Source organism: Bradyrhizobium sp. IAR9, from assembly GCF_013408065.1.
Taxonomy (GTDB): domain Bacteria; phylum Pseudomonadota; class Alphaproteobacteria; order Rhizobiales; family Xanthobacteraceae; genus Bradyrhizobium.
The window spans coordinates 412,031-525,890 of record NZ_JACBZW010000002.1; the positions used below are offsets into that span (position 1 = coordinate 412,031).

The window sequence follows — 113,860 nt, forward strand, 5'->3', positions numbered from 1 at the left end:
TAAGCGTCGGCGCCGCAACCGGGGTTCCGTCCCTGACCTCCACGGACTTCAGCACGCTGGTCGCCGCGGCTGACCGTGCGCTCTATGCCGCGAAGGACAGCGGCCGCGATCGGCTGGTGATGTCCGGACAGGTCGTGCCCTGGCCCGCGAAGACCGCGTGACGGGACCCACCGCTCACCAATTGTAGCGAACGCTGCCCTTGCCGGCGTAGCTGCGGGTGACGCTGGAGAACTCGCCTTCGAACGTGGCCGCCGCCGACCAGCCGTTCAGCCATTTCATCTCGACCGAAGCCGTCGTGAGCGCGGCGTCGCGGGCCTGCGCTGCGCCGTTGAGGACGAAGCTTGCGACCGGCAACGCCTGAAAGGTTGCGGCGGCCGCACGATCGGGATTGAAATCATGCGCCCAGGCGACACGGCCGCGCAGTGCCAACACGCCGGCCAGCGTGGCGAACGACTTGTCAGTACGCAGGCCGAGCTCGCTGCGGCTGTCGGTCACGCTCTTCGCGGCGTAGTTCAAGGCGAATGCCGATGAACCGGAGACGACGTGTTCGGCATAGGCTGGCCGGTCGAGCGTCGTGAACTGCATCGCCCCATAAGGCGTGAGGCCGATCCCGCCGATCCATGTCCCGACCAGGCGGTAGCCGCCTTCGAGACGACCGGAATACGCATTGGCGTCGAATGCGGCGCGCAGGCGGTCTGTGCCGGCGACCGTCACGGTGCGATCGGTGGTGATGTTCTGCCAGCCATAGGCCAGCGCGGCGGAGAGGTAGGCCGCGCCGTTGGCGTGGTAAAGATAGGCGCCGGCCTGGAACAGGTCGGAGCGACCGGAGCCGAGACCGTTCACGCCGAAGCTGGTGCCACCGCCGGCAAGCGCGAAGCCGAGCTTCGTGTTCGGCGCGAGCCAATAGTCCGCGCCGACCGCCGTGCCGGCGATGCGGCTCGTCATGTCGTTCGAACCATCCGTCGTACGGCCGTCGGTCGATTGCGATCCACCGAAGCCGGCAGCCCACACGCTCCAGCGCCGGGCAAATCCCTGCGCCGGAGCCTTGGCGAACATGGCGAACACGTCGGTGCGCTTGCGTGCGGCATAGGCGCTTGCCTGAACATCTTCGGCAAGTCCAGCCTCACCGTTCGCAGGATCTGGCCCGCCCTCGCGCTGCGCGAAGGGGTCGGTGAGCAGGCCCATGAACTGGCTCATCGCGCTGATCGTCGTCTGCTGCGCTGCCGTGCCTTGTTCGCCCGAGGCTTGCGTCAAGCCGGCCGCCGTCATGCTGCCATAGATCAGCGGAATGCCGCCGTTGACGTCGAAAGAATTGACCAATGCGTTCGCCACCGCCTGCTGATTGCCGTTCAGGCCGGAATTCGGCGGCGGCACGAAGGCGAGCGACAGGTTGAGATAGGCATTGTTTGCGTCGTAGCTGAGATCGGTCTTGAAGTTCGCCGGGAGATTGCTGCTGGCAACGGCCGAGGCAAAGCTGCCGGAGAGACCGCCGCCCGCGCTGAGGATGGTGTATTTCTTCTCGATATAGCTGCCGGCCGCAAACACCGCGCTCACGGTAGCCCCGCTCAGCGTCGCACTGCCCGTGACGTTCGCATGGGACGCCGTCGACGGATTGACCTGGACCTGATAGATCGCGCCCGATTGCAGGGCGAGATCGCCGACGATGCTCGTGACGCTGCCGGGCGTGCCGTTGCCGGGCGCGAACGTGCCGCCGCCGGCGATCGCCACCAACAGCGGATTGATCGTGCCCGATCCCATCAGCACGCCACCGGCATTCACGGTGACTGAAGAGGTGCCGGTGATCGTTCCTTCGACGTCGAGCACACCGCCATTCACGGCCGTGGCTCCGGTGTAGCCGTTGTTGCCGAGCAGCATGGTGAAGCCGGCCGTGGTCGTCAGGCTCGCGGTCCCACTGACGCCATTGAGGACGCCGCCGGCGGATATAATGGGCGCATTCAGATTGCCGTTGCGAATCGTGCCGCCGTTGAGTCCGACCGCGCCCTGGGTCTGCGTCGTGCCTCCCAGATCGAGCGTGGCACCGCTGTTGACCGTGGTCGTCCCGCCGGCGTCGCCCAGCGTGCCGGCGCCGCTCAGGGCCAGCGTGCCACCATTGACGAAGGTGCCTCCGCTGTAGCTGTTGACGCCGGTCAGCGTCAGCGTGCCCAAACCCGTCTTGGTCAGGGCTCCCGTGTTGATGATCTGTCCTGACAACGTCGCATTGAAGCCGTTGGTGTCGATCGTGCCGCCGCCGGCCAGCAGCGAGATCGTCCGTGCGGTGTTGAAAGCACTCGTGAAACGCAGCGCACCGCCGTTGAAATTGACGTATTGCCCGAAGGCCAGTGCCGTGAGCGCGGCATCGCTGCCCGCTGAGACCGCCCCTCCCGCCGCAACGATGACGTTCGGCCCGATGAAGGCGGTCCCGGCATTACCGTTGTCCACGATCGGCACGGTGACGAAGGGCAGGAGCGTGTTGGTGGCCGTATCCATCACGAAAAACCCGAGGGGAGACGTGATGTAAGCCCGGCTGCCGTCGGGCGTCACGGTCACTCCGATGCTGTTGCCGGACAGGCCGCCGGGCAGGGTCACGCTTGCCGTGATGGTGTTCGTCAGGGCATTGATCACCACGACCTGGTTGGACTGCGTCGTCACATAGATCCGCGATCCATCCGGGCTGGCCGCGACACTCAGGGGGGCTCCGGACACCGGAACCGTCGTAACCACCGATTGCGCCGCCGCATCGATCACCGTGACGCCACCACCTTGATTGGCCACGTAGATGCGGCTTCCGTCCGGAGACATCGTGATGCCGGAAGGGGAGCTTCCCGCCGCGACCGTGCCGATGACGGTTTTCGACGCGGCGTCGATGATTGAAATGTTTGAGGAGCCCTGGTTGGCGACGTACACCCGGGTCCCGTCCGGCGAAACGACGACGCCGTAAGGGGTTACTCCCACCGCGATGGATGAGCCGACCGCGAGATTGGTCGCGGTCGAAATCACCGTGACCGAATTGTGAAAGGAGGAGGTCACGTAGAGGCTCGCGCCGTCCGAGCTGAGCGCCAATCCTGCCGACGATCCGGGGACGGGTATAGTCGCGACGACCGTCCGGCCGACGACGTCGATGACCTCCACCGCGCCGGACATGGCAACGACATAGGCGAAGCGGCCATCGGCCGAAAGCACCGCGCTGTGAGGATATATGCTCGTTCCGATCGGGGACCCGATCGGAGCGTTGCTCAGCGTGCTGAATTCGATCACCTGCCCCGGCGTGCTGTTGAGTCCGGTCCAGATGCCGTAATTGTCGATCTGCGCCCGGCTGGCGGAGGTCGAGCCGAGATACGGCAACGCCAGGATGACGAACATCCCGCAACCTCTCACTGTCCGGCGACGACGGCAGCTGCGCGGACGTCGTTGCCAACGACCAGCGCGCAAAATTCCCATTGAGCCCACGCGACAACCCCATTCCGACGGCGCAGCCCCGCATGGCGCGCTCGCATTCCGGAGACGGGAGAATCTCTAACAGGGCGGCAGACCGGACGATGTGCCCAGCGTCTCAGCGCGACAAAATCCAAGTAAATCTCTCGGTGGTTGTAAATACACAATCGCACAATCTATCTCGACCTCGCTTGCGCATCGATTTCCGAATGGCTACATCCAGACCCGACATTGGCTTGCCGCCGATCTCGAGAAATCAGTTGCATGCGGTCTTCCGCATCGCGAGGGGATGTGGACGGGACTGCGTTGAACGGAAGCACGGCGGCGGACATTCCCGGGCGCGGTCCGGAGGCGCTCGCGCAGTTGCGGGCCATGACGGTCGACATTTGTGAGGTCATTCCGCGCACCGCGGAGGACGACTTCCATGTCACTACGGTGACGAGGATGACCCGCAACGCCCTGCTGATCGACACGCGTGCCACCGACCAGGACTATGACCGCACGCCCGCGCACGTCGCCCGCGGCGTCATGGATCATTTTCAGATCACCCTCTGCGTCGAGGGCGAGATGCAGTTCAGCTCGGGCCGGCGCGAGGTCACGCTGCGGCCCGGCGACATCGTTCTGATCGACATGGCGCAGCCAAACCGGACCGCGCTGCGCGCCGCGGGCAGCCGCACCCATCTGATGTCGATCGTGCTGCAACGCGCGATTTTGGCGCCGCGGCTCGCCCATCCGGATGCGGCGACGGCATCCCTGCTGCCGTCGGATCACCCTCATGCACGCCTGCTCGCCAGCCACTACGCCGCGCTTGCCCTGCCGTCCGAGCCCGGGACGGACACCGCGACCGGCCATGCCGAAGCCACGGTCGAGGCGATCGCCGATCTCGTGGCGGCCGCTGCCGGCGGGACGGCGGAGATCGTCGCGGGCCTCGAGCGCGCCGAGCGGCACCTCTACCTCACGATGATCAAGCGCCGCATCGCGAACAACCTCGAAACCGATGCGCTCACCAGCGAAGAGCTCTGCCGCCACTTCCAGATCTCGCGCGCGACCCTCTACCGGATGTTCGAGGCCGAGGGCGGGCTTGCGCATTATGTGCGGGAGCAGCGGCTCAATCTCGCGTTTCGGCGCTTGCTATCGCCATCCACGCAGGACGGCCGCCTGATCGAGCTCGCCGTCGACATGCGCTTCAGCAGCGATTCCACCTTCATCCGCGCGTTCCGTCGCAAGTTCGGCCTGACGCCGGGCGAATTGAGGGAATTGGCCGACACGTGGCTGCGCGAGACCGGAGCGGTGCCGGCCGTCGACACGGTGCTGCATCAACTGGCGCGGCGGCGCGCATCGCAGCCCTAGCCAGCACCTGATTTGTCGCCCGCGTTCCGGCGGGATATGACTCACGCCAGGGCCGGATGTTCGGCCAATGCGCGAGCGTCGCCGTGACTGATGCCATCAAGCTCGTCCTCTTCGACATGGACAATGTCCTCTGCGACTACGACAGGGCGACGCGCGTCGCCTATCTGGCGGAGCTCGCGGGGACCAGCAGCGAAGCCGTCCACAACGCGATCTGGGACAGCGGATTCGAGCTGCTCGGCGATGCCGGCGCGCTCGAGGCCGCCGACTATCTGCGAGGTTTTGGCGAACGCATCGGCTATCCCCTCTCGCTCGACGAGTGGGTGGAAGCCCGGCGCCGTTCAATGCAGGCCGATCGCGCGATGCTGGACATTGCCGGAAGCCTGCGAAACACCGTCGATATTGCCGTCCTGACCAACAATACCACGCTGGTTGCCGACCACATCGACAAGCTGCTGCCGGAATTGCGCCCGCTGTTCGGCGCCCGGATCTACACCTCGGCCCAGTTCAAGACGGCGAAGCCGGACCCGCACTGCTATCGCCTCTGCCTCGCGGAGCTCGGGGTGAGGCCGCAGACCGTCCTGTTCGTCGACGATCTCGCAGCCAACGTCGCCGGCGCGCGAGAGGCGGGCCTGTTCGCGCATCAGCACACGTCCGTGGAGACATTCAGGCAGGCTTTGTCGGAGCACGGCCTGCTTCTCGGATGAATGTGCGTAGGGTGGGCAAAGGCGCGACAGCGCCGTGCCCACGTCTTCAGAATCGTGGGCACGCTTCGCTTTGCCCACCCTACGTGTTCATCGCACTACGCCAGATGACACGCCACGAAATGCCCGCCCGCCCCTTCCTTCAGCACGGGCGCGCTTTCCGCGCAGCGCGGCTGGGCGATCGGGCAGCGGGTGTGGAAGTGACAGCCCGACGGCGGCTTCATCGGGCTCGGCACGTCGCCCTTGAGGCGGATGCGCTCACGCTTGAGCTTTGGATCGGGCACCGGCACCGCCGACAGCAACGCCCTGGTGTAGGGATGCTGCGGGTTGCGGTAGAGATCGCTTGCTTTCGCCAGCTCGACGATCCGGCCGAGATACATCACCGCGACGCGGTCGGAGATGTGCTCGACCACCGAGAGGTCGTGCGCGACGAAGAGATAGGTGAGGTTCAACTCGGCCTGGAGGTCTTCCAGCAGATTGATGACCTGGGCCTGGATCGACACGTCGAGCGCCGAGACCGGCTCGTCGCAGACGATCAGCTTCGGCTCGACCGCGAGCGCGCGCGCGATCACGATGCGCTGGCGCTGGCCGCCGGAGAATTCGTGCGGATAGCGCCGCATGTGCTCGGCCTTGAGCCCGACCTTGACCAGCAGGCCCGCGACGCGCTCCTCGCGCTCTTTGGCGGAGGTCGCAAGGTTATGGATGGTGAAGGCCTCGCCGAGGATCGCGCCGACCGTCATGCGCGGATTGAGCGAGGCGAACGGATCCTGGAACACCAGCTGCATGTTGCGCCGCATCGCGCGCAGATCGTTGCCGCCAAGGCTGCGCACGTCCTGGCCGTCGAATGTGACCTCGCCGTCGGTCGGCTCGATCAGACGCAGCACGCAGCGTCCCGTGGTCGACTTGCCGCAACCGGATTCGCCGACGAGACCGAGCGTCTCGCCGCGATTGACCGAGAACGACACGCCGTCGACCGCATAGACGGTCCCGACCTGGCGCGACAGCAGGCCGCCGAGCACGGGGAAATGCTTCTTCAGGTTGGAGACTTGCAGCAAGGGTTCGCTCATGCCGCGCCTCCCAGATTTGTATCGCCGAGATGACAGGCCATGCGATGGCCGGGTGCGATCTCGCGCAGCAGCGGCTCCTTCTCGGTGCAGACGTTCATGGCGAACTTGCAGCGCGGCGCAAAGCGGCAGCCGACCGGCGGATTGATCAGGATCGGCACCGAGCCGCCGATCGCCTCGAGCCGCGTCTTGTGCTCGCTGTCGAGGTCGATGCGCGGGATCGAGCGGATCAGCCCTTGCGTATAGGGATGGCCGGGATGGCCGAACAGATCATCGACGAGCGCTTCCTCGACCACCTTGCCGGCATACATCACGACGACGCGCTGCGCGGTTTCGGCGACGACGCCCATGGCATGGGTGATCAGCATCACCGCCATGCCGAAGCGCTCCTTCATGTCCTGGAGCAGGTCCAGGATCTGGGCCTGGATGGTCACGTCGAGCGCAGTGGTGGGCTCGTCGGCGATGATCAGCTTCGGCTTGCAGGCGAGCGCCATCGCGATCATCACGCGCTGGCGCATGCCGCCGGAGAACTGGTGCGGGTAATTGTGCACCCGGCCCTCGGCGTTGGGGATCTGCACCAGCTTCAGCATCTCGATGGTGCGATCGAGCGCCTGCTTCCTGGTCACGGCCTCGTGGCGGCGCAGGCTTTCGGCGATCTGCTCGCCGACGGTGAGCACCGGGTTGAGCGAGGTCATCGGCTCCTGGAAGATGAAGCCGATCTCCTTGGCCCTGATCTCGTCGAGCTCGTTGCTGGTCAGCGGCACGAGATCGCGCCCCTCGAAGATGATCTGACCCGCCGCGATGCGGCCCGGCGGCATCGCGATCAGCTTCAGGATCGACATCGCGGTGACGGTCTTGCCGCAGCCGGATTCGCCGACCACGCAGAGCGTCTCGCCCCGGTTGATGGAGATGTCGACGCCGTCGACGGCCTGGAGGATGCCGTCGTCCGTGGAGAAGTGGGTCTTCAGTCCCTTGATCTCGAGCAGCGGCGCCATCAGATCACCCGTCGCGCATCGAGCGCGTCACGCAGGCCGTCGCCGATGAAGTTGATGGCGACCACCGCGATGAAGATCGCGCCGCCCGGGAACAGCGCCCAGTGCGGGCCGATGTCGAGAAAGTCCTTGGCATCATACAGCAGCCGACCCCAGGTCGGCGTGTCGGGCGGGAAGCCGAGGCCGAGGAAGGACAGCGTCGATTCCGCGATGATCGCGGCGGCGACGTCGATGGTGCCGGCGATGATCACCGGACCGAGCGCATTGGGCAGGATGTGACGCACCACCTGCCGCACCGGGCTCGCCCCGAGCGCCCGCGCGGCCTCGACGAATTCCTTCTCGCGGATCGACAGGAACTGGGCGCGCACGAGCCGCGCCACCGGCATCCAGCGCAGGCCGCCGATCACGAGCACGATCAGGATGAAGATGCCGCCCTCCGGACCGAACGCGGCCTTCAGACCGTCGCGGAACAGATAGATCAGCAGCAGCAGCAGCGGCAATTGCGGCAGCGACAGGAAGAGGTCGGTCAGCCACATCAACCCGTGGCCGAGCGCACCGCGCGACATGCCGGCGAGCGCGCCGATCAACACACCGACGAAGACCGAGACCAGCATCGCGGCGAGGCCGACCGCGAGCGAGATGCGCCCGCCATAGATCATGCGGGCGAGGATGTCCTGCCCGAGATCGTCGGTGCCGAAGGGATGCGCCGGCGAAGGCCCCTGCATGCCTGCGACGATGTCGATGTCGTCGATCTTGACCCGCCAGATGAAGGGGCCGAGCACCACTGCCAGGATCAGAACGAGCAGCAGGAACGCGCTGACCACGGCAAGCTTGTGGCGGCTGTAGCGCCGCCACGTCTCGCGCCAGGGCGAGTAGACGCGCCGCTCAGCGGAGGGAGATGCGAGGGTCAAGCCAGCCATAAAGCACGTCCGCGATGAGATTGAACAGCACGACCAGACACGCGAAGACGAAGGTGACGGCCATCACCACCGGCGTGTCGTTGGAAAGGATCGAGGAGATCAGCAGCGAGCCGATGCCGGGAATGCGGAAGATCTGCTCGGTGACGATGGCGCCGCCGAACACCGCGGGCATTTGCAGCGCGATCAACGTCACGACCGGAATCATGGCGTTGCGCATGACATGCTTGACGATGACCTTGGTCTGCCCGAGCCCCTTGGCGCGGGCGGTGGTGACATAGTCGAGCCGGATCACGTCCAGCATCGCCGAGCGCACGAAACGCGTCATCGACGCCGCCTGGAACAAGCCGAGCACCGCCACCGGCATGATCGCCTGACGGATCATCTCCAGCACCCAGTGGATGCCGGTGCCCTTGATGTCGGTGGTGTAGACGAACGGCAGCCAGTCCAGCGTGACCGAGAAGATCAGGATGAACAGGATGCCGGTGAAGAAGGTCGGCAGCGAGAAGCCGACGAACGCGAGCGTGTTGGCGATCTGGTCGAACAGCGAATAGGGCTTCGTGGCGGCATAGACGCCGACCGGAATCGCGATCAGCAGCGCCAGGATCTGCGCCGAGCCGATCACGTAGAGCGTGGCCGGCAGGCGCTGCAGGATGAGCGTGTCGACGTTCATCCGGCTGACGAAGGAGAAGCCCCAGTCGCCGTGCAGCATGGCGTTGAGCCAGTGCAGGTAGCGAAGGTGGATCGGATCGTCGAGGCCGAACTTGGCCCGGAGCGCCGCCTGTACCTCGGGCGGCACGTTCGGGTTGGTCGCCAGCTCGGAAAACGGATCGCCGGGCGCGAGCGCGAGCACGACGAACAGCACGACCGAGATTCCGAGCAGGCTCGGAATCGCGATCATCAGGCGACGCAGGACGTATTGGCTCATGAGGGAAGGCCCCGTCTAGAGTTGGGGGATCATTCCTCGCGGTACCAGTCGAACAGATTGTCGGTTTCGTTGGCCCAGCCGGACACGACCGGGCGCAGATTGTTGGCCGCGGCCTCGACCTTGAGGCGATGCTGCACCGGGATGAACACGGTGTCCTGGTACATCAGGTCGTTGGCCTTGATGTAGAGCGCAGCGCGCTTGACCGGATCCATCTCGCCGTCCGCAGCCTGGATGGTTGCGTCGTACTCCTTGTTGACCCAGCGCGGGAAGTTGGTGCCCTGCCACTTGTTCTCCTTGGTGGCGACGAGGGTCGAGAGGTAGCGACGCATGTGCTGCGACGGATCGGGCTGGCTCAGCGGGATCTGGAACATCTCCATGTCGGCGTAGAACTTGGAATAGGTATCGGGATTGCCGACGTCGGACGAGAAGAACACGGAGGCGACGACCGACTTCAGCTCGACGTCGATGCCCGCCTTCTGGCAGGCCTGCTTGACGATTGCCTGGGTCTTCTGGCGCGGACCGTTGATCGAGGTCTGGTAGAGCAGCTTCAGCTTCTTGCCGTCCTTCTCGCGGATACCGTCGGCGCCAGGCTTCCAGCCGGCCTCGTCGAGGATCTTCGAGGCCTTCTCGATGCTGAACTCCCACGAGGTGTTCTTGGAGACGAACTTTTCGGGACCGTTGAGGAAGTTGGCCGTGGTGCGGCCGGCGCGACCATAGATCGCCTTCTTGACCGACTCGCGATCGATCAGCAGCGAGAGCGCCTTGCGCACCGCCGGATCCGAGAACAGCGGGTGCTTGGTCTTGATCGAGGAGCGTTCGCCATCGACCTCGGTGTTGGGATCGGTGAAGTTCAGCGCGATGAACTCGGTGTCGCCACCGACCGCATAGACGGTCTTGCCCTTGCCGCCCTTCTCCAGGCGCAACAGCACGTCGTCCTCGACCTGGATGTTCCAGCCGAAATCGTATTCGCCGGTCTGGATCACCGCGCGTGCGGCCGAGACGGCGTCGCCGCCACCCTTCATCTCGACCGAGTCGAAATAGGGGCGGTTCGGCATGTGATAATCGGGGTTGAGCACGCCGCGGACGAGGTCGCCCGGCTTGAACTCGACGAACTTGTAGGGGCCGGTACCGACCGGCGAGAGGTTGGTCGGCGCCTCCCGCGATTTGGACCCCATATAGTCCTTGAACAGATGTTTCGGGATAATGGTGTTGGGCGCCCCGACGAAGGCGTCGGCCCAGAACGGCGTCGGCTTGTTGAAGAGGATGCGGACCGTGAGGTCATCCACTTTCTCCACCGTGATGTCGCGGAGCGTCGCGATCGTCAGCGCGGAGGTCGCGGGATCCTTGGCGTATTCCCAGTTGAATACGACGTCGTCGGCCGTGAACGGCGCGCCGTCATGCCATTTAACGCCGGGCTTGAGCTTCCAGGTCACCGACTTGCCGTCGGCGGCCAGGCCGCCGTTCTGGATCGAGGGAATTTCGGCGGCGAGAACCAGCTTCATGTTGCCGTCGGGATCCCAACAGGCCAGCGGCTCGTAGAACAAGCGCGCACCGTCCTGGTCCTTGGTGCCGGTGGCGAAATGCGGATTGAGCAAGGTCGGGCCCTGCCACCACAGCAGCTTCAGCGCACCACCGCCGCCACGCTTGGTCGGCTTGTAGGTCGAGGCGCCCTCGGCCATGGCGACGCCGCCGAGCGCGAGGATCTGGTTGGCCAGCGGGGCAGTGAGACCGACCGCGGCCATGCGCGTGATGAAGGCGCGGCGATCCATCCGTCCGTCCTTCACCTGGCCGATCATCGAACGCAGTTCTTTATCCAGCATGGTTGTCCCCCGTCTGGTTCCCATCGTGATGAAGACGGCCGTCAGAGGCGGCCGCCCAATTAGCTGGCAGTAGATGGCACACCGAATGGGGGGCGCGTCAACTGGGACCGTGTGTATGCAAACGGTCTTCTGGCTGTCTGTTGGGCAAAACTGTGTTCTGCAGCCCATCCGTTCGGCAATCCAGCATCAAAACATGCTGGATTGCACGCTGCACTGCGGAAAATTTGTTCGCAGGATCAGACGAAGTGTGGAGGCGAAATTCTACGCGACGGACATGTCGAGCGGCGGCTCGACGTGATCCGGCAGCGGACAGACATACGGCGTCTTGGCCGTTCGCTTCTTCAAGTCGGCCTTGGCCACCTTGATCAGTTCCGGATCTGTCAGCGCCTTGATGCCGAGACCGGCCATCGCCTTGGCGGCCTGCACCATGGCCTTGTGGGCATGCGGGCTCTTGCCCTGCGCCACCACCTGCCAGGTGTGGAACGGCGTGCCGATTGCAACCGTGGGGGCGTGAACCTGCACGGTCGGCACCACCCAGCTGACGTCGCCGACGTCGGTCGAGCCGACCAGCGGGTTGCGCTTGGCATCGAGCGGCACCAGGAAGTCGGCCAGCGGCCGATCGGTCTGCTCCATGCCGATCGCGTAATAGACTGACGCGATATCCTTGTCGCTCAAGGTCGCGCGGATCTGGCTGGCAAAGCCCTTGTCGGCATCGTCGAAATGCGGCGGTCCGAGCTCTTCCATGACCCGGTGCAGCGCCTGCTCCAGCGGCGTGTTCGGCAGGATGTTGGAGACCGCGGAGATGATCTTCATCTCGACCTTGGTCTCGGTCATCAGCGCCGCGCCCTCGGCGATCTTGCTCACACGTCCGACCAGCTCGTTCATGCCGGGAAGGTCACGGGCGCGGATCGAATAGCGCACCCGCGCATGGGCCTGGACCACGTTCGGCGCAATGCCGCCGGTGTCGAGCAGCGCGTAATGCACCCGCGCATCGCTCGGCATGTGCTCGCGCATGTAGTTCACGCCGACATTCATTAACTCCACCGCATCGAGCGCGGAGCGGCCGAGATGCGGCGAGGCCGCGGCATGCGAGGTGCGACCGGTGAAGATGAAATCCGCGCGCGTGTTGGCGAGCGACGGCGTCACCGCGACCTCCCAGAAGCTGTGCGGATGCCAGGTGATGGCGATGTCGGCGTCCTCGAACGCGCCGGAGCGCACCATGAACGCCTTTGCGGCGCCGCCTTCTTCAGCCGGGCAGCCATAATAGCGCACGCGACCTGGCACCTTGTTTTCGGCAAGCCAGTCCTTCACCGCGGTCGCGGCGAGCAGCGCGGCGGAACCCAGCAGATTGTGACCACAGCCATGGCCGTGCCCACCGGCTTCGATCGGACGATGCTCGGCGACACCCGCTTCCTGGCTGAGACCGGGAAGGGCGTCATATTCGCCCATGAATGCGATGACCGGACCGCCCTCGCCCCACTCGCCCATCACCGCCGTCGGAATGCCGGCGACGTTCTCGGTGATGCGGAAACCCTGATGACGCAGCTCGGCGAGATGCTCGGCGGCGGACCGCGCCTCGGTGTAGCACACCTCGGGCATGCCCCAGACCTTGTCGCTGAGGTCGATGAAACGCCCCTTGATCGTGTCGACGCCACGCCAGATATCGCTGCGGTTGTCCATTGCTTCGGTCCGGATCCCTTGGTCAAACGAAGCGGCAATGGTTAGCAGCTTAGGGAGGGGCCGCCTAGCAGCGGCAGGGACACCAGCCATGCGGCCTGACAGGGTCTCACAGCGCGGCCCAAGGCGACCGCCCCTACGGCACTACATTCTCGGCCTCGAGAGCGCGTCTTTGCTTACGAACAGGAGGCGTCGCCGGAAGGCCGTCGGACTCTCGGCAACCAGCACCCCCTTCAGAGATTGTAGACCACCTGCGAAGAAGGGCTCGCGAAGCCCATTACCGTGAACCTCGGTCCATTCCGGTATTTGTAATCCGTAAACGCGCGCAAGGTGCTCTGCCACGGCCGCCGTATAGGCGTCGTGCACAGCGTCGATGGAAGCGGGTCGTTCTTCGATGGCCTGCTGGCGTGCGTTCGGGTTCATGTAGAACCAATCGAGAAATTCGCGGAGCGACGGGTCGAACTTCTGCTCGCCAGCTTGTACGCGGCGAACGACGTCACCCAGCGTTGCGGGCTTCTTGCCGAACAGGCTCATGGTTGGCTCGACGGAGGCGTGTGGTCATCTTCGGGCCCAGTCTCGAGATTTGAGAAAATCTCCTCGAGACCCAATCGGGTCTTGGGTTGAAGCGCATTCTGCGGATAGAATTTTTCGACCAACGTGAGTGCATCCTGGCTGTTCTTGATGCCTATCGCGCGGGCGAGGAGCTTGATGTCGTCAATGTCCGAATTCGTTTCGACACCGCCGACACGCATCGCCCGGCGCTTCATGGCAAACAAGTATTCCGGTCTGGCGGTATAGACGCGGAGGCCCGGCTGATCCTCGGTGGGGTAGGTCTTGAATAGAGCCTTTACGTCAGGATCCGCGTCTCTCTTGCTCAACCACCCCTTCACACCGTCGTTCAACCAGTTTTCGTCCCAGCCGAACTCCTCCGCCATCTCGGCCGCAAGCCGCTTGATGAAATCCTTGTTTCCTTCAAACACCGCATCGACGTCACCGGTGTTGATCTGCCGATTCAAGGTCAGCAGGAGGGCCGATCCGCCGTAGACGACGATTTCGACGGTGCGGCCTGCAGCGAAGGCCCTGCGGCCCAGCTCGGCCAGTGCATTTTCCAAAGTTAGCCGATCGAAATTCTTGTCATCGCTCATGGCTTGTTCCACAGACCGCGAACGATACGCTTGCCACTCTGGGTCGACAACGTCTTTTCGCGCGGACACCGGGACCCACAAGGCACGATCGGTCCAGAATTTCTGCATTTCCCGACCGACCCAGGCATGGCGGTCTTTAAAGAGGGGCGTTTGCGGCATAGATTGTCTTTGATTTAGCGCGGCGCTTCTCGTGCGCGAGAGGTATGTCAAAGCGCCAAGGAAAGACCAGGAGAACTCCATGCCCGCTTTGACCGAATGGAGAGTGCCGCCGGCCAATCAGCCGCGTGCGGGCGACTACGGTTTCGATCTCGACCGCGCGCTCGCATCCGTCGTTGGCCTGCACGCCATCGTCCCGCCGGACGCCTTCAGCGCCGAGACGCTGGGCACCGAACGCGCCGGCAACGGCGTCGTGATCGATCACGGACTGGTGCTCACCATCGGCTATCTCATCACCGAGGCGGAATCGGTGTGGCTGCACCTCGGCGATGGGCGGGTGGTCGAAGGCCATGCGCTCGGTTTCGATTCCGAAACCGGCTTCGGCCTGGTGCAAGCCCTCGGTGAGCTCGACGTCGAACCGTTGCCGCTCGGCAGCTCGGCAGAAGCCGGGATCGGCGACCGCGTCGTGGTCGGCGGCGCCGGCGGCCGCACGCGCTCGGTCGCCAGCCAGATCGTGGCCAAGCAGGAGTTCGCCGGCTATTGGGAATATCTGCTGGACGAAGCCGTCTTCACCTATCCCGCGCATCCGAACTGGGGCGGCACGGCGCTGCTCAACGAGCGCGGCGAGCTGATCGGCATCGGCTCGCTTCAGCTGGAGCGCGAGCGCGACGGCAAGGCCGAGCATGTCAACATGGTCGTGCCGATCGACCTCTTGAAGCCGATCCTGGACGATCTGCGCAAGTTCGGTCGCGTCAACAAGCCGGCGCGCCCCTGGCTCGGGCTCTACTCGACCGAGATCGACAACCGCTTGGTCGTGATCGGGATCTCCCCCAACGGCCCTGCCGCGCGCGCCGAGCTCAAGACCGACGACATCATCCTCGCCGTGAACGGGGACAAGGTCACGAGCCAGACCGCCTTCTACAAGAAGATGTGGGCGCTCGGCACCGCCGGCGTCGACGTGCCGCTGACCGTGTACCACCAAGGCGTCACCTTCGACGTCACGGTGACCTCCACCGATCGCTTCAAGCTCTTGAAGGCACCGAAGCTGCATTGATCCCACGCTGAAGGAAGCCGCGATGAGCGAGGCCGTGATCGACGACATCGTGGCCGTGCTGCCGCCGCTGCTCAATGCGCTGGAAGCGCTCGGCTTCTTCCAACGCCATCTGCATCCGCCGGCGTTCGCTACCGTGATGAACGCGATCGGCGCACCGGATGAGGCGCTGCAAACGGCACACGCGGCTATTGGAGAGTGGCCGGAGCAGTTCGCGGGCCTCCGCGAGCGGCTCGATCGCGCCTGCGGCGAGACGCTCGCCGCCTTTGCCGGGATCCGCGAGGTCGAGCGCGGCAATGGCGATCTCGTCGCTGTCTTCCGCGCGCTGCGCCACGTGCCGCGCGCGCAGGAGGCGCTTTATCCCCTGGCGATGCAATTTCCTCCCGTAAGCAGCTTCTTCCTCAACACCGCCAATCGCGAAAATGCGGATCTGTTGTCGCGGCTCGACGTCGGCGCGAGCGAAAATACCGGCATCTTCCACGATCACAACGAACCCGGCAGCCGCGGCGGCTTCTCGGTCTATGTGCCTGAGGACTATACGCCCGAGCGTGCCATGCCGCTGGTGATGGCGCTGCATGGCGGCAGCGGCAACGGACGCGGTTTCCTGTGGAGCTGGTTGCGCGACGCCCGCAGCCTTGGCACGATTCTGGTGGCGCCAACCGCGACCGGTCCGACCTGGGCGCTGATGGGCGATGATGCCGATACGCCTAACCTCATGCGTATCCTCGAAACCGTGCGCAGCCGCTGGAGCATCGACGCCTCGCGCATGCTACTGACCGGCATGAGCGACGGCGGCACCTTCAGTTACGTCAGCGGCCTCGACGGCGCCTCGCCTTTCACCCATCTGGCGCCGGTCTCGGCAACCTTCCATCCGCTGATGGCGGAGATGGCCGACGCCGCGCGCCTGCAGGGGCTGCCCATCTTCATCACCCACGGCAAGCTCGACTGGATGTTTCCGGTGCAGACCGCGCGCCAGACCCAGGCCGCGCTCGCAGCGGCCGGCGCTGATGTCACCTATCGCGAGATCGACGACCTCAGCCACACCTATCCCCGCGAGATCAACGCGGAGCTGGTGCAGTGGCTGAACGCGGGGTGAACAACCCGTCCTTATCCGCGCCGCACTGCCGCGGAACCATCGCTCCGGGCCGACGTTATTGCTGGCCCACCGGAGGTTCGCAAATGCAGACTTTTTTCGGAATGATCCTTGGCGCGCTGCTGCTTGCCGGCGGCGTGTATGTCTATGACTCCATGCAGACCTCGTCCGTCGCCAATGGCGAGGTCGCGACCACCAATCGCACCATCGTGAACTGGGATGTCGCGAAGGCGGATTGGGATGCGCTGCGCGACCGCGCGCACAAGGACTGGGTCCGGATCTCGTCGAAGTAACAACGCCCATCATGAACGAGGCGCCGTCGCGAGCTCCGCGGCGGCGCCTTTGCGTTGGCTACGACCGATGCTCCTCAGTTCATCTTGGCCTTGCGCGCATCGGCGATGACCTGCTCGAACTCGGTCATGCTGAGCACGCCGGGGACGCGGTACTTGCCGACGATGAAAGACGGGGTGCCGCTGAAACCAAAGGCTTCGGCCTGCTCGTTGTTGCGCTTGAGCAGCGCGTCGATATCGCTGCCATGGCCGGCGAGATCGCGCTTCAGGCGATCCATGTCGAGGCCGGCGGCGGCAAGCAGCTCGTTGATGCGCGGCTCGGTCAGGCGCGAGCTGACGCCCATCAAGGCATCATGGGCCTGATGGTATTTGTCCTGGAATTTTGCCGCGAGAGCGGTCCGCGCCGCGGTGACGGAGACCGGCCCGAGGATCGGCCAATCCTTCATCACCAGCCGCACCTTGCCGTCGTCCTGGACGACCTGGCGCAGCTCGGGCTCGAGCTTGCGGCAATAGGGGCAATTGTAGTCGGACCATTCGACGATGGTGACGTTACCGTTGGGATTGCCGGCGACGGGCGTGTCGGGATCGCGCAGCACCTTGGCTTCGGTCAGCACCTCGTTGTCGTCGGTCGCCGCGCGCGCCGAGGCGCCCGTCAGTGCGAGGGCGCCCGCCCCGATCAGCGTCAACGCCGCGCGCCGCGTCGGCGCAAGGCCCTTAGTCCCAAATCCAGCCATATCTCGTCCCGTTTCGGTCCCATCTCCCTGAATACGGTCGGGACCGGGAATTGTTACTCGTCATATAGAGTGTCGCGGCGGCGATGTCATCGCACCAGCAGCGTGACCATCAGGCTATGCGCCGGACGCACTCGCCGCGGGCGGCGCTGCAATGCGCGGCAGCATCGCCATCAACGTGCCGGTCATCGTTGCGATCAGCGTGGTCTTGCCCTCGTGCTCGGCAAACGCCCTGGCCTCACAGAACGTCAGCGTGCGGCCGGGCTTGACAACCTCGGCCTTGAAGACGAAGCGCTCGCCGCTAGCCGGGGCCAGCAGCGTGGTCTTGAACTCGACGGTAAGGATATCAGCCTCGCGCGGCATCAGGGTGAAGGCCGCAACGCCGCAGGCGTTGTCCAGCCCGGCGGTGATGATGCCGGCATGAACAAACCCGTTCTGCTGGGTGAAGGCCGCGGAATGCAGCATCGCCAGCTCGGCCTCGCCCGGTGCGAGGCGGACGATCACGATGCCGAGCGTGTGCATCGCCGGCTGGCCGTCGAACATGGCGATGGCCGCCGCCCGATAGCCCGGGTTCTTCGGCTCGAACGCAGCCATGGCTCAGGCCTCGGCCGGCTCGGCGAGATGCCGAAGAGCGATCTCGCGGACGGCATCCGTGAACGGCGCCGATTTGCGCTGGGTTCGATCCATGTGCACGCCGGTGATCTCGCAAATCGCCGCGATCTCGCCGGTCTCGGCATTCGTCATGTCGTGCCGGAAGCGGATCGACTTGTAGCGCACCTCGAGCAGATGGCTACGGATCTCGACGATGTCGCCGGCGAGCAGCTCGCGCCTGTAGGCGATGTTCTGCTGCACGGCGGCCATGCCGCGGCCGGAGGAGCGCAAATAGCTCGGCGTGAGGCCGAGGCGGGCGAATAGATTCCAGTTGGCTTCGTCGAATTTGCCGACATACCACATGATTGTTCATGTGGCCGACGTGGTCGCATTGCCACGGATAGACCGTGCCGCGATAGGTCGCCTCCTGCTCCATCGCCATTTTCCGCCCTCGTTGTTTATTGATTGATACGGTAGCGTATCAGGCACGAGACGCGTTAGCAATACGGCACCGTATCAAGAGTTCGAGAGGCTTCATTCATGAGCGACGGCAAGGGCGATGTCTGGGTCGAGGCGGGGTTTGCCGAGCTCGCCCGCGCGGGGGTCGAGGGTGTCAGGGTCGAGGTGCTCGCCAAGAATCTCGGCGTCACCAAGGGCGGCTTCTACCGCCGCTTCGCCGACCGCGCCGCGCTGCTCGACGCCATGCTGCAGCGCTGGCGCGAGGGCCGGGCCGCGTCGATCGCGCAGCAGACGCGCCTCGATGGCCAACAGCCCCGCGAACGGCTGAAGGCGGTGATCCAGCTCTACTCCGAGCGGCTCAATCCTGAAGCCATGGCGATCGAGCTCGCGATCCGGCAATGGGCCCGCTCCGACGATAGCGCCGCGGCGGCCGTGGCGAGTGTGGACGCAGCGCGGCTCAAGCACGTGGCCGAGCTCTATCGCGCGACCGGGCTTGCACCGGAGGAGGCCGAGGCGCAGGCCTTCCTGTTCTACTGCTTCATCTTCGGCCAGAGCCTGTTGTTCGTCGAGCGCGGCCCGCGCAAGCGATCGCAACTAGTGGCGAAGTCGGCCGAGAAGCTGCTCGCCTAGAGCATGATCCGGACCCGAAGGGCCGCGTGAGCGCAAAGTGTGCAGCGGTTTTCCGAAAGATTATGCTCAAACTAAAATTCAGGCAAAAAAGGCCGGAGCGGTGCTCCGGCCTTCGTATCGATTCGAAGCTCAGGCGGCGCCCTTCAGCTTCTTGTTGCATTCGCTGTAATAGCCGCCGCCCTTCTGGATCCACTTCATGCCGCCGTTGCCGTTGGTGGTCTTGTTGGCGTTGTACTGGTCGACGCAGGTGTGCAGGCGTCCCTTGCCCGGGGTCTCCTTGGCATATTTCGGATCGATCGCGTTCGGATAGATCGCAGGTCCCGCCGGCAGGGTCGGCGCGGCGGCGGGGGCCGCCTCCTTCTTGGCCTGCTTCGGCTCGGCGGGCGCAGCCGCGGTCGGTGCAGGAGCAGCCGGCGCGGCGGCAGCCGGCGTTGCATCCGCGCCGCACTGGGCCTTGCGGAAGTCATTCCACTTCATGGTGCCGAGCGAGCCGTCCTTCTTGGCCGCCTGGTATTTGGCGCTGCACTCCTGCGACGTCAGTGCCTGCGCCGGCGCCGATACCGAGAGCGCAGCAAATCCCGACAACGCAATCGCGCACAGCATTTTTGATTGAATGGTCATCCTTAGGTCTCCTCCTTGGTCTTCCCCCGAGGGGAAGTGAAACAAGAATTGCTATCCTAGCGTGCCGGCCATTTGCGACAAGGAAGCGATGGCTCCCGGCCGCCAAAATATAGTAACGGCGCCGTTCAGATTATTCATGTCGCGTTCAGCAATGCGAGCCGACGTTCGCAGCCCTTCGCAATTCTCGCAAGATGAGTGCAACACCATGACCCTCGCCTCTCGCCTCGCCGCCGTCGCCCTCGCCTCCCTGCTCGCCGGCGGCACCGCCTTCGCGCAGACCGCCGCGCCGGCGGCCAAGACCGATACGAAGACCGACGCCGCCACGGCCGACAAGAAAGCCCCGAAGGAGCGCTCGGCCGAGTCGCTCGAATGCTCCAAGCAGGCCGACGCCAAGGGCCTGCACGGCAAGGAGCGCAAGAAATTCCGCTCCGAATGCATCAAGACCGCCAAGGCGGGCACCGCCGCGCCGGCTGCCGACAAGAAGTAGCTCCGACACGATCTTCCGCGAGCTTCCAGCGAGAGGCGCGCGCATTGCGGCATGACGAGCCTGCAATTGTGCGCCTCTCCCTGATTTGCGATAAGGTGGCGTGAAGCAAATCGCCGCCTCCCTGTCGTTTGAATGGCCGAGCCGTGCCAAGATCTTGAGCACGGCGGAGACGCTCGTCATCGGCACCGCCGGCGGCCTTGTGTTTCTCCTCGCCGGCCTTCCCGGCGGGCTGATCTCCGGCTCGATGATCGCGGTCGGGATCGCCGCGATCGCCGGGCGCCAGCTCGCGCTGCCGCCACTCCTGACCCAGACCGTGCTGGTGCTGCTCGGCATTTCGCTGGGCTCGGTGGTCTCGCGCCATCTGCTTCAGCAGGTCGGCGCATATCCCCTCACCATCGGGCTGCTTGCGCTCGCGACCTTCTGCTCGACCTTCGGCTCGAGCTATTACCTCCAGCGCATCCATGGCTGGGACCGCACCTCGGCCTTCCTGGCCGGCAGCCCCGGCGCGTTGTCGCAGATCACGATCCTGGCGGTCGAGCGCGGCGCCGACCTGCCGGGCATCGCGGTGGTGCAGACCATGCGCGTCATCATCCTCACCGCGGCCCTGCCGATGGTGCTCGCGTTTGCGGGCGTCGCCCCCTCGGCCGCGCCGTCGCTGGCGACGACGATCGCCTCGCCGCTCGATCTCGTCGAGCTGTTCGCGGCCTCGCTGGCCATGGCGCTGGTCCTGCGCCTGATCAGGTTTCCGGCGAGCTGGATGTTCGGCGCCATGATCGCCTCCAGCGTGCTGCATGGCGCCGGCTGGGTCGAGGGCGGCTTGCCGGACTGGGTGCGCGGCGTGGCACTGGTCGGCATCGGCGCGCTGATCGGCAGCCGCTTCGCGCGGATGCGGATCAAGACGCTGGCCGGCCACCTCAACGCGGCGCTGGGCTCGTTCACGGTCGCAATCGCCGTCTCCGCCATCTTCGTCGGCATCGTGGCGCTGACCACCCAGGTCAGATTCTCCGACGCCGTCGTCGCCTTCGCGCCGGGCGCGATGGATGCCATGCTGGCGCTGGCGCTGACGCTGCACATCGACCCGATCTTCGTCGGGGCCCACCATTTGTCGCGTTTCGTGTTCGTGACGATCGCACCACCGGGCATCGTGCATCTGTTCGGACGCACGCAGGACGATGTGGATGATTGACGGCGCGCGGTGCGCCTCGCGAACTCCGCTCTCGTAGGGTGGGCAAAGGCGCATAGCGCCGTGCCCACGTTCTCTTTCGACCTTATCACTACGAGATGGTGGGCACGGCGCGCGAAGGGCGCGCCTTTGCCCACCCTACGGCGGCTTGCCTAGCCTCTCGCCGTCTTCGCAAATCCCCACGCGGCAATCGCGGCCATGAGCAGCGAGATCAGGACGTTGTAGCCGGCGAGCGAGAGGCCGAGGAAGCGCCACTGCACCTCGTCGCAACGCACCACCTTCACGGTGTCGAGCTTTGAGAACAGATCGCCGGCATTGCCAAGATTGACGACGGGACCGCTGCAATCGGTCGGCCCCTTCCAGAACCCCCATTCAACGCCGGAATGGTAGGTGCCGAGACCGGCATTGGCGAGCGTTGCCAGCGCGAGGATCGCCAGCCCCGCCAGCAGCAGCGGCCGCGGCGCGCCGCTCCGCGCCGCCAGCGCCGTGAGCGCACCGAGCGGAATCGCGAGATAATAGGCGTAGCGCTGCTCCAGGCAGAGCGGACAGGGCAGGATCTCCAGCACGAGCTGGAAGAACCAGGCGCCCGCGATGGTCGCGGCTGCAATCAGCGTGACGAGCAGCGAGGCCGTCAGCGCAGCGCCGCTCGCAGCCGGCTTGAACGCAGGTATGGCGGCACTCTGGGTCGTCACGGCAGCCTCTTTCCGGTAGGTCGCGCTCCTAAGCCTCTAGACCCGCTCCATGCGGCTGTCGAGAACGGCTGACATCACTTTGGCGCGGGTTGACCCCGCTTTGTCCATGGCTATAGTCCGCCGGCTTCGCGACGCTCCCTGCAAGGGCCGACCGAGGGCCCCTGTGGCGGAACTGGTAGACGCGCTCGACTCAAAATCGAGTTCCGCAAGGAGTGCTGGTTCGATTCCGGCCAGGGGCACCAGCCTTCGCTGCTTCGCAGCTACGGCTCGGCAAGCCGGGCGCAGCCATATCCATGCGAAGCGGCGAAGGCTGTCGCGCCGAAGCCTTGGCGAAGGCGGACTGGCTCAACACACTCGCTCCCCCCACCCTAGCCATCCCCTCATCTCCACTGTATAAACCGGTAGCTTCTTCCGTAACTCGAAGGAGCTCATATGAACGACCTGCACGCGTGGCTTTCGCAGCAACACCACGGTTTGCGGACCTTCCAGACCTTTCAGCAGAAGCTCGAGACGCTCGGCCAGCATGATCCCGCCCAGCGCGGCCTGTGCCGCCTGCTCAGCGGCGTCATCGGCAGCTATGTCGAGGCCTTTGACGAGGCCCCGCTGCCAGTCGACATTGCCGAGGACGCCTATCGGCGCCTGCTGACGCTGGTCGAAAGCCTCGATCTGCACGGAAATGCCGCTCGCCGGCTCGCCGACATCAACCGCGTGGCGACCTGCGAGTTGTGGCGGTGATCGTCAGGACCAGCGTGCCCACTTCAATTTCTAGGTAACAGGACACGCCTCTTCGGCCTCGCGACGCATGACGCCCGAGTCTTGAGCTTCTCTTGACGCCCCTTCCTTGGAAAGGGCGCAGGGAAGGCCGGGCGCCGGCTGGCACCCGCGGTCCGCTGCGCGCAATTGCGAAGACAAGTGCACAGCGGCATACAGGGCAGCCCAGGACATCCCGGCCTTTCCCTGCGCAATGGTTTTACGGCTTATGGCGCGCTCTCCCCGGGGAGCGATGCACTATTGCCCCCGTCGCCTTGCGGATGGCTGATGCGCACGCCCGGTCGGGCAGCTCACATCACCGCAAGCCTTGACGCACAGACCCCGGGCGTCAGGACGACACGCTTTTGCCGTACGCGGACCGCACCGGTCGTGCGCGCGCTGCTCAACCGCTCACGGGCCAAACCCGCCCTGCGATTGCTGGCGCGCCGATGCACTCCACGTCCACCGCCACCCGGCCCGCGCATCGTGACGATCGCGAAACGCCCCTTATCCTTGGGCCGGGATGAGCGACACATACGATATTTCCGAATTTCGGTCAACCAGAATCTTTGTATGGCCAAGCGGCGAGCGTCCAGACAAATCTTTTCCGGCCGAGAATCATCTCCTGCAGCCCATTTGCTTCGTTCCTGCCCCTGTGTATCCGCAATCGTCATTGCGAGCGCAGCGAAGCAATCCAGGAATGCATCCGCGGAAACAGTCTGGATTGCTTCGTCGCAAGAGCTCCTCGCAATGACGGGGAGGAGAGATTACGCGCCTTGAGGCGTTCCACTTCCCCGCGCCAATCCCTATATCCTGTGGCAAGCGATGTGATGCAGCGGACAGTTTGATGGCCAGGACACGCAGGACGGACGCCGACGACCTTCCCCGCTATTTCGTCTGGGTTCGGGGCCTCGAAGGCCCCGAGCCGCAGAAATGGATGGCGATGGATTTCGGCGTCGGGGAGTGGAAGCGGCCGCTGGTGCTGGCTTATCTGGAGCTGCCGGCGGACGAGCGCGATCTGTCGCTGTCGATGCTGGCGCGGCGGTACCCGCCGCCGCGGGTGGATCTCTCGTAACGGCGTCAGCACATCCAGCACTAGTCTGTCGCCACGGAGACAATGACCGCTCGATGCATCGCCGCTGCCAGCCAGCGACGACCCGACACGGCGACGCCGCACGATCCCGCTTGCTACCTCAACGCGACTGTGCGCAGAATGCACCTGTATTTTCATGAGTCAGAGATTTCAACCACTGATTGATTCCGGGAAATGATGCCCGGTTTGGCCTGACGCTTTCCTTGTCGAATTTGCCGGAGGGGCCCATGACGCATCATGATGTCGGGGGGAACGCCGATTCTCCGAGGCCGGAACGCGCGCCCAGCGACAGGGATAGGAATGCCGGCGGGGGCGCGGGCGCGGCCCTGCCAAGACGCAAGCTGGTGCTGTTCGCCGACGGCACCGGCAATGCGTTCGCCAAGCAGGAATCCAGCGTCTGGCGTCTGTATGAGGCCTTGGACCATACCCAGCCGGACCAGATCTCGCATTACATCAAGGGTGTCGGCACCGCCGGCTGGGCACCGCTTGCCGCGCTCGACGGCGCCACCGGCATCGGCGTCCCCGGCAACGTCCGCAAGCTCTATCGCTTCCTGTGCTGGAATTGGCGACCCGGCGACGAGATCTACATCTTCGGCTTCAGCCGCGGCGCCTTCACCGCGCGCACGCTGGCGGCGCTGATCGCGAGCCAGGGCCTGGTGCCGGCGGAGATCGACGACACGCCGGTGTCGCACGCGGAGATGGGGCGCAACGTCAAAGCCGCCTGGCGCGAGTATCGGCGCGAGACCGTGCCCTGGACCAAGAGCTTGCCGACGATCTGGGTCACGCGCTGGATCCGCGACTTCCTGCTGTTCGTCTATCACTGGCTTTGCGGGCACCGTAGCTATGCCGAGGTGCGGAGCAAAATGAACGGGCGCAGCGAGGTCGAGATCGCATTCCTCGGCCTGTTCGACACCGTCGAGGCCTTCGGCGTGCCGGTCGAGGAGCTCCGCCTCGCCATCGACTGGGCGATCTGGCCGATCTCGTTCCGCAATCACCGGCTGTCGCACAAGGTCAGGCACGCCTGTCACGCGCTCGCGCTCGACGACGAACGCACCACCTTCCATCCGCTGCGGATCGACCAGAGCCATCTGGCGGAAGGGCAGATCGTCAAGGAAGTGTGGTTCACGGGCGTCCATTCCGATATCGGCGGCGGCTATCCTGAATCCACGCTGTCCTTCGTGCCGCTAGTCTGGATGGTCGAGCAGCTCGGCGACCGGTTGCGCTTCCAGGACGGCGAGATCGAGCATTTCAGGGAATATCAATCGGCGCTCGGGCCGCGGCATGATTCACGCAGCGGCGCAGCGGTGCTGTACCGCTACGGGCCGCGTCCGATCCTCGGCGGCGACGTGAATGGCGGGCTGCCGGTCGTGCACTTCGCCGTCATCGAGCGCATGCTGCTCGGCTGCGATGATTACGCGCCTATCATGCTTCCGGCGAACTGCCTGGTGCTGCTGCCGGACGGAACGAGGTTGCCGCTGCGTTCTGAGGGAGAGACCAAGAATCTCGACGAGCAGCATGCGCGCGAGGTCATGAAGGCCGCCTATCTGCAAAAGGCGACGGGACCGCGTCGTACCGAGGAGGCCAGGGCCTTCACCACGATGAGCACGCCCGACGCCACCATGTCGAGCCTCACGCGCGACACCGTGTGGTGGCGGCGCGTCGCCTATTTCTCGCTTTTGTTCATGGCCGGCGTGATCGCCGCCTGGCCGTGGATCGCGCACGCGCTGGTGCAGTGGTCCGAAGACCGCGCCCTGGAGGGCACCGGCACACTGTCTTTCATCACCAATATCGACTGGGTGATGGGCGCGATGGTGGCGCCGCTGACCAATCTGCTGCGAGACGTGCTGCCGTCCTATGCGGCCCCCTGGCTCAACATCGCGACCTACTATCCCTTCCTGACCTCGATCGTGGTGATCGTCACCTGGTGGATCTGGCACAAGAACGGAACGTTGCGTGACGACATCGAGGAGCGGGCACGTCTTGCCTGGAACACGTCGCGCCGCAGGGCGAGCATGGAGCACATCGACAAGCCGGGGCCGTTGATGCGGCTCGGACACTGGATGCGCCTGAACGCCAGCCCGGCGCAGCACGTCATCACCAGGGGACTGGTGCCTGCGGTCTTCCTGATCGCGATCTTCGGCTCGGCCGCGCTGATCGTGTCGAGCAGCCTGTTCACCGCACGTCTCGCCCTCGGATCGGTCTGCTCGCCGCCTGCGGTCAAGGGCTCGGCCGCGTTCCAGACCGGCACGCCGGTGACGGACGAGCCGGTCGACGCGCGCGCGTTATTCGACACCAGGGACTTTTGCTGGTGGAGCGGGCTCGCCGTCGAGAAGGGCCGCAAATACCGCGTCTTTCTCGAGATCAAAGAGCCATGGTTCGACCGTACCATCATGAGCGGCGTGAACGGATTTGCGACCTACGAGCCGCACCACTACGTGGCGCTGCCGGAGCGTCGTCTGTTCGCCGCGGACTGGTTCCAGCCCGTGGTGCGCGTCGGCAGCAAAGGCATCAACGACCTGCCGCTCAAGGCAGTCAATGTGATGCCGGCCGACGAATTTCCCCGCCGCATGAAGCCCACCCTGCCCGCGGAGGACGACATCAGCAGGAGCCGCAACAGGTACCCCGTGCGGCTCGACGACACGGCCGAATTCAAGGGCAGGCTCGACGGACTCGGCAAATTCGAACCGATTCCGCCGGCCACGCTCGCCGAGGCAGGCCAGGTCTGGACCAAGCAGCTGTTGACCGGCCGCGTCGTCGCCGAATTCGTGGCGCCCGAGTCCGGCGAGCTGTTCTTCTACGTCAATGACGCCGTCCAGATATTCCCGCGGCTGCTTCCGGAGTCGTGGGTCCCGTCCTGGCTCGATGCGATCCAGGGACCGCACGATCTGTTCTACCGAAACAATAGCGGCACTGCGAAGATCAAGGTCCAGCGCCTGCCGGCCCCACCGATGCCGCCGGACAAGCCGTCATTACCGCTGGCGAGCAACTGAGACCCAGCGGGCCCCGCCTCGGAGCTCTCCGCGCCGCGACTTGGACACGGGGCATTCCCGCCCCCATGATTATGGGTGTCGCTGCCTGCATCCGGCGGTTAAACTTGCCCTTGCGCCGCGGGGGACACGCGGGTCGCGGGACCATGATCATGACCGAACAGGGCGAGACGGGTGAAGCCATCACCATCCTCCTCGTCGAGGACGACGCGCCGACCTGCTGGCGGCTGCAGGATGCGCTGGTCAAGGCCGGCTACGAGGTGCGCAGCGCCGGCACGCTCGGCGAAGCCCGTTCCGCGCTTGCCGGCGGCGCGCCCCGCGTGCTGCTGACCGATCTGCGCCTGCCCGACGGCCACGGCATCGAGCTGATCCGCGAGATGAGGCAGCGCTTCCCCGACACCGAGATCATGGTGATCTCGGCACTCGGGGACGAGGAAAGCGTGATCTCGGCGATCACGGTCGGAGCCACCGGCTATCTGCTCAAGGACGCCTTTCCCACCGACATCGCCACCACGGTGCGCGATCTGGTCGCCGGCCATTCGCCGATCTCGGCCTCCATCGCGCGCTTCATCGTGCGCAGAACCCAAGGTGCCGCGCCAAATTCGGCGGAGCCGCCGCCCGGCCCGGCGCTCAACACGGCGAGGCTGACACCGCGCGAGATCGACATTCTCTGGGGCATCGCAAAAGGCTTCAGCTATGCCGAGATCGCCAGCCATCTCGGCCTGTCCAAGCAGACCGTGCCCGGCCATATCAAGAACATCTATCGCAAGCTCGAGGTGCACACGCGCAGCGAAGCGGTCTTCGAGGCGGTGCAGCAGGGCCTGATCAAGCTGTGAGCGAGATCGCGGCCAAAGCACCTATCAAGGCAGCTACGAAGGCGCCTACGCGGCCGCGGCGCCGGCTGATCGCCTCGCGCCTCGTGCCCTATCTGCTGCTGCAGGCCCTGATCGTGATCGCCACCATTCTCGGGCTGCGGCTGCTGCAGCCGAGCGACCCCGACGATTTTGCGCTGAACGGGTTTTCGCTGCGGCAGGACGGCGTGACGCTGCCCGTGAACCTCCCGCATTTCACGGCGTCGCGCTATTCCCTGGACGACCCACCGCTCTACACCGGCAGCTTCACGTTCCGGCGCGACGAAGCGGCAGCGGGATGGTCGGTCTATCTGCCGCGCTTCAGCAACGCGGTGGAGGTCGCCGTCGACGGCGTCGTCGTGCTCGATTCCCGGCGCGACGCCAATGCCAACCGGCCCGACCGCAACACGCCGCAGATCGCAGCGATACCCGCCTCACTGCTGCGCGAGGGCGCCAACGAGATCACGGTGCGCCTGTTCGTGTGGGGGCCGTTGAAGGGTTTTCTCGACACTGTCTATGTCGGGCCGGATGCCGCCTTGCGGCCAGCCTATGAGACGCGCACGCTGCTGTTTGTCACCCTCCCCGTGGTGTTTTCGGCCTGGCAGTCGATCCTCGCCGTCATCCTCGCGATCATGTGGCTGATGCGGCGCCGCGAGCCGGTCTACGGCGTGTTGGCAGCCGCGATGGTGCTCGGCGTGGTGCAGGCGTACGTACCGCCGCCGGTTCCGCCGGCCGCCACGTCGCGGCTTGCCGCGGTGCTGCTGGCGTCCGCGCCGATCGAGAGTGCGTTGGTCGTCATGTTCGGCGTGCTGTTTTTCGGCTGGCGCTGGCCGCGCTACGGCATGCTGCTGTTCGTGCCAGGCCTCGTCGTGTTCGTGGTCGGGCTGATCGGGGGCCCGCCGCTGCCGCGCATCCTCTTTCTGGTGCTCGGCATCCCCACCGTCGGGATTTGCCTGTTTCTGATGGCCTGCGTGACCGCGACCGCGGTCGTCCGGCGGCAGGACGCGGCAAGCTTCACGATCGGCTGCGCCGTCACCATCGTGCTGGTCTGCTGGGTCCAGGACATGCTCACGGTGCTCGAGATCGTGAGCAACGATCGCATCTTCGTCTCGCGCCTGTCCTATTCGGCGATGCTGGTCGCGATCGGGGCCGGGTTGACCTGGCGCTTCGCTCGCGCCTTGAACCAGGTCGACAGCTTCGCCGGCCAGCTGGTGACGCGCGTGCGCGAGGCCGAGGAGCGGCTGAAGGCGAGCTTCGTCCGCGAAGAGGAGCGCGCGCGCGCCGCCGCGCTCGCCAATGAGCGCACGCGGCTGATGCGTGACCTGCACGACGGCCTCGGCGGCCAGCTCGTCAGCATCGTCGCGCTCTCCGAGCGCGGCCATGAGGGCGCGACCATCACCGACGCTGCCCGTGCCGCGCTGAAGGATCTGCGTCTCGTCATCGATTCCATGGACGACATCGGCGGCGACCTGATGCTGGCGCTCGGCTCCTGGCGGGAGCGCGCGAGCGCGCAATTGCGGCCGCACGACATCACGCTCGACTGGCGCGTGGCGACCCCGCAGGGCCTGCCACTGCACCCTGAACTCAGGCCATGGCACGTCATCCAGATCGTGCGCATCCTCGACGAGGCCGTGACCAATGCGGTCAAGCACGCACAGGCCCACCGCATCGCGGTCACCATCGAGACGCTCGATGCGAGCGAGGGGCCGTACGGCCTGATCAGTGTGACCGACGACGGCCATGGCTTTGCACTGGCCGGCAATGGCGAAGCCGGGCGCACCGGCCAGACCGCGCGCGGCTTGCGCAACATGAGAAGCCGCGCCGCGCGCTGCGGCGCGGTGCTCGACCTGAGTTCCGACGCTTCCGGCACGCGGGTGCGGCTGCAATTGCCGCAGCGTTTTCCCGACAGCGACGCGGCTGCGGGCTGAAAAGCCCCCTCTCCGAGCGTGTGGGACGCGCGGAGAGAGGGAACGGGCCGGGTGATTTGCCGGCGGAGGACGGGGGGTTCGTCCGCAGGGCGCCCTGGGCCCGAGGCGATGCAATCAATTCAATCGAATGGAAATATCAGCGCACGCCGACGCGATTGACCGGGCCGCCGCGATTCATCGGCGTTCCCGCGCGCACGCCGACCCCGGGCGCGCCGACGCCGGGCGTTGCGACCGCGGCCCTTGCGACCGGCGCTCCCGGCGCGACCACCACGGCCGCCGTCGGCCGCACCACGCAGCCCTTGGGCACGCCGACCGTCTTGCAATAGACCACCGCCTGCGCCGGGCTCGTGCCCAGCGACACCATCGCCCCGCCCGCCAGCGCCATGACCGTCAGCCCTGCACTCAGCGCTCCAGCTCTCTTCGACATCCTTTGCTCTCCTGCTTCCCGTTCGGCGTCCCGATGCAATCACCGGGTTTCGCAGCCGAGGTGCAGCCTGAATGACAAAAGACGGCGCGCGGATACATGCCATGAAGATGGGGGTCGCTGCGGCCGGGACACCGGGCCGACGCCATGAACATGGCATGGACCCATGCACGACCTTCGCGAGATGGTCCGGCCCGATTGATCCCGGTCGGGACCAACGTCGATTCCAAAGAGGTGCTTTATGAAGATTTCAGCTGTTGCCGCGCTGCTGCTCGTCGCTTCCGCCCTGCCCGCTGCTGCGCAATCCGGTCCATCGGTCCAGGAGCAAATGGCCTGCCGCGGCGATGCCAGCAAATTCTGCGCCGAACATATCGGCAAGCCGCCGCAGATGAATGCCTGCCTGCGGGAGAACAAGTCGAAGCTCTCGGACAGCTGCCGCAAGGTCGTTGAATCGCGTGGCGGCTGACCCGTCGCCGTTCTCGCAAAGAAGAGAGGAGCGGCGCGCTGCCGCCCTCTCAACACCCGGCACCGCTACTCCTGCATCATCTCGCCGCTGCCGCCGAACTCGGCCGGAAAATCCTTCAGCTTGGGCAGGCCGTCGCGCATCGGCAGCACGGTCTCGGCATAGTTGACGTGAACGCCGGGCGCGAAGGCGAGCGTCGGGATGGTGGCGGTGAAGACATCGACCAGCCCGAGCGGCGGATGGTTGGTCATGAGATGGCCGCCGCACTTCTTGCAATATTGGCGCTGGCTGAGCGGCGTCTTGGCAAACGTCTCGACATTCTGGGCGCCTTCGGTGACGCGCACGGCCTCGGGCTTCCACAGGCTGAAGGCGTTGACCGGACCGCCCGACCAGGAGCGGCAGGAGCGGCAATGGCAATAGCCCATCGCCTCCGGTGCGCCCGTGACCTCGATCGTGACCGCGCCACAGAAGCAATTTCCGACATGTTTCATTTGGTCGTCTCCGTTTGATGAAGAGGAAGAAATCCTCTCCCCGCTCCTCGTCCACAATATGTCGGGACCGATGGGAATGCTGGGAGAGGTGTCGGGGTGAAGGGGGACATCACCCCGGGGGACGTTGAGGGGACGGGTATGTGAGATGCTCGCATACCTCAGCCGGCGCGGCCAAGCGTCCTCCGTTCGGCGGACGCGCGCGGTGCCGCACCGAGGCTAGAGTGACCGGCGCCAGGGAATAAGCATCGACACCCGTTGTTTGTACTGCCGGTACTCGTCGCCGAAGAGAGCGACGAGGTCGTGCTCCTCCAGCGCGATGCCGACGAAGATGTAGAGCGTGGTGACGACCGCAAACAGCAGATGCCCCGCGGTCATGGTCGGCGCCGCCCAGAACGCAATGATGAAACCGAGATAGATCGGATGGCGGACGAAATTGTAGAGCAGCGGCGTCCTGAACCGCGGTGGCGTCATCTCCTTGCCGACCAGATGGTTGGTCACCTGATGCAATCCGAACAATTCGAAATGATTGATCAGGTAGGTGCTGGTGAACACCAGGATCCACCCAGCGAAGGACAGCGTGACCAACGTCACGGCGAGATCCGGGTTCTCGACATTCCATACGATCCCAGGCAGCGGGCGCCACTGCCAGAACAGGAGCAGCAATGACAGGCTCGCGAACAGCACATATGTCGAGCGCTCGACGGGCTTGGGGACGAACTGCGTCCACCACGCCTTGAACTGCTTGCGTGCCATCACGCTGTGCTGAAGGGCGAACAGCGACATCAGGAGGAGATTGACGATGACGGCTTCGGCCGTCGGCGTGTCGGTTCCGGTATCGATGGTCTTGGGCACCACCAGCCCCATGACGAAGCCGATGGCGTAGAGAATGGTGACGAAAAACACGAGATATGCCGCAATTCCGTACAGAAAGGCGATGAACTTGAAAATGCGTGAGCCCGCAACCTCCGGGCTGATGGAATGAACCTGGTGATCAAGTTGGGTCATAGAACGCTCCGTTGTGCCGAGGCATCGACACTGTTTGGTCTTCGCACCATGCCGGATCGGACGTCCCCAGACTTTCGCGACCGGTTGATTTTCGCCTGAGACGACTTTGATTTTTGCTTGAGACGACAGAAACGTGCGATTTCGCTTTGAAAATAACGTGCTCGACGGCGACCTGCGGGAACTGACCTGCGGCGGGGCAGCCGTGCCGTTGCAGCCGCAGGTGTTCGATCTCTTGCTCTATCTCGTCGCGCAACGCGCGCGTGTGGTCAGTAAGGATGACCTGATCAGCCAGATCTGGAGCGACCGGATCATCTCGGATTCGGCGCTGAACAGCCGGATCAACGCAGCGCGCAAGGCGCTCGGCGACGACGGCGCGACGCAGCGGCTGATCAAGACCATTCCGCGCAAGGGTTTTCGTTTCGTCGGCGAGGTCCGGGAAGATGTGGCAGCGTCGATCGTGCCGGCCGAAGCCAGGCCCGCGCCGTCGCGCGTGGGGGACCGCCCGGCGATCGCGGTGCTCGCCTTCGAGAACATGAGCGGCGATCCCGCGCAGGACTATTTTGGCGACGGGATCAGCGAGGACATCCTCACGGCGCTGTCGAAGCAGCGCTGGTTCATGGTGATCGCCCGCAACTCGTCCTTCACCTACAAGGGGCGCGCAGTCCACCTCAGGCAGATCGCAGAGGAGCTCGGCGTCCGCTACGTCGTCGAAGGCAGCGTGCGCAAGGCGAACAACCGGGTGCGCATCACCGCGCAGCTCAACGATGCCACGTCAGGCAGCCATCTGTGGGCCGAGCGCTACGACCGCGAGCTGGTCGACGTCTTCGCCGTCCAGGACGAGATCACCAACGCGATCGCCGCGGCGATCGAACCGCAGATTCACGCGGCCGAAAGTTTTCGCGCCCAACGCAAGGGACCTGCGAGCCTGGACGCATGGGATCTGCTGATGCGGGCGCTGTCGCATTATTGGCGCGTGACCCGGCACGATCACGAGACCGCACGGACGCTGCTCGAACGCGCGATCGGGATCGATCCGAATTACGGCCAGGCGCTGTCGGTGCTGGCGGCGAATTACATGTTGGGCGTGCATCTCGGCTGGGCCGAGCTCGCCACCGTGGCGCCCGTAGCGGAAGCCGCCGCGCTGGCCGCGGTGCGCTGCGACCATGAGGATGCCTGGGCGCATGTCGCCCTCGGCAGCGTCTGCTTCTCGACACGCAGGCTCGGGGACGCGCTGTCCGAGTTCGAGCAGGCGCTCGCGCTCAATCCGAACTTCTCGCTGGCGCAGGGTTATTACGCGCTGGCGCTGTCCTATGCCGGACGTCCCAAGGATTCGTTCGAGGCCGCGCAACGGGCGATCCGGCTGTCACCGCGCGATCCGTCGCTGGCGATCTATCACGGCATCGCCGGCTATGCGCGCTTCACCGAACGCCGTTATGACGAGGCCATCGCGCTGGCGCGCGAGGCGATCCGCCATCGCGGCGATCTCACCGGCGCCTACCGCGTGCTCGCGGTCTCCGCCGGCATGACCGGCGACGGAACGCTTGCGGAGACGGCGCTGGGCGAGCTCCGCCGCACCCAGCCCGACATCTCGCTGCACTGGATCGCGACGCAACTGCCGTGGGCCAATGACGGGGATCGCGAGCACTATCTGGAAGGATTTCGGCGCGCGGGACTGCGCTAGGCGGCTGCTCTTACCCCGGCGCTACGCGCGCTTGCGGCGCAAATGGACGATGACGTCGAGCCGCGCGATCTCGTGGCCGGGAAGCGCCTCCGGAATCCTGGTGAAGGCGAGGCCTTCGGCAACGTCGACCAGCACATCCTCGCCCTCGAGATAGAAGTGCGGATGCACCGAGGTGTCGGTGTCGAAGAACGACTTGATGCCGTCGGCGGCGATCCGGCGCAAGAGGCCCGCCTCGGTGAACTGGTTCAGCGTGTTGTAGACGGTCGCGAGCGACAGATAGGCGTTCGCCGCCATTGCCTCTTCGAACAGGCTCTCTGCGGTGACATGACGATGACCGCGCAGGAACAGCAACTGGCCGAGCGCCAGGCGCTGGCGCGTCGGGCGCAAGCCGGCATCGCTGAGCAATTGCAGACAGTGCTGCATCCCTGCATCGGGCTGCAACTCGAGGCCGGCGACATCAGGATCGCTATCGTCACGCGCAGGGAAATTCGTGGCCTGGATGTCCATCGATCGTCTCACGGCTCAGGGGGAGCAGGACGCACAGCGCCGGGTCCTGCCAGTTGCTATTAGATCGCAAAAGCGGCGGCCTGGCTTTGATCCGGATCAAATCCGGAGCGGGGCCGCCTCTGACCTATCGCAAGGCGGTCCGGTTTATTCCTGGCCCGTTGGGCGGCGACGGGCTCAGCGCATCATGACGGCCTGATGCTTTTGGTCGCAGGCGCAGGCTTGTGCAACGCCTTCGCGGACTCTCGACAGGAGTAAGGCCGCTTGATCGCCCGGAGCGGGCCGATCCGCCGTGCGCGAAGGTATGCGGAAAACAGGACGCGCTGTACATTTTTTGTGCGAGCACTGTCGCGACTTTCATCTTGCGGCGCCGAACGGGACTGTGTGAGCCTCGATATCGGATGGGGACTGGGATGGAGCGGCCGTAGTTTCGCGCGCCATGGCGTGCGAAGCGTTGACGGCTGGTCTCGCTTGAGAAAGATACGACATGCCGAAACGAGTGTTGCTTGGTCTCCTCCTGGCGTGCGGCCTCACGGCCCCGACACTGGCGCAAGAGCCGAAGACCGGAGGTGTGATCAATGCGGTGATCCAGCCCGAGCCGCCCGGCCTGATGCTGGCGATGGTCCAGAACGGCCCCGTGCAGATGGTCTCGGGCAACATCTTCGAGGGCCTGCTGCGCTACAGCCCGAAGCTCGAACCGCAGCCGGAGCTCGCCGAGAGCTGGAGCGTCAGCGAGGACGCCAAGACCTACACGTTCAAGCTCCGGAAGGGCGTCACCTGGCATGACGGCAAGCCCTTCACCGCCGCGGACGTCTTGTTCTCGATCGAGATGCTGAAGCAGACCCACGCGCGCGCCCGCAACAACCTCGCGCAGGTCGACAAGGTCGAGGCGCCTGACGATTACACCGTCGTGTTCACGCTGAAGCAGCCGTTCGGCCCGTTCCTCGGCATCTTCGAGGTCGGCTCGATGCCGATGGTGCCGAAGCATCTCTATGAAGGCACCGATTGGAAGACCAATCCCTACAACAACGCCCCCGTCGGCACCGGCCCCTTCATGTTCAGGGAATGGCAAAAGGGCTCGTTCATCCGCCTGGTCAAGCACCCGAATTATCACGAGAAGGGCAAGCCCTATCTCGACGAGATCTACTGGCAGATCATTCCCGACGCTGCGGCGCGCTCGGTGGCGTATGAGACCGGCAAGGTCGACGTGCTGCCCGGTGGCTCGGTGGAGAATTTCGACGTGCCGCGGCTTTCCAAGCTGAAGGACACCTGCGTCACCGGCGCCGGCTGGGAGTTCTTCTCGCCGCTGGCCTGGCTGTGGCTGAACAACCGCCAGGGTCCGCTCGCGGACAAGCGGGTGCGGCAGGCGGTCATGTATGCGATCGATCGCGACTTCGCCAAGGACGTGATCTGGAACGGGCTCGGCAAGGTCGCGACCGGCCCGTCGGCCTCGACCATCAAATATTACACCGACGACGTGAAGAAATATCCGTACGATCCGGCCAAGGCCAAGGCCCTCTTGAAGGAAGCCGGCTACAAGGGCGAGAAGATCCGGCTGTTGCCGCTCGCTTATGGCGAGACCTGGCAGCGCTGGGGGGAAGCCGTGAAGCAGAACCTCCAGGACGTCGGCATCAACATCGAGACCATTGCCACCGACGTCGCCGGTGGCAACCAGAAGATCGGCGACTGGGACTACGACATCGCCTTCACCTATCTCTACCAGTATGGCGATCCCGCGCTCGGCGTCGGCCGCAACTACGTCTCCAGCGCCATCGCCAAGGGCCAGATGTTCAACAACGTCGAGGGCTACTCCAATCCCGAGATCGACAAGCTGTTCGCCGACGGCGCGGTCGCGACCCCCGACTCCAAGCGCAAGGAGATCTACGAGAAGGCGCAGAAGATCCTGGTCGAGGACGTGCCGGTGGCCTGGATGCTCGAGCTGCAGTTCCCGACCATCACCCGTTGCAAGGTCAAGAACCTGATCACCACGGGAATCGGGGTCAATGACGGCTTCAAGGACGCATGGCTCGACAAGTGACGGGCGCTTCGCGTCTGATCTCTCGTGCTGTAGCTTTCGCCGAATGATTGCCGTCCGAGCCACGGAAAAGGTGCACCTCTCCCGCTTGCGGGGGAGGTCGACGCGCGCCGGGCGATGCGAAGCATCGTCCCAAGCGCGGCGGGTGGGGGCTCTCTCCACTCGGGGACCTTCTCTGCGGAAACACCCCCACCCCTGCCCTCCCCCGCAAGCGGGAGAGGGAGCGCACCGTCGCTGCGGCGACCCTCTCGTCAAACAAGCGTCGCTCTAAGTATGCTCTCCTTTATCGCTCAGCGTGTCCTGAAGGGCGTGATCGTCCTGCTTGCGATCGTCGTCCTCAATTTCTTCCTGATCCGGCTTGCGCCCGGCGACCCCGCGGTTGTGATGGCGGGCGAGGCCGGGGCCAGTGATCAGATCTTCGTCAATCAGCTCAGGGAGAAATTCGGGCTCGACAAGCCGTTGCCGGAGCAGCTCTTCATCTACGTCAAGGGTGTCGTGACCCTCGACCTCGGCTTCTCCTTCCGCCAGCAGGCGCCGGTCGCAAAGCTGATCGGCGAACGGCTGCCGGCGACGCTGCTGTTGACGCTGACCGCATTCGCGATCTCGCTCGCGCTCGGCATCCTGTTCGGCACCTTCGCCGCGCGCTTTGCCGGGACCTTCCTCGACACCGCCATCACCGTGTTCGCACTGATCTTCTACGCCATGCCGATCTTCTGGGTGGCGTTGATGGGCATCCTGCTATTCTCGGTCACCATGGATTGGTTGCCGAGTTTTGGTTACGAGACGGTCGGCGCCAATCTGACCGGCTTCGCCCACGCGGTGGACGTCGCAAAACACCTGATCATGCCGGCGATGACGCTCGGCCTGTTCTTCATGGCGACCTATACCCGCATGACGCGCGCCTCGATGCTGGAGGTGAAGCGGCTCGATTTCGTCAAGACCGCGCGCGCCAAGGGCCTCTCCGACGCCGTGATCCAGCGCCGCCACGTGCTGCGCAACGCGCTGCTGCCCGTCGTGACGCTGGCCGGCGTGCATTCGGGAACGCTGATCGGCGGCGCCGTCATCACCGAGACCGTGTTCGCCTGGCCCGGGATCGGGCGCCTGATGTACGACGCGCTGTTGCAGCGGGACTATAATCTGCTGCTCGGCGTCTTCGTGATCTGCTCCGCCATGGTCCTGATCTTCAACCTCATCACCGACCTGGTCTATCGCCTGGTCGACCCGCGCATCGAATTCGCCTCATGAAACAGTTCTGGAAATCGATGCTGCGCAGCCCGAGCGGCGTCATCGGGCTCATCATCCTGGTTCTCGCGATCTCGGTCGCGTTGTTCGGACCGATGCTGTTCCCAAACTCGCCATGGCGCATGGTGCAGCGGCCGTTCCTGCCGCCGTTTACGCTCTCCGCCGTGCCGCTCGGCACCGACGCGCTCGGCCGCGACGTGTTCGCCGGTATGATTTTTGGCGCGCGCGTCTCGCTGCTTGTCGGCCTCGTCTCCACGCTGGTCGCGCTGATCGTCGGCGTTCCCATCGGCGCCATGGCCGGCTATTTCGGCGGCAGGGTCGATGACGCCCTGATGCGCTTCACCGAGTTCTTCCAGACCATTCCGAGCTTCGCGCTCGCGATCGTGCTGGTCGCGATCCTGCAGCCCTCGATCTACTCGATCGTGACCTCGATCGCGCTGGTGAGCTGGCCGCCGGTCGCCCGCCTCGTGCGCGGGGAGGTGCTGTCGCTGCGTACGCGCGAATATGTCCAGGCGGCCGTGGTCACCGGCCAAAGCAACAGCTGGATCATTATGCGCGAAATCCTGCCGAACGCGCTGTCGCCCGTGATCGTGCTGGCCTCGCTGATGGTGGCGACCGCGATCCTCCTGGAATCCTCGCTGTCGTTCCTCGGCCTCGGCGACCCCAATCTGATCTCCTGGGGCTACATGGTCGGCGCCGGCCGCACCGTGATCCGCCAGGCCTGGTGGATCACTGTGTTTCCCGGCGTCGCCATCCTGATCTCGGTGCTCGGGCTCAATTTGATCGGCGAAGGCCTCAACGACGCGCTCAATCCGCGCCTGTCGCGGGAGGGACGCTGACGATGACCGCGCCGCCCGCCGTCTCTATCAAGAACCTCAGGATCGCGTTGCCCAAGGGAGCCGAGCGGCCGTTTGCCGTTGACGGCGTCTCGCTCGATTTGCGGCCCGGCAAGATCGTCTGCGTCGTCGGCGAGTCCGGCTCCGGCAAGTCGATGTGCGCGCATGCGCTGATGGGCCTGTTGCCCGATACTGTCTCGGTGGCCGCCGGCGAGATCCAGTTCGAAGGACGCGACCTGCTCAAGCTCGACGACGACGGCTGGCGCGATCTGCGCGGCCGCCGTCTGGCGATGATCTTTCAGGAGCCGATGACCGCGCTCAATCCGTTGATGCGGATCGGCGACCAGATGGCGGAGATGTTCGAGGCGCACGGCCTGCTCACGCCGAGGGAGCGGCGCGCGCGAGCGCTCGCTTTGGCACGGGAAGTCGGCCTGCCCGACCCTGAAAGAATTGTGCGCGCCTACCCGCACCAGCTCTCCGGCGGCCAGCGCCAGCGCGCCATGATCGCGATGGCGCTCGCGCTCGAGCCGGCCGTGCTGGTCGCGGACGAGCCGACCACCGCGCTCGACGTCACCACCCAGGCGCAGATCCTCAAGCTGATCCGCAACCTCCAGCGCAACCGCAACATGGCGGTGATGTTCATCACCCACGATTTCGGCGTCGTCGCCGATATCGCCGACCAGGTCGTCGTGCTCCGGCACGGCAAGGTGGTGGAGGAAGGTCCAGCCGCGACGATCTTCAACGCGCCGCAGCACGACTACACCAAGGCGCTGCTCGCCGCGGTGCCCTCGATGGACCCGCCGGCGCGCGAGCCGCTCGACGATCAGGCCAGGGCGGTCGAGGTGATCGGGCTCGACAAGACCTATATCACCTCGGGCGGCTGGTTTCGCGAGGACCGCCGCGTCGATGCCGCGCGCGCGGTCAATTTCAACATCCTCAAGGGCGAGACGCTCGGCCTTGTCGGCGAATCCGGCTCCGGCAAATCGTCGGTGGCGCGCCTGGTGATGCGGCTGATCGAGGCCGACCGCGGCACGGTGCGGATCGGCGAGACCGATCTTACTTCTCTTTCCGGCAAGGCGCTGCGTGCCGAGCGCCATCGCATCCAGATGATCTTTCAGGATCCGTTCGCTTCGCTCAATCCGCGCCGCAAGATCGGCCACATCATCGCCGACGGCCCGATCGCGGCCGGCCTTGATGCCAAGGTCGCGTTCGACCGTGCCCGCGACCTCCTCAAGATGGTCGGCCTGGATGCCGGCGCACTCGAGCGCTATCCGCATGAATTCTCTGGCGGCCAGCGTCAGCGCATCGGCATTGCGCGCGCGCTCGCACTCGAGCCCGAGATCATCGTTGCAGATGAGGCCGTCTCCGCACTCGACGTCTCCGTGCAGGCGCAGGTCTTGCGGCTCCTCGAAGACCTCAAGTCCCGTCTCGGCCTCTCGATGCTGTTCATCACTCACGACTTGCGCGTCGCCGCCCAGATCTGCGACCGCATCGCGGTGATGCAGCGCGGCGCCATCGTCGAGCTGAAGCCGACCGCGCAGCTGTTCGCCGCGCCGGAGCATGCCTATACGCGCGAGCTGCTGGCGGCGGTGCCGGGACGTAAAGAGCGCGCGCCGGCGGCGTGACGATCGATCGCATCGAGTCGCCGAATTCCGGGATTGTTCCAAAAACTTGCACGCGGCCCGAGGTGAAACATATTCGGTCCAGAAGAATTTTCTTGACGAGAATATCCTTGCCGATGAGCGCAAGGAGCAAGTCGACACCAGCATTCGCTCGCGCGGCTCCAGAAAGCCGCGCGACGGATGTGAGCTGGTGAGCGGTCTCTCAACCCGGCGCATCAAAGGCACGGGAGACGTTGGGATTCCGGAGTGCGCTCACGCGCTTTTTACTCATTCGTGATCGGCGACACCGCTTCAAAGCCGAAGACGGCGTCATAGATGACGATGAAATGATAGCCGTCATCTGATGACGGGATTTGCCAACTGATATTCGGAGCCAACATGGGCGAAGTCATTCGATTTGTCTCCAAGTCCGAGCGCGAGCGAGCACGTCTCATCCAGGAGGCGCGCGCCATCTACGACAGTATCTTCCCGCCGACCGACCCGGCCAGCGAAGGCCAGGATAAGGCCGCGATGGGCCGTGCATATATCGGCCGCGACGGGGGTAACCTGTCGTGATCAAGATCATCGCCGTGCTTTGCAGCCTTGCCTCCCCGACCAATTGTCACGAGCAGGTCGTCACCACCTCGGATTTCGCGCAGGTTTCGGTGCAGTCCTGCCTGATGGGCGCGCCGCAGCTCGCCGACTGGATGAACCAGCATCCAGCCGAGCGGCTGGCTGCGTGGCGCTGCGTGATCGGTCAACAGGCCGGCCGGGGCATCTAGCGTCTGACGGCCGCGTTCGATCGGCGCGCCCGCCCGGCCATGACGGTCTCGACTGAAGGGAGCTCTTGGCCGGGGGCCGCGGCTCGACCAAAGCAGTGACGACACTCCATTGCCGGGGTAACCTCTCGTTGCGGCCATTGGCAGCAAGGGGGGAATCCGCATGGAAGTCGCGAGCCTCGTTCTTCCCGTATTCGCGATCATCGTCACCGGCTGGCTGGCCGGCGAGCTCGGCTATCTCTCCCGCTCGCTCGCCGACGCGCTGGTGCATTTCGCCTACAACGTGGCAATGCCTGCGCTATTGATCGTCACCATCGCGCAGGAGCCCGCGGGCAATCTGCTGGAATGGCGTTTCCTGCTCGCGTTCGGCGGCGGCTCCCTCGTCTGCTTTGCGCTGGTCTTCCTGGTGGTCCGCGCCCGCGGAAAGCATGATCTCGCCAGCAGCACGATTCATGGCATGGCGGCGGCGATGACCAATACCGGCTTCGTGGCGCTGCCGATCCTGCACGCGATCTACGGCCAGCCCGCCGTCCTGCCTGCTGCGGTAGCGACAGTATTCGTCGCGGCCGTGATGTTTCCGATCACGGTCATCCTGCTGGAAAGGGACGCACGCGGATCGTCCGCGCAGTCCGCCGGCCTCGCGAAGCAGATCCTGCTCAATCCGATGGTGCTGTCGACGCTTGGCGGTCTCGTCTGGGCGATCACGGGCCTGCCGATACCGGCGCCGGTCGCGGCCTATCTCAACATGATCGCTGCCGCGCTCACGCCCTGCGCACTGTTTGCCATCGGGCTCGGCCTGTCGGTCGAGGGCCTGCGCTCCAACCTGAGGGCAACCTTCGCGCTCGCGCTCGTGAAGCTCGTGATCATGCCGCTGATCGTCTACGGACTTTGTGTGGTCACCGGCCTCAACGCGCTCTACACCGTCGCCGCCGTGATATGCGCCGCCGTGCCCACGGCGAAGACGGTGTACGTGCTGGCGCACGAGCACAAGGTCGAGGAGAAACTGGTCGCGGCCACGGTCTCGGTCACGACGATGCTGTCGGTAGCGACATTGCTGGTCGCGCTGTACCTTCTCTCGGGTCTGGCGACCGGCACGCGCTAAGCCGCACGGCCGCACTTATCTCGTGGTGTTGCCCCAGGTGGGCGCCGAGTTGGTCACGCCGACCGAGGGCCAATTGTAAGATCCGACCGAGGGTGCCGTGACCGTTCCGACCGTCTGGCCGGACGAGCCGTAGGACGCCCGCGGCTGCACGGCAGTGGGCGCCCCGGCGCCGCCATAGGTTGGGGCCACCACGCCCGTGCTGTAATGTCGGCTCGACCGCGCCTTCTTCGCTTCAGCCCCAAAGGGCGCGGCAAGCAGCCCGGTCGTGATGAGCGCGGCAATAGCCAGTTTGATGCTTGTCATGGCTGATCCCTCGATCGCTGGGGGCCCTTGTGCCATGTGTTCATTGATCGCACGATGTCCATAGGCACAAGTTCATAACTCCGTGTGCTGGCGAATGTGCCGAAGCAATGCGTTCGTCACCTCCGCTTCAGGCGGATCATGCCCGCCTTCGGATGGACCCGAATCAGCGCTAGTGCATTGCCCTTGGCGACTTCGCGTATTGAGGCGACATGACCGGGCCCGAACTGAAGCAACTCCGCGCCGACCTCTCCGATGTCCTCGAGCGGAAGCTCACGGCGGCCGACATGGCAAAGCTCTGCGGATTGCCGGAGAAAGGCGGCGGCGACACCATCCGGCGCTGGGAGGTGAGCGGCCCTACGCCGGAGGCGACCAAGGTGCTGCGCGTGCTTGCGATGGCGAGCGAGCGCTACCCGATCCTGGAGAAGTTCGACATCTTCGATCGACATGACGTGCGCGAGGAAGACCGCCCCGCGAAGCGCGCGGCGTTCCGCGCGCAGATGCGCGATGAGGCGCGACGGCGTCTCGGTTAACGAAGGACGCCCAGAGGTTACCGAAGGGCCGCGAGGTTAAGCCTTCCTTCACCACTTCTTAAGCCGGCATTAAGCACGAAATTCATTTGCAGCCCAATAAGTTAGGTTGGGTCGCGCTGTGCCATGCATGTGACAGCATTTTCGTCAAAAGGAAGCTATCTGCAAAACCAACGCGGCGCGGAAAGCGCGCCTGCCGGGGACCTTAAGTGTCGGAGTTCAAGACGATGAAGAAGATTCTGTTTGCGACCGTTGCGCTGCTCGTGATGGGCGCTGCTGCACCGGCCGTCGGTGCCGATCTCGGCAACCGCAACTATTACAAGACGCCCGCGCCGGCCTATGCCGCGCCGATCTACAACTGGACCGGCTTCTACATCGGCGGCCATGTCGGCGGCGCGTTCTCCAGCGACAACAATTTCAACGGCCTTTCCACCGGCAACAACGGCAACGGCCGCTTCCTCGGCGGCGTGCAGGTCGGTGGGGACTGGCAGTTCCACCCGAACTTCGTGGTCGGCGTCGAAGGCCAGTATTCCTGGCTCTCCGGCAGCGTCGGTGCCGTGTTTCCGGGCGGCATCGCCTACACCAACGATCAGCGTGGCCTCGGCTCGATCACCGGCCGCGTCGGCTACACCTGGGGTCCCGGCCTCGTCTATGTGAAGGGCGGCTACGCCTATTCGGACAACAACGAGAAGGTGACCGTCGGCGGCGTGCCGACCGCGTTCGTCATCACCGGCGATCACCGCAACGGCTACACGGTCGGCGCCGGCCTCGAATACATGTTCGCCCCGAACTGGTCGGCCAAGGCCGAGTACCAGTACTACAATTTCGGCGACTCGAGCTTCACCGGCGGCCCGCTCGCGGGTACCGGCAGCTTCACCACCGACGACCACACCATCAAGGCGGGCGTCAACTACCGCTTCAACTGGGCAAGCCCGGCCGTCGCGCGCTACTGATCGGTTACCACAACCTTACCAGGACGGAAGGGCCGGCGATTTCGCCGGCCCTTGTTTTTTCGCCCTGCGGAACACGCGCAACCGTTTGCGGAGATTGCGAATTTTTAACCGGCGGTGCGGATACTGCCGGCCGCAAACAGAAGCAAGAACGTTGGGGGAATTTCGATGGCGATCCGTTTCAGCCTTGGCGGCTCACTTGGCCGAATGCGGCCTCGTTTCAAAATGCCGACCTGGGGCGTGCGCGGCAGCCTGTTCGCGGCCTTTGCAGTGGTCGCCGGCATGGGCCTCGTGATCGCAGCCGGCGCCAGCCTGGCGCTGCAGAATCTCGGCGGACGGATGACCGAGCTGAGCGGGCGGGACATTCCGCGCCTCACTGCCAGCCTGCAATTGTCGGCCCTGAGCGCCAGCCTGGCGGCACAGGGACCGGCCCTGCTCGCGGCTCAAAGCGAGGAAGCCCTGAACGAGCGCACCAAGAAGCTCAAGGAGCTGCAGGAGCAGACGCAGCAGAAGCTCACCGAGATCATCGGGCTCGGCGGCGACAAGACCGTCGTCTCCGGACTCAGCGAGACGATGAAGAGCATCAACGAGGCGGCGCAGAGCCTCGCCAAGGCGGCCCGCGAGCGGCTCGATATCGCCGCCCTCCATGACAAGCAATATGACGCGCTGCGCAGCGCCCAGGGCGCCTTCGTCGGCGCGGCCAGTCCGGCGATGCTCGACGCGCAGACCCGGGTCAACGCCATTCTCGGCTCGGCCGACCTGTCCGCCGCAGATGCCAACGATGCCGCGCAGACCGTCGGCCAGCTCGGCAACGTCGTCGCCAGCGGCAATCTCGCAGCCGCCAACATGAGTGCGGCACTGTCGGCGAACACCAGCGACAAGCTCGACGACATCCAGAAGGAATTCAAGACGGCACAGGGACGCCTGCGGTCCAACCTCGATCTGTTGCCGGACAATCAAGGCAACAAGATGCTGCGCGAGACGGCGGAGAAGCTGATGGCGCTCGGCACCGGCAAGACCGGCGTGTTCAATCTGCGTGAGAAGGAGCTCGACTCCGTCGACTACGGCCAGACCATCCTGGACGAGACCCGCAAGCTCAATGTCGGCCTCGGCATCAGCGTGCAGCAGCTCGTCGACGGCGTGCAGAAGGAGACCAACGCCTCGACCTCGCAGGCGCAGCAGGAGACCTCGCTCGCGACGACCGTGATGCTGGCCCTTGGTGCCTTGATGCTGGTCGGCTCGGCGCTGTTCGTCTGGCTCTATGTCGGCCGCAACATCCTGCGCCGCATCCGTGAGCTTCAGCGCGCCATGCAGCTGCTGTCGGCCGGCGACCTCGACACCGAGATCGTCCGCTCCCGGCAGAACGACGAGATCGGCGTGATGAAGGAAACGCTGACCGTGTTCCGCGACAGCATGATCGAAGCCCGGGCGCTCGCCGCCGAGCAGGACAAGGACCGTGTCGCCAAGGCCGAGCGGGCCGCGCGCATGGAAGCGAAGATCGCCGAATTCGAAAGCACGGTGCGCTCCGCGCTCGACAATCTGGCGCAGTCGGCCAATTCGATGCAATCGACCGCGCAGAGCATGTCGACCACCGCCGACCAGTCCAACGCGCTGGTCAACGCGGTCGCCTCCGCCGCCGAGGAGACCTCGGTCAACGTGCAGACCGTGTCGTCAGGCACCGAGCAGCTGTCGTCCTCGATCGAGGAGATCAGCAAGCAGGTCGTGACCTCGGCCGCAATCGCCAAGAAGGCGGTCGACGAGGCCGGCGCCACCGACACCACGGTGCAGAGCCTTGCCGACAGCGCGAGCCGCATCAGCGTCGTGGTCGACCTGATCCAGACCATCGCCTCGCAGACCAATTTGCTCGCGCTCAACGCCACCATCGAGGCGGCGCGTGCGGGCGAGGCCGGCCGCGGCTTCGCCGTGGTTGCCTCCGAAGTGAAAAGCCTCGCGAGCCAGACCGCCAAGGCCACGGAGGAAATCCGCACCCAGATCGCCAGCATGCAGGAGATCACGACATCGGCGGTGGGCGCCATCCAGGGCATCGGCCGGATCATCGGCGAGATCGACAACGTGACCACGACGATCGCAGCCGCGGTCGAGGAGCAGGGCGCCGCCACCCGCGAGATCGCGCGCAACATCCAGCATGCGGCCGGCGGCACCAGCGAAGTCTCCAGCAACATCGTCGGCGTCTCCACCGCCTCGGCCGAAGCCGGCGCCGCGGCAAACGAAGTGCTGGGCGCCTCCGACGCGCTCCGGCGCGAAGCCGACATGCTGCGCGGAGAGATCGACGCATTCCTCAACAACATGCGGGCGGCGTAAGACGGGACCGCCACGGGGACTCCACTCCCTCTCCCGCTTGCGGGGGAGGGCTGGGGTGGGGGGTGCCTCCGCATTGGGAGTGTCTGAGACGCCTCGAAATTGTCCCCGAGTGGAGCGAGCGCCACCCGGCGCTCCGCCGTAGCCGAGGCTTCGCCTCGGCGTCTCTAAGAGACGGCCGCCTTAGGCGGCCTAAGCCTCCCCCGCAAGCGGGAGAGGTGACCGAGTTCGGAGCACGAGCGTCCCACATCACGGAAAAACGCCGCCCGGTATGACCGCCATGCGGAGACCACGGACGGTCCTTTTTCGGCTGGCGTCCCGCCGTATGTGCGGGTACCGATAATGCATGAACGCAAAAACCGACACCGCACAGTCCTCGGCCGAAGCCCTGCGCTACCCCTGGGAACAGCACCCCGGCCACGACGAGGTCGTGGAGGTTAGGCCCGGCGTGTTGTGGGTGCGGCTGAAGCTGCCGTTCCGCCTCAACCACGTGAACATCTACCTGCTCGCCGACGGCGACGGTTATGCGATGGTGGATACCGGTTTCGGCAACGAGGAGACGATCGAGGCCTGGACCAAGCTATTCGACGGGCCGCTGAAGGGCGTCCACATCACGCGCCTGATCGTCACGCACTCCCACCCTGACCATGTCGGCCTTGCCGGCTGGGTCGTCGAGCGGTTCAACTGCCCGCTGGTGATGTCGCAGGTCGAATATCTGCAATCGGTCTATCACCAGAACCGCGGCACCGCGGAGCGACAGGAAGCGCAGCGGCTGTTCTTCCGCCGCCACGGCATGGACGAGTCGCTCACCGAAAAGCTGCTGGGCCGCGGCCAGGATTATCTCAAGCGCGTTTCGGTGCTGCCGCCCTCCTACCGCCGCATCTCCCATGGCGAGGACGTCGTGATCGGCACGCGCCGCTTCAAGGTGATCACCGGCGGCGGCCACGCGCTCGATCAGGTGATGCTGTATTGCGCCGACGACAAGCTGTTCCTCTCCGCCGACCAGGTGCTGAGCAAGATCTCGCCCAATGTCAGCGTCTGGGCGGTCGAGCCCGACCAGAACTCGCTCGGCGAATATCTGGCTTCGCTCGCCAGCCTCACCACGACGCTGCCCTATGACGTCCTGGTGCTGCCCGGCCACGGCGTCCCGTTCTACGGATTGAAGACCCGCATCAAGCAGCTCGCCGACCACCATGAAGAGCGCTGCCGCCTGATCGCGGAAGCCTGCCGCGAGGTGCCGCAGACCTCGCGCGCCCTGGTGCCCGTCGTGTTCAACAAGCATGTGCTCGACGAACACCAGATGGGCTTTGCCGCCGGCGAGCTGGTCGCCCACGTCAACTACATGATCGTCGAGGGCCGGTTGACGGCCGAGACGAAGGACGGAGTGCTGCAGTTCACGACGACGTGAGTCACTTCGTCATGGCCGGGCTTGTGGCGGCATCTCACTTCATATTCGCGATCGCGTGCAGCGCCGCGATGTAGCCGAACGGGCCCAGGCCACAGATCACCCCGGTCGCCACGAACGAGATCTTGGAGTGGCGGTGATATTCATCGCGGGCGTGGATGTTGGAGATGTGGACTTCCAGCACCGGCCCTTCGAACGTCTTGATCGCGTCCATGATCGCGACCGAGGTGAAGGAAAAGCCGGCGGGATTGATGATGATTGCATCGGCGCCCTGCCGCGCCGACTGGATCAGGTCGACCAGCACGCCTTCATGGTTGGATTGGTGGAAGGCGAGCTTGAGCCCGAGCGTTGCGGCAGCCGCCTCGCAGCTCGCGTTGACCTCTGCGAGCGTCGTCGTGCCGTAGATGTGCGGCTCGCGGATGCCGAGCATATTGAGGTTGGGACCGTTCAGGATCATGACTCGCTTCATCGGGCGTCCTTTCGCATGAGCTGCTGGCGAGCCGATCCGCGCCTCGCCAAGGCAAAGGCTACGACATCGGCGCGACCAGCTCAGCAACCATGGACGGAGCGCGCCCCATGGACAAAATGTCCAAGCCGGCGGCAACGGTCCCCGGCTTTCCCGGAGCCTCGGCCCGCGCGGACGGGCCAGCGTTAGGCGTTTGATCCACATCAACTATCGCCGGCGAGACGCCGCTATCAATGGACCCGCGCGCCTCGTCACAAATGTGTGCGGGCGCATGGACATTGGAGCTGGAAAAGCTCTAAAAATGAGCGGCCGCCGTGGCCGGGTTCCGTTGCAGGTTTTGCCGATGGATTACAACCAGTTCTTCGATACCGCCCTCGATCGTCTCCATTCCGAGCGGCGCTACCGCGTGTTCGCCGACCTGGAGCGCACGGCCGGCCGATTCCCGCACGCGGTCTGGCACTCGCCCAAGGGCAAGCGCGACGTCGTGATCTGGTGCTCGAACGATTATCTCGGCATGGGCCAGCATCCGAAAGTGGTCGGCGCCATGGTCGAGACCGCGACGCGCGTCGGCACCGGTGCCGGCGGCACCCGTAACATCGCCGGCACGCATCACCCACTGGTGCAGCTCGAGGCCGAGCTCGCTGATCTCCACGGCAAGGAAGCCGCGCTGCTGTTCACCTCGGGCTATGTCTCGAACCAGACCGGCATCCCGACCATCGCAAAACTCATTCCGAATTGCCTGATCCTGTCGGACGAGCTCAACCACAATTCGATGATCGAGGGCATCCGCCAGTCCGGCTGCGAGCGGGTCGTGTTCCGGCACAACGATCTTGCGCATCTCGAGGAGCTGTTGAAAGCGGCCGGCCCGAATAGGCCGAAGCTGATCGTCTGCGAGAGCCTCTATTCCATGGACGGCGACGTCGCCCCGCTCGCCAAGATCTGCGATCTCGCCGAGAAGTACGACGCGATGACCTATGTCGACGAAGTCCACGCGGTCGGCATGTACGGCCCGCGCGGCGGCGGCATCGCCGAGCGTGACGGCGTCATGCACCGCATCGACATCCTCGAAGGCACGCTGGCGAAAGCCTTCGGCTGCCTCGGCGGCTACATCGCCGCCAACGGCCAGATCATCGACGCCGTGCGCTCCTATGCACCGGGCTTCATCTTCACCACCGCGCTGCCGCCGGCGATCTGCTCGGCTGCGACCGCCGCGATCAAGCACCTGAAGACCTCGAACTGGGAGCGCGAGCGCCACCAGGACCGTGCCGCCCGCGTCAAGGCGATCCTCAACGCCGCCGGCCTGCCTGTGATGTCGAGCGACACCCACATCGTGCCGCTGTTCGTCGGCGATCCCGAGAAGTGCAAGCAGGCGTCCGACCTGCTGCTCGAGGAGCACGGCATCTACATCCAGCCGATCAACTATCCGACGGTCGCCAAGGGCAGCGAGCGGCTGCGCATTACGCCTTCGCCCTATCACGACGATGGCCTGATCGATCAACTCGCCGAGGCCCTGCTGCAAGTGTGGGAGCGCCTGGGTCTGCCGCTGCGCCAGAAGTCGCTCGCGGCGGAATAGGCCTGTCTTACCCTCCCCTGGAGGGGGAGGGTCGGCTCACATTGAGCGCAGCGAAATGTGGGCCGGGGTGGGGTGACGGTGTCTCCTCATCCAACCGTACCCGAGTGGATAGATCACCCCACCCCGCCCGCGCTTCGCGCGATCGACCCTCCCCCTCCAGGGGAGGGTGAGAGCAGGCAGCTCGCCCTACGACTTAACGACAACCCCAGTTCCCACCGCCGCGCGGCATTTCGCTGTCGCCTCGCCCCGTCCAACGCGCTAGAATTACTGGGAAAATGAGCTCGGGCGCCGCCGGCGCCCTTTCGAGAAGCGCGCTCGCCATGCTGCACGATTGGGGCGTGATCGCCGCCGCCTTCGGCTATATCGGCTTCCTGTTCCTGGTGGCGAGCCATGGCGACCGCCGCTCGCCGGCCGGGCGCGGCCGTGCCTCCGGGCTGATCTATCCGCTCTCGCTGGCGATCTACTGCACCTCCTGGACCTTCTTCGGCTCGGTCGGCTTCGCCACCCGCGCCTCGACCGACTTCCTCGCCATCTATGTCGGCCCGATCCTGATGATCGGGTTAGGCGCCGGCGTATTGCGCCGCGTGATCCAGCTCGCGAAAGCCCACAACATCACGTCGATCGCCGACTTCATCGGGGCCCGCTATGGCAAGAGCCAGGCGGTGGCGGCCACCGTCGCGCTGATCGCGATCATCGGCTCGGTGCCCTACATCGCGCTCCAGCTCAAGGCGGTCGCCTCCTCGCTCGAAACCATCCTGAGCGAAGACCAGGCCTTCTCCCACATCCCGATCGTCGGCGACGTCGCGCTGATGGTGACGCTGGCGATGGCGGCCTTCGCCGTGCTGTTCGGCACGCGTCAGACCGATGCGACCGAGCATCAGCACGGCCTGATGCTGGCGATCGCGACCGAATCCATCATCAAGCTGGTCGCCTTCCTCGCCGCCGGCATCTTCGTCACCTTCTGGATGTTCTCGCCGCACGAACTGATCGAGCGCGCCATGAAGACGCCGGAGGCGGTGCGCGCCATCAACTATTCGCCGTCGATCGGCAACTTCCTCACCATGACGCTGCTGTCGCTTTGCGCCATCATGCTGCTGCCGCGCCAGTTCCACGTCAGTGTGGTCGAGAACTCCTCGGATGCCGAGGTCGGCCGCGCGCGCTGGCTGTTCCCGCTCTACCTCGTCGCCATCAATCTGTTCGTGATCCCGATCGCGCTCGCCGGCCTCGTCACCTTCCCGTTCGGCGCGGCCGACCCTGACATGTACGTGCTGGCGCTGCCGATGGAGGGCAGTGCGGGGCTTCTCAGCGTCGCCATTTTCGTCGGCGGCCTGTCGGCGGCGACCGCAATGGTGATCGTCGAATGCGTCGCACTCTCCATCATGGTCTCGAACGACCTCGTGGTTCCGCTGGTGCTGCAACGGCGGCCGGAAGGACGCGCCGGCGGCGCGGATTTCAGCGACTTCCTGCTGCGCTCGCGGCGGCTTGCGATCTTCGCCATCATGGTGATGGCCTATTTCTACTATCGCGCGCTCGGCAATACCCAGCTCGTGGCGATCGGCCTGCTCTCCTTTGCCGCCATCGCGCAGCTTGCGCCGAGCTTCTTCGGCGGGCTGCTGTGGCGGCGCGCGACCGCGCGCGGAGCCATCGGCGGCATGCTGGTCGGCTTCGTGGTGTGGCTCTACACACTGTTCATCCCGAGCTTCATGGATACCTCGACATCAGGTATCCTGCTGCTCCAGCATGGCCCCTTCGGCATCGAGGCGCTGCGGCCGCAGGCGCTGTTCGGCGCCGATCTGCCTTCCTTGATGCACGGCGTGATCTGGTCCCTGTCGCTCAACATCCTGACCTATGTGCTGCTGTCGCTGGCACGAAGGCCCTCGTCGATCGAGCTGCTGCAGGCCGATCTGTTCGTGCCCAATACGCTCGCGCCGATCTCACCGAGCTTCCGCCGCTGGCGCACCACCGTCACCGTGCAGGACATCCAGACCACGGTGGCGCAATATCTCGGACCCGACCGCGCCCGGCATTCCTTCGAGGCGTTCTCCGCGCGGCGCAACGTTCGTCTGGAGACGGGAGCGCCCGCCGATTTCGAGCTGTTGCAGCACGCCGAGCACCTGATCGCCTCCTCGATTGGAGCGGCCTCCTCGCGCCTCGTGATGTCGCTGCTGCTGCGCAAGCGCACGGTCTCGGCCAAGGCTGCACTCAAGCTGCTCGACGACTCCCACGCGGCCCTGCATTTCAACCGCGAGATCCTCCAGACCGCGCTCAACCACGTGCGCCAGGGCATCGCCGTGTTCGATGCCGATCTGCAGCTGATCTGCTCCAACCGGCAGTTCGGTGATCTCCTCAACGTGCCCCCGCATATCGTCCAGTTCGGCGAGCCGCTGCGCGATATCCTGGAATTCATCGGCGTGAGCGATCCGGACGACCCGGTCGAGCGCGAGGCCATGCTGGAGCGGCGCCTCGCCGCCTACACCACCGACAGCGAGCCATATCTCGAACGCCTGCCGGAACGCCACATGGTGATCGAGGTGCTCACCAATCGCATGCCCGGCGGCGGCTTCGTCATCACCTTCACCGATGTCACGCCCACCTTCGAGGCGGCGGAAGCGCTGGAGCGCGCCAACGCGACACTGGAAAAGCGGGTGCGCGACCGCACCGAGGAGTTGACGCGGCTGAACTCCGAGCTGGCGCTGGCCAAGAGCGCGGCGGAAGACGCCAGCATCTCCAAGACGCGCTTCCTCGCCGCCGCCAGCCACGACATTCTCCAGCCGCTGAACGCGGCGCGGCTCTATGTCACGAGCCTGGTCGAGCGCCAGCACAGCGGCGAGGAGACGCGGCTGGTCGAGAACATCGACGAATCGCTGCAGGCGATCGAGGAGATCCTCGGCGCGCTGCTGGACATCTCGCGGCTGGACGCCGGCGCGATGACGACCTCGACCTCGAGCTTCAAGATGGCCGATCTGATGCGCTCGCTGGAGATCGAGTTCGCGCCGATCGCGCGTGCCAAGAACCTGGAGCTCACCTTCGTGCCGTGCTCGCTGCCGGTCGAATCGGACCGGCTGCTGCTGCGGCGCCTGCTGCAGAACCTGATCTCGAACGCGATCAAATACACCCCGCGCGGCCGCGTGCTGGTCGGCTGTCGCCGGCAAGGCCCTTCGCTCAAGATCTGCGTCTACGACACCGGCGTCGGCATCCCGCCGGTCAAGCGCGGCGAGATCTTCAAGGAATTCCACCGCCTCGAGCAGGGCGCGCGGATCGCGCGCGGGCTGGGGCTCGGCCTGTCGATCGTCGAACGCCTGGCGCGGGTGCTCAAGCACGGCATCGCCATCGACGGCAACAGAAGCGGCGGCTCGGTCTTCTCCGTGACGGTGCCGACGGCGAAAGCGGTCACCCACACCGCCGCGGTGACCAGCGCGACGCCGCTGGCGCGCACGCCGATCTCCGGCGCGCTGATCGTCTGTATCGAGAACGACGCGGCGATCCTCGATGGCATGCGCACGCTGCTGAAGGCCTGGGACGCCGAAGTGATCGCGGTCGCCGATCCCGAAGGCGCGATCGCCGCCATCGAGACGGCGGGACAGCGCGTCACCGGCCTCCTGGTTGACTATCATCTCGACCGCGGCAACGGCATTGCCGCGATCCGCGAGATCCGCCGCCGCTTCGGCGACGGCATCCCCGCAATCCTGATCACCGCGGACCGCAGCCCCGCTGTGCAGATCGCTGCGCGCGACGAGAAGGTCGCGGTGCTGAACAAGCCGGTCAAGCCGGCCTCGCTCCGCGCCCTGCTCGGCCAGTGGCGCACGCAGCAGATGGTGGCGGCGGAGTGAAGCGGCTTGCTGGCGACGGCCGGCACGTTTGCACAATTCAGGGCGCCAGCCGCGTGAAGACGTAGTCCCGGCTCTTGGCGCGAGCTTCGTGACAACCCCAGCAAGTGCGGTGCTGGGCCTCGTCGACCGGTTTGCCGTTGATGAAACGGCCGAAGCCCCAGCCGCCCGTCGCCGCGTATTTTTTGGAATCCTTGACCATCACCTGGACCGTGGTGGCGGCACCAGGAATTGTCGCGGACGCAAACTCCGGCGATTGCTTCCGCTTCCAGGCGCGCTTGACCAGGATGGTGCCGTCAGGGAACGGAAGCTTGCCGGCCTGATACGCGTCGATTGCGGTCTGGTTGCCGACAACGGCGCGAAGCTCGTCGAGCGGCGCGGCTTCTTCGGCCGGCGCGATCAGCTCCCACTGCTTGTAACCGGGCGGAATCGTGACGCCGAAGATCGGCGAGGCGTCTGCCGTGTTTTGCGCAGGCCCCTCGGCAAGAGCGATCGAGACCAGATAGGGCACGCAAGTCAGCAGAACGACCAGAAGAAGCACGGCCAGCGTGATCACCGTGACGTAGGATCGCTCATTCTTTTCAGGTTCGTTAGATGGCATGACGTTTCTTCAAGCTGGGATCGCGGTACATCCCCGGCCCAGCCACGCTGGACCGAGGCACGCATGAAATGCTCACGCGCCTTCGGCGTCGATGACGGCCTTGGCAAAGGCTTGCGGTGCTTCCTGCGGCAGATTGTGGCCGATGCCGCCGGTGATCAGGCGAAACTCGTATCGGCCCGAGAACTTCTTGGCATAGGCGCTCGGGTCGGGATGCGGCGCGCCGTTGGCGTCGCCCTCCATCGTGATCGTCGGCACCTCGATGACGGGAGCTGCCGCCAGCTTCTTTTCGAGATGCTCGTATTTCGCTTCGCCCTGGGCGAGCCCGAGTCGCCAGCGGTAGTTGTGGATCGTGATCGCGACATGATCCTTGTTGTCCAGCGCCGCCGCACTTCGATTGAAGGTGGCGTCGTCGAACTTCCATTGCGGTGAGGCGAGCTTCCAGATCAGCTTGGCGAAATCATGCGTGTACTTCTCGTATCCGGCACTGCCGCGCTCGGTCGCGAAATAGAACTGGTACCACCATTGCAGCTCGGCGGACGGCGGCAACGGCGCGTTGCCGGCGGCCTGGCTGGAGATCAGATAGCCGCTGACCGACACCAGCGCGCGGCAGCGCTCCGGCCACAGCGCGGCGATGATGTCGGCGGTGCGCGCGCCCCAATCGAAGCCGGCGATAACAGCCTTCTTGATCTCGAGCTTGTCCATCAGCGCGATGATGTCGGCCGCCATCGCGGCAGGCTCGCCGTTGCGCGGCGTCTCGCTGGAAAGGAAACGCGTCGTGCCGTAGCCGCGCAGATGAGGGATGATCACGCGATAGCCGGCCCTGGCCAGGATCGGCGCAACGTCGACGAAGGCGTGAATGTCGTAGGGCCAGCCGTGCAGCAGGATCGCCACGGGACCGTTCGAAGGACCCGCCTCCGCATACCCGACATTGAGGACGCCGGCATCGATCTGCTTGATCGCCCCGAAGGACGCAGTCGATGCGGACGATTTCGGCGCTTCGGTCTCAGCGCGCGCGAGTTCGATCACGCCGAGGCCGACGGCGACGGTTCCGGCGGCGACGCCAAGGAACTGGCGGCGATGCTGGTCGATGATCTGCTTCATGGTGGTGCTACCTTTCTTGATGGTTGGTGATGGCGCGTCAGATCAGCGCGACCGTGACGTCGACGTTGCCGCGAACGGCCTTGGAATAGGGGCAGGTCTGATGCGCATCATCGATGATGCCGCGTGCGATCTCGGGGTCGAGGCCCGGCAGGCTGACATTGAGGCGCGCCCGGAGCGAATAGGCGCCCTCGTCGAGCACGAGATCGATTTCCGCATCAACAGCGCATTTCCTGGGAAGCTCGATCTTCCGCTTGCGCGCCGCGATCTCCATCGCGCCTTCGAAGCAGGCCGACCAGCCGGCGGCGAACAATTGCTCGGGATTGGTGCCGATGCCTGCGGCGCCCGGCGGCGACAGCTTGACATCGAGGCGGCCATCGGAGCTGCGCGATATGCCGTCGCCTCGGCCGCCGCTGGTGTGGGTCTTGGCCGTGTAGAGTATTTTTGCCGCCTGCGTCATGAAGCTGTCCTTTCCGTTGCGCAACTGACTAGCAGTGGCTGGTGCAGGACACCCGTTGGGAGTTGTGAGAAGTTGTGAGGTCAGACCTGGCGCGCTTAACAAGGCCCGCATCCGCGGCCTGATGCCGATGCAGCGGCGGCCTTGCCGGATCGCGATCATCTGGCTATCGGGTCCTGTCGAAGGGACCCGAGATTTGCCATGACAGAGCCGGCCGGCACCGCAGCGGGAACTTTATCGTTCGGGCCATTCTCCGTGACGCCGCATGAAAGGCTCGTGATGCGCGACGGCGTCGCGTTGCCGCTGGGCGCGAAAGCGTTCGACACGCTGATGGCGCTGATGTCGCGACCGAACCAGGTCGTCGGCAAATGGGACCTGATGGCGCTGGTGTGGCCCGGCGTCACCGTCGAAGAGGCCAATCTGCGCTTTCACGTCGCAGCGTTGCGCAAGGCGCTCGGCGACGGCAAGGACGGCGCCCGCTACATCACGACGCTGTCCGGCCGCGGCTATTGCTTCGTGGCACCGATCTCGCAACTCGCAGCGCCGGTTTCGCAAACGGGCATTGCGGCAGCCCAGCGCCCCGCGCCACGGCTGGAATTGCCACCGGTGAAACTGCCGAACCGGCTACAGCGGATGGTCGGGCGCGACGATGAGATCGCCACCGTTTCCGACAAGCTCATCGCCTCGCGCTTTGTCACGATCGCCGGTCCCGGCGGCGTCGGCAAGACGGCGGTCGCAGTGGCGATCGCCCACGACCTGCTCGAGACTTTCTCCGACGCCGCGCACTTTGTTGATCTCGCCGCGCTCAGTGATCCCGATCTCGTGATCACCTCGATCCTGCTGATGCTGGGCATGCCGGCTGAGACCGACGATCCCCTGCCCGCGCTGCTCGCGCATGTCAGGGACAAGCGGATGCTGCTGGTTCTCGACAATTGCGAGCACGTCATCGCGACCGCCGCACCGCTGGCGGCGGACATCTTCCAGGCCGCGCCACATGTCCATATCCTCGCGACCAGCCGCGAGGCTCTGCGCGTCGAGGGCGAGCAGGTCTATCGATTGGCGCCGCTTGCCGTTCCGCCCGACGGCTCCGGACTGACGGTCGCTGCAGCGCAGACCTATCCGGCGCTACAACTGTTCCTCGAACGTGCCACGGCCAGCGGCGCGCAGATCAGTCTCGATGACGCCAATGCCGCGATCATCGCGAGGATCTGCCGCAAGCTCGACGGCATGGCGCTGGCGATCGAACTCGCTGCCGGCCGGGTCGAAGCCTACGGCCTGGAGCAGACGGCCGCACTGCTCGACGAGCGCCTCAATCTGCTCTGGCAGGGCCAGCGAACGGCGCCGCCCCGGCAGAAGACATTGCAGGCAACGCTCGACTGGAGCTACGGACTGCTGTCGGATCTCGAACGCCTCGTGCTGCGCAGGCTTGCGGTCTTCGCCGGGCATTTCACCATCGACGCGGCGCTCGAGGTCGTGCCGGACGAGCGCGTCGACCAGGCCCGCCTGTTCGACGCCGTCGACAGTCTCGTGGCCAAATCGATGGTCGCGCCGCGCCCCATCGGCGCCATGATGCGCTACCGCCTGCTCGACACGACGCGCGCTTATCTGCTCGAGATCGAGCCCGATGACGCGGCTCTCGCCGCCCGCCACGCGACGTACTACCGGCGATGGCTGGAACAGGCCGGCATGACATGGGCCGCCGTGCCGAGCGCGGACGAGCGAGCTGCTCACTTCTCCGCGCTTCACAATGTGCGCGCCGCGCTCGACTGGTGCTTCGGGGCGGGCGGTGATCTCGGCATCGGCATTGCGCTCGCCGCCGCCGCGGCGCCGATCTTCCTGGCGATGTCCTTGTTGATCGAATGCCGGCGCTGGTCGGAACGGGCGCTGCTGGCGATGGACCCCTCCTCGCGCGGCAGCGCCGAGGAAATGCACATCCAGGCCGCTCTCGGACTGACCTTGATGTTCACCCGCGGCGGCAGCGAAGCGGCGCGCAGCGCCTTGAGCCGGAGCCTTGCGATCGCCGAAGCGCGCGGCGACGAAATCAACCAGCTCCAGCTGCTCGGCCGGATGCATATCTTTCACGAGCGGATGGGAGAGTTCGACGCCGCGCTCGGCTATGCGCAGCAGAGCCTCGGGGTCGCGAGGTCGCTGGGCGATTCCGCCTCGATCGCCCTCGCCCATTCCCTCCTCGGCGTCTCCTTGCATCTGGCAGGCCGGCATCGCGACGCGCTCGAGATGCTGGAGGTCGCATGGCGGGGACCGGGCACCGAGCGAATCAGCACCGTCCACGGCTTCGATCATCGCAATCGGGCCGGCATCACGCTGGCTCGCGAGCTCTGGTTGCAGGGCCGCCCCGCGGATGCGCTGCAACTGGCGCGACAGACGGTCACCGAGGCGGCGCAGATGGATCACCCGATCACGCTCTGCATTGCGCTGATCTGGACGGTCGCAATTGATCTCTGGAGCGGAGACCTCGACGGTGCGGACGCGAACATCGACCGCTTCATCGCGCATGCGACGTCGCGCTCGATGGGGCCTTATCTCGCCGTCGGCCGCGGCGTCAAAGGCGAGCTGGCGATCCGGCGCGGCGATGCCGCAGTTGGCGTCGAGACGATCAGGACTTGCCTGCGTGAGCTCCACGATGCCCGCTACGAGCTGCTGACCACGACGTTCAACATCGCGCTGGTTCAGGGATTGATAGCGCTCGGCCAGATCGCGCAGAGCGCACAGCTGATCGACGACGCGATCCGGCTCGTCGCGCGAAGCGGCGATCACCTCTATATGCCCGAGCTGTTGCGCATGAAGGGCACGGTCCTGTCGCACCTGCCGGAGCCGCAAATCGAGGAAGCCGAGGCCTGCCTGGTGCAGGCGCTGAAACTCAGCCGCGCGAAGGGCGCCAAAGCGTGGGAACTGCGCGCGGCAATCGATCTGGCGCAGCTTCTTGCCCACCGGCGCCGCGGCAAGGAAGCCAGGCGCTTACTTCAATCGGCACGCGAGGGTTTCGCTGCAGGTTCCGAGACTGAAGATATCAGGGCCGCCGATGCGCTCCTGAAGACGCTGTAGCGGGCTCACCCCGTCGGCGTGCCCTGCTTCCACTGGCCGCCGGCGATCTTGGCGGCGGCGATCACCGCCTGGGTGCGGCTTTCGACGCCGAGCTTTTGCAGGATCGCCGAGACATGTGCCTTGATGGTGGCCTCGGAGACCCCGAGCTCATAGGCGATCTGCTTGTTGAGGAGGCCCTCCGACAGCATCATCAGGACCCGGACCTGCTGCGGCGTCAGCGTCACCAGACGGTCGCGCAGGCGCGTCATATCGGGATCGGCCGCAGCCGACAGATCGGTATCGGCGGGAACCCAGACGTCGCCCTCCATCACCTTGAGGATGGCGTCGCGCAGGGTCTCGACGCCGAATCGCTTGGGAATGAAGCCGGAGGCGCCGAAATCGAGCGAGCGGCGGATCGTGGCGCTGTCGTCGGACGCCGAGACGATCACCACCGGGATCGCCGGATATTGCGCACGCAGATAGATCAGGCCGGAAAAGCCTGAGATCCCGGGCATCGAGAGGTCGAGCAGGATCAGGTCGACATCCGAGGTCTGTTCCAGGAGCTTGGTCAGATCCTCGAACGATCCGGCCTCGTCGATCCTGGCCGAGGTCAGGACGCCGGCCACCGCCTGTCGCAGCGCGTCGCGGAAAAGAGGATGGTCATCGGCGATGACGAGATGGGTCGAGGGAGCGTTCATCGTTCTCTTGCTGTCGTTCGCGGGCCGGCGGACAGATCCCGGGTATGTCAATTCTTCCCCGAGCGGCCGTGGCATGCAAGTGCACATTATCCCTTTGCTGCAAAGGGGTTAATCTGGAAGCCTACGTGGCGGCGCGCCGGTGCCCGATACCGGCGTCAGCTACGCGTCAGTGCGCAAGGCCGAAAGTCGTATTGGGGCGGGTTTCACGCCGATGTTACCTTGCAGCCAAGACCTGGGTTGATCCGGCATGTCCGGACGTCTGGGGTGCGAGGAAACGCAATTCGGGGAGCGACTCAATATGTCGACAATGGCTGTGTCTCAAGCAGGCGCGGGAGGGATGACGAAGGACGAACGGTTCGTCATTCTCGCCTCCTCGCTCGGTACCGTCTTCGAGTGGTACGATTTCTACCTCTACGGCTCGCTGGCTTCGATCATCGGCGTGCAGTTCTTCTCGGATTACCCGCCAGCCACCCGCGACATCTTCGCGCTGCTGGCCTTCGCCGCCGGCTTCCTGGTGCGTCCGTTCGGCGCGATCGTATTCGGCCGCGTCGGCGACATCGTCGGCCGCAAATACACCTTCCTCGTCACCATCCTGATCATGGGTCTGTCGACCTTCATCGTCGGCCTGCTGCCGAACGCGGCGACCATCGGCATCGCGGCTCCGATCATCCTGATCGCGCTGCGCCTCGCCCAGGGCCTGGCGCTCGGCGGTGAGTATGGCGGCGCGGCCACTTATGTCGCGGAGCATGCTCCGAACGGCAAGCGCGGCTACTACACCTCCTTCATTCAGACCACCGCGACGCTCGGCCTGTTCCTGTCGCTACTGGTGATCCTGTTCACCCGTAGCGCCCTCGGCGAGGCCGATTTCGCGAAGTGGGGCTGGCGCATCCCGTTCCTGGTCTCGGTGCTGCTGCTCGGCATCTCGGTCTGGATCCGGCTTCGCCTCAATGAATCCCCGATCTTCCAGAAGATGAAGGACGAGGGCAAGAGCTCGAAGGCGCCGCTGACCGAAGCCTTCGGCAACTGGCAGAACGGCAAGCTGGTGCTGCTCGCGCTGCTTGGCGGCGTGATGGGCCAGGGCGTCGTCTGGTACACCGGTCAGTTCTACGCGCTGTTCTTCCTGCAATCGATCCTGAAGGTCGACGGCTACACCGCCAACCTGCTGATCGCCTGGTCGCTGCTGCTCGGCACCGGCTTCTTCATCGTGTTCGGCATGCTGTCCGACAAGATCGGCCGCAAGCCGATCATCCTCGGCGGCTGTCTGATCGCGGCGCTGACCTTCTTCCCGATTTTCAAGATGATCACCACCAATGCCAACCCGGCGCTGGAAAAGGCGATCGAATCGGTCAAGGTCGACGTGGTGGCGGATCCCGCGGGTTGCGGCGACCTGTTCAACCCGGTCGGCACCCGTGTCTTCACCGCACCTTGCGACACCGCACGTGCCTACCTGTCGCAGTCGTCGGTCAAGTACTCGACCACGTCTGGCGCAGCCGGCTCGGGTGTGAAGGTCGTCGTCAATGGTAAGGAAGTGCCCTACACGAGCGCCAAGGACAGCAACCCGGCAGTGCTCGCCGCGGTGCAGGCGGCCGGCTATCCGAAGGCCGGCGATGCGGGCATCGTGAAGATGTCCCATCCGTTCGACATCTTCCGTCCGCAGGTGGCGGCGATCATCGGCCTGCTGTTCATCCTGGTGCTGTTCGTCACCATGGTGTACGGCCCGATCGCGGCGATGCTGGTCGAACTGTTCCCGACCCGCATCCGCTACACCTCGATGTCGCTACCCTACCACATTGGTAACGGCTGGTTCGGCGGCCTGCTGCCGGCGACCGCCTTTGCCATCGTGGCCTCGACGGGCGACATCTATGCCGGCCTGTGGTATCCGATCATCTTCGCCTCGATTACCGTCGTGATCGGCTTCTTCTTCCTGCCCGAGACCAAGGACGTCGACATCAAGGCGACCTGATCGAAAGCAGCGATAAGTACAACGAACCGGCCGCGGAGCGATCCGCGGCCGGTTTTGTTTGAGCACTAAAATTGCTTTATTGATTGCTGCCGACGAATTGCAGCACCACCTCGCGCCGGTGCGGGCGCTTGCGGTGCTCGATCAAATAGATCGCCTGCCAGGTGCCGAGGGCAAGCCTGCCGCTCAGGACCGGGACCTGAAGCGAGGCCCCGGTCAGCATCGTCTTGATATGTGCCGGCATGTCGTCCGGTCCTTCGGTGTCGTGGGTCCACCCGGCATTCTCCGGCGCCAGCCGGGACAGCGCCGTGGTGAGATCGACCAGCACGGACGGATCGGCGTTCTCCTGGATCGTCAGCGAGGCCGAGGTATGGCGGATGAACAGCGTCAGCGCGCCGTCGCGCGCGTGAACCTCGGCGATGAATTTTGCAGCCTCGCTCGTCAGATCGGTGAAGCCGTGACCCGATGTCTGCACGGTCAGCAATGACGATGCGATGGTGTCGGCTTGCACCGACGATGGCGCCGAGCGGGTGACTGATCTGGTTGATGTCATGAAGGGTCTCGACTAATCGAATACTGCCGTGGGCAAAGGCGCAACGCGCCGTGCCCACGTCTTTCCTCATTGCCTTAGAAGCATGGTGGGCACGGCGTAAGAACGCCTTTGCCCACCCTACGGCACCTCAACGCATGGATGGCGCGCAGGGGTCCTCAAATCTTCCCCGACACGTCCTTCTGGACGCGGTTGGCCATGTCGATCAGCCGCCGCCAGGCCTTTTCCAGAAACGACATCACGCGGTCGACGTCCTGGTCGCTCGGCAGCGGGATCTCGATCTTGCGCTCGCCCTCGGCGGCCTTGGGCTCCGCTTTCTTCAGCGGGTCGGATTTCGGCAGCGCCTCGTCGATCTTGCCCGACACCGTCGGCCCGGCCGCGAGCTGTCCCTGCAGCCTTTCGACCTCGGCCTGGAGCCGGCCGATCTCGGCGTCGAGCGCGGTCCGTTCGTCGGGCACCGCGTAACAGGCCCAGCCGGCGCCGTTCTTGGTGCAGGTCGATACCGTGCCGGTGCGCGTGTCGAGCCGCAGCACGCCCTCGGGGATGGGCGTCATGCTGTAGCGGCCGTTCTCGCTGTCGGGCGCGGATTGCGCGGCCTCGAGGTCGCCGGCGATCGCCACCACGGCGGCGAACGCTGCCAGCGCAAGCCATGATGTTGTGGATGACGTCACTGGTCTCATCGCGCTCTCCGCCACGGCGTGCAGGTGGCCCTCTCGCAAATTCTACACCCCGGTGAGGCGATCCGCCGCCCAAAACACGCACCCTTATCAACGATCGCGGCGGCGTGTTCGATCCCGGCGGCGTGGCGAAAGGGCGGCCGCCTTCGCCGATCCTGAGGCTTGCTGCTGCGGTGCGGCGTCACGCTGTGTGCAGCGCTGCCGTGCGCGCCAATATCATCAAATAAATCAGCTACATAACCGAAAGCGACGCAATCGTGACTTGGCTTGACTTGATTATGGGCCATCAGTATGGTCCGCGCGGCTTTTGAGGGTGGCGGGCGCAATTTCCATTCAGCCGCGGCGTTTCGGGTCTTCGTTGCATGACACAGGGCACGGGACACGGCGAGAATGGGGATCGCGATAGATCGTCCGAGGAAGCTGCGCTTTCCGAACGGCTCGGAAATCTTGATCAGCGGTTGTCCGAATTCCGGGACCGACGAATCAAGACCGAGCAACCCGCAGGTGACGGTGAGGACAGAGCGGCCAGAGCTTCGGCGATGGCGCTTGGTTTCCGGTTATCCTCCGAGTTGATCGCCGGGGTCGTTGTCGGAGCGGGGATTGGCTGGGGTTTCGACCGCTTGCTGTCGACGTCGCCTTTCGGATTTATCGTGTTCCTGTTGCTGGGCTTCGTCGCCGGCGTGGTGAATGTGGTGAGAACGGCGGGCGCGGGTCAAAACAGGCGCGGTGGGTCTTAGCCGATCCGCACCAGGAGGAATGATCGTGCCGGCCTTGCCGGTACGGGCCGGCCCGGCCGGCAGACCGAGACCCGCCGGCATTGCCCGGCAGACCAAGAGATGCCGCGCTGATGAAAATCGACCCGATCCACCAGTTCAACATCGAGCCTCTCTTCACCCTGGGCCATATCGGCAATCACACGATCGCCTTCACCAATTCGTCGCTCTACATGCTGGTGGCGGTGGCGGTGATCTCGATCCTGATGCTCGCCAGCGGCACGCAGCTGGTTCCCGGGCGCCTGCAATCGGTCGCCGAAATCTCCTACGAATTCGTCGCCTCGACCATCCGTTCGACGGCCGGCGCGGAAGGCATGAAGTTCTTCCCGCTGATCTTCTCGCTGTTCATGTTCATCTGCGTCTCGAACCTGGTCGGCATCATCCCCTATACCTTCACGGTGTCGAGCCATCTGATCGTCACCGCGGCGCTCGCGCTTCTGGTCTTCTTCACCGTCCTGATCTACGGCGTCGCCAAGAACGGCCTGAAGTTCTTCTCGATCTTCGTGCCCCACGGCGTCCCCGGCTACATCCTGCCGCTGGTGATGTTCATCGAGATCCTGTCGTTCTTCCTGCGGCCGGTCTCCCACAGCGTCCGTCTGTTCGCCAACATGCTGGCCGGCCACATCGCGCTGAAGGTGTTCGCGGGCTTCGTCGCCATGCTCGGCTTCTCGCTCGGGGCGCTGGGCTGGGTCGGCGGCGTGCTGCCGCTGGCTCTCACGGTCGCGCTGTACGCGCTCGAGATTCTGGTCGCGTTCCTGCAAGCCTATGTGTTTGCGATCCTGACCTGCATCTACCTCAACGACGCCATTCATCCGGGACACTGAGCGGTCCGGGGAATTTCCACCCACAACCCAATCTTTCTTCCAAGGAGTCTAAAATGGATCCGGCAGCAGCAAAACTTATCGGCGCGGGCATCGCATGCATCGGCATGGGCGGCGCGGGCGTCGGCGTCGGCGTGATCTTCGGCAACTACCTTGCCGCGGCCGTTCGCAACCCCTCGGCCGCTCAGGGCCAGTTCGGCAACCTGATCTTCGGCTTCGCCGTGACCGAAGCGCTCGGCATTTTCTCGCTGCTGATCGCGCTGCTGCTGCTGTTCGTTCCGCTCTGAGGACGACGTTTTTCGCGCCGTTCCATCCATTGGGACGGCGCGTGTGACTGCAACAGGAGAACTCCGTGGCTGAAAGTCATGGCGGCGCAAAAGGTCCGGCGGCGGGCGCTCACACCGAGGCTGACGGTGGTCACCACGGTGGCGGTTTTCCGCCGTTCGAGAGCAGCAACTACGCTTCACAGCTGGTGTCGCTCGCGATCTTCTTCGTCCTGCTTTACGTGATCGTGTCCAAGCTCGCTCTGCCGAAGGTCGGCGGTGCGATCGAGGCGCGTCAGAACAAGATCGAGGGTGACCTCGCCGAGGCGCAGAAGCTGAAGGACCAGTCCGAGGCGGCGCTGAAGGCCTATGAAACCGAGCTCGCTTCGGCGCGCACGCGGGCACAGGCGATCGGCAACGAATCCCGCGACAAGGCGAATGCGCAGGCGGAAGCCGAGCGCAAGACGCTGGAAGAACAATTGGCGGCCAAGCTCGCCGGGGCGGAGAAGACCATCGCCTCGACCCGCGCCACCGCCATGAGCAACGTCCGCGGCATCGCGGCCGATGCAGCAGGCCAGATCGTGCAGCAGCTTACCGGCGTCGTTCCCGACGCTGCGTCGGTCAATGCCGCGGTCGATGCGTCCCTGAAAGGTTAGTCGAGATGTTCTTCGATCCTGAAACCTGGGTCGCCATCGCCTTCGTGATCCTGATGGTCGTGTTCGCCTATCTCGGGGTCTTCAAGTCGGCGATGACGGCGCTGGATCATCGTGCCGCCCGCATCAAGGCCGAGCTCGACGACGCGACTCGGCTCAAGCAGGAAGCGGCCAAGGTGCTCGCCGACTACAAGGCGCGCAGCGCCACCGCCGAGCGCGAAGCTGCCGACATCATCGCCAACGCCAAGGCCGAAGCCGAGCGCATCGCGGCCGACGCCAAGGCGAAGATGGAAGACTTCGTCGCCCGCCGGACCAAGACCGCGGAGAGCAAGATTGCGCTCGCCGAGGCCCAGGCGCTCGCCGATGTCCGCGCCGCAGCCGCGGAAGCCGCCGTCCAGGCCGCCTCCACGATCCTGTCGCAGTCGGTCAAGGGCCAGGTCGCCGACGATCTGCTCGCCAAGGGCATCACCGAGGTTCGCCAGAAGCTGAACTGAGGGTTTTGCCTTCAGTAATCAAAAAGCCGGCGCGATGAGCGCCGGCTTTTTTGTTTGCGACACCGCGATCCACAAATACCGTGTCATCACCCGCGAAAGCGGGTGATCCAGTATTCCAGAGACAGCAATGAGATACGGAGAAGCCGCGGCGTACTGGATGCCCCGCCTGCGCGGAGCATGACAGCGTTCTTCGTGACGACTTGCTTGCCTACTTCTTCTTCCGTCCCTTCGGCTCGGGCGACAGCGCCTGCGGGTCGAAGCCGACATAGAAGACATAGGAATCGGCGACCGCGGCCGAGGGCGTCGGATAAGCCAGATCCTCGACGATGAAGGTGAAGGGCACGCTGCCGCCCTCCGACATCTCGACCGTCGTCCGGTAAGCCTTCGAGGCGATCACTTTCTCGCCGACACCGCCCTGCACCACCGCGACACGCAAGGGCACCTCGACGGTGGCGGGCGCGCCGGCGGGCCCGGCGATCACGCGGCCCTGGATTCCGATCCGAGCCGTGATTCCGACACTGCTGCGGGAACATTCGCGCGCCATCTTGGTGATCGAGGCCTGGAAGCGGATCTCGTTGCCGACGGCCGGCTTGCCGGCAGCCCCGACCGCGTAGGTTGATGCGCCCGCGCGCACCGTCACCTGCGGGCAATCGACCTCGTCTTCCGCCGGCTGGCCAGGCGCGGGCGCGGGCTTGGGCGGGGCCGGCTCATCCGACTTGCCGCCGAACAGGCTCTTGAAGCGGTCAGTCAAGGACTGGGCGGCCACCGGCGAAACCGCCGCGAACGACATCGACAAGACAAGCGCGATCGCCGTCCCCCGCCGCAGCACATTCCGCGATGACCGAAGCTGCTTCACCATCAAAGCCCGTACTCCAATGACAATTGTCCGGCCGATCGTCGGCCGGGGCATGCGGGTTATATCGTCAAAATCGGCGAACCCAAGGCAGCAAAAAGGGGGACTTGGCAGGGGACTTGGCAAGGGACTTGGCCAAAGGACTTGGGCAAGGGACTTGGCCACATGATCGAGCGGCTCAGCCGCGGAAATCCTCATGCAGCAGGCCGAACAGCAAATGGTCCTGCCAGACCCCATTGATGCAGAGATAGCGGCGCGCCAGGCCCTCACGGGAGAAACCGCACTTCTCCAGCACCCGGATCGACGGCGCGTTGGTGGGGATGCAGGCGGCCTCGACCCGGTGCAGATTGAGCTCGCCGAACAGCGTCGGCAGGAGGACCCGCAGTGCAGCCGTCATGTAGCCGCGATGGGCATGGGGTTGGCCGACCCAATAGCCGATGGTGCCGGCCTGCACGATGCCGCGCCGGACATTGGCCAGCGTGATGCCGCCGACCATGGCGCCATCAAGCTCGCGGAAGATCAGAAAGGGATAGGAACGGTCCGCGGCAATGTCCTCGGAATAGCGGCGCAGGCGGCGGCGGAAGCCGGATCGGGTGAGATCGTCAGACGGCCAGATCGGCTCCCAGGGCGTCAGATAATCGCGGCTGGTTTCGCGCAAATGCGCCCATTGCAGGAAGTCCGACATCTGCGGCGCGCGCAGCAACAGCCCGTTACCGCGCGGCGCGAGGGCGGCGGGTCCACTGGACGGCAGGCGAAAGAGGGCCATGGTGATGCTTCCCGGGGCAGCTCAGCCCGCGCGCGGCTCCTAATGCAGCCGCGCCTTGGCACGTGCCCGCGTCAATCCTTCCGCAAAAGACACCGCCGTGTCCAGACCCCTGCCACTGCCTAATGCGACAACGGCAGGCCGGCTCCGCGACAGCAGCGCACGCGCCGCGTCCCGGGTCGATTCGACGCTGACGGCGTCGATCCGGCCCACCAGCTCCTCGACCGTCTGCGGCCGGCCATAGGCCAGCACGTGGCGCGCCAGCTGCTCGGCGCGGGACGAGCAGCTCTCCAGCGCCATCAGGAGCCCTGCCTTCATCTGCGCCTTGGCCCGCGCGATCTCGGCCTCGGTCAGCGTCTCCACCGACTCATTCATGATGTCGACCACGACCTCCATCATCTCCGGCGCGTCGGCCGGATCGGTGCCGGTGTAGAGGCCGAAGAAGCCGGTGTCGGTATAGGGCGCGTGGAACGAATAGATCGAGTAGCAGAGGCCGCGCTTCTCGCGCACCTCCTGGAACAGGCGCGACGACATTCCGCCGCCGAGGATGTTGGTGAAGACCTGGAGCGAGAACAGCGACAGATCGCTCTGCGGCACGCCTTCCAGCGCCAGCGTCAGATGCGCCTGCTCCAGCTCGCGATGCACCACCTTGGCGCCGCCCTTGCCGAACTGAGCGGTTTGCGGCTTCGGGCCCGGCGTCCCCTCGAAACTCGCGAAGCGCTTCTCGACCTCGGCAACGACTTGGCTGTGATCGACCGCGCCTGCGGCCGCCACCACCATGTCGGGCCCGCGATAATGCGTCGAGAGGTAGCCGCGCAGCATGTCACGGTTGAAGGCGCGCAGCGTCTTGGCCGTGCCGAGCAGCGAGCGGCCCATCGGCTGATCGGGATAGCAGAGCTCGTTGAGATGCTCGAACACGACGTCATCGGGCGTATCCTGCGCGGCACCGATCTCCTGCACGATGACGTTCTTCTCGCGCTCCAGCTCGTCGGGCTCGAAGGCGGGATTGGCGAGGATGTCGGCGAGCACGTCGAGCGCGAGCGGCACGTCGGCCTTGAGCACCCGCGCGTAATAGGACGTGGTCTCGGTCGAGGTGCCGGCATTGAGGTCGCCGCCGACCGCCTCGATCTCCTCGACGATCTCGCGCGAGGAGCGCTTCGTCGTACCCTTGAACGCCATGTGCTCGAGCAGATGCGAGATGCCGTGCTCGTTCGGCTTCTCGTCGCGTCCGCCGACGCCGGCCCAGACGCCGAGCGCCGCGGTCTCGAGATGGGGCATCTTGTCGGTGACGACGGTCAGGCCGGAGGCAAGCTTGGAAATCTCGACGCTCATCCGGCAACTCCCTGCTTTGCGGCGCGGCTGACCGACAGCACGAACCGCTCGACCTCGGCCTGATCGTTCTTCATCACCTTCATGTGTTCGGATTTGGTCATCAATCCGTCGAGCCAGGCCGGCAGTTGCGGCCGCTGGCCGCAGGCCGCTTCGACAGCGTCAGGGAATTTGGCCGGATGCGCGGTGGAGAGCACGATGCTTGGCACCCTCGTGTCGGTGGTGTCGCGATCGGCGACGGCGAGCGCCACCGCCGTATGGGGATCGACCAGCTCGCCTGCCTCCCGCCAGCCGGCGCGGATCGCAGCCGCGGTCTCGGTCTCGTCAGCGCGGCCGGCGTCGAACTCCTCGCGGATCGCGGCCAGCGTTGCGTCCGGCAGCACGAAACGTCCTGACTGCTTCAGCGAATCCATCAGGCGGCGCACGCCGGCTGCATCGCGCTTGCCGGCCTCGAACAGCAGCCGTTCGAAATTCGAGGAGATCTGGATGTCCATCGACGGCGACGCCGTCGCGTGCACCTCGCGCACCTCATAGATCCCCGTCTTCAGCGTGCGCGCCAGGATGTCGTTGACGTTGGCGGCGATGCGCAGGGTCCGCACCGGCAGCCCCATGCGCTTGGCGACGTAGCCGGCGAAGATGTCGCCGAAATTGCCGGTCGGCACGACGAAATCCACCGCGCGCGCCGGCGCACCGACGGCGACGGCGGAGGTGAAATAGTAGACCACCTGGGCGACGATGCGCGCCCAGTTGATGGAGTTGACGCCGGAGAGCGAGGTCGCATCGCGGAAGCGATGGTTGTTGAACATCCCCTTCACGAGCGCCTGGCAGTCGTCGAAATTGCCCTCGATGGCGAGCGCATGGACATTGGCCGCGCCCGTCGACGTCATCATCCGCCGCTGCACCTCGGAGATGCGGCCGTGCGGGAACAGCACGATGAGATCCACGTTCTCGAGGCCGGCGAAGGCTTCGACCGCAGCGCCGCCGGTATCGCCTGAGGTGGCGACCACGATGGTGGTGCGCTGGCCGCGCTTGGCGAGCACATGGTCCATCAGCCGCGAGATCAGCTGCATCGCCACGTCCTTGAAGGCGAGCGTCGGGCCGTGAAACAGCTCCAGCACGAACTGGTGCGGCGACATCTGGCGCAGCGGCACCACCGCCGGATGGCGGAAGGTGGCATAGGCCTCGTTCGCCATGCGGCCAAGCTCGGCGTCCGAAATCTCGCCGCCGGCGAACGGACGGATCACGTCGACCGCGACCTCCCAATAGGGGCGGCCGAAGAAGCCGGCGATGGTTTCATTGGAGAGCTGGGGCCAAATGGTCGGCACATACAGGCCGCCGTCGCGCGCAAGCCCGGTCAGCATCACGTCGCAGAAGCCGAGTTCGGGGGCCTCGCCCCGGGTCGAGATATAACGAGTCAAACTGCCCTCCAAAGGCCGACCGGGCTTACGCCCGCTCGTTAAGCCTTTGATTTTACAAAATTACTTGTTAACAGCCAGAGGCTTTGCGCCACCATAAAGTGTTTTGCGGCATCAGGAAACCGCTTCCCGCCTTCACCCCTGCCCAGCAAAAAGGGCTGCGGCGATGCCGCAGCCCTCTCTTGGAAGGTCTGTCGTTGATATGTGCAGACCGGTTTGCCTCTGGGGTCGCCCCCCCGCTGAAACTTGTCCGGCAACCTTTCGCCGTCAGTCACGAAATCGTCAAGGGCGAAAACGACGAGCGCGGGAAGATGTTCCTATTTTTCCCGACATGCCCAAGCTTTTGCGAGCGCGCTCCAGCCAACCGTCGTGAAGAATTGCCATTTTATCCCGACAATTGCGGGGATCCGGAACGAATGCCACCTCGACCCATTGTGTCCGCGGATGGGTGTCGGCAGTGTCCATGCATTGCCCGGCTGACGCCGGCACCAATCCGTCTCGCCGAACCGGCTGCTTCCTGGAGCAGCCGGTTCGGTGCCGGGGCCCCGGGGCGTCAATTCATCCCGATTTCAACCGCGATCCTGATCAGGTCGGAATGATTCTTGGCTCCCAGCTTCTGCTTGAGCAGGGACGTGGTGTTGGCGACGGTCTTGTAGGAGATGCCGAGCGCCTCGGCGACTTCCACGATCTTGTCGCCGCGTCCGAGCAGGCGGAGAATTTCGAGCTCCCGCGGCGTCATCTGCGAGGCCGGATTGGCCTTGATCGCCGCGCCGGAAAACGTCACGGCTTCCGCGAGTTGCGGTGAGATGTAATTGTCGCCCGCGACCACCTTGCGCACCGCTTTCAGCAGGATCCTGGGATCATCGCCCTTGGAGACATAGCCCTGCGCCCCAAGCTCGACGGCCCGCACCACGAAGGCCGGATCGTCATTCATGCTGAACATGATGATCTTGGCGTCGGGATCGTCCTTGCGGATGCGTCGCATCAGCTCGAAGCCGGAGACATCGGGCAGGCTGATGTCGATCACGGTGACGTCGGGCCGCTTGCTGACATAGGCGCGATGGCCGGATTTGGCGTCGGTCGCCTCGTCGATACGGATCGAATGGTCCGAAGCGAACAGGGTGCGGCAACCGGACAGCACCACGGGGTGGTCATCGACAATCAGAACCCTGGTCGCCGGCTTGGCGGTATCTTGCATCGCGCACTCTCTTGTTTTTCGACTCATAGACCGGCGGGAACAAATGGAAAGAGTAAATCCCGCCGATGCGCGTTAGAATTGACCTAATGTGGCAACGACTCTCGTTCAGAACGCAACTGTTTCTTCCACTTGGGGCGAGCTTTCTCGCAGCGCTGATCCTTGGCGGCGTGCTGCTCCAGATCTTCGCGGCCGGTCAGCTCGCCGACGAGAACGAGCCCGCACGACGTTCGACCCGGACGATCGCGGCCGCACTCAACAACACTCTGCGCGCGTCGGACGACCCGCGGAAGACGCTTGACGCCTTTGTTCAATCCTTGACCACCTCCTCGGACATCCAATTCCGTTCCGCGGAAGCCCCTCCTGCGGAGCCACCAAAGGACGGCCTTCACGACCTGCAAGGGGTTCCGCAGTGGTTTGTCAACCTGCTCATGGTACCGGACATGGACGCCGCAACCCCGGTGCTGATCGATGGCAGACGTGTCGGCGATATCGTATTCCTGCCGGACCTGTCGGCCGACCTGTTCGAGAAGTGGATCGGCTTCCTGGCGCTGACCGGCCTCGTCGCCGTGCTGACCGTGCTCACCGGAATCATCGCTTACGTCTTCGCGGGATCGGCACTGCGTCCCCTGCAGCATCTCGGCCAAGGCCTCACACGGATGCGGCGCGGCGACTACGCAAAGCCGATCCCGGTCGGAGGCCCGCCGGAGATCCGGCAGAGCTGTGCGGAAGCAAATGCGCTGGCTGCGACGCTGGCGCAATTGAGCCAGGACAATCGCGATCTGATGCACCGCCTTGTGTCGCTCCAGGACGACGAGCGTCGTGACCTCGCCCGCGAATTGCACGACGAGCTCGGACCGCTGCTGTTCAGCATCCGCGCCGGCACGATCGCGCTGGTCGACGCCTCGCCGCAGGTGGGAAATCTCGGCAAATCAGCCCAGGATGTGCTGCAATCGGTCGAGGCGCTCCAGCAGACCAACCGCCGCATCCTCGACCGATTGCGGCCGCTCTACATTCAGGAGCTTGGCCTTTCGACCAGCGTGCAGACGCTGCTCCAGAATTTTCGCAAGCAGGCACCACATATCGTCCTGACGGACACGATCGATCCGGGTCTCAACGGCATCGCCGGGCCGCTGGCCCAGACCGTCTATCGCGTGATCCAGGAGGCGCTGACCAACGTGCTGCGCCATGCCAAGGCCGGCAACGCCCATGTCCAGGCGACCGTCACCGGCGAGGAGCTCATCATCGAGATCTCCGACGACGGCGACGGCTTTCCCGAGGGCAACGTTTTCGGCCGCGGCCTGACCGGCATGCATGAACGCGTGCGCGCGCTCAGCGGATCGCTGTCACTGTTGCGCGTGGATGGGCGAACTTATGTACGCTGCCGGCTTCCGACCGAGCCGGCACGCCAGGCGCCGGTCCAGCCAATTGGATGAGCTGACCTTGTCGGAGACCCGCTGCGCACTTTGCGCCAACGCGGCCCTTCGGGTCCGCATCATGCCCTAACAGGCGCAGCCATGATGCGCGTCCTGTTGCGCCGGCTCGCACAGCGTGCTGCGGATCTTGCCTTCCGGGCTGAAGCGAAACGAGGCGTGAATGCGTAGCGCGCCGGCGACGGAATATTCGACATCGACGCCATGGGGCGCGGGATGGATCTCCTCCAGCCCGAAACCTGCCAACGAAAAGGCACTGAGGCGCGGCTGCCAATAGGCCTCGAGCTCGCTGCGGCCGCGATAGCGCTGCGCGCCATTGCACGTGCATTCGACCTGGGCGTCGTCCGCATAGAGGTCGAGCAACGTCGAGAGGTCGCCCTTCCGGCAGGCGTCCACCCAATCGACGACAATTCCCATCTGGTCGAAATCGCTCACGCCGCAATCCCTGTCTGCCGCGGAAACTCACCGGCGGCTTAGGACCACACTCGTGAATGTGCGCTGAATAATAAACCCCGGACGATACCGGGTTCCCTCAGAGTATCTACCGTCGAGCTCAGCTCTGCCGCCGGCCTCTTGCCCACACCGCGAAGGCGATCAGCACGGCGCCTGCGAGCAGGAACCAGGTGATGGCGTATTGCAGGTGATCGTCCTTCAGATGCACGTCGAGCGGCCCCGGGCGCGGGATGCCGTTCTCGGGCACCGGTTGCTCGAGGTCGACATAGAACGGCGCAACCGCGCCCCAGCCGAGCGCGCTTGCGATGGCCTGATGATCGCGCACGAACCAGAGCCGCTTGTCGCGGTTCTCCGCCGGCGTCAGCCAGCCTGGCGGCTCGGGAAAGCGCAGGTAACCGGTGAGCGCGACCGGCTGCCCGGTGACGAGCTTCTTCACCGCGCGATCCTCGACGCTGCGGTCCTGCATCGTGTTCTCGACGAAGCCCGCATCGATCACGACCGTCTCGCCGCTGGGAAGCCGCGCCGGCAGGAACGCCCAGGTGCCGGGGCCGGAGGCGTCCTTGCGCACCGCCGAGCCCGAGGAATAGATCATCGCATCCGGCAGGGCTGCGTAGGTCGCGGTGAAGCTGACGCGGCGGAATTCGTCGCGCGCGGGATCGAGTGCAGCCCATTGCGAAGATGGCGGCAGCGCGATGGGCACCTCTGCAAGGCGCTCGGTGAGCGCCGCGACCAGCGCGTGCTTGGCGGTCCGGCGCTGCAATTGCCAGAGGCCGAGCGCGATGAAGACGGCCGTGAGGAACAGCGTGAACAGCGCGAAGCCGGCCACGCGAGGCTTGCGCGCAGGCTGATTCATTTCGCGCGGTCGACCAACCGGCCCGGCGCCGCCTTGTGGTGGAATTGCAGCGCGATCAGCAGGGACTTCATCGCACGCAGCGGCAACAATGTGGTGGCCAGGATCAGCGGCAACCACAGCGCCGCATGCAGCCAGTATGGCGGCTGGTATTTGACCTCGACGATGAGCGCAGCCGCCACCACGATCCCGCCGGCCAGCATGATGATGAAGATCGCCGGCCCGTCGCCGGTATCGATGAAGGCATAGTCGAGACCGCAGCGGTCGCAGGCGGGCGCGAGCGTCAGGAATCCCGCATAGAGCTTGCCTTGACCGCAGCGCGGGCATCGGCAGGCAAGCCCGCGCAGCGCGCTTTGCAGAACGGTGGTTTCAGGCACGGACGGGCCGGTGCTGTCATTCATGATGGCGGACTCTATCACAGTTTTCGCGGGAGCTTCCGGCGGCCTGAAAGCGAAAGGGCGGCCTTGCGGGCCGCCCTTGTTGATGATCTGCCGCGCGGGCTCAGTGCGCGCCGTGGGCCATGGTCTCGGCGCCGTGTCCCCAGACGTAGATGCAGAGGAACAGGAACAGCCAGACCACGTCGACGAAGTGCCAGTACCAGGCGGCGAACTCGAACCCGAGGTGCTGCGTCGGCGTGAAGTGGCCGGCATAGGCGCGGAACAGGCACACCAGCAGGAAGATGGTGCCGACCAGCACGTGGAAGCCGTGGAAGCCGGTTGCCATGAAGAAGGTCGCGCCATAGACGTTGCCGCCGAACGAGAACGCCGCATGGCTGTACTCATAGGCCTGCACGCAGGTGAAGAGCGCACCGAGCACGACGGTGAGGATCAGGCCGTATTTCAGGCCCTGGCGGTCGTTCTCGAGCAGCGCATGGTGCGCCCAGGTCACGGTGGTGCCCGACGTCAGCAGGATCAGCGTGTTGAGGAGCGGCAGGTGCCAGGGATCGAAGGTCTCGATGCCCTTCGGCGGCCAGGTGCCGGGGACGGCGCAGGCGCCGGCCTGGGTGCCGAGGCCGCAGCCGAACACGGCATCGCGGGTGGCGTGGACGGCGTCGGCCGGAAACAGCGCGGCGTTGAAATAGGCCCAGAACCAGGCCACGAAGAACATCACCTCGGAGGCGATGAACAGGATCATGCCGTAGCGGTGATGCAGCTGCACGACGCGGGTGTGGTCGCCCTTGTACTGGGCTTCCTTGATCACGTCGCCCCACCAGCTCGCCATGGTGTAGAGCACGCCCACGGTGCCGACGCCGAACACGATCGGCGCGGCCGAGAACATGTGATGCATCCAGGCGATCGCGCCGACCGCCATGATGAAGGCCGAGAGCGAACCGACGGCCGGCCAGGGCGAGGGATCGACCAGATGATAGTCGTGATGCTTGGTGTGCGCCGTAGCCATTTCGGTCTCTCTCCTCAATCCCGTGCCTGTCAGGCACTTATCCCCTTGTTTCCAACCGCCCGAGCGCCAGCCCGGCGATCAAAGATTTCCCTTGCGCTTGTCGCCTTCGCCCGATGCCAGCGGCTTCACTACGGGATCCTTCACCGGATAGAAGGTGTAGGACAGCGTGATCGTATTCAGCCCGTCGTTCTCGTGATCGTCAGCGATCGACGGATCGACGTAGAAGACAACAGGCATCTCGCGCTTCTCGCCGGGCGCCATGGTCTGCTCGGTGAAGCAGAAGCAGTTGATCTTCTGGAAATAGGAGCCGACCGTCAGCGGCGCGACATTGTAGGCGGCCTGCGCGGCGGTGGTGCGCGCGGCCTGGTTGGTCACGGTGTAGAAGACGGTCACGACCTGGCCGATATTGACCTCGATCTCGCTCTGCTCCGGCTCGAACTTCCAGGGCAGGCCCGGCGCGACGTTGGAATCGAAGCGCACCGAGATTTTCCGCGCGATCGGGCCGGTGGCCGGCGCGGAGGTCGCGACCTGGGTCGTGCCGTTGAAGCCGGTGGCGCGGCAGAACCAGTTGTAGAACGGCACCGCCGCGTAGGAGGCACCGACCATCAACGCGACCACGCCGCCGCAGATAGAAGCAACCACCACATCGCGGCCCAGCCCGCGGCCCTTGGTCGGCTCACGCTTGGCCGGCTTGGCGCTGACATCCTGCGATATGGTGGGATCGTGATCCATGTTTCCTACATCGGCCGCACGAGGACTGCCGGCCCCTTGACCATGGTGACGGCGAAGAACAGCACCACGAGCACGCCGAGCGCGAGCGCGATCGCAATCGAACGCTGACGACGGCTCTTCTTCTGCGCCTCGGTGAGGACGATTCCATTTGGCTCGGGTTTGTCGACCATCCCTGCGATCATGCGCCCCCTACCAGCGGAGCAACTGCCCGGAACACGACCTCGGCCAGCAGGGTCGCGAACAGCACGAACAGATAGAGGATCGAGAAGGCGAACAGCTTGCGGGTCGCGCGCAGCGACTGGCTGCGCTCGCGGCGCAGATAGACGTTGATCGCGAGCACCAGCATGCCGGCGCCGAGGATCAGCGAGACGATGCCGTAGATGGCGTCGAAATAGCCGAGCGCCCAGGGCGCGGCGGCGACCGCGATCAGCACGATGGTGTAGAGCAGGATCTGGAGCCGCGTCGCGTCGGGGCCGGCGACATTGGGCAGCATCGGAATGCCGGCGCGCGCGTAATCGTCAGAGCGGAACAGCGCCAGCGCCCAGAAGTGCGGCGGGGTCCAGAAAAAGATGATGGCGAACAGCAGCAGCGGCTCGACGTCGACCGTGCCGGTCACCGCAGCCCAGGCCACCACCGGCGGCAGCGCGCCGGCGGCGCCGCCGATCACGATGTTCTGCGCGGTCCAGCGCTTCAGCCACATCGTGTAGATGACGACGTAGAAGAAGATGGTGAAGGCGAGCAGCGCGCCCGCGATCCAGTTGACGAGGATGCCGAGCGTCATCACCGAGAAGAAGGACAGCGTCAGGCCGAACGCCATGGCTTCAGGGCGGGTGATGCGGCCGCGCGGAATCGGCCGGTTCGCCGTGCGCGACATCTTGGAGTCGATATCGCCTTCCAGCGCCATGTTGAGCGCGCCGGAGGCGCCGGCGCCGACGGCGATGCAGAGCAGCGAGGTGATGGCCAGCACCCAGTGGAAATGCCCGGGCGCCATCGCCATCCCGACCAGCGCGGTGAAGATCACCAGCGACATCACCCGCGGCTTCAAGAGCGCGATGTAGTCGCCGACCTCCGCCTCGGAGATGCGGGGATTGATGTCGATGGCGTTGTGGTCGAGGACGGACACTTAATTCAACTCGCTTCGTTATAGAGCCGCGGCGCCCGTCACGGGCGCCGCGGGAGATCGATCACTGCACGCGGGGCAGCACTTCGAACTGGTGGAAGGGCGGCGGCGAGGGCAAGGTCCACTCCAGCGTGGTCGCACCTGCACCCCACGGATTGTCGCCAGCCGGCACCTTCTTCATGAAGGCGTCGAGCACGCAGTAGAGGAAGATCAGCACGCCGAAGCCGGAGATGTAGGAGCCGACCGACGAGACCAGGTTCCAACCCGCGAACGCGTCGGGATAGTCGACATAGCGGCGCGGCATGCCCGACAAGCCGAGGAAGTGCTGCGGGAAGAACACCAGGTTGACGCCGATGAAGGTGACCCAGAAGTGCGCCTTCGCGAGCGTCTCGCTGTACATGTAGCCCGACATCTTCGGGAACCAGTAGTACCAGCCGGCGAAGATTCCGAACACCGCGCCGAGCGACAGCACGTAGTGGAAGTGGGCGACGACGTAATAGGTCTCCTGCAGCACGCGGTCGACGCCGGCATTCGCCAGCACGACGCCGGTGACGCCGCCGACCGTGAACAGGAAGATGAAGCCCACCGCCCAGATCATCGGGGCCCGGAATTCGATCGAGCCGCCCCACATCGTGGCGATCCACGAGAAGATCTTCACGCCGGTCGGAACCGCGATCACCATCGTCGCGGCGACGAAATAGGCCTGCGTCGCGCTGGACATGCCGACCGTGTACATGTGGTGCGCCCACACCACGAAGCCGATGCCGCCGATCGCGACCATGGCGTAGGCCATGCCGAGATAGCCGAACACGGGCTTGCGCGAGAAGGTCGAGATGATCTGGCTGACCATGCCGAAAGCCGGCAGGATCAGGATGTACACTTCGGGGTGGCCGAAGAACCAGAACAGATGCTGGAACAGCACGGGGTCGCCGCCGCCTTCGGGGTTGAAGAACGTCGTGTGGAAGTTGCGGTCGGTGAGCAGCATGGTGATCGCACCGGCAAGCACCGGCAGCGACAACAGCAGCAGGAACACCGTCACCAGGATCGACCACACGAACAGCGGCATCTTGTGCAGGGTCATGCCCGGCGCGCGCATGTTGAAGATCGTGGTGATGAAGTTGATGGCGCCGAGGATCGAGGAGGCGCCCGCCAGATGCAGCGACAGGATCGCGAAGTCCACGGCCGGGCCCGGATGGCCCGAGCTCGACAGCGGCACGTACATGGTCCAGCCGGCGCCGACGCCGTTGGCACCCGGCTCGCCCTCGACGAAGGTCGACATCAGGAGCAGGGCGAAGGAGGCCGGCAGCAGCCAGAACGAGATGTTGTTCATGCGCGGGAACGCCATGTCGGGCGCGCCGATCATCAGCGGCACGAACCAGTTGCCGAAGCCGCCGATCATCGCGGGCATGACCATGAAGAAGATCATGATCAGGCCGTGAGAGGTCACGAACACGTTATAGGTGTGCGTCTCATGGAAGATCTGCACGCCCGGATACATCAGCTCGGCACGGATCGCGATCGACATCGCGGCGCCGATGACGCCGGCGATGACCGCGAAGATCAGGTACATCGTGCCGATGTCCTTGTGGTTGGTCGAATAGACGTAGCGGCGCCATCCGGTCGGATGGGCATGCTCGTCATGTCCGTGGGCGTGATCGCCGTGTGCCGCTGCGCTCGTTGCCATTTTCAAATCCTGCCTTGCGTCCCAATCGGACCTCTGGAGGTCCCGCCCTTATGTCGCTTTCAGTCCCTTAGAGCCGTCACCCGACGCTTACTGCGTCGGGCCGGCCGCGGAGGCGTAGGTGCTGGTGCCGCCGCTCGCAAATTTCTTCTTTGCCGTCTCGACCCAGGAGGCGAACTCCTGGTCATTCACGACGCGAATCGCGATCGGCATGAAGGCGTGGTCCTTGCCGCAGAGCTCCGAGCACTGGCCGTAGAACATGCCGGTCTTGGTCGCCTTGAACCAGGTTTCGTTCAGCCGGCCCGGAATGGCGTCGATCTTGACGCCGAAAGCCGGCAGCGCGAAGGCGTGGATGACGTCGGCGCCGGTGACCTGGACACGAATCACCTTGTTGACGGGCACCACCATCTCGTTGTCGACGCCGAGCAGGCGGGGCTGCTTGTCCTGCGCCATCAGCGAGTCGAACTCGAACTTACCGTTGTCCGGGTAGGCATAGGACCAGTACCACTGCTTGCCGGTCGCCTTGATGGTGATATCCGCCTTCGGCACGTCGAGCTCGAGGAACAGAAGCCGGAACGACGGCACCGAGATGCCGACCAGGATCAGCACCGGAACCAGCGTCCAGGCCACCTCGATCAGCGTGTTGTGGGTGGTCCGCGACGGCACCGGATTGGCCCGCGCGTTGAACTTGACGACCACGACCACGAGCAGCGCCAGGACGAACAGCGTGATCAGCGTGATCAGCACGAACAGGAAGTTGTGGAACCAGACGATGTTGTCCATCACCGGCGAGCCGGACTCCTGAAGCGTCCATTCCCAGGGCTTCGGTTGCCCGAGCTCGGCAAATGCCGCACCGCCCGTCGCCAGCGTCAGACCCGCCACGGCCAATCCCAGCAAGTGCCGGCCCACCGGGCCCATCGACATCCTCATGCCGTTCGCGCTCCCCTTACGAAATCACCCCAAGTGCGCTCCCCCTGTTTGCGGGAAACGCTTATTCGATCCGCCCGCCTGACAAACCGCCGCGCAAGAATACCTCTAAGAGGAATTGGGGCCAGATCGCTAGAACGCCGAAATCAAGCCTCTCAAACCATAATTTTTGATCTATCGCAATGCAGTCTTGAGCCCCGTCTGCCAGCGATCACCCGCAAGATATTTCCTAGTAAGATCAGACAAAAATACCGTTTGCCGGGATGCTGCCGCTTGACAGCGGAATTGCCCGCGGTAGGCACTGACAGATGGCCGCGCAGGAACCTGATTCGTGCGGGCGGCGGCGGCGCGAGGCGGCGTGGAATTTGCTTGGGAATCGCCTTCAAGGCGCCGTCATTCCCGTATCAGTCCGCCAGATTAGTCCGCCAAGCGCGAGCGAGGAAGGCGAGCAGAGGGACCGACCCGATGGGGCTTTCGAAATGGATGGCAGGGCTGGCTATGGCAAGGCTGGCTAGAAGGCAGATGACCCGCCTTTCGGCGCTGGCCAGCCTGCTGGCCGCGCTCGTCCTTCTGGCACTCCCCGGCCTCGCCCATGCGCAGGGCGCAGTCCGCTCCGTCCATGGCGACTGGCAGATCCGCTGCGACACCCCACCGGGCGCCCAGACCGAGCAATGCGCCCTGATCCAGAGCGTGGTAGCCGAAGACCGCTCCAATGCCGGCCTGACTGTCATCGTGCTGAAGACCGCCGACCAGAAGAGCCGCCTGATGCGCGTGGTCGCGCCGCTCGGTGTCCTGCTGCCCTCCGGCCTCGGCCTCAAGCTCGACAACCAGGACGTCGGCCGCGCCGGCTTCGTCCGCTGCCTGCCCAATGGCTGCGTCGCCGAGGTCGTCATGGACGACAAGCTGCTCGGCCAGCTCCGCGCCGCCAAGACCGCCACCTTCATCATCTTCGAGACCCCGGAAGAAGGCATCGGCTTCCCGCTCAGCCTGAACGGGCTCGGCGAGGGCTATGACAAGCTGCCTTAGGGCTACGCCCTGTCCACGCGATAAAGCTCCGTGTCGCACCAGCCGCAGCGATAGATGCGGCCTCTGCCGGCCACTGGCCCGACCAGCGCCTTTCGCCGACATGTCGCACAGAGGATGCCGTCAACGGTGTCACAGGCCGGGTGAGCCGCGACATAGGCCTCGCGCGTGGGATAGGATGTCCAGCGGCGTCGGTAGACGAACTGATTGAAGATCAGGACCAAAGCCAGCGCGGCGAAGCCGATGATCAGGCCGTGATACTGATCCCAGAACACTGTCAGGGAATTCCACATGCTCTGTCTGCGGCTCCGACTCCGGGTTCGCCGTTGATTGCCCGAAAAGCCTGAAAGCCGGCTTAAGCCCGAGCCGCACCTATCGTTTTCGTAATGTCACGGTCCGGCCCTCGCGGAACTGGCGGGAAACCATTATCTTGCCCTACATCTTCCGCTAATGGACGGACGCATGACAAATCCTGCCACGACCTCCCTGCTCGACCGCGCCAATCTCGACCGCGACCAGGTTCGCCACGAGGTCGCGCGCGGGCTTTCCGGTGCCGACGACGGTGAGCTGTTCCTGGAGTACAGCCAGACCGAAGCGCTGATGTTCGACAATGGGCGGCTGAAGCAGGCGACCTACGACACCTCGCAAGGTTTTGGCTTACGCGCGGTCAAGGATGATGCCGTGGGCTACGCCCACTCCTCCGACGTCTCGCTGCCGGCGCTGATTCGTGCCGCCGACGCAGTCGCGGCCGTACGCGGCGGCTATTCCGGCAGCTTCGCCGCGCCGCCGGCGCACACCAATGTGCGCCTTTACGGCGATGACAACCCGCTCGATGCCCCGGGCTTCGAGACCAAGGTAAAACTGCTCGCCGAGATCGACGCTTATCTGCGCGACAAGGATCCGCGTGTGCGGCAGGTCAGCGTCAGCCTGGGTGCGACCTGGCAGGTCGTCGAGATCCTGCGGCCCGACGGCGAGAGCTATCGCGACATCCGCCCGCTGGTGCGCGTCAACATCTCCGTCGTCGCCGGCCAGGGCGACCGCCAGGAGAGCGGCAGCAAGGGTTATGGCGGCCGCGCCGGCTATGCCGAATTCATCGAGAGCAAGAACTGGCGCGATGCCGCCGACGGCGCGTTGCGCGAGGCTTTGGTCAATCTGGAATCGATCCCCGCCCCCGCCGGCGAGATGGACGTCGTGTTAGGGGCCGGCTGGCCCGGCGTGATGCTGCATGAAGCGGTCGGCCACGGCCTCGAAGGCGACTTCAACCGCAAGAAGACGTCGGCATTTGCCGGCCTGATGGGCCAGCAGGTCGCGGCCAAGGGCGTCACCGTGGTCGATGACGGCACCATGGCCTCGCGCCGCGGCTCGCTGTCGATCGACGACGAGGGCACGCCGACCAATCGCACCGTGTTGATCGAGGACGGCGTCCTGGTCGGCTACATGCAGGACCGCCAGAACGCGCGGCTGATGAACATGAAGCCGACCGGCAACGGCCGTCGCCAGGGCTATGCCCATGTGCCGATGCCGCGCATGACCAACACCTACATGCTCGCGGGCGACCGCGATCCGGCGGAGATCCTCGCTTCGGTGAAGAACGGCGTCTTCGCTGCGAATTTCGGCGGCGGCCAGGTGGACATCACCTCGGGCAAGTACGTGTTCCAGTGCACCGAGGCCTACAAGATCGAGAACGGCAAGCTGGGCGCGCCGCTGAAGGGCGCCATGCTGATCGGCAACGGGCCGACCGACCTGCATCGCATCCGCATGATCGGCAACGACCTTGCGCTCGATACCGGCATCGGCACCTGCGGCAAGAATGGACAGGGCGTGCCTGTCGGCGTCGGCCAGCCGTCGCTGCTGATGGAGCGCATCACGGTGGGTGGAACGGGCGCATGAGCGTGGAAGAAAAGGTCACCGTCACCCCCAAGCGGAAGAGCAGCGGCTGGGGCGGGCAGATCGTTCAGCTCGCCGGCATCGTCGCAGCCGTCTTCATCGCCAAGGGCGCGCTTGCCGAGCCGTTCTACGTGCCGTCGGGCTCGATGGAGCCGACGCTGCTGATCGGCGATGCACTGCTCGCCTCGAAATTCCCCTACGGCTACGGCACCTCTTCGCTGCCGATCCAGATCAGCCTGCCCGAGAGCGGCCGCGTCTTCGCGGAGACGCCGAAGCAGGGCGACGTCGTCGTATTCCGCTGGCCTGGCGATCGCTCGCAGGCCTGGGTCAAGCGCGTCGTCGGTCTGCCCGGCGATCGCATCCAGATGCGGCAGGGCCAGCTCTTCATCAACGACCGCCCCGCCGAACTCAAGCCGGACGGCGTTGGCGCGGCCGAGGACGACAATGGCGGCAGCGAGCCCGCCTATCGCTATGTCGAGACGTTGCCGAATGGCGTCTCGCATTTGATCTTCAAGATGCGCGACAACGGTCCGCTCGACAATTCGCCGGAAGTGACGGTGCCGGCCGGCCACCTCTTCGTGCTCGGCGACAACCGCGACAATTCTGCCGACAGCCGGGTGCCGCTGCGATCCGGCGGCGTCGGCCTGTTGCCGATCGACAATCTGATCGGCCGTGCCGATGCAGTGCTCGGCTCCTGGGATCTCGGCATACGCGGCCAGCCGGTTTACACTTGGCTCTCCGGCTTCCGGCTCGGCCGGTTCTTCACCGCCGTGCATTGAGCCGCCTCATCGCGCGATGAACCGTGACGAATTCCTCGCGCTCGCGCTGAGAAATACCGTCAACGTCACCATCATCGACGAGCTGGCGCGGCTCGATCTGCCGGATGCATGGCTGGTCTCGGGATGCCTGGTGCAGACTGTATGGAACGTGCTCACCGGCCGCGCCATCGATCACGGCATCGCCGACTACGACGCGTTCTATTTTGATCCTGATACATCGTGGGAAGCGGAGGATTCGGTCATCCGCAAGCTGCATGCGCGGCTCGGCCATCTCGGCGCCAAGGTCGAGATCCGCAACCAGGCGCGTGTTCATCTGTGGTATCCCGACAAGCACGGCCTGCCCTATCCGCCCCTGAGAAGCTCGAGGGAAGGCATCGACCGCTTCCTCACGCAGAACACGCAAGTCGGGGTCAGGCGCACAGACGATGGCTACGAGGTCTACGCGCCGCACGGGTTCGACGATGTCGCAGGGCTGATCGCGCGGCCCAATCCGGGTCCGAATTTTTCCGTTGCGAACTACGTAGTGAAAGCCGCGCGATGGAAGGCGCTGTGGCCCGAGCTCACGGTGATCGTGGCAGAGTGAGATGCCGTAGGGTGGGCAAAGCGAAGCGTGCCCACGCGCCTGTCGCCGCATCTCAGAGATCGTGGGCACGGCGCAAGGGCGCCTTTGCCCACCCTACGGCACCTACGCTCGCAATGATTGCGGTGAGAGCTGCTGATCGCGCGGCCAATCCGGGACCGAATTTTTCCGCGGCGAATTACGCGGTGAAGGCCGCTGTGGCCGGAGCTCACGGTGATCGTGGCAGAGTAAGATGCCGTAGGGTGGGCAAAGCGGAGCGTGCCCACGCGCCTGCGCCGTATCTCAGAGATCGTGGGCACGGCGCAAGGGCGCCTTTGCCCACCCTACGGCACCTTGCCTACCGCACCACGCCCGACGTGAATCCCGCCTTCCTTCGCGGCGGCTTGATTTCCTTTTTCAGGAAGCAGCGCGCCTCGCGTCCGGTGTAACCGGGGCGGGCATAGGTGAAGGCGCGGCATTTGTTATCGGCGGTGCAGGCGGCCTTGCAGGCCTCTTCGCCCTCGCCGTCCTTCAGCTCGAAATTGCGCAGATCACCACCGGGGCGGTCGATCGACGTCTCCACGCCCTCGACCCGCGGCTCGATCACGCCGGCGCCGCGCACACCCGAGATGCAGCAACTACCCGGCACCCGCGCCGGCACGGTGTTCTTCAGCCAGCACACCGCCGCGCCGCCTTCGACGTCGGGATAGCTGAAGCTCCACGAGCGGCAGCGGCGGTCGCGCTCGCACAGCAGCGCGCAATCCTCGGGATCGCCCGAGGCGACCGGCGTGCTGAAATAGTCGCCGCCGGGCCGGTCGAACGCAGTCTGGGCGCGCGCCGGCACGCTCACGCATGCGAGCGAAAGCAGCGCGGCGCATGCCACGGCGCTTGCCAGGACTTTTGCCAAGACCTTTGCCATGACGGCGCCGGACAGGCGGCCCTTCCCCATCAGAACAGCTTTCGAGTTATTGACGACGTTCAGGTTTTTTCAGCCGGTCATTTGATCGCCGCAAACCTGTATGGGCGATGAACGGCTGAATCCCTGACCGTCCTAGAACGCGTATTCCGCGTAGGCCGGTTCCACCGAGCCCTTCCAGGGACCGTTGAACTTGTCCAACATTTCCTCGGCCGGCGTCCGGCCGGAATCGATGATGCGGTCGAGCGGCTCAAGGTGCCGCGTTTCGTCGCGGCCGAGCTGGTCGATCCGGCCGCGCCGGCGCAGGCCGGCATGCGCCAGAACCAGGCATTCCTTGGCGATCTCGAACAGATAACGGTTCTTGATCCGCGCCTTGAAGCCGAAGCGCGTCACGTCGTCGCGCAGGGCCTGACGCTCGGGCGCGCTCCAGTGCTTGACGATCTCCCAGGCCGCATCGAGCGCGACGTCGTCATAAAGCAGCCCGACCCAGAACGCCGGCAGTGCCGGCAACCGGCCCCACGGGCCGCCGTCGGAGCCGCGCATCTCGAGATAGCGCTTGAGCCGCACTTCCGGGAAGATCGTCGAGAGATGGTTGGCCCAGTCCGACAGGGTCGGACGCTCGCCGGGAAGGTTGTTGTTGCGGCCGTCGAAGAACGCGCGGAACGAGGAGCCCGACACGTCGATGTACTCCTCGCCGCGCTTGACGAAATACATGGGCACGTCGAGCGCGTAGTCGACATAGCGCTCGAACCCCATGCCGTCCTCGAACGCCCACGGCATCATGCCGGAACGCGCATTGTCGGTGTCGCGCCAGATCTCGGAGCGGAAGGAGAGGAAGCCGTTCGGCTTGCCTTCGGTGAACGGCGAATTGGCAAACAAGGCGGTCGCGACCGGCTGCAGCGCGAGCGAGACGCGCAGCTTCTTGACCATGTCGGCTTCGGAGGAGAAGTCGAGATTGGTCTGCACGGTGCAGGTCCGGTACATCATGTCGAGGCCGTATTGGCCGACCTTCGGCATGTAGTTGGTCATGATCTTGTAGCGGCCCTTGGGCATCACCGGGATATCGGCGCGCGACCAGGACGGCGTCATGCCGAGACCGAGGAAGCCGATGCCGAGCGGCGTTGCGATCTCGCGCACCTGTGCAAGATGCGCCATCAGCTCGCTCTGGGTCTGGTGCACGTTCTCGACCGGCGCGCCGGAGAGCTCGAACTGTCCGCCGGGCTCGAGCGAGATCGCACCGCCGCCGGTGACGTCGTAGAGGCCGATGATGTTGCCCTTCTCCATGATCGGCTCCCAGCCGAGCAGGAGCTTCATGCCTTCGAGCAACGCACCGATGCCGCGCGCGCCCTCGTAAGGCACCGGACGGTGGCCCTCGAGCGTGAACGGCGTCTTCTCGTGCTCGGTGCCCATGCGGAATTCGGACGGGTCCTTGCAGCCTTCCTCGAACCACGAAACGAGCTCGTCGCGCGACTGCAGCGGCGTCATATCGATCTGGTCTCGCGCCATATCAAACTCTAATCAAAAGGCGCTTCGATCGAACGCGCGCGGGTGACGGGATGGTCCGCGAACCCACCGGGTGCACGGACGAGCTGGTGTGCCGCGCGATCATCGCGACGGCGAGGTTTCGTTGACGTTGGCGACGGGCGGCAGTTTCATCTCGCCGCACGAGCAGCCCAGGCGGTCGAGCAGACCGCTGAGCTTGACGGCATCGGCATCGGACAATTTCGAGCCGACATATTTCTCGATCGCAGCCGAATATGCGCTCCACATCCGCTTCTGCAACTCGCGGCCGGCTTCCGTGATCTCGACGAACTGGCCGCGCTTGTCGATCTTGCATTCGCGCCGCGAGGCGAGGCCCTCGTCGACCAGGCGGTCGATCAGGCGCGAGGTTGAATATTGCGGGATCAGCATCTGCCGTTCGAGTTCCACTGGCCTTAGTTCGCCCGAGGGAGCTCGCGACAATTCGAGCAGCGCGTCATACCATGCCAGCGGCGGGAAGCCGGCCTTCTTCAGATCCTGCTCGACGCAATCGAGCACGCGGCTCTGCACCCGCATCAGGCGGATCCAGGCGGAAGTCGCCTCGGTCGATGGTTTGCGTTTCATGGTCCCGCTCAAGCTCGTCGCCCGTCTCTTACCCCATTTGATGCAGCTGCATCAATATTGACTGTTACAAGCAGCTGCATGTAGTCGTTCTTTCCGCCGAACCAAGCGTCAAGAGGAGGAAATTCCATGAAACTGTACTATTCGCCCGGTGCCTGCTCGCTGTCCCCCCACATCGCGCTCCTGGAAGCCGGCCTGCCCTACGAGCTGGTCAAGGTCGATATCCGGGCCAAGAAGCTCGAAAATGGTGAGGATTATCTGAAGCTGAACCCCAAGGGCCAGGTCCCTGCGCTGGGCCTCGACAGCGGTGAGATCGTGACCGAAGGCCCGGTGATTGTCCAGATGATCGCCGATCAGGCATCAAGCAAGGCGCTGGCGCCCGCCCACGGCAGTTCCGAGCGCTACAAGCTGCTGGAGTGGCTGAATTTCCTCACCTCGGAGGTGCACAAGAGCTTCGGCCCGCTGTTCGCGCCGGCCCTGAACGACGAGGCCAAGGCTTTCTTCAAAGATCGCGTCATGGGCAAGCTGAAATACATCGACAGCCAGCTCGCCGGCCGCGACTACCTCATGGGCAAGCAGTTCACGGTCGCCGACGGATATCTGTTCACGATGCTGACCTGGGGCGACCGGATGAAGTTCGACCTCTCGGCGATGCCGAACCTTGCCGCCTACAAGGCCCGCGTCGGGGCGCGGCCGCAGGTGCAGGAAGCGCTGAAGAAGGAAGGCCTCGCGCAGGCGAAGTAAGACCCGCGCACGACAGTCGGGACGACGAAGAGCCGGATCGATGATCCGGCTCTTTTGCTTCAAGCGGTTGCGGAAGCCCGGACGTTCGCGATGTCCCGGGCATCAATTTTACGAGCATTGTCGGAGTTAACAATAACTCCGCCTTGTGTGTGCGGCAGAGATCACCATCGTTGTGAGAGCAATCCAGTTGGCTCAATTTCAGCCATGTACCGCGATGCGGCCTGAACTGGGAAGCTCTCGTGACAACCGTACTCCTCCTCTTGCTTGCGAGCACGATCACCGGCTTGGCGGCGGGACTCTTCTTCCGAGTCTGGAGTCTGTTGCTGGTCTCGCCAGCGACCGCGATCCTCGTCGCAACGGTCCTTCAGACCTCGGGCTTCGGATTTTGGACGGGCATTCCCATCGTCGTCGGCTGCCTGATTGCCGGCCAAATCGCCTATTTGGCGGCGACGCACTTTGTGCACAGAGGCGAGCTCTCAATGCAGGACGACGTCGACGGCGACCCAGGCAAGCACGGCCATCGCCATGTCGATGAAGAGAACGAGTAGCGCCAGGCCGACCCAGGAGGGGAGCTTTCTGCGCCGCCGGAAGAGCCTGCGCCGCGGACACGGCTGCCCCAGCCGCAAGAGGGGGGCGTATCTTACGGCAACGCCGGCTGCGCTGACTTGAGACACCGTGGGGATCATTGCGGGACACCTTCAATGCTGACGAGCCATCCGACGGATCGTCAGCAAGAGCGGTGCCAGGGCGGAGCGAGCGCGGCTGGACGGGTTTTCAGCGGCGTTTTCTAACCGTTCGACGACTGCAAATAGAAAGGCCGGATCGACGATCCGGCCTTTCCTGTTTCTGCGTAGCCCGGATGGAGCGCAAGCGTAATCCGGGGTGCTCTCGCAAGTTGAAAAACTGGTCCCGGATTTCGCTACGCTCCATCCGGGCTACAGGCTGCTCGTCAGGCCGCCGCCTTCTTCGGCGCGAAGCGGCCGTAGAAGGTCTCGCCCTTCGCCGCCATTTCCTCGAGCAGTTTCGGCGGGGTGAAGCGCGAGCCGTACTTCGCTTCCAGCTTGTGGCAAAGCTCGACGAACTTCTTCGTGCCCATGAAGTCGATATAGGACAGCGTGCCGCCGGTGAACGGCGCGAAGCCGAAGCCGAGGATCGAGCCGACATCCGCTTCGCGCGGATCGGTGATGACGTGGTCCTCGACCGTGCGCGCGGCTTCCACCGCCTGCACCACCAGGAAGCGCTGCTTCAGCTCCTCGATATCGAGCGTGTCAGGGTCGAGCTGCTTCGGCTGCAGCGCCGACAGGCCCGGCCACAGGCTCTTCTGGCCCTTGCCCTTCTCGGGATAGTCGTAGAAGCCCTTGCTGTTCTTGCGGCCGAGCCGGCCCTGCTTCTCGACCATTTCCACCATCAGCTTCTTCTGGTCGGGATTGATGGCGTTGGGACCGAGATCGGCCTCCGTCGCCTTCATGATCTTGAGGCCGAGGTCGAGCGCGACTTCGTCGGAGAGCGAGAGCGGGCCGACCGGCATGCCGGCCATCTTGGCGCAGTTCTCGATCATTGCCGGCGGCACGCCCTCGAGGAACATCTCGTTGCCCTCGGCGACGTAGCGGCCGACGCAGCGGTTGGCGAAGAAGCCGCGGGAGTCATTCACGACGATCGGCGTCTTGCCGATCTGGCGGACGTAGTCGAGCGCGGTCGCGAGCGCGAGATCGCCGGTGTTCTTGCCCTTGATGATCTCGACCAGCATCATCTTCTCGACCGGTGAGAAGAAGTGGATGCCGACGAACTTGCCCTGATCCTTGAACGATTCAGCCAGCGAGGTGATCGGCAGCGTCGAGGTGTTCGACGCGAAGATCACGTCGGGCTTCATGTGCTCCTGCGCCTTGGCGAAGGTATCGGCCTTGACCTTGCGATCCTCGAACACCGCCTCGATGACCAGGTCGACATCCTTCAGCGCCGCATAGTCGGCGGTCGGCGTGATGCGCGCGAGCAGGGCTTCAGCATCGCCGGGCTTGGCGCGGCCCTTTTTGATCTGCTCCTCGATCACCTTCTGCGCATGCGCCTTGCCCTTGTCGGCGCTCTCCTGGTCGCGGTCGATCAGGACGACGTCGAGACCGGCACGGGCCGAGACGTAACCGACGCTGGCGCCCATGAAGCCTGCGCCGATCACGGCGATCTTCTTCACCTTGGTTGCGGGCACGTCCTTCGGACGGCGCGCGCCCTTGTTGAGCTCCTGCATCGACAGGAACAGGCTGCGGATCATCGCCGCCGCTTCCTTCGAGCGCAGCACCGAGGTGAAGTAACGCGATTCGACCCGAAGCGCGGCGTCGATCGGCAACTGCAGGCCTTCATAGACGCAGCTCATGATGGCGCGCGCGGCCGGATAATTGTCGTAGGTCTCGCGGCGATAGATCGCGTTGCCGGCCGGGAACATCATCATGCCGGCCTTGGAGAACACCGGGCCGCCGGGCAGCTTGAAACCCTTCTCGTCCCAGGGCGCGATCGCCTTGCCGCCGCCCTTAATCCAGTCCTTTGCCGCCTTGACGAGATCGGCAGCCGGCACGATGGCGTGAATCAAATTCAGCGCCTTGGCCTTGTCGATCGTGACGGGATCGCCCTTGAGCAGGATCGTCATCGCGTCCTGCGGCGGCACCAGGCGCGGCACGCGCTGCGTACCGCCGGCGCCCGGGAACAGGCCGACCTTGACCTCGGGCAGGCCGAGCCGGGTCTTGGGATTCTCCGCGGCGACGCGATAGTGGCAGCACAGCGTGATTTCGAAACCGCCGCCGAGCGCGAGCCCGTTGATCGCGGCCGCCCACGGCTTGCCTGATGTTTCGATCGAGCGCAGCACCAGCGAGAAGCGTCGGCTCTGGTCGAACAGCATCTGGTTCGCGGCGGTCTCGCCCTGCTCCTTGAAGACCTTGGCGTAGGCCTGGTTCATGCCCTCGAGCATCGACAGGTCGGCGCCGGCGCAGAACGCTTCCTTGGCCGAGGTGATGACGACGCCCTTCACCGCGGCATCCGCAGTGGTCGCCTTGACGATGGCGTCGAGCTCGTTGGTCGAGGTCTCGTCGAGCACGTTCATCGAACGGCCCGGGATGTCCCAGGTGACGAGCGCGATGCCGTCTGCGTCGGTCTCAACCTTGAAATTCTTGTACGACATGTTGGTTGCTCCTCGGTGCCGCAGCCAATCTCAGGCGCGGCGGTTGATGGGGTCTCGTCTTACCCTCTCCCCTTGTGGGAGAGGGTCCGAGCGAAGCGAGGGGGTGAGGGGTCTGCATCCGCGGAGACAGACCTCTCACCCGGCTCGAACCCGCTCCGCGTGTTCGCGCCACCCTCTCCCACAAGGGGAGAGGGGAGGAAGTTACACCCGCTCGATGATGGTCGCGGTGCCCATGCCGCCGCCGATGCACAGCGTGACCAGGGCGGTCGCCTTGTTGGTGCGCTCGAGCTCGTCGAGCACGGTGCCGAGGATCATCGCACCGGTTGCACCAAGCGGATGGCCGAGCGCGATGGCGCCGCCATTGACGTTGATCTTGGCGTTGTCGATGTCGAAGGCCTGGATGTAGCGCAGCACGACCGAGGCGAAGGCTTCGTTGAGCTCGAACAAGTCAATGTCCGACTTCTTCATGCCGGAGCGCGCGAACAGCTTTTCGGTGACGTCGACCGGACCGGTCAGCATCATCGCCGGCTCCGAGCCGATATTGGCGAACGCGCGGATTTTTGCACGCGGCTTCAGGCCGTATTTGCTACCGGCCTCCTTGCTGCCGAGCAGCACGGCGCCGGCGCCGTCGACGATGCCCGACGAATTGCCGGCGTGGTGCACGTAATTGACCCGCTCGATCTCGGGGTGCGACTGCACCGCGACGCCGTCGAAGCCGCCCATCTGCGCCATCATCGTGAATGATGGTTGCAGCTGCGCCAGCGACTGCATCGTCGTCGAGGGACGCATGTGCTCGTCCTTGGCCAGGATGGTGAGGCCGTTGATGTCCTTCACCGGGACGATCGACTTGTCGAAGCGGCCTTCCTCCCAGGACTTCGCCGCACGCTGCTGGCTCTGCACGGCGTAGGCATCGACGTCGTCGCGCGAGAAGCCGTATTTGGTGGCGATCAGATCAGCCGAGACGCCCTGCGGCATGAAGTAAGCGGGGACTGCCATCGAGGGATCCATCGGCCAGGCGCCGCCGGAGGCGCCGATGCCGACGCGGCTCATCGATTCGGCGCCGCCGCCGATCACCAGCTCATGCTGGCCGCTCATCACCTGCGCGGCGGCAAAGTTCACGGCATCGAGGCCGGAGGCGCAGAAGCGGCTGATCTGCACGCCCGGCACGGCTTCGCCGAGACCGGCTTTCAGCGCCGCAAAGCGCGCGATGTCGGAGCCGGCTTCACCGACCGGATCGACCACGCCGAGGATGACGTCGTCGACGGAATCCTCAGGCAGATTGTTGCGGTCCTTCAGCGCCTTCAACGGCACGGTCGCGAGCGCCAGCGCCGTGACTTCGTGCAGCGAACCGTCCGCCTTGCCGCGGCCGCGGGGGGTGCGAACGTGGTCGTAGATGAATGCCTCAGGCATGACGCCCTCCTGATGTGATGTTCAATACGATTGGGAGCAGGCAGCGGAAGCAGGCTCAGAACGCTTCCGCCGGCAATTCCATGATGGTGGCGCAGCCGGCCTGGATGCGCGCGAGATTGGCGGCGGTCTCCGGCAGCATCCGCTCCATGAAGAAGCGGCCGGTGACGAGCTTGGTGGAGAGATAGGGCGTCGCCCCGCTCTCGGCAATCTTGGCATTGGTCACCTTGGCCATCTTCGCCCACATGTAGCCGAGCGCGACGAAGCCGAAGAGATGCAGGTAATCGGTTGCGGCGGCGCCGGCGTTATCGGGCTTCGCCATCGCGTTCTGCATCAGCCAGGTCGTGGCCTGCTGGAGATGGCCGAGCGAGGCCGAGAGCGGCGCGATGAAGGGTTTTAGCGCCTCGTCGCCGCCGCTCTCCTTGGCAAAGGCCATGACCTCGCCGAAGAAGGCCATGATGGCGCGGCCGCCGTCGCGCGGCAGCTTGCGACCGACGAGGTCGAGCGCCTGGATGCCGTTGGCGCCTTCATAGATCATGGCGATGCGCGCATCGCGCACGAACTGCTCCATGCCCTGCTCGGCGATGTAGCCGTGGCCGCCATACATCTGCTGCGCCTGCACCGCATTGGCAAAACCGTAATCGGTGAGGAAGCCCTTCAGCACCGGCGTCATCAGGCCCATATGATCGTCGGCGGCCTGGCGGTCCTTCGGGTCTTCCGAGCGATGGGCGACGTCGCTCTTCAGCGCAGTCCACATCACGAAGGCGCGCGCGGCTTCGTTGAAGGCGCGGATCGAGAGCAGCGTGCGGCGCACGTCGGGATGCACGATGATCGGATCGGCCTGCTTGTCCGGCGCCTTGGCGCCGGTGAGCGCGCGGCCCTGGATGCGCTCGCGGGCGTAGGCGACCGCGTTCTGATAGGCGACCTCGGACTGCGCGAGGCCCTGCACGGCGACGCCGAGCCTCGCCTCGTTCATCATCACGAACATGCCCTGCATGCCCTTGTTCTCTTCGCCGATCAGCCAGCCGGTGGCGCTGTCGTAGTTCATCACGCAGGTGGAATTGCCGTGGATGCCCATCTTGTGCTCGATCGAGCCGCAGACGACGCCGTTGCGGGCACCGACTGAGCCATCCGGATTCACAAGGAACTTGGGCACCACGAACAGCGACACGCCCTTGATGCCGGCAGGTGCGCCCTCGATGCGGGCGAGCACGAGATGGATGATGTTGTCGGCAAGGTCGTGCTCGCCGGCCGAGATAAAGATCTTGGTGCCCGTGATCTTGAAGCTGCCGTCGGCCTGGCGCACCGCCCTGGTGCGAAGCATGCCGAGATCGGTGCCGCAATGCGGCTCGGTCAGGTTCATGGTGCCGGTCCATTCACCCGCCACCATCTTCGGCACGTAGGTCTTCTTCTGCTCGGGTGAACCATGAACGATCAGCGCCGCGGTCGCGCCCATGGTGAGGCCGCCATACATCGAGAACGCCATGTTGGCGGAGATCTGGAATTCGTTGACCGCCTGGCTCAGCGTCACCGGCAGGCCCTGCCCGCCAAACTCGGTCGGCGCCGACAGACCAAGCCAGCCGCCTTCGGCAACCTGCTTGAACGCGTCCTTGAAGCCCTTCGGCGTGGTGACGCTGCCGTCATCGGCACGCTTGCAACCTTCGAGATCGCCGACACGATTGAGCGGTTGCAGCACCTCTTCGGCGAGCTTGGCGGCTTCGCCCAGAATGGCTTCGCGCACATCGCTCGACGCATCGGAGAAGCCGGCGAGATTGTCGTAGCGGTCGATCTGGAAGACGTCGTTGAGCAGGAAGTTCACGTCTTCGACGGGGGCTTTGTAGATCGGCATGGGGTTCTCCCGGCAATGGGCCTTGAAGTGGTGGAATTCTCTGAACGGTCCTTGCGGCGCAGCCTTGCCCGCGAGCTTAGCGGGTTCTGCAACCTCAGGGCAGGGTCATGATTGGGCGGCCAACTGCTCCGCCATCAGGCGGTGCAGCATGTTGATCGCCTTGAGCGGACGCACCATCACCTTGAAATGCGTGATGCGTCCCTCGGCATCGAAGCTGATGATGTCGACGCCGTTGATCTCGATACCGTCGATCATGGTCTTGAATTCGAGCACGGCGCCGCGCTCGCTGGTCCACTCACCGACATAGGTGAAGCCGGGACCGCCGAGCACCTTCTCGGCGCTGGAGAGGTATTTGAAGGTGATGTCGCGCCCGCGCTGCGGTGAATGCACGACGGGACTTTCGAAGACGGCGTCGGGATGAAGCAAGTCCCAAAGCGCGGTGCGGGCTTGAGCCCGATCTTGGGACTTCATGTAGCCGTACCAGGAGTCGAGGCCGGTCATTCCAGGATGCCTCCCTAAAGGCCTTGGCAAAAAACGCGAAAACAACCCCATGCACAGTAGCGTGCTGATTGATTCCGCTGGGTTTTTCGGGTCGGATCTTCAGCGCCTCATATGCACATTGACGCATATGCGCCAATGCGCATAAAGTCAAGCGGGTTGGTCGAGGTCGAAGAAGGAGGCCGGTCATGGCACTGGGCGACGCAATCCTCGCATGCCTGACGGAACGCCCCATGACGGGCTACGAGCTTGCCAAGACGTTCGACTCCTCGATCGGCTTCTTCTGGAAGGCCGACCACCAGCAAATCTACCGCGAGCTCTCCAAGCTGCGCGACCGCGGCCACATCCAGGGCCGCGAGGTCGTGCAATCGGGCAAGCCCAACAAGCTGGTTTATACGCTCACTCCGGAGGGGCGAACAGCGCTGCGGCACTGGGCCGCGCGACCAAGCACGCCAGCCTCCACCAAGGACGATCTGCTGGTCCGCCTCCATGCGCTCGACAGCATCGACATCGAGCCGCTGCGCACCGATCTGATGGCCCGGCTGGAGCACCATCGCGACCGCCACGCCAATTACGAGCGCATCCTGAAGAAGCGCTTTCCGGAGGGCACGGCGGAGGGCCGGCTCGATCTCGGCAATCTGCTCCTGCTCCGCTTAGGGGCCCGCCACGAACAGATGGTCGCCGACTTCTGCGAAGAGGCGCTCGATGCGCTGTCGGCGATGACCGGCAAGGCCACGGTGGTGCCGCTGGAGGATGGCAAGCGCGAGGGGAAGGGCTGAGGGGTGGCCCGACCCGACAGGAGACTGTCACCACATTTACCGGTGTCATGCTCCGCGAAAGCGGGGCATCCAGTACTCCGAGGCAGCGCGGCTGGAATCGAGCCGCCGCGGCGTACTGGATCGCCCGCCTTCGCGGGCGATGACAGCGGAGTATATGGCGGCGGCAGGTCGCGAAGGATGCGATGACGCCGCTTCCGGCGTGCCCCAGAGTTCCCGCCGCCCAACTTTAAGACACCCGGCTCGCGTTCCTTAACCCGTTATTTACCGTAACAGGAAAAAGTCGGTTTTCGAGGCAGACGACCCGCGCCAAATCCGATTGTCTTTGCAACCGGCACGCGAGGGGAGGCTGGAGGCGCCGGGTGGGGCGCCGGAGTCGGAACCGGACAGAGTCATGAATTCGCGCGTATCGTGGAGTGTTGACGGCATCGATCCATCCGTCAGGGAGCGGGCCGAAGCTGCTGCGCGTCGCGCCGGCATGTCACTCAACGATTGGCTGAACTCCACCCTCGGCGAAACTGCTCCCCCGAACTTTCGCGAACCTTACGACCAGCGTCCGCAAGCCCCGCATGCTCAAACCCGGGGACCGAGTCAGGAAAGCCGCGAAGTCGCCGACATCCACCAGCGGCTCGACGCGATCACCCAGCAGATCGAGCGGATCTCCAAGCCCGCGCAGCGCCAAGATTCGTCACGACAGGATTCGTCGCGGCATGACCCTTCGCGGCCAGACGCCTCGCGCGAGCAGGGCGTCGCGCGCCAGCTCAACGATGCGATCTCGCGTCTCGATGCGCGGCTGTCGCAAATCTCCCGGCCGCAGCCTCAACCGCAGCAGCCCTCGGCTCCGCGTCCCGCGCCGGCCGACACGCGCCAGCGCCAGGCCGATGCGGTCGAGCGCGCGGCGGCGCAGGTCTATCGCAACTCCCCGCCCCTCAGCCCCGCCTCGTTCGACGTCGCCGTCGCCGAGATCACCGCGCGGCAGAGCGAGCTCGACGGCTTCACGCCGCGGCAAATGCCGCCGCGCGCCACGCCCTCGATCGCGCCCAATGCTGCTCCCTGGGCCGCTCCTTACGCACCTCCGATGGCGCCACCCGCGCCTGCCTATGCTCCGCCGCCACCGCAGCCGGGGCCGGATTTTTCCGCGCTCGAGCGCCATCTGCTCAAGATCACGAGCCAGATCGAGTCGCTGCAGCGCCCCGACAATACCGAGCAGGCGATCAACGCCTTCCGCAGCGAGCTTGCCGAGATCCGCGCCGCCATCACCGAGGCGATGCCGCGGCGCGCGATCGAATCGATCGAGAACGAGATCCGCTCGCTGCATCGCCGGATCGACGAGACGCGTTCCAACGGCACCGACGGCCAGGTCCTGTCGGGCATCGAGCACGCGCTGTCCGACATCAAGCAGGTGCTGCGCACGCTGACGCCGGCCGAGCAGCTCACCGGCTATGACGAGGCGATCCGCAATCTCGGCGCCAAGCTCGACTTGATCCTGCGCGCCAATGACGATCCCTCGACGGTGCGCCAGCTCGAAGGCGCGATCACCGCGCTGCGCGGCATCGTTTCCAACGTCGCCTCCAACGAAGCGCTGGCACGCCTGTCCGAAGACGTGCAGCTGCTGTCGTCCAAGGTCGACCAGGTCACCCGCGCCTCCGGCCAGGGCGACAGCTTCGCGGTGCTGGAGCAGCGCATTGCGGCGCTCACCGCGGCGCTGGAAACGCGCGAGCGGCCCCAGCCGGCCGAGAGCACCGAGCACCTGGAATCCGCGATCCGCGCGCTGTCGGACCGCTTCGACCGCATGCAGGTCGGCAACGATTCGGCCTCGACCTTTGCGCATCTCGAACAGCGCGTCTCGTATTTGCTGGAGCGGATCGAAGCCGCCGCCGATCCGCGCAACGGCAATTTGAGCCGCGTCGAGGACGGGCTGCACGACATCCTGCGTCACCTCGAGCGGCAGCAGGCGACCTATTCCGCGCTGGCCGAGAGCCGCAGCTCCGCAGCACCGGCCGATTCCGGCGTGGTCGATCTGGTCAAGCGCGAGCTGTCCGACATCCGCTTCAGCCAGGCCGAGACCAACCGCAGCACCCAGGACTCGCTCGACGCCGTCCATAGCGCGCTCGGCCATGTCGTCGATCGCCTCTCCATGATCGAGGGCGATCTGCGCGCGGTGCGCACCGCGCCGCCGGCCCCTGCGCCGCAGCCGATGCCCATGCCGATGGCCGCTCCCATGGAGCCCGCGCCGCCGATGGCGCGTGAGCCGCGGCCGCAAGCCCAGCAGCAACCGAAATACGATCCGAAGCCGGAGCTACCGAACCCCGCCGCGCAGCAACAGGCCCACGCGCAGCAACAGGCCCACGGCGCCTTCGCCCAAGCCGCCTTCTCCGCCGCGCCGCGTGAATTCCATGCCGCTACCCCCGCCGCGCCGCCGCCGGTTCCGTCGGCGCCACCGGTGCCACCGCGCGCGATCAGCGAGATCCTGGAGCCGCACACGGTCCCCGCGCGCACCGCGCTCGCGCCGGAATTGCCGCCGGATCATCCGCTCGAGCCGGGCACACGGCCGGGTGGACGCCTCGCTACGCCGTCGGAGCGCATCGCCGCCTCCGAGAGCGCGATCAGCGACATTCCCGCCGCGCCGAAAGAGCCGGTGTCGTCGTCGAGCTTCATCGCAGCCGCCCGCCGCGCCGCCCAGGCCGCCGCCGCGCAGCCGGAAAAGCCGGCGCGCGGCGCCAAGGGTGGTGCGAAGGCCGGCGCCGATCGCGGCAAGGACAAGGGCAAGGACGGCAGCTCGACCATCACCTCGAAGATCCGCTCGCTGCTGGTCGGCGCGAGCGTGGTCGTGATCGTGCTCGGCACCTTCAAGATGGCGATGAACCTGCTCGAAGGCAGCGCGCCGCCGGCGCCGCAGGCCATGGACAATACGTTGAGCCAGCCGGCGCCGCAGGCCCCACCGCCACCGCCGGCGATCGAGAACAAGCCCGCCACGCCCGAGCAGGTCACACCATCGATGACCTCGCCGACGCCGATTGGACGGCAGTCCCAGAACAACGCCGCGCCGGCTCCCGCCGTCAATTCGGGCAACTCGGCCTCGGTCGAGATTCCTCCCGCACCTGCCGCGGCTCCGTCGCCTGCCTCCAGCGACGTCACCGGCGCGCTGTCCGGCACGAGCCGCGCCAAGCTCGGCATGATCCAGGTGCCGCCGAGCGAAAAGCTGCCTGACGGCATCGGCGGCCCGATGCTGCGCACCGCCGCGATGAAGGGCGATGCGACCGCGGCCTACGAGATCGGCTTGCGCTTTGCCGAAGGCAAGGGTGTTGCCACGAATTACGACGAAGCTGCCAAATGGTACGACCGCGCGGCGCAGGCCGGCGTGGTGCCGGCGACCTTCCGCCTCGGCACGCTCTACGAGAAGGGCCTCGGCGTGAAGAAGGACGCCGACATCGCCCGCCGCTACTACACCCAGGCCGCCGAGCGCGGCAACGCCAAGGCAATGCACAATCTCGCGGTGCTCGATGCCGACGGCGGCGGACGCGGCGCCAACTACAAGAGCGCGGCGCAATGGTTCCGCAAGGCCGCCGATCGCGGCGTAGCCGACAGCCAGTTCAACCTCGGCATCCTCTATGCCCGCGGCATCGGCGTCGAACAGAACCTCGCCGAGTCCTACAAATGGTTCAGCCTCGCGGCTGCCCAGGGTGACGCGGACGCCTCCGGCAAGCGCGACGACGTCGCCAAGCGTCTCGACCCGCAATCGCTCGCGGCCGCCAAGCTCGCGATCCAGACCTTCAGCGCCGAGCCGCAGCCCGACGACGCCGTCAACGTCACGGCGCCCGCCGGCGGCTGGGACAGCGCGCCGCAGGCGAATGCAAAGCCGGCGCCGAAGCAAGTCGCAACCAAGCGCTCGGCCTCGGCGGCGCATTAAAGGCGAATTGCTTTAGACAGACAGAACGAGCCGCGCGCGCGGTGCACCTCTCCAGCTTGCGGGAGAGGTCGCGGAGCGAAGCGACGCGGGTGAGGGCTCTCGCCTCTCGGGGGGTCTCGCGAGAGGAGACACCCTCTCCCCAACCCTCCCCCGCAAGCGGGGGAGGGAGCGCATCTCGCGTTATCGCAACGATCGGGGCCTCGTTCACGACCCTCGTCAACAATTACCACGCCCGAAATTCCGGGTCCCTCCCGGCTCCGAATTCCGCTATTGAGGGGCGCGGCAATCGTTCCGACCTTCCCGCGAGCATTCCGCGACAATCGATCCGTCTCGCCGGCGTATGGTCCTTCGATGCAGCTCTATCTTCCGATCGCCGATCTTCCCGTCAACGTCTTCCTGGTGCTCGCCATGGGCGCCGCGGTCGGCTTCGTCTCGGGGATGTTCGGAATCGGCGGCGGCTTCCTGATGACGCCGCTGCTGATCTTCATCGGCATCACGCCGGCGGTCGCGGTCGCCTCGGTCACGAGCCATATCGCGGCCTCCTCCTTTTCCGGCGCGCTGTCTTATTGGCGGCGGCGTGCGATCGATCCGGCGCTGGCGAGCGTCCTGCTCTGCGGCGGCGTGACCGGCACGGCGCTCGGCGTGTGGACCTTCACGCAGCTGCGCGCGCTCGGCCAGCTCGATCTGATGATCGCGCTCTCCTACGTGGTGCTGCTCGGCACCGTCGGCAGCCTGATGTTCTCGGAAGGGCTGCGCGCACTGATGCGGACCCGGCGCGGCGCGCTGCCGCCACGACGCACGCACAACTGGATCCACGGCCTGCCGCTGAAGATGCGCTTCAAGCGCTCGAAGATCTATCTCTCGGTCATCCCCGTGGTAATCGTCGGCATCATGATCGGCTTCATCGGCGCCATCATGGGCATCGGCGGCGGCTTCATCCTGGTGCCGATCATGATCTATCTGTTGAGGGTGCCGACCTCGACGGTGATCGGGACCTCGATGGTGCTGACGCTCGTGACGATGCTGTTCGCGACCATGCTGCACGCGGTGACCAATCACCTCGTCGATGCCGTGCTGGCGCTGATCCTGATGGTCGGCGGCGTCACCGGCGCGCAGTTCGGCGCCCGCGCCGGGCAGAAGATCCGCGGCGAGCAGCTGCGGCTGCTGCTCGGCCTCCTGATTCTCTCGGTCGGCGTCCGCTTCGCGATCGAGCTGGTGATCCGGCCTGAGGATCTCTTCACCATCCGCGAGCTGGGAGTGAGCGGATGATGCGCGCAGCTCTCGCACTCCTGCTCGTCCTGCTGCTCGGCTCCGCCGCGCGCGCCGAGCGTCTGATCGTGTCGGTGTCCAACCACCGCGTCACGGTGACACCGAACTATTCCGGCGAGGAGCTGGTGCTGTTCGGCTCGGCGGAGAAGGACGCGACGACACCCGCCGATCGCACAGCCTATGACCTCGTCGTCACCGTGATGGGCCCGCGCGCCGACATGGTGACGCGGCGCAAGGAGCGCACCTTCGGCATCTGGATCAACACCGACTACCGGCAGTTCCTGCAGGTGCCGAGCTATCTGGCGCTGTTCGCCAACCGCTCCTTCGACGCGATCACCTCGCCCGAGATCGCGCGGCGGCAGCAGATCGGGCTGAACAACGTGCTGCTGACGCAGCGAGTCGGCGGCGATTATGCCGACGTGGTGCCGAACGACGCGTTCCGCTCGGCCTTCATCCGCCTGCGTACCCAGCGCGGGCTCTATCGCGAGGATCCGAGCGCGGTCACGTTCCTGACGCCGACCCTGTTCCGCACCGGCATTCCGCTGCCGGCGGAGGTGCCGATCGGCACCTACGAGGTCGAGATCAAGCTGTTCGCGAACGGCGCGTTCATCAGCAAGACCGAGACCGCGTTCGAGATCGTCAAGGTCGGCTTCGAGCAATTCGTCGCCACCACCGCCAGGCACAACGGGCTGATCTATGGCCTCGTCACCGCCGCGATGGCGCTGATGACGGGATGGATGGCGTCGATCGTGTTCCGGAAGGATTAGTTGCCGTCATTGCGGCGCGCGCCACTCTCTCCGCTCGTCGTCGCCCGGCTTGACCGGGCGATCCAGTATTCCAGAGGCCGGCGTTAGGGAGCTCGCTCTCGCAACGGCCGCTGCGGCGTACTGGATGCCCCGGTCAAGCCAGGTCAAGCCGGGGCATGACAGTGAGGCTCACGGCGCCTGGATCACCGTCGGCACGCCCGGCTCCAGCAGCCGCAGCCGCGTTCCGAAACCGAGCACGTCGAACGTCTTGCGCAGATCCTCGCTGTTCTGGCGGAAATGCGCCCAGCCTTCGGTATGCACGGGCACGATCGTCGCATCGGGGAAGGCGCGCGCCGTTTCGATGGTGTCGTTGGTGTCCATGGTGAGGTGGAACGGCCCACGCGTCTGCGCGGCGCCGGCGAAGGGCAGCACCACGCCGCATTTGAAGCGGCGCGCGACTTCGGCGACGCCGTCGAACCAGGTGGTGTCCCCGCTGATATAGACCGTGCTGGTGTCCTTCCGGCTGGACGCCACCACGAAGCCGATGACGTCGCCCGACAGCGGCTCGATGCCAGCCGGGCCATGGCGCGCCGGCGTCGCGGTGATGGTCAGGGTGTTGCCGTCGCTATCCTTCAGATGCGTCGTGCTCCAGGGCGCTAGGCCCTCGACATGGCCGCCGAGGCGCTTCGCGCCCGCCTCCGTCGTCAGCACGCGCTTGACCTTATGGAGATAGTCGCGGCCCGAATGATCGAGATTGTCCGAATGCTGGTCATGGCTGAGCAGCACGGCATCGACCGGGCCGATCGAATCGGCTTTCAACGCGGGACCGATGGTTTTCTCCAGCGTCACATGCGGCAGCTGGTAGGCGCCGGGCGCATCGAAGGTCGGGTCGGTGAGCAGGCGGAAGCCGTCGATCTCGATCAGCGCGGTCGGGCCGCCTATCAGGGTGATGGAAATGGGCACGAGAGAACTCTCCTCTTACGAGACAGGCTTTGCAGGGCGCGTCACCAGGTAGATGCCGAGCGCGACCGGGATGATGCCCAGCAAATCACGGGCCTCGACGTGCTCACCAAGGACGAGATACGCGAACAGCATGCCGAGCGGCGGCATCAGGAAATGATAGGCGCTGGCGGCGGTCGCGCCGCACACTTTCAGGAGATGGAACCAGAGCCAGTAGGCGAGGATCGAGCCGCCCAGCACGAGGAACGCAAAGGCGCCGATCAGGCCCGGCGTATAGTCGATCGCGTGCACGTCGGCGAAACTGAACGCGATCGGCGAAAGTGCGAGGCCGGCCGCGAGGTTCTGCACGCCATTGCCGATCCACAAGGAGCCCTTCGGCGCGAGCAGCTTGAACAGGATGGTGCCCGCGACCAGCGAAGCGAGCGAAGCCAGCGTGAAGACGATGCCGTGCAGGGAATCCGTGCCGACCGACAGGCGATGCCAGACGATCAAGGTCACGCCGGTGATGCCGAGCAGCAGGCCGCCGGCCTTGCGCCAGGTCATGCTCTCGCCGAGCAGCAGGGTCGCGAGCGCGGCGGTGAAGACCGGATTGGCCGAGACGATCAGGCCGCCGAGGCCGGCGGAGACCGATTGCAGGCCGGTGTAGCCGAGGCCGAGATAGAGCGCGTTGTTGGCAATCCCAAGCACGGCGAAGATCGCCGCATCGCGCCAGGTTAACGACCAGCTGTCGCCGCGGATCAGCGTGGCGCCCAGGATCAAAATGCCGGCGAGCGAGAAGCGCGCGGCGAGCAGGATCAACGGCGGGCAATGGGTGACCCCGATCTTGCCGGCGACGAAGGCGTAGCTCCAGAGCAGGCAGAACAGGCCGATGGCGAGCGGAAGGGTGTTGAAGCGGGTGCGGGGGGCCGAAATCGAGGGGGCGAGCGACATGGGGGCATTCTCCTGAGCCTCGATCTAGGGAGCCCGCTTGTCATTTGGAAATTAAATGATTAACTCCATGTCAGTGGAATTTCGAATGGAGGCGGCCATGCTCGATCTCGAGCTGCTGCGCAGCTTCGTCTCGGTGGTCGAGGCCGGCGGTTTCACCCGCGCCGGCGCGCGCGTCCATCGCACGCAGTCGACCGTCAGCCAGCAGATCAAGCGGCTGGAGGACGATATCGGCCAGGTGCTGCTGCACCGCGACGGCAAGAATGTACGTCCGACCGAGGCCGGCGAGCGGCTGCTCTCCTATGCGCGGCGCTTGCTCTCGCTCGCCGAGGAGGCGCGCGACGTGCTGCGCCAGCCGGATGGCGAAGGCGCGATCCGGCTCGGCATCCCCGAGGATTTCGCGGCGTACCGGCTGACCAAATTACTGGGCGCGTTCGCGCGCTCGCATCCGGGCCTGCGGCTCGACGTGCGCGCAGACCAGAGCAAGCATCTGGCGCGCGATCTCGAACGCGGCGAGCTCGACCTTGCGCTGTTCAAGCGTGCGGCCGGCGAGAAGGGCGCCATCGCGGTGTGGCCGGAGCGGGTGCACTGGGTCACCAGCAAGAGCCATCCTGTCGATGTTCACGCCGCGTCCGTGCCGCTGATCGGCTTTCCGACCGGCTGCCTCTACCGTGCCGGCGCCATCCACGCGCTGGAAAGCGTCGGCCGCGCCTGGCACATGGCCTATTCCTCGTCGAGCCTCTCCGGAATCCAGGCCGCGGTCGCCGCCGGCATGGGCCTCAGCATCTTGTCGGAGATGTCGATCCAGTCCGACCACCGCGTGCTGACGGCGAAAGATGGTTTTGCGCCGATCAACAAGACCGAGGTCGCACTGATGGCCTCGCCCGATGCGAGCCCGGCAACGCTGCGACTTGCAGATCGTCTCGCCGAGTTTTGCGATGCAGTGCAGGCGAAGGCGGCTTGAATTCGCAGAATATCGGACGGTCTCTCAATTCGCCGCGGACATCAGCCTGTCGCCGCACGCATTCGCATAGAACTTGCCGCCGCATTGGCGCTTGATGGCGGCGCAGCGGGCCGCGGGCGAGGCACTGTGCGGGACCATGAAGCCGCAGCTGAGGCCATCGGCGCTGCGACCGGGCTTGCCGGCGGCAAACGCGGCACTGAGGGTCCCGATGCAGACGACGAGCAGGGCCGCCGCGGCGATCTCGATCAGCAGTCGCGTCAGCAGTCTCATGGGAATGTTCCTCCACACTGATGGCTGAATTGATCCGCAATCTAGCACCGAATCCCGGTTTCTCCGTGCTCCCCCGGGTTCCCAAATCGGCCCGTTCCTTGCATAAATTTACGCCAGCGCAGTGCAAGGCCGCATCGGCGACAGTTCCGGTGCAGGGGCAAGACGCGTAGGGTTAGTGGTGTGTTCGACCAGGAAGTGACGGCTTTGCAAGATCAATCGTTCCAGCCCAGTTTTCCCGCCCCCGGCCAGCCGATCGACGAGCTCGCGCTGGCTGAGATCAAGGGCGCGATCCTGGCGAAGCTGCGCCTTGCCATCGGCAAGGATGCCGGCATGGCGACCAAGCACGACTGGTACCAGGCCGCAGCGCTGGCGCTGCGCGACCGTGTCGTGCATCGCTGGCTCACGGCCGAGAAGCACAGCTACGACGCGGGCCGCAAGCGCGTCTATTATCTCTCGCTCGAATTCCTGATCGGCCGTCTCTTTACCGACGCGCTCAACAACATGGGCCTGCTCAAGATCTTCGAGGTCGCGCTCGGCGATCTCGGTGTCTCGCTGCCGGAGCTGCGCAAATGCGAGCCGGACGCCGCGCTCGGCAATGGCGGCCTCGGGCGGCTCGCCGCCTGCTTCATGGAGAGCATGGCGACGCTGTCGATCCCCGCGATCGGCTACGGCATCCGCTATGATTACGGCCTGTTCCGCCAGATCATCAACCAGGGCTGGCAGCAGGAATATCCCGACGAATGGCTGAGCTTCGGCAATCCCTGGGAATTGCAGCGGCCCGAGGTGATCTACGACATCAATTTCGGCGGCGGCGTCGAGCATGTCGACGACAAGGGCCGCGACCGCGCGATCTGGCATCCGGGCGAGACCGTGCAGGCGATCGCCTATGACACGCCGATCGTCGGCTGGCGCGGCCAGCACGTCAACGCGCTGCGCCTGTGGTCGGCGCGTTCGCCCGATCCGCTCAAGCTCGACGCCTTCAACAAGGGCGACTATGTCAGCGCCACCGCCGAGCAGTCGCGCGCGGAAGCGATCTGCAAATTCCTCTATCCGAACGACGAGAGCCCGGCGGGCCGCGAGCTGCGCCTGCGCCAGGAATATTTCTTCGTCTCGGCCTCGCTGCAGGATCTCGTCAAGCGGCACCTTGCGTCCGACGGGCAGCTACGCAGCCTGTCGAGCAAGGTCGCGGTGCAGCTCAACGACACCCATCCGAGCCTCGCCGTCACCGAGCTGATGCGGATCCTCGTCGATCTGCACAATTTCCGCTGGGACGAGGCCTGGAAGATCACGGTCGCCACCCTCTCCTACACCAACCACACGCTGCTGCCCGAGGCGCTGGAGACCTGGCCGGTCGAGCTGTTCGAGCGGCTGCTGCCGCGGCATCTGGAGATCATCTACCGCATCAACGTGCAGCATCTGGCGCTGGCCGAAGCGCGCTGCCCCGGCGACATCGACTTCCGTGCCTCGGTCTCGCTGATCGACGAGAAGAGCGGGCGCCGCGTGCGCATGGGCCAGCTCGCCTTCGTCGGCTCGCACCGCATCAACGGCGTCTCGGGGATGCATTCGGACCTGATGCGCGAGACCGTGTTCCACGACCTCAACCATCTCTATCCCGGCCGCATCACCAACAAGACCAACGGCATCACCTTCCGGCGCTGGCTGATGCTGGCGAATCCGAAGCTGACCGACCTGTTGCGCGAGACCTGCGGCGAGGCGGTGCTCGACGATCCGACCCAGCTCTCGCTGATCGAGGCCCGCGCCAGCGACGTCGAATTCCAGAAGAAGTTCCGCAGCGTCAAGCTTCATAACAAGACCGCGCTGGCGCGCCTGATCGGCGAACGGCTCGGCATCAAGGTCGACCCGACCGCGCTGTTCGACGTGCAGATCAAGCGCATCCACGAATACAAGCGCCAGCTGCTCAACGTCATCGAGACCGTCGCGCTGTACCAGGCGATCAAGGACAACCCCAATGGCAATTGGGTGCCGCGGGTGAAGATCTTCGCCGGCAAGGCTGCCGCGAGCTATCGCTACGCCAAGCTGATCATCAAGCTGATCAACGACGTCGCCGAGGTCGTCAACAACGATCCCGCGATCGGCGGCAAGCTCAAGGTGGTCTTCCTGCCCGACTACAATGTCAGCCTCGCCGAAGTGATCATTCCCGCGGCCGACCTGTCCGAGCAGATCTCGACCGCCGGCATGGAGGCCTCCGGCACCGGCAACATGAAGCTGGCGCTGAACGGCGCCATCACCATCGGCACGCTCGACGGCGCCAATATCGAGATCCGCGACCATGTCGGCGCGGAGAACATCGCGATCTTCGGCATGGAGGCCGGCGACGTGATGATCCGGCGCAAGCAGGGGCTGGACGCCTCCGACCTGATCCGCAACTCGCCGAAGCTGCAGCGCGCCATCAATGCGATCGGCACCGGCGAATTCTCGCCCGGCGATCCCGGCCGCTTCGAGTCCATCGCGCACGCGCTGCGCTATCTCGACCATTACATGGTCAGCGCCGATTTCGATTCCTATTACGAGGCGCAGCGCAGTGTCGATGCGCGCTGGCTGGTGGCGCCGGCCTGGACGCGCGCCTCCATCCTCAACGTCGCGCGCATGGCGTGGTTCTCCTCCGACCGCACCATCCGCGAATACGCCGAGGAAATCTGGAACGTGCCGGTCAATCCGACTACGCCGCTGCTGCCGAACCTGCGCGACGCCGCGGGCTGATTTTTCCGCGGCGTGGAAGCGTTACCCGACAGGTAATTGCACAGCCACGCGATGGCTGTGATATGACGACCGTCATTCCGGGGCGGCTCGCAGAGCCGAACCCGGAATCTCGAGCTTCCGGGTTCGATGCTCGATCCCGCGCTACGCGGTCCCATCGCATCGCCCCGGAATGACAGACGGAAACGAAAATGCACGCAAGACTTCCCCATCCCTTCGACGATGCCACCCGCGTCACTGCCGGCGACTCCAGCTGGCAGGGGCACACCAGCGACGATTACTGGGCCTTTGTCGGCCCGTTCGGCGGCGCCACCGCCGCGACCATTTTGCGCGCGCTGATCGACCACCCGGAGCGCGCCGGCGATCCGCTGGCACTGACCGTCAATTACTGCGCGCCGATCGCCAAGGGGCCGTTCGATCTCGACGTGCGGCTGGTGAAGGCCAACCGCTCCAGCCAGCACTGGAGCGTCGAGCTCAGCCAAGGCGGCGGCGAGGTCGCAACGCTCGCCACCGCGGTGTTCGCCGAGCGGCGGCCGTCCTGGGAGCACCGGGTGGCGCAATATCCCGAAGCAAAGCCGTTCGAGGAGACGCTGCCGTTCCCGAGGATCCAGGCCTCCTGGGCCAACCAGTACGAATTCCGCTTCGTCGAGGGCGAGATGCGGATCGGCCCAGCGCAGGCCGAACCCGCCAGCACCTATTCAAAAATCTGGATCAGCGACCGCACGCCGCGCAAGCTCGACATGCTGTCGCTGATGTCGATGTCGGACGCCTTCTTCGGCCGCGTCTTCCACGCGCGGCGCGAGCTGGTGCCGTTCGGCACGGTGTCGCTGACGACGTATTTCCACACCGGCGCAGACGAACTCGCGGCCGAGGACATCACCCGCGTGCTGGCGACGGCGGACGCAAAGATCTTCCACAAGAGCTACGCCGACCAGAACGGCGAGCTGTGGTCGCCGAACGGAAGGTTGCTGGCGACCACGACGCAGATTGCGTATTTCAAGGCGTGAGCTCTCTCCACCCCTCGTCCCGTTCTTACCGGGTCCCTAACCCGCCATTCGCTGCCTCAGGCTCTGATAAAACGCCGTCTCGAAATTCATGTAACCGATGAATGACGTTGGATCGCCAAACGGAAGAATCTGCGTGGCCCAGAACCCGCCGAACCCGTTCTGCCGGTCGATCCAATAGAACAGATTGGCAAGGCCCGCCCAGCCGAGGGCGCCGGCGGGACGCCCGGTGGGTGCTTCCTGGTCGTTGATCATGAAGGACAGCGCCCAGGACTTTGACTGGCCCGGGAAGAACTCGGCATCATTGCACAGAGCTGGGATGACGCCGGTGATCGGTGTCACCTTCTTGTCTCCGAGATGATTCTTCTCCGCCATGCGCACGGTCTCCGCCTTCAGCACGCGGCCGTGCTCGCCGGCACCGTCATTCAACCACATCCGGATGAAACGCATGTAGTCGCCGACCGTGCCGTAAAGGCCGTGGCCACCCATATGCACTTCAGGGTTGGCGGGGAGCTCGAAATCCATCGGCGTCAACGAGCCGTCGGCGCCGCGCGCGTGGATCCCGGCCAGTTTGCCGCGCATGGCCTCCGTCAGCTCGAAGGTCATATTCTTGATTCCGAGCGGCTCGAAGATGCGCGTATTGAAAACCTCGCCAAGCCGGCGCCCGGCGATGGCCTCGACGATTTGGCCGCACCAGTCGAGATTGGTGCCGTAATCCCAGCGCTCGCCCGGATCGAACAGCAGCGGCGTCATCAGGCAGGCTTTGGAAGCTGTGATGACGCTGGGCTGCCCCTTCTCTTCGGCGAGGCGGTTATAGGTGCGGTTGATGAAATCGTAGCTGAGACCGGCGGTATGCGTCATCAGCATCCGTGTGGTGATGTCCCGCTTGGGCGCCCGCAGCATCGGCTCACCCGCGGCATCAAAGCCCTCGATGACCCGGAGCTTGCCGATGTCCGGCGCGTAGCGCTTGGCCGGTGCGTCGAGATCGAGCTTGCCCTCTTCGACGAGTTGCAGCACGGCCGTGCCGGTGATCGCCTTGGTCGTGGAGAAGATGGCAAAGATGCTGTCGGCCGTCATGTCGGCGGGCTGGTCAAGGCGCCTTTTTCCCGCAGCACCTTCGTAGATGTTGCGATAACGGTCCGTCACCATCGCGACGACGCCGGGCACGCGCGGCGTGGATGTAACGACACCGTCAAGAACGGCGTCTGCAGCAGCACCGAAATTCGTGCTCATGGTTGTCCTCCCGTTTGGATTGGATGAATTCCGTCGACGCAGCGCTTCGCGAGCACTCAGTTCATGGTGAAGCCCAGGTAGCCGCTGGCGGCGACCTCGTTGCATTTCTGCCGGTAGGCGCCGACGCCGCCGCAGTAGGACAGAACGCGGCGCGGTTTGCCTTCGACGTTCGAGCCCAGGTACCAGGAATTGGTCTTCGCGATCAGCGTCGCATTGGCGATCTCATCGTGATGCGCCACCCATCCGTCTTCGGCATCCCTGGTCGGCTCAACCACCTTCAGGTTCTTCGTGCGCACGAACCTGATGCAATCGTCGATCCATTCGACCTGCTGCTGAAGGCAAGTGGTCATGTTGCAGAGCGCAGCCGACGGAGCCAGCGGCACCGCGGTCGTGAACAGGTTCGGATAGCCGTGAACCTGCAGGCCCATCGTGGTGCGGATATCCTTGCTCCAATCCTCCTTCAGCGACCGGCCACCGCGGCCCCTGATATCGATGCGCGTCAAGGCGCCGGTTCCGGCGTCGAATCCAGTCGCCAGAACGATGACGTCGAGCTCGTGGATCGTCCCGTCCGCGGTCTGGATACCCGTGGGTGTCACGCGGTCGATCGGATTGGCCTTGACGCTGACGATCTCGACATTGGGGCGGTGGAAGGCCTCGAGGAAATTCTGCTCCAGCGGCACCCGGTGCGTCCCGAAACCGTAGTCGGCCGGAATCAAGGCTTCGCACAGCTTTGGATCCTTCAGTCGCTCGCGCATCTTCTCGCGCACGAAGTCGGAGATCTCGGCGTTGACCTCGGCATCGAAGAACAACTCGGCGAAGGACGAGATCCACAGCTTCAGGGAGCCGTCGTTCCAGCAATCCTCGATCACCTCCCGGCGCCGCTCCGGCGTCAGGCCGGCCCAGGCGTGCTCGAAATCGTATTCGAACCCGGTGAAGGTATGCGGCAGGCGCTCCGTGAGGTGCTGGAATTTCGACTTGTAGGCCTCCGCATCTGCCGCGCTGTACTTGGGATTCTTCATCGGAATCATGTATTGCGGCGTGCGAATAAAGACCTTCAGATGACCGACCTCGCCAGCGATGGTCTGGATGACCTGGATGCCGGTTGCGCCGTTGCCGATGACGCCGACGCGCTTGCCGGCAAAATCGATCGGCTCCCTGGGCCAGCGCGCCGTGTGGAACAACTGCCCCTTGAACGTCTCCTGTCCCGGAAACGATACGCGGGGCGGAGAGCATGCCGCAACAGGTGATCAGAAACTGGGTGTCGATCACGTCACCCCTGTCGGTCGTGACCAGCCAGCGCTGTGTGGCTTCGTTGAAATGGGCGGCTTTGACGATCGTCCCGAACTGGATGTCCTTGCGCAGATCGAGGCGGTCGGCGATGTAGTTGAGCCAGCGTTCGATTTCCGGCTGGCCGGGGAATTTCTCGCTCCAGCTCCATCCCTTGTAGAGCTCCTCGGAGAACAGATACTGGTAGATGTGGCTTTCTGAATCGAAGCGGGCGCCGGGATAGCGATTCCAATACCAGGTGCCGCCCACGCCTGCGCCCGCGTCAATTGCCCTGACCTTTAATCCCTGTTCGCGCAAACGGTAGAGCTGATAGAGCCCGGCGACGCCGGCTCCAACAACCACCGCGTCGAATTTCGCCGTGACATGCGCGCCATTGCTTCCATTGGGTTTGGTCGCCGTTTCCGCCATTTTTCCCTCCTAGGTGTTTCCAGAGCGCGCGCGGCCCTCCCCACCCGTCGTGCGCTCGGATGGTGGTGCATCGCGTCATTTGTCGGTCCCGCGAGTGCCTGCGGCTTTTCACCCTTCTTCCGCACTTGCCCGGGACGCGAGGGAGGCTATGAGGCGGGCTGCGTTCCCGGCTTGAACAAAACCGACAATCCTTTGAATGAAGCCGGAGGCCGGCGCCGACCTCGCCCGAGCTCGCTTGGCAAATGGCAAATCCGGCCTATGCTGCTGCCTTGCCGATCGGCCAATGAGAACAACAAGCAGTCGACCATGCCAAAACTCCAGGGAGGAGGCTCGCGCGATGGGGCAGTTCATCACGGTCGAGGAGCTGCCACGCTATGCTCCCGGCGAAATGATGCTGGACAGTTCGGCGGTGGGGAAAGCCGATTTTCGGCTGCGCGTGTTCCGCTATGCGCCATCCGATATCTGGGTGCCGCCGTCCGATAACTTTCTGATCGTGATCTATCGCGAAGGCACCACGGCGATGAAGCGCCGCGTGACCGGATCCTGGAAGCAGGATCGCGTCGGCCGCGGCGTCACGACACTGCTGACGCGGGCCGAAGCGTCGAACTGGCGATGGTCCCATGACATCGAAGTCAGTCATCTCTACATCTCGCCCAGGCTCATGGCGAAGACCGCGAGCGAGGCTTTTGACCGGGATACCGAAAGCGTCGAGCTTCATGATCTGCTCAGGATCGAGGATCCAGTCCTGACCTGGATTGCTGACCAGATGGTGCAGGAGGTTTCCGCAGGAGGTCCGGGCGGCCGGCTCTGCTACGATGCCATGGCACTTCAGGCGAGCATTCACATCCTGCGAAAATACGCCTCAGTGCAGTTCAAGATGCCCTGTGCGCAAGGGCCCTTCAGGCCGGCGCATGCGCGAATGATCGAGGACTATATCGAGCAGAACATTTCCCGGAACATCACGCTCGACGAACTGGCCAACATCTGCAACTGCACGCCGGTGCAGTTCGCGCGCAAATTCCAGGCACACTATGGCATGCGGCCGCACAGCTATGTCCTCACCCGCAAGGTGGAGCGCGCCTGCGAACATCTGCGCAAGGACCGCCTGGCGTTGAAGGAGATCGCCCTGTTGAGCGGATTCTCCGACCAGAGCCATCTCAACCGGATCTTTCGCCGGCACATGAGTACGACTCCCGCAGAATATCGCAAGCAATGCACGGGCTAGGCAGCCTGACGATGCTCGGGCCGTAAAAGAAAGGGCGGCTGATGAAGCCGCCCTTTCTCGTCAATCACGTCTTGCGGAGAACTTACTCCGCCGCGAGCTTCACGTCCGGCGCGGCGGCACGCACTTCGGCGTCCACTTGGGCTTCGAACTTGGCAAAGTTCTTCTGGAACATGCCGACCAGCGCGCGGGCGGTCTTGTCGAACTCGTCCTTGTCCTTCCAGGTGTTGACCGGGTTGAGGATCTCGGCCGGCACGCCGGGCAGCGCGGTCGGGACCGCGAAGCCGAAATATTTGTCGGTGCGGAATTCGACGTTGCGAAGCGATCCGTCGAGCGCGGCGGTGAGCAGCGCGCGCGTCACCTTGATCGGCATGCGCGAGCCGACACCGTATTTGCCGCCGGTCCAACCCGTGTTGACCAGCCAGCAATCGACGTTGTGCTGAGCGATGAGGTCGCGCAGCATGTTGCCGTAGACGCTGGGGTCGAGCGGCAGGAAGGGCGATCCGAAGCACGTCGAGAACTCCGGCTGCGGCTCGTTGCCGAGACCGCGCTCGGTGCCGGCGACCTTGGCGGTGTAGCCGGACAGGAAGTGATACATCGCCTGCGCCGGCGAGAGCTTGGCGATCGGCGGCAGCACGCCGAAGGCGTCGGCGGCGAGCATCACCACGTTCTTCGGCTGCGGCGCGCGGCCGGTGCGCGAGGCGTTCGGGATGAAGTCGAGCGGATAGGCCGAGCGCGTGTTCTCGGTCTTGGAGCCGTCGTCGAAATCCACCACGCGGGTGTCTTCGTCGAGCACGCAGTTCTCGAGCACCGCGCCGAAGCGGGTCGAGGCCGCGAAGATCTCGGGCTCGGCTTCCTGCGACAGCTTGATGCACTTGGCGTAGCAGCCGCCTTCGAAGTTGAAGACGCCGTTCGGGCCCCAGCCGTGCTCGTCATCGCCGATCAGCGTGCGGTTCGGATCGGCCGACAGCGTGGTCTTGCCGGTGCCGGACAGGCCGAAGAAGATCGCCGCGTCGCCCTTGGCGCCGACATTGGCCGAGCAATGCATCGGCATCACGCCGCGCTCGGGCAGATAATAGTTCAGCGTGGTGAAAACCGACTTCTTCATCTCGCCGGCATAATAAGACCCGCCGATCAGGACGATCTTGCGGGCGAAATCGATCGCGACGACGTTCTCCGACTTGCAGCCGTGCCGTTTGGGATCGGCGCGGAAGCTCGGCATGTCGATGATGGTGAGCTCCGGCACGAAGGTCGACAGCTCGACCGCCTCGGGGCGGATCAGCAGCGTGCGGATGAACAGCGAGTGCCAGGCGAGCTCGGTGAAGACGCGCGTCTTGATCCGGTAGGCCGGGTCGGCGCCGCCATAGAGGTCCTGCGCGAACAGCTTCTTGCCTTCGGCGTGCTTGAGGAAGTCCTGATAGAGCGTCTCGAACTGCTCTGCGGTGATCGACTGGTTGCCGGCCCACCACATCTTCTTGTCGGTGGTGGCGTCACGCACCGTGAACTTGTCCTTCGGGCTGCGCCCGGTGAACTCGCCGGTGTCGGCGCAGAGTGCGCCGTCAGCGGACAGCACCGCCTCGCCCGCAGTGAGCGAGTATTGATAGAGTTGCGGCGCACCGAGGTTCCAGTGAACCTGCTTGAGATTCTTTAAACCGAACTTGTCGGCGCCAAAGGCACCGTTGCGCACGCCCGTCTCTTGCACGAAAAAATCCTCCTAGAACCCGCGACATTCAGCGCGACCAGAACTGCAGCACCATCGCGGTCACCGTGATTTATAGGCCAACCAGCCTCGGCTGGGCGACCTAATAATGATGAACGCTGGCGTTGCCAAGCTGATCCCGCAGGATTTGGTT

General features: G+C 65.1%; 103 protein-coding genes, 1 tRNA gene and 2 pseudogenes (1 of these 106 only partly in view). 52 read left to right on the plus strand and 54 right to left on the minus strand.

Translation table 11 applies throughout. From position 1 onward, the window contains the following. Positions 1–161, plus strand: partial view of a sensor domain-containing diguanylate cyclase gene (locus GGD67_RS07525; RefSeq protein WP_179731899.1) — the 3' portion only. 1,744 nt of this gene lie to the left of the window's left edge; the window shows 161 of its 1,905 coding nt (coding positions 1,745–1,905); the start codon falls outside the window, past its left edge; it ends in the stop codon at positions 159–161. 13 nt (positions 162–174) lie between these two features. Here GGD67_RS07525 and GGD67_RS07530 read toward each other — a convergent pair whose 3' ends face one another. Then, positions 175–3,360, minus strand: coding sequence for an autotransporter domain-containing protein (locus GGD67_RS07530; RefSeq protein ID WP_179731901.1), 3,186 nt, complete (start codon positions 3,358–3,360; stop codon positions 175–177). A 378-nt stretch (positions 3,361–3,738) separates the two neighbouring features. Here GGD67_RS07530 and GGD67_RS07535 point away from each other — a divergent pair, with 378 nt between their 5' ends. Further along, positions 3,739–4,782 carry a helix-turn-helix domain-containing protein gene (locus GGD67_RS07535; protein WP_179731903.1) on the plus strand — a complete coding sequence of 348 codons (1,044 nt, stop codon included), beginning with the start codon at positions 3,739–3,741 and terminating at the stop codon, positions 4,780–4,782. 56 nt (positions 4,783–4,838) lie between these two features. Beyond that, positions 4,839–5,486, plus strand: coding sequence for an HAD family phosphatase (locus GGD67_RS07540; RefSeq protein WP_179731905.1), 648 nt, complete (start codon positions 4,839–4,841; stop codon positions 5,484–5,486). A 95-nt stretch (positions 5,487–5,581) separates the two neighbouring features. On the opposite strand, the gene GGD67_RS07545 is transcribed toward GGD67_RS07540, so the two are convergent. The 8 genes from GGD67_RS07545 to GGD67_RS07580 all read right to left on the minus strand — a co-directional run bounded on the left by GGD67_RS07545 (position 5,582) and on the right by GGD67_RS07580 (position 14,026). Continuing rightward, positions 5,582–6,550 (minus strand): ABC transporter ATP-binding protein, encoded by a 969-nt coding sequence (locus GGD67_RS07545; RefSeq protein WP_018316287.1) that lies wholly within the window; start codon positions 6,548–6,550, stop codon positions 5,582–5,584. Continuing rightward, positions 6,547–7,542, minus strand: a complete 996-nt coding sequence (locus tag GGD67_RS07550) for an ABC transporter ATP-binding protein (protein ID WP_179731907.1) — start codon at positions 7,540–7,542, stop codon at positions 6,547–6,549. The genes GGD67_RS07545 and GGD67_RS07550 overlap by 4 nt, the downstream gene beginning before the upstream one ends. Further along, positions 7,542–8,459: an ABC transporter permease gene (locus GGD67_RS07555; RefSeq protein WP_018316289.1), complete on the minus strand. Its 918-nt coding sequence runs from the start codon at positions 8,457–8,459 to the stop codon at positions 7,542–7,544. The genes GGD67_RS07550 and GGD67_RS07555 overlap by 1 nt, the downstream gene beginning before the upstream one ends. Beyond that, positions 8,425–9,384, minus strand: coding sequence for an ABC transporter permease (locus GGD67_RS07560; protein ID WP_179731909.1), 960 nt, complete (start codon positions 9,382–9,384; stop codon positions 8,425–8,427). Before GGD67_RS07560 ends, GGD67_RS07555 begins: the two co-directional genes overlap by 35 nt. 29 nt (positions 9,385–9,413) lie before the next feature. Continuing rightward, complete coding sequence (locus GGD67_RS07565) at positions 9,414–11,204, minus strand: peptide ABC transporter substrate-binding protein (RefSeq protein WP_018316291.1); 1,791 nt, start codon at positions 11,202–11,204, stop codon at positions 9,414–9,416. A 261-nt stretch (positions 11,205–11,465) separates the two neighbouring features. After that, positions 11,466–12,884 (minus strand): M20 family metallopeptidase, encoded by a 1,419-nt coding sequence (locus GGD67_RS07570; protein WP_179731911.1) that lies wholly within the window; start codon positions 12,882–12,884, stop codon positions 11,466–11,468. 141 nt (positions 12,885–13,025) lie between these two features. Further along, the gene (locus GGD67_RS07575; protein ID WP_179731913.1) at positions 13,026–13,415 is read right to left on the minus strand and encodes a hypothetical protein; all 390 of its coding nucleotides are present in this window, start codon (positions 13,413–13,415) and stop codon (positions 13,026–13,028) included. Continuing rightward, positions 13,412–14,026 carry a hypothetical protein gene (locus tag GGD67_RS07580; protein ID WP_179731914.1) on the minus strand — a complete coding sequence of 205 codons (615 nt, stop codon included), beginning with the start codon at positions 14,024–14,026 and terminating at the stop codon, positions 13,412–13,414. The genes GGD67_RS07575 and GGD67_RS07580 overlap by 4 nt, the downstream gene beginning before the upstream one ends. Positions 14,027–14,264: 238 nt before the next feature. Here GGD67_RS07580 and GGD67_RS07585 point away from each other — a divergent pair, with 238 nt between their 5' ends. The 3 genes from GGD67_RS07585 (at position 14,265) to GGD67_RS07595 (ending at position 16,619) form a co-directional block, all read left to right on the plus strand. Further along, positions 14,265–15,236 (plus strand): S1C family serine protease, encoded by a 972-nt coding sequence (locus GGD67_RS07585; protein WP_179731917.1) that lies wholly within the window; start codon positions 14,265–14,267, stop codon positions 15,234–15,236. A 22-nt stretch (positions 15,237–15,258) separates the two neighbouring features. Further along, a complete protein-coding gene (locus GGD67_RS07590) occupies positions 15,259–16,329 on the plus strand; it encodes a phospholipase (RefSeq protein WP_179731919.1) in 1,071 nt (356 codons plus the stop codon). Positions 16,330–16,412: 83 nt separating this feature from the next. Further along, the gene (locus tag GGD67_RS07595) at positions 16,413–16,619 is read left to right on the plus strand and encodes a hypothetical protein (protein ID WP_018316294.1); all 207 of its coding nucleotides are present in this window, start codon (positions 16,413–16,415) and stop codon (positions 16,617–16,619) included. A gap of 74 nt (positions 16,620–16,693) precedes the next feature. On the opposite strand, the gene GGD67_RS07600 is transcribed toward GGD67_RS07595, so the two are convergent. From GGD67_RS07600 to GGD67_RS07610, 3 genes and pseudogenes are all read right to left on the minus strand, one after another. Further along, entirely contained in the window at positions 16,694–17,350 is a 657-nt protein-coding gene (locus GGD67_RS07600) for a DsbA family protein (RefSeq protein ID WP_018316295.1), read from the minus strand. Positions 17,351–17,464: 114 nt separating this feature from the next. Continuing rightward, positions 17,465–17,941 (minus strand): PaaI family thioesterase, encoded by a 477-nt coding sequence (locus GGD67_RS07605; protein ID WP_179731921.1) that lies wholly within the window; start codon positions 17,939–17,941, stop codon positions 17,465–17,467. A gap of 3 nt (positions 17,942–17,944) precedes the next feature. Then, positions 17,945–18,374, minus strand: a pseudogene (locus GGD67_RS07610) (acyl-CoA thioesterase). A 104-nt stretch (positions 18,375–18,478) separates the two neighbouring features. Between GGD67_RS07610 and GGD67_RS07615 the strand changes: the two are divergent. After that, the gene (locus GGD67_RS07615) at positions 18,479–19,027 is read left to right on the plus strand and encodes a TetR/AcrR family transcriptional regulator (protein WP_179731923.1); all 549 of its coding nucleotides are present in this window, start codon (positions 18,479–18,481) and stop codon (positions 19,025–19,027) included. A gap of 129 nt (positions 19,028–19,156) precedes the next feature. On the opposite strand, the gene GGD67_RS07620 is transcribed toward GGD67_RS07615, so the two are convergent. Further along, on the minus strand, positions 19,157–19,648 hold the full coding sequence (locus tag GGD67_RS07620; protein WP_179731924.1) for a hypothetical protein: 492 nt from the start codon (positions 19,646–19,648) through the stop codon (positions 19,157–19,159). A gap of 205 nt (positions 19,649–19,853) precedes the next feature. On the opposite strand from GGD67_RS07620, the gene GGD67_RS07625 reads away from it, so the two are divergent. Together GGD67_RS07625 and GGD67_RS07630 are read left to right on the plus strand one after the other, a co-directional pair. Continuing rightward, positions 19,854–20,135 carry a PsiF family protein gene (locus GGD67_RS07625; RefSeq protein ID WP_179731926.1) on the plus strand — a complete coding sequence of 94 codons (282 nt, stop codon included), beginning with the start codon at positions 19,854–19,856 and terminating at the stop codon, positions 20,133–20,135. Positions 20,136–20,235: 100 nt separating this feature from the next. Continuing rightward, positions 20,236–21,321: an AbrB family transcriptional regulator gene (locus GGD67_RS07630; protein WP_179731928.1), complete on the plus strand. Its 1,086-nt coding sequence runs from the start codon at positions 20,236–20,238 to the stop codon at positions 21,319–21,321. A gap of 149 nt (positions 21,322–21,470) precedes the next feature. Here the strand turns inward: GGD67_RS07630 and GGD67_RS07635 are convergent, their stop codons facing one another. Further along, on the minus strand, positions 21,471–22,010 hold the full coding sequence (locus tag GGD67_RS07635) for a disulfide bond formation protein B (RefSeq protein WP_179731930.1): 540 nt from the start codon (positions 22,008–22,010) through the stop codon (positions 21,471–21,473). A 157-nt stretch (positions 22,011–22,167) separates the two neighbouring features. Here GGD67_RS07635 and GGD67_RS07640 point away from each other — a divergent pair. The 6 genes from GGD67_RS07640 to GGD67_RS07665 all read left to right on the plus strand — a co-directional run bounded on the left by GGD67_RS07640 (position 22,168) and on the right by GGD67_RS07665 (position 29,619). After that, positions 22,168–22,252, plus strand: a tRNA-Leu gene (locus tag GGD67_RS07640). Positions 22,253–22,442: 190 nt separating this feature from the next. After that, positions 22,443–22,745, plus strand: a complete 303-nt coding sequence (locus tag GGD67_RS07645; RefSeq protein ID WP_179731932.1) for a hypothetical protein — start codon at positions 22,443–22,445, stop codon at positions 22,743–22,745. Positions 22,746–23,607: 862 nt separating this feature from the next. Next, the gene (locus GGD67_RS07650; RefSeq protein ID WP_179731934.1) at positions 23,608–23,835 is read left to right on the plus strand and encodes a hypothetical protein; all 228 of its coding nucleotides are present in this window, start codon (positions 23,608–23,610) and stop codon (positions 23,833–23,835) included. 245 nt (positions 23,836–24,080) lie between these two features. Further along, positions 24,081–26,843 carry a DUF2235 domain-containing protein gene (locus GGD67_RS07655; RefSeq protein ID WP_179731936.1) on the plus strand — a complete coding sequence of 921 codons (2,763 nt, stop codon included), beginning with the start codon at positions 24,081–24,083 and terminating at the stop codon, positions 26,841–26,843. A gap of 149 nt (positions 26,844–26,992) precedes the next feature. Continuing rightward, positions 26,993–27,676, plus strand: a complete 684-nt coding sequence (locus GGD67_RS07660; protein ID WP_026201644.1) for a response regulator transcription factor — start codon at positions 26,993–26,995, stop codon at positions 27,674–27,676. After that, a complete protein-coding gene (locus GGD67_RS07665) occupies positions 27,673–29,619 on the plus strand; it encodes an ATP-binding protein (RefSeq protein WP_179731937.1) in 1,947 nt (648 codons plus the stop codon). The genes GGD67_RS07660 and GGD67_RS07665 overlap by 4 nt, the downstream gene beginning before the upstream one ends. Before the next feature lie 136 nt (positions 29,620–29,755). Here the strand turns inward: GGD67_RS07665 and GGD67_RS07670 are convergent, their stop codons facing one another. After that, complete coding sequence (locus GGD67_RS07670; RefSeq protein WP_179731939.1) at positions 29,756–30,046, minus strand: hypothetical protein; 291 nt, start codon at positions 30,044–30,046, stop codon at positions 29,756–29,758. Between the two features lie 238 nt (positions 30,047–30,284). Between GGD67_RS07670 and GGD67_RS07675 the strand changes: the two genes are divergently transcribed. Beyond that, complete coding sequence (locus GGD67_RS07675) at positions 30,285–30,509, plus strand: hypothetical protein (RefSeq protein WP_179731941.1); 225 nt, start codon at positions 30,285–30,287, stop codon at positions 30,507–30,509. 65 nt (positions 30,510–30,574) lie between these two features. On the opposite strand, the gene GGD67_RS07680 is transcribed toward GGD67_RS07675, so the two are convergent. Together GGD67_RS07680 and mddA are read right to left on the minus strand one after the other, a co-directional pair. Continuing rightward, entirely contained in the window at positions 30,575–30,997 is a 423-nt protein-coding gene (locus GGD67_RS07680) for a GFA family protein (protein ID WP_018316309.1), read from the minus strand. 216 nt (positions 30,998–31,213) lie between these two features. Beyond that, the gene (mddA, locus tag GGD67_RS07685) at positions 31,214–32,002 is read right to left on the minus strand and encodes a methanethiol S-methyltransferase (RefSeq protein ID WP_179731943.1); all 789 of its coding nucleotides are present in this window, start codon (positions 32,000–32,002) and stop codon (positions 31,214–31,216) included. Between the two features lie 133 nt (positions 32,003–32,135). On the opposite strand from mddA, the gene GGD67_RS07690 reads away from it, so the two are divergent. After that, positions 32,136–33,683, plus strand: a complete 1,548-nt coding sequence (locus tag GGD67_RS07690; RefSeq protein WP_179731944.1) for a winged helix-turn-helix domain-containing tetratricopeptide repeat protein — start codon at positions 32,136–32,138, stop codon at positions 33,681–33,683. A gap of 21 nt (positions 33,684–33,704) precedes the next feature. On the opposite strand, the gene irr is transcribed toward GGD67_RS07690, so the two are convergent. Then, complete coding sequence (gene irr, locus GGD67_RS07695) at positions 33,705–34,190, minus strand: Fur family transcriptional regulator Irr (RefSeq protein WP_179731946.1); 486 nt, start codon at positions 34,188–34,190, stop codon at positions 33,705–33,707. A 484-nt stretch (positions 34,191–34,674) separates the two neighbouring features. On the opposite strand from irr, the gene GGD67_RS07700 reads away from it, so the two are divergent. The 7 genes from GGD67_RS07700 to GGD67_RS07730 all read left to right on the plus strand — a co-directional run bounded on the left by GGD67_RS07700 (position 34,675) and on the right by GGD67_RS07730 (position 41,782). After that, complete coding sequence (locus GGD67_RS07700; protein WP_179731948.1) at positions 34,675–36,225, plus strand: ABC transporter substrate-binding protein; 1,551 nt, start codon at positions 34,675–34,677, stop codon at positions 36,223–36,225. Positions 36,226–36,495: 270 nt separating this feature from the next. Next, positions 36,496–37,467: an ABC transporter permease gene (locus GGD67_RS07705; RefSeq protein WP_018316314.1), complete on the plus strand. Its 972-nt coding sequence runs from the start codon at positions 36,496–36,498 to the stop codon at positions 37,465–37,467. Further along, entirely contained in the window at positions 37,464–38,303 is an 840-nt protein-coding gene (locus GGD67_RS07710; RefSeq protein WP_018316315.1) for an ABC transporter permease, read from the plus strand. The genes GGD67_RS07705 and GGD67_RS07710 overlap by 4 nt, the downstream gene beginning before the upstream one ends. A gap of 2 nt (positions 38,304–38,305) precedes the next feature. Next, positions 38,306–39,925, plus strand: a complete 1,620-nt coding sequence (locus tag GGD67_RS07715) for an ABC transporter ATP-binding protein (protein ID WP_179731950.1) — start codon at positions 38,306–38,308, stop codon at positions 39,923–39,925. Positions 39,926–40,300: 375 nt separating this feature from the next. Further along, positions 40,301–40,477 carry a hypothetical protein gene (locus GGD67_RS07720; RefSeq protein WP_018316319.1) on the plus strand — a complete coding sequence of 59 codons (177 nt, stop codon included), beginning with the start codon at positions 40,301–40,303 and terminating at the stop codon, positions 40,475–40,477. Continuing rightward, positions 40,474–40,683, plus strand: coding sequence for a hypothetical protein (locus tag GGD67_RS07725; protein ID WP_018316320.1), 210 nt, complete (start codon positions 40,474–40,476; stop codon positions 40,681–40,683). Before GGD67_RS07720 ends, GGD67_RS07725 begins: the two co-directional genes overlap by 4 nt. A 160-nt stretch (positions 40,684–40,843) precedes the next feature. Then, positions 40,844–41,782, plus strand: a complete 939-nt coding sequence (locus GGD67_RS07730) for an AEC family transporter (RefSeq protein ID WP_179731952.1) — start codon at positions 40,844–40,846, stop codon at positions 41,780–41,782. A gap of 15 nt (positions 41,783–41,797) precedes the next feature. On the opposite strand, the gene GGD67_RS07735 is transcribed toward GGD67_RS07730, so the two are convergent. Continuing rightward, positions 41,798–42,085: a hypothetical protein gene (locus GGD67_RS07735; protein WP_179731954.1), complete on the minus strand. Its 288-nt coding sequence runs from the start codon at positions 42,083–42,085 to the stop codon at positions 41,798–41,800. Positions 42,086–42,294: 209 nt separating this feature from the next. Between GGD67_RS07735 and GGD67_RS07740 the strand changes: the two genes are divergently transcribed. From GGD67_RS07740 to GGD67_RS07755, 4 genes are all read left to right on the plus strand, one after another. Further along, positions 42,295–42,615 (plus strand): hypothetical protein, encoded by a 321-nt coding sequence (locus tag GGD67_RS07740; RefSeq protein WP_018316323.1) that lies wholly within the window; start codon positions 42,295–42,297, stop codon positions 42,613–42,615. Between the two features lie 224 nt (positions 42,616–42,839). After that, positions 42,840–43,565 (plus strand): outer membrane protein, encoded by a 726-nt coding sequence (locus GGD67_RS07745; RefSeq protein ID WP_026201646.1) that lies wholly within the window; start codon positions 42,840–42,842, stop codon positions 43,563–43,565. A 165-nt stretch (positions 43,566–43,730) separates the two neighbouring features. After that, positions 43,731–45,884 (plus strand): methyl-accepting chemotaxis protein, encoded by a 2,154-nt coding sequence (locus GGD67_RS07750; RefSeq protein ID WP_179731955.1) that lies wholly within the window; start codon positions 43,731–43,733, stop codon positions 45,882–45,884. Between the two features lie 343 nt (positions 45,885–46,227). Beyond that, complete coding sequence (locus GGD67_RS07755) at positions 46,228–47,289, plus strand: MBL fold metallo-hydrolase (RefSeq protein ID WP_179731957.1); 1,062 nt, start codon at positions 46,228–46,230, stop codon at positions 47,287–47,289. A 34-nt stretch (positions 47,290–47,323) separates the two neighbouring features. Here GGD67_RS07755 and aroQ read toward each other — a convergent pair whose 3' ends face one another. Further along, positions 47,324–47,755 carry a type II 3-dehydroquinate dehydratase gene (gene aroQ, locus GGD67_RS07760; RefSeq protein WP_179731959.1) on the minus strand — a complete coding sequence of 144 codons (432 nt, stop codon included), beginning with the start codon at positions 47,753–47,755 and terminating at the stop codon, positions 47,324–47,326. 340 nt (positions 47,756–48,095) lie between these two features. On the opposite strand from aroQ, the gene hemA reads away from it, so the two are divergent. Both hemA and GGD67_RS07770 read left to right on the plus strand, forming a co-directional pair. Then, the gene (hemA, locus tag GGD67_RS07765; RefSeq protein WP_018316328.1) at positions 48,096–49,325 is read left to right on the plus strand and encodes a 5-aminolevulinate synthase; all 1,230 of its coding nucleotides are present in this window, start codon (positions 48,096–48,098) and stop codon (positions 49,323–49,325) included. A 320-nt stretch (positions 49,326–49,645) separates the two neighbouring features. Further along, positions 49,646–53,155: a PAS domain-containing hybrid sensor histidine kinase/response regulator gene (locus GGD67_RS07770; RefSeq protein WP_179732250.1), complete on the plus strand. Its 3,510-nt coding sequence runs from the start codon at positions 49,646–49,648 to the stop codon at positions 53,153–53,155. A gap of 37 nt (positions 53,156–53,192) precedes the next feature. Here GGD67_RS07770 and GGD67_RS07775 read toward each other — a convergent pair whose 3' ends face one another. The 3 genes from GGD67_RS07775 to GGD67_RS07785 form a co-directional block, all read right to left on the minus strand. Continuing rightward, complete coding sequence (locus tag GGD67_RS07775; protein ID WP_179731961.1) at positions 53,193–53,753, minus strand: cytochrome P460 family protein; 561 nt, start codon at positions 53,751–53,753, stop codon at positions 53,193–53,195. A 72-nt stretch (positions 53,754–53,825) separates the two neighbouring features. Continuing rightward, the gene (locus GGD67_RS07780; protein ID WP_179731963.1) at positions 53,826–54,854 is read right to left on the minus strand and encodes an alpha/beta fold hydrolase; all 1,029 of its coding nucleotides are present in this window, start codon (positions 54,852–54,854) and stop codon (positions 53,826–53,828) included. Positions 54,855–54,891: 37 nt separating this feature from the next. After that, positions 54,892–55,311 (minus strand): organic hydroperoxide resistance protein, encoded by a 420-nt coding sequence (locus GGD67_RS07785; protein WP_026201648.1) that lies wholly within the window; start codon positions 55,309–55,311, stop codon positions 54,892–54,894. Positions 55,312–55,509: 198 nt separating this feature from the next. On the opposite strand from GGD67_RS07785, the gene GGD67_RS07790 reads away from it, so the two are divergent. Further along, entirely contained in the window at positions 55,510–58,371 is a 2,862-nt protein-coding gene (locus GGD67_RS07790) for a tetratricopeptide repeat protein (protein WP_179731965.1), read from the plus strand. Positions 58,372–58,376: 5 nt separating this feature from the next. Here the strand turns inward: GGD67_RS07790 and GGD67_RS07795 are convergent, their stop codons facing one another. Continuing rightward, positions 58,377–59,048, minus strand: coding sequence for a response regulator (locus tag GGD67_RS07795; protein WP_018316334.1), 672 nt, complete (start codon positions 59,046–59,048; stop codon positions 58,377–58,379). A gap of 337 nt (positions 59,049–59,385) precedes the next feature. Between GGD67_RS07795 and GGD67_RS07800 the strand changes: the two genes are divergently transcribed. Beyond that, the gene (locus GGD67_RS07800) at positions 59,386–61,011 is read left to right on the plus strand and encodes an MFS transporter (protein ID WP_018316335.1); all 1,626 of its coding nucleotides are present in this window, start codon (positions 59,386–59,388) and stop codon (positions 61,009–61,011) included. Positions 61,012–61,087: 76 nt separating this feature from the next. Here the strand turns inward: GGD67_RS07800 and GGD67_RS07805 are convergent, their stop codons facing one another. Together GGD67_RS07805 and GGD67_RS07810 are read right to left on the minus strand one after the other, a co-directional pair. Continuing rightward, positions 61,088–61,561 carry a secondary thiamine-phosphate synthase enzyme YjbQ gene (locus GGD67_RS07805; RefSeq protein WP_018316336.1) on the minus strand — a complete coding sequence of 158 codons (474 nt, stop codon included), beginning with the start codon at positions 61,559–61,561 and terminating at the stop codon, positions 61,088–61,090. Between the two features lie 155 nt (positions 61,562–61,716). Continuing rightward, a complete protein-coding gene (locus GGD67_RS07810) occupies positions 61,717–62,238 on the minus strand; it encodes a hypothetical protein (RefSeq protein WP_026201650.1) in 522 nt (173 codons plus the stop codon). 359 nt (positions 62,239–62,597) lie between these two features. On the opposite strand from GGD67_RS07810, the gene GGD67_RS07815 reads away from it, so the two are divergent. The 5 genes from GGD67_RS07815 to GGD67_RS07835 all read left to right on the plus strand — a co-directional run bounded on the left by GGD67_RS07815 (position 62,598) and on the right by GGD67_RS07835 (position 65,239). Then, positions 62,598–62,972 (plus strand): AtpZ/AtpI family protein, encoded by a 375-nt coding sequence (locus tag GGD67_RS07815; protein ID WP_018316338.1) that lies wholly within the window; start codon positions 62,598–62,600, stop codon positions 62,970–62,972. Positions 62,973–63,082: 110 nt separating this feature from the next. Continuing rightward, positions 63,083–63,832, plus strand: coding sequence for a F0F1 ATP synthase subunit A (locus GGD67_RS07820; protein WP_018316339.1), 750 nt, complete (start codon positions 63,083–63,085; stop codon positions 63,830–63,832). Positions 63,833–63,885: 53 nt separating this feature from the next. Then, positions 63,886–64,116, plus strand: coding sequence for a F0F1 ATP synthase subunit C (locus tag GGD67_RS07825; RefSeq protein ID WP_007599451.1), 231 nt, complete (start codon positions 63,886–63,888; stop codon positions 64,114–64,116). 65 nt (positions 64,117–64,181) lie between these two features. Beyond that, positions 64,182–64,748, plus strand: coding sequence for a F0F1 ATP synthase subunit B' (locus GGD67_RS07830; RefSeq protein ID WP_018316340.1), 567 nt, complete (start codon positions 64,182–64,184; stop codon positions 64,746–64,748). A gap of 5 nt (positions 64,749–64,753) precedes the next feature. Then, entirely contained in the window at positions 64,754–65,239 is a 486-nt protein-coding gene (locus tag GGD67_RS07835) for a F0F1 ATP synthase subunit B (RefSeq protein ID WP_018316341.1), read from the plus strand. 208 nt (positions 65,240–65,447) lie between these two features. On the opposite strand, the gene GGD67_RS07840 is transcribed toward GGD67_RS07835, so the two are convergent. From GGD67_RS07840 to GGD67_RS07860, 5 genes are all read right to left on the minus strand, one after another. Beyond that, on the minus strand, positions 65,448–66,098 hold the full coding sequence (locus tag GGD67_RS07840; RefSeq protein WP_018316342.1) for a hypothetical protein: 651 nt from the start codon (positions 66,096–66,098) through the stop codon (positions 65,448–65,450). 172 nt (positions 66,099–66,270) lie between these two features. Next, complete coding sequence (locus GGD67_RS07845; protein WP_018316343.1) at positions 66,271–66,858, minus strand: GNAT family N-acetyltransferase; 588 nt, start codon at positions 66,856–66,858, stop codon at positions 66,271–66,273. Between the two features lie 39 nt (positions 66,859–66,897). Beyond that, positions 66,898–68,187: a pitrilysin family protein gene (locus GGD67_RS07850; RefSeq protein ID WP_179731967.1), complete on the minus strand. Its 1,290-nt coding sequence runs from the start codon at positions 68,185–68,187 to the stop codon at positions 66,898–66,900. After that, a complete protein-coding gene (gene thrC, locus GGD67_RS07855; RefSeq protein WP_179731969.1) occupies positions 68,184–69,602 on the minus strand; it encodes a threonine synthase in 1,419 nt (472 codons plus the stop codon). The genes GGD67_RS07850 and thrC overlap by 4 nt, the downstream gene beginning before the upstream one ends. Before the next feature lie 550 nt (positions 69,603–70,152). Continuing rightward, the gene (locus tag GGD67_RS07860; RefSeq protein ID WP_179731971.1) at positions 70,153–70,797 is read right to left on the minus strand and encodes a response regulator transcription factor; all 645 of its coding nucleotides are present in this window, start codon (positions 70,795–70,797) and stop codon (positions 70,153–70,155) included. Positions 70,798–70,883: 86 nt separating this feature from the next. Between GGD67_RS07860 and GGD67_RS07865 the strand changes: the two genes are divergently transcribed. Then, complete coding sequence (locus GGD67_RS07865) at positions 70,884–72,230, plus strand: ATP-binding protein (protein WP_179731972.1); 1,347 nt, start codon at positions 70,884–70,886, stop codon at positions 72,228–72,230. Positions 72,231–72,296: 66 nt separating this feature from the next. Here the strand turns inward: GGD67_RS07865 and GGD67_RS07870 are convergent, their stop codons facing one another. The 9 genes from GGD67_RS07870 to coxB form a co-directional block, all read right to left on the minus strand. Further along, entirely contained in the window at positions 72,297–72,662 is a 366-nt protein-coding gene (locus GGD67_RS07870; protein ID WP_092255821.1) for a nuclear transport factor 2 family protein, read from the minus strand. Between the two features lie 118 nt (positions 72,663–72,780). Then, positions 72,781–73,533 carry an SURF1 family protein gene (locus tag GGD67_RS07875; RefSeq protein ID WP_179731975.1) on the minus strand — a complete coding sequence of 251 codons (753 nt, stop codon included), beginning with the start codon at positions 73,531–73,533 and terminating at the stop codon, positions 72,781–72,783. After that, entirely contained in the window at positions 73,530–73,931 is a 402-nt protein-coding gene (locus GGD67_RS07880) for a DUF983 domain-containing protein (protein WP_018316350.1), read from the minus strand. The genes GGD67_RS07875 and GGD67_RS07880 overlap by 4 nt, the downstream gene beginning before the upstream one ends. Before the next feature lie 100 nt (positions 73,932–74,031). Beyond that, entirely contained in the window at positions 74,032–74,928 is an 897-nt protein-coding gene (locus GGD67_RS07885; protein ID WP_092255826.1) for a cytochrome c oxidase subunit 3, read from the minus strand. A 78-nt stretch (positions 74,929–75,006) separates the two neighbouring features. Next, complete coding sequence (locus GGD67_RS07890; RefSeq protein ID WP_018316352.1) at positions 75,007–75,660, minus strand: cytochrome c oxidase assembly protein; 654 nt, start codon at positions 75,658–75,660, stop codon at positions 75,007–75,009. A 5-nt stretch (positions 75,661–75,665) separates the two neighbouring features. Next, entirely contained in the window at positions 75,666–75,842 is a 177-nt protein-coding gene (locus tag GGD67_RS07895) for a CoxF protein (protein ID WP_179731977.1), read from the minus strand. After that, positions 75,839–76,783, minus strand: a complete 945-nt coding sequence (locus GGD67_RS07900) for a heme o synthase (protein WP_018316354.1) — start codon at positions 76,781–76,783, stop codon at positions 75,839–75,841. The genes GGD67_RS07895 and GGD67_RS07900 overlap by 4 nt, the downstream gene beginning before the upstream one ends. A gap of 61 nt (positions 76,784–76,844) precedes the next feature. Further along, positions 76,845–78,464 (minus strand): cytochrome c oxidase subunit I, encoded by a 1,620-nt coding sequence (gene ctaD / locus GGD67_RS07905; RefSeq protein ID WP_018316355.1) that lies wholly within the window; start codon positions 78,462–78,464, stop codon positions 76,845–76,847. 87 nt (positions 78,465–78,551) lie between these two features. Then, a complete protein-coding gene (coxB, locus tag GGD67_RS07910) occupies positions 78,552–79,391 on the minus strand; it encodes a cytochrome c oxidase subunit II (RefSeq protein WP_018316356.1) in 840 nt (279 codons plus the stop codon). Between the two features lie 480 nt (positions 79,392–79,871). On the opposite strand from coxB, the gene GGD67_RS07915 reads away from it, so the two are divergent. Continuing rightward, positions 79,872–80,414, plus strand: coding sequence for an invasion associated locus B family protein (locus GGD67_RS07915; RefSeq protein WP_409333948.1), 543 nt, complete (start codon positions 79,872–79,874; stop codon positions 80,412–80,414). A gap of 2 nt (positions 80,415–80,416) precedes the next feature. Here the strand turns inward: GGD67_RS07915 and GGD67_RS07920 are convergent, their stop codons facing one another. Continuing rightward, positions 80,417–80,704: a hypothetical protein gene (locus tag GGD67_RS07920; protein ID WP_018316358.1), complete on the minus strand. Its 288-nt coding sequence runs from the start codon at positions 80,702–80,704 to the stop codon at positions 80,417–80,419. Positions 80,705–80,873: 169 nt separating this feature from the next. On the opposite strand from GGD67_RS07920, the gene tldD reads away from it, so the two are divergent. The 3 genes from tldD to GGD67_RS07935 are packed head-to-tail and all read left to right on the plus strand — an operon-like array spanning position 80,874 to position 83,660. Beyond that, complete coding sequence (gene tldD / locus GGD67_RS07925; protein ID WP_026201654.1) at positions 80,874–82,301, plus strand: metalloprotease TldD; 1,428 nt, start codon at positions 80,874–80,876, stop codon at positions 82,299–82,301. After that, positions 82,298–83,077: a signal peptidase I gene (gene lepB / locus GGD67_RS07930; RefSeq protein ID WP_018316360.1), complete on the plus strand. Its 780-nt coding sequence runs from the start codon at positions 82,298–82,300 to the stop codon at positions 83,075–83,077. The genes tldD and lepB overlap by 4 nt, the downstream gene beginning before the upstream one ends. Positions 83,078–83,093: 16 nt before the next feature. Beyond that, positions 83,094–83,660 (plus strand): nucleotidyltransferase family protein, encoded by a 567-nt coding sequence (locus tag GGD67_RS07935; protein WP_179731980.1) that lies wholly within the window; start codon positions 83,094–83,096, stop codon positions 83,658–83,660. Between the two features lie 334 nt (positions 83,661–83,994). Here the strand turns inward: GGD67_RS07935 and GGD67_RS07940 are convergent, their stop codons facing one another. From GGD67_RS07940 to GGD67_RS07950, 3 genes are all read right to left on the minus strand, one after another. Then, a complete protein-coding gene (locus GGD67_RS07940) occupies positions 83,995–84,585 on the minus strand; it encodes a PAN domain-containing protein (protein WP_018316361.1) in 591 nt (196 codons plus the stop codon). 102 nt (positions 84,586–84,687) lie between these two features. Next, positions 84,688–86,058, minus strand: coding sequence for a glutamate--cysteine ligase (locus tag GGD67_RS07945; protein ID WP_028139831.1), 1,371 nt, complete (start codon positions 86,056–86,058; stop codon positions 84,688–84,690). Between the two features lie 99 nt (positions 86,059–86,157). Beyond that, on the minus strand, positions 86,158–86,655 hold the full coding sequence (locus tag GGD67_RS07950) for a MarR family winged helix-turn-helix transcriptional regulator (RefSeq protein ID WP_018316363.1): 498 nt from the start codon (positions 86,653–86,655) through the stop codon (positions 86,158–86,160). A gap of 126 nt (positions 86,656–86,781) precedes the next feature. On the opposite strand from GGD67_RS07950, the gene gstA reads away from it, so the two are divergent. After that, complete coding sequence (gene gstA / locus GGD67_RS07955) at positions 86,782–87,396, plus strand: glutathione transferase GstA (RefSeq protein WP_179731982.1); 615 nt, start codon at positions 86,782–86,784, stop codon at positions 87,394–87,396. 239 nt (positions 87,397–87,635) lie between these two features. Next, the gene (locus GGD67_RS07960) at positions 87,636–87,944 is read left to right on the plus strand and encodes a hypothetical protein (protein WP_179731984.1); all 309 of its coding nucleotides are present in this window, start codon (positions 87,636–87,638) and stop codon (positions 87,942–87,944) included. Positions 87,945–88,345: 401 nt separating this feature from the next. On the opposite strand, the gene GGD67_RS07965 is transcribed toward GGD67_RS07960, so the two are convergent. The 4 genes from GGD67_RS07965 to GGD67_RS07980 all read right to left on the minus strand — a co-directional run bounded on the left by GGD67_RS07965 (position 88,346) and on the right by GGD67_RS07980 (position 94,316). Beyond that, positions 88,346–90,559 carry an FAD-dependent oxidoreductase gene (locus GGD67_RS07965; protein WP_179731986.1) on the minus strand — a complete coding sequence of 738 codons (2,214 nt, stop codon included), beginning with the start codon at positions 90,557–90,559 and terminating at the stop codon, positions 88,346–88,348. A 201-nt stretch (positions 90,560–90,760) separates the two neighbouring features. Continuing rightward, positions 90,761–91,969 (minus strand): acetyl-CoA C-acetyltransferase, encoded by a 1,209-nt coding sequence (locus tag GGD67_RS07970; protein ID WP_018316367.1) that lies wholly within the window; start codon positions 91,967–91,969, stop codon positions 90,761–90,763. Between the two features lie 55 nt (positions 91,970–92,024). Then, a complete protein-coding gene (locus tag GGD67_RS07975) occupies positions 92,025–93,815 on the minus strand; it encodes an acyl-CoA dehydrogenase C-terminal domain-containing protein (protein ID WP_179731988.1) in 1,791 nt (596 codons plus the stop codon). A 105-nt stretch (positions 93,816–93,920) separates the two neighbouring features. Beyond that, entirely contained in the window at positions 93,921–94,316 is a 396-nt protein-coding gene (locus GGD67_RS07980) for a hypothetical protein (protein ID WP_026201656.1), read from the minus strand. Positions 94,317–94,501: 185 nt separating this feature from the next. Between GGD67_RS07980 and GGD67_RS07985 the strand changes: the two genes are divergently transcribed. From GGD67_RS07985 to GGD67_RS08000, 4 genes are all read left to right on the plus strand, one after another. Beyond that, positions 94,502–95,092 (plus strand): PadR family transcriptional regulator, encoded by a 591-nt coding sequence (locus GGD67_RS07985; protein WP_092255855.1) that lies wholly within the window; start codon positions 94,502–94,504, stop codon positions 95,090–95,092. Between the two features lie 391 nt (positions 95,093–95,483). Next, positions 95,484–98,999, plus strand: coding sequence for a tetratricopeptide repeat protein (locus GGD67_RS07990; RefSeq protein WP_179731990.1), 3,516 nt, complete (start codon positions 95,484–95,486; stop codon positions 98,997–98,999). 351 nt (positions 99,000–99,350) lie between these two features. Next, positions 99,351–100,268: a sulfite exporter TauE/SafE family protein gene (locus GGD67_RS07995; protein WP_179731992.1), complete on the plus strand. Its 918-nt coding sequence runs from the start codon at positions 99,351–99,353 to the stop codon at positions 100,266–100,268. Beyond that, positions 100,265–101,035, plus strand: a complete 771-nt coding sequence (locus tag GGD67_RS08000) for a TIGR02186 family protein (RefSeq protein WP_179731994.1) — start codon at positions 100,265–100,267, stop codon at positions 101,033–101,035. Before GGD67_RS07995 ends, GGD67_RS08000 begins: the two co-directional genes overlap by 4 nt. A 168-nt stretch (positions 101,036–101,203) precedes the next feature. On the opposite strand, the gene GGD67_RS08005 is transcribed toward GGD67_RS08000, so the two are convergent. Together GGD67_RS08005 and GGD67_RS08010 are read right to left on the minus strand one after the other, a co-directional pair. After that, positions 101,204–101,977, minus strand: a complete 774-nt coding sequence (locus GGD67_RS08005) for an MBL fold metallo-hydrolase (protein WP_179731996.1) — start codon at positions 101,975–101,977, stop codon at positions 101,204–101,206. A gap of 15 nt (positions 101,978–101,992) precedes the next feature. Next, positions 101,993–102,904 carry a DMT family transporter gene (locus tag GGD67_RS08010; protein ID WP_018316373.1) on the minus strand — a complete coding sequence of 304 codons (912 nt, stop codon included), beginning with the start codon at positions 102,902–102,904 and terminating at the stop codon, positions 101,993–101,995. 97 nt (positions 102,905–103,001) lie between these two features. Between GGD67_RS08010 and GGD67_RS08015 the strand changes: the two genes are divergently transcribed. Then, the gene (locus tag GGD67_RS08015) at positions 103,002–103,865 is read left to right on the plus strand and encodes a LysR family transcriptional regulator (protein ID WP_179731998.1); all 864 of its coding nucleotides are present in this window, start codon (positions 103,002–103,004) and stop codon (positions 103,863–103,865) included. A gap of 24 nt (positions 103,866–103,889) precedes the next feature. Here GGD67_RS08015 and GGD67_RS08020 read toward each other — a convergent pair whose 3' ends face one another. Next, positions 103,890–104,135, minus strand: coding sequence for a hypothetical protein (locus tag GGD67_RS08020; protein WP_179732000.1), 246 nt, complete (start codon positions 104,133–104,135; stop codon positions 103,890–103,892). 204 nt (positions 104,136–104,339) lie between these two features. Between GGD67_RS08020 and GGD67_RS08025 the strand changes: the two genes are divergently transcribed. Then, the gene (locus GGD67_RS08025) at positions 104,340–106,856 is read left to right on the plus strand and encodes a glycogen/starch/alpha-glucan phosphorylase (RefSeq protein WP_179732002.1); all 2,517 of its coding nucleotides are present in this window, start codon (positions 104,340–104,342) and stop codon (positions 106,854–106,856) included. A 188-nt stretch (positions 106,857–107,044) separates the two neighbouring features. Further along, positions 107,045–107,860: an acyl-CoA thioesterase II gene (locus GGD67_RS08030; RefSeq protein WP_179732004.1), complete on the plus strand. Its 816-nt coding sequence runs from the start codon at positions 107,045–107,047 to the stop codon at positions 107,858–107,860. A 36-nt stretch (positions 107,861–107,896) separates the two neighbouring features. On the opposite strand, the gene GGD67_RS08035 is transcribed toward GGD67_RS08030, so the two are convergent. Both GGD67_RS08035 and GGD67_RS08040 read right to left on the minus strand, forming a co-directional pair. Next, a complete protein-coding gene (locus GGD67_RS08035) occupies positions 107,897–109,090 on the minus strand; it encodes a serine hydrolase (protein ID WP_179732006.1) in 1,194 nt (397 codons plus the stop codon). Positions 109,091–109,146: 56 nt separating this feature from the next. Then, positions 109,147–110,785, minus strand: a pseudogene (locus GGD67_RS08040) (flavin-containing monooxygenase). Positions 110,786–110,981: 196 nt separating this feature from the next. Here GGD67_RS08040 and GGD67_RS08045 point away from each other — a divergent pair. After that, a complete protein-coding gene (locus GGD67_RS08045) occupies positions 110,982–112,010 on the plus strand; it encodes a helix-turn-helix domain-containing protein (RefSeq protein ID WP_246790742.1) in 1,029 nt (342 codons plus the stop codon). A gap of 82 nt (positions 112,011–112,092) precedes the next feature. Here the strand turns inward: GGD67_RS08045 and GGD67_RS08050 are convergent, their stop codons facing one another. Further along, a complete protein-coding gene (locus tag GGD67_RS08050) occupies positions 112,093–113,709 on the minus strand; it encodes a phosphoenolpyruvate carboxykinase (RefSeq protein WP_018316382.1) in 1,617 nt (538 codons plus the stop codon). Between the last annotated feature and the right edge of the window lie 151 nt (positions 113,710–113,860).

Excerpts from the sequence above, each read along its gene's own strand:
- GGD67_RS07530 (WP_179731901.1), bottom strand. The coding sequence starts at position 3,360 with ATGTTCGTCATCCTGGCGTTGCCGTATCTCGGCTCGACCTCCGCCAGC.
- GGD67_RS07540 (WP_179731905.1), top strand. The coding sequence starts at position 4,839 with ATGTTCGGCCAATGCGCGAGCGTCGCCGTGACTGATGCCATCAAGCTC.
- GGD67_RS07545 (WP_018316287.1), bottom strand. The coding sequence starts at position 6,550 with ATGAGCGAACCCTTGCTGCAAGTCTCCAACCTGAAGAAGCATTTCCCC.
- GGD67_RS07550 (WP_179731907.1), bottom strand. The coding sequence starts at position 7,542 with ATGGCGCCGCTGCTCGAGATCAAGGGACTGAAGACCCACTTCTCCACG.
- GGD67_RS07555 (WP_018316289.1), bottom strand. The coding sequence starts at position 8,459 with ATGGCTGGCTTGACCCTCGCATCTCCCTCCGCTGAGCGGCGCGTCTAC.
- GGD67_RS07560 (WP_179731909.1), bottom strand. The coding sequence starts at position 9,384 with ATGAGCCAATACGTCCTGCGTCGCCTGATGATCGCGATTCCGAGCCTG.
- GGD67_RS07565 (WP_018316291.1), bottom strand. The coding sequence starts at position 11,204 with ATGCTGGATAAAGAACTGCGTTCGATGATCGGCCAGGTGAAGGACGGA.
- GGD67_RS07570 (WP_179731911.1), bottom strand. The coding sequence starts at position 12,884 with ATGGACAACCGCAGCGATATCTGGCGTGGCGTCGACACGATCAAGGGG.
- GGD67_RS07575 (WP_179731913.1), bottom strand. The coding sequence starts at position 13,415 with ATGAGCCTGTTCGGCAAGAAGCCCGCAACGCTGGGTGACGTCGTTCGC.
- GGD67_RS07580 (WP_179731914.1), bottom strand. The coding sequence starts at position 14,026 with ATGAGCGATGACAAGAATTTCGATCGGCTAACTTTGGAAAATGCACTG.
- GGD67_RS07585 (WP_179731917.1), top strand. The coding sequence starts at position 14,265 with ATGCCCGCTTTGACCGAATGGAGAGTGCCGCCGGCCAATCAGCCGCGT.
- GGD67_RS07590 (WP_179731919.1), top strand. The coding sequence starts at position 15,259 with ATGAGCGAGGCCGTGATCGACGACATCGTGGCCGTGCTGCCGCCGCTG.
- GGD67_RS07595 (WP_018316294.1), top strand. The coding sequence starts at position 16,413 with ATGCAGACTTTTTTCGGAATGATCCTTGGCGCGCTGCTGCTTGCCGGC.
- GGD67_RS07600 (WP_018316295.1), bottom strand. The coding sequence starts at position 17,350 with ATGGCTGGATTTGGGACTAAGGGCCTTGCGCCGACGCGGCGCGCGGCG.
- GGD67_RS07605 (WP_179731921.1), bottom strand. The coding sequence starts at position 17,941 with ATGGCTGCGTTCGAGCCGAAGAACCCGGGCTATCGGGCGGCGGCCATC.
- GGD67_RS07615 (WP_179731923.1), top strand. The coding sequence starts at position 18,479 with ATGAGCGACGGCAAGGGCGATGTCTGGGTCGAGGCGGGGTTTGCCGAG.
- GGD67_RS07620 (WP_179731924.1), bottom strand. The coding sequence starts at position 19,648 with ATGACCATTCAATCAAAAATGCTGTGCGCGATTGCGTTGTCGGGATTT.
- GGD67_RS07625 (WP_179731926.1), top strand. The coding sequence starts at position 19,854 with ATGACCCTCGCCTCTCGCCTCGCCGCCGTCGCCCTCGCCTCCCTGCTC.
- GGD67_RS07645 (WP_179731932.1), top strand. The coding sequence starts at position 22,443 with ATGAACGACCTGCACGCGTGGCTTTCGCAGCAACACCACGGTTTGCGG.
- GGD67_RS07650 (WP_179731934.1), top strand. The coding sequence starts at position 23,608 with ATGGCCAGGACACGCAGGACGGACGCCGACGACCTTCCCCGCTATTTC.
- GGD67_RS07655 (WP_179731936.1), top strand. The coding sequence starts at position 24,081 with ATGACGCATCATGATGTCGGGGGGAACGCCGATTCTCCGAGGCCGGAA.
- GGD67_RS07660 (WP_026201644.1), top strand. The coding sequence starts at position 26,993 with ATGACCGAACAGGGCGAGACGGGTGAAGCCATCACCATCCTCCTCGTC.
- GGD67_RS07670 (WP_179731939.1), bottom strand. The coding sequence starts at position 30,046 with ATGTCGAAGAGAGCTGGAGCGCTGAGTGCAGGGCTGACGGTCATGGCG.
- GGD67_RS07675 (WP_179731941.1), top strand. The coding sequence starts at position 30,285 with ATGAAGATTTCAGCTGTTGCCGCGCTGCTGCTCGTCGCTTCCGCCCTG.
- GGD67_RS07680 (WP_018316309.1), bottom strand. The coding sequence starts at position 30,997 with ATGAAACATGTCGGAAATTGCTTCTGTGGCGCGGTCACGATCGAGGTC.
- mddA (WP_179731943.1), bottom strand. The coding sequence starts at position 32,002 with ATGACCCAACTTGATCACCAGGTTCATTCCATCAGCCCGGAGGTTGCG.
- irr (WP_179731946.1), bottom strand. The coding sequence starts at position 34,190 with ATGGACATCCAGGCCACGAATTTCCCTGCGCGTGACGATAGCGATCCT.
- GGD67_RS07700 (WP_179731948.1), top strand. The coding sequence starts at position 34,675 with ATGCCGAAACGAGTGTTGCTTGGTCTCCTCCTGGCGTGCGGCCTCACG.
- GGD67_RS07705 (WP_018316314.1), top strand. The coding sequence starts at position 36,496 with ATGCTCTCCTTTATCGCTCAGCGTGTCCTGAAGGGCGTGATCGTCCTG.
- GGD67_RS07710 (WP_018316315.1), top strand. The coding sequence starts at position 37,464 with ATGAAACAGTTCTGGAAATCGATGCTGCGCAGCCCGAGCGGCGTCATC.
- GGD67_RS07715 (WP_179731950.1), top strand. The coding sequence starts at position 38,306 with ATGACCGCGCCGCCCGCCGTCTCTATCAAGAACCTCAGGATCGCGTTG.
- GGD67_RS07720 (WP_018316319.1), top strand. The coding sequence starts at position 40,301 with ATGGGCGAAGTCATTCGATTTGTCTCCAAGTCCGAGCGCGAGCGAGCA.
- GGD67_RS07730 (WP_179731952.1), top strand. The coding sequence starts at position 40,844 with ATGGAAGTCGCGAGCCTCGTTCTTCCCGTATTCGCGATCATCGTCACC.
- GGD67_RS07735 (WP_179731954.1), bottom strand. The coding sequence starts at position 42,085 with ATGACAAGCATCAAACTGGCTATTGCCGCGCTCATCACGACCGGGCTG.
- GGD67_RS07740 (WP_018316323.1), top strand. The coding sequence starts at position 42,295 with ATGACCGGGCCCGAACTGAAGCAACTCCGCGCCGACCTCTCCGATGTC.
- GGD67_RS07745 (WP_026201646.1), top strand. The coding sequence starts at position 42,840 with ATGAAGAAGATTCTGTTTGCGACCGTTGCGCTGCTCGTGATGGGCGCT.
- GGD67_RS07750 (WP_179731955.1), top strand. The coding sequence starts at position 43,731 with ATGGCGATCCGTTTCAGCCTTGGCGGCTCACTTGGCCGAATGCGGCCT.
- GGD67_RS07755 (WP_179731957.1), top strand. The coding sequence starts at position 46,228 with ATGAACGCAAAAACCGACACCGCACAGTCCTCGGCCGAAGCCCTGCGC.
- aroQ (WP_179731959.1), bottom strand. The coding sequence starts at position 47,755 with ATGAAGCGAGTCATGATCCTGAACGGTCCCAACCTCAATATGCTCGGC.
- hemA (WP_018316328.1), top strand. The coding sequence starts at position 48,096 with ATGGATTACAACCAGTTCTTCGATACCGCCCTCGATCGTCTCCATTCC.
- GGD67_RS07770 (WP_179732250.1), top strand. The coding sequence starts at position 49,646 with ATGCTGCACGATTGGGGCGTGATCGCCGCCGCCTTCGGCTATATCGGC.
- GGD67_RS07775 (WP_179731961.1), bottom strand. The coding sequence starts at position 53,753 with ATGCCATCTAACGAACCTGAAAAGAATGAGCGATCCTACGTCACGGTG.
- GGD67_RS07780 (WP_179731963.1), bottom strand. The coding sequence starts at position 54,854 with ATGAAGCAGATCATCGACCAGCATCGCCGCCAGTTCCTTGGCGTCGCC.
- GGD67_RS07785 (WP_026201648.1), bottom strand. The coding sequence starts at position 55,311 with ATGACGCAGGCGGCAAAAATACTCTACACGGCCAAGACCCACACCAGC.
- GGD67_RS07790 (WP_179731965.1), top strand. The coding sequence starts at position 55,510 with ATGACAGAGCCGGCCGGCACCGCAGCGGGAACTTTATCGTTCGGGCCA.
- GGD67_RS07795 (WP_018316334.1), bottom strand. The coding sequence starts at position 59,048 with ATGAACGCTCCCTCGACCCATCTCGTCATCGCCGATGACCATCCTCTT.
- GGD67_RS07800 (WP_018316335.1), top strand. The coding sequence starts at position 59,386 with ATGACGAAGGACGAACGGTTCGTCATTCTCGCCTCCTCGCTCGGTACC.
- GGD67_RS07805 (WP_018316336.1), bottom strand. The coding sequence starts at position 61,561 with ATGACATCAACCAGATCAGTCACCCGCTCGGCGCCATCGTCGGTGCAA.
- GGD67_RS07810 (WP_026201650.1), bottom strand. The coding sequence starts at position 62,238 with ATGAGACCAGTGACGTCATCCACAACATCATGGCTTGCGCTGGCAGCG.
- GGD67_RS07815 (WP_018316338.1), top strand. The coding sequence starts at position 62,598 with ATGACACAGGGCACGGGACACGGCGAGAATGGGGATCGCGATAGATCG.
- GGD67_RS07820 (WP_018316339.1), top strand. The coding sequence starts at position 63,083 with ATGAAAATCGACCCGATCCACCAGTTCAACATCGAGCCTCTCTTCACC.
- GGD67_RS07825 (WP_007599451.1), top strand. The coding sequence starts at position 63,886 with ATGGATCCGGCAGCAGCAAAACTTATCGGCGCGGGCATCGCATGCATC.
- GGD67_RS07835 (WP_018316341.1), top strand. The coding sequence starts at position 64,754 with ATGTTCTTCGATCCTGAAACCTGGGTCGCCATCGCCTTCGTGATCCTG.
- GGD67_RS07840 (WP_018316342.1), bottom strand. The coding sequence starts at position 66,098 with ATGGTGAAGCAGCTTCGGTCATCGCGGAATGTGCTGCGGCGGGGGACG.
- GGD67_RS07845 (WP_018316343.1), bottom strand. The coding sequence starts at position 66,858 with ATGGCCCTCTTTCGCCTGCCGTCCAGTGGACCCGCCGCCCTCGCGCCG.
- GGD67_RS07850 (WP_179731967.1), bottom strand. The coding sequence starts at position 68,187 with ATGAGCGTCGAGATTTCCAAGCTTGCCTCCGGCCTGACCGTCGTCACC.
- GGD67_RS07860 (WP_179731971.1), bottom strand. The coding sequence starts at position 70,797 with ATGCAAGATACCGCCAAGCCGGCGACCAGGGTTCTGATTGTCGATGAC.
- GGD67_RS07865 (WP_179731972.1), top strand. The coding sequence starts at position 70,884 with ATGTGGCAACGACTCTCGTTCAGAACGCAACTGTTTCTTCCACTTGGG.
- GGD67_RS07875 (WP_179731975.1), bottom strand. The coding sequence starts at position 73,533 with ATGAATCAGCCTGCGCGCAAGCCTCGCGTGGCCGGCTTCGCGCTGTTC.
- GGD67_RS07880 (WP_018316350.1), bottom strand. The coding sequence starts at position 73,931 with ATGAATGACAGCACCGGCCCGTCCGTGCCTGAAACCACCGTTCTGCAA.
- GGD67_RS07885 (WP_092255826.1), bottom strand. The coding sequence starts at position 74,928 with ATGGCTACGGCGCACACCAAGCATCACGACTATCATCTGGTCGATCCC.
- GGD67_RS07890 (WP_018316352.1), bottom strand. The coding sequence starts at position 75,660 with ATGGATCACGATCCCACCATATCGCAGGATGTCAGCGCCAAGCCGGCC.
- GGD67_RS07895 (WP_179731977.1), bottom strand. The coding sequence starts at position 75,842 with ATGATCGCAGGGATGGTCGACAAACCCGAGCCAAATGGAATCGTCCTC.
- ctaD (WP_018316355.1), bottom strand. The coding sequence starts at position 78,464 with ATGGCAACGAGCGCAGCGGCACACGGCGATCACGCCCACGGACATGAC.
- coxB (WP_018316356.1), bottom strand. The coding sequence starts at position 79,391 with ATGAGGATGTCGATGGGCCCGGTGGGCCGGCACTTGCTGGGATTGGCC.
- GGD67_RS07915 (WP_409333948.1), top strand. The coding sequence starts at position 79,872 with ATGGCAGGGCTGGCTATGGCAAGGCTGGCTAGAAGGCAGATGACCCGC.
- GGD67_RS07920 (WP_018316358.1), bottom strand. The coding sequence starts at position 80,704 with ATGTGGAATTCCCTGACAGTGTTCTGGGATCAGTATCACGGCCTGATC.
- tldD (WP_026201654.1), top strand. The coding sequence starts at position 80,874 with ATGACAAATCCTGCCACGACCTCCCTGCTCGACCGCGCCAATCTCGAC.
- lepB (WP_018316360.1), top strand. The coding sequence starts at position 82,298 with ATGAGCGTGGAAGAAAAGGTCACCGTCACCCCCAAGCGGAAGAGCAGC.
- GGD67_RS07935 (WP_179731980.1), top strand. The coding sequence starts at position 83,094 with ATGAACCGTGACGAATTCCTCGCGCTCGCGCTGAGAAATACCGTCAAC.
- GGD67_RS07940 (WP_018316361.1), bottom strand. The coding sequence starts at position 84,585 with ATGGGGAAGGGCCGCCTGTCCGGCGCCGTCATGGCAAAGGTCTTGGCA.
- GGD67_RS07945 (WP_028139831.1), bottom strand. The coding sequence starts at position 86,058 with ATGGCGCGAGACCAGATCGATATGACGCCGCTGCAGTCGCGCGACGAG.
- GGD67_RS07950 (WP_018316363.1), bottom strand. The coding sequence starts at position 86,655 with ATGAAACGCAAACCATCGACCGAGGCGACTTCCGCCTGGATCCGCCTG.
- gstA (WP_179731982.1), top strand. The coding sequence starts at position 86,782 with ATGAAACTGTACTATTCGCCCGGTGCCTGCTCGCTGTCCCCCCACATC.
- GGD67_RS07965 (WP_179731986.1), bottom strand. The coding sequence starts at position 90,559 with ATGTCGTACAAGAATTTCAAGGTTGAGACCGACGCAGACGGCATCGCG.
- GGD67_RS07970 (WP_018316367.1), bottom strand. The coding sequence starts at position 91,969 with ATGCCTGAGGCATTCATCTACGACCACGTTCGCACCCCCCGCGGCCGC.
- GGD67_RS07975 (WP_179731988.1), bottom strand. The coding sequence starts at position 93,815 with ATGCCGATCTACAAAGCCCCCGTCGAAGACGTGAACTTCCTGCTCAAC.
- GGD67_RS07980 (WP_026201656.1), bottom strand. The coding sequence starts at position 94,316 with ATGACCGGCCTCGACTCCTGGTACGGCTACATGAAGTCCCAAGATCGG.
- GGD67_RS07985 (WP_092255855.1), top strand. The coding sequence starts at position 94,502 with ATGGCACTGGGCGACGCAATCCTCGCATGCCTGACGGAACGCCCCATG.
- GGD67_RS07990 (WP_179731990.1), top strand. The coding sequence starts at position 95,484 with ATGAATTCGCGCGTATCGTGGAGTGTTGACGGCATCGATCCATCCGTC.
- GGD67_RS07995 (WP_179731992.1), top strand. The coding sequence starts at position 99,351 with ATGCAGCTCTATCTTCCGATCGCCGATCTTCCCGTCAACGTCTTCCTG.
- GGD67_RS08000 (WP_179731994.1), top strand. The coding sequence starts at position 100,265 with ATGATGCGCGCAGCTCTCGCACTCCTGCTCGTCCTGCTGCTCGGCTCC.
- GGD67_RS08010 (WP_018316373.1), bottom strand. The coding sequence starts at position 102,904 with ATGTCGCTCGCCCCCTCGATTTCGGCCCCCCGCACCCGCTTCAACACC.
- GGD67_RS08015 (WP_179731998.1), top strand. The coding sequence starts at position 103,002 with ATGCTCGATCTCGAGCTGCTGCGCAGCTTCGTCTCGGTGGTCGAGGCC.
- GGD67_RS08020 (WP_179732000.1), bottom strand. The coding sequence starts at position 104,135 with ATGAGACTGCTGACGCGACTGCTGATCGAGATCGCCGCGGCGGCCCTG.
- GGD67_RS08030 (WP_179732004.1), top strand. The coding sequence starts at position 107,045 with ATGCACGCAAGACTTCCCCATCCCTTCGACGATGCCACCCGCGTCACT.
- GGD67_RS08035 (WP_179732006.1), bottom strand. The coding sequence starts at position 109,090 with ATGAGCACGAATTTCGGTGCTGCTGCAGACGCCGTTCTTGACGGTGTC.
- GGD67_RS08045 (WP_246790742.1), top strand. The coding sequence starts at position 110,982 with ATGAAGCCGGAGGCCGGCGCCGACCTCGCCCGAGCTCGCTTGGCAAAT.